104 protein-coding genes (2 of these 104 only partly in view) are annotated in these 115,343 nt (G+C 56.7%); 34 read left to right on the top strand and 70 right to left on the bottom strand.

From position 1 onward, the window contains the following. From ggpS to CPH65_RS07730, 4 genes are all read right to left on the bottom strand, one after another. Positions 1-1,257 carry the 5' portion of a glucosylglycerol-phosphate synthase gene (gene ggpS, locus CPH65_RS07745; protein WP_096172959.1) on the bottom strand. Its footprint begins 273 nt before the window's first position, so only the first 1,257 of its 1,530 coding nucleotides appear in the window; it begins with the start codon at positions 1,255-1,257; the stop codon falls past the left edge of the window. Between the two features lie 59 nt (positions 1,258-1,316). Continuing rightward, a complete protein-coding gene (locus tag CPH65_RS07740) occupies positions 1,317-2,093 on the bottom strand; it encodes an HAD-IIB family hydrolase (protein WP_096172958.1) in 777 nt (258 codons plus the stop codon). A gap of 43 nt (positions 2,094-2,136) precedes the next feature. Beyond that, the gene (locus CPH65_RS07735) at positions 2,137-3,243 is read right to left on the bottom strand and encodes an NAD(P)H-dependent glycerol-3-phosphate dehydrogenase (protein ID WP_096176298.1); all 1,107 of its coding nucleotides are present in this window, start codon (positions 3,241-3,243) and stop codon (positions 2,137-2,139) included. Between the two features lie 543 nt (positions 3,244-3,786). Beyond that, entirely contained in the window at positions 3,787-4,725 is a 939-nt protein-coding gene (locus CPH65_RS07730) for a LysR family transcriptional regulator (RefSeq protein WP_096172957.1), read from the bottom strand. Positions 4,726-4,865: 140 nt separating this feature from the next. Between CPH65_RS07730 and CPH65_RS07725 the strand changes: the two genes are divergently transcribed. The 5 genes from CPH65_RS07725 (at position 4,866) to CPH65_RS07705 (ending at position 9,338) form a co-directional block, all read left to right on the top strand. Further along, positions 4,866-5,690 carry a putative hydro-lyase gene (locus CPH65_RS07725; protein WP_096172956.1) on the top strand — a complete coding sequence of 275 codons (825 nt, stop codon included), beginning with the start codon at positions 4,866-4,868 and terminating at the stop codon, positions 5,688-5,690. Between the two features lie 24 nt (positions 5,691-5,714). Beyond that, positions 5,715-6,752 (top strand): TRAP transporter substrate-binding protein, encoded by a 1,038-nt coding sequence (locus CPH65_RS07720; RefSeq protein WP_096172955.1) that lies wholly within the window; start codon positions 5,715-5,717, stop codon positions 6,750-6,752. A 24-nt stretch (positions 6,753-6,776) separates the two neighbouring features. Next, positions 6,777-7,337 carry a TRAP transporter small permease subunit gene (locus CPH65_RS07715; protein WP_096172954.1) on the top strand — a complete coding sequence of 187 codons (561 nt, stop codon included), beginning with the start codon at positions 6,777-6,779 and terminating at the stop codon, positions 7,335-7,337. Next, a complete protein-coding gene (locus CPH65_RS07710; protein ID WP_096172953.1) occupies positions 7,334-8,617 on the top strand; it encodes a TRAP transporter large permease in 1,284 nt (427 codons plus the stop codon). Before CPH65_RS07715 ends, CPH65_RS07710 begins: the two co-directional genes overlap by 4 nt. A gap of 67 nt (positions 8,618-8,684) precedes the next feature. Next, on the top strand, positions 8,685-9,338 hold the full coding sequence (locus CPH65_RS07705) for a DUF2848 domain-containing protein (protein ID WP_096176297.1): 654 nt from the start codon (positions 8,685-8,687) through the stop codon (positions 9,336-9,338). Positions 9,339-9,505: 167 nt separating this feature from the next. Here CPH65_RS07705 and CPH65_RS07700 read toward each other — a convergent pair whose 3' ends face one another. The 3 genes from CPH65_RS07700 to CPH65_RS07690 form a co-directional block, all read right to left on the bottom strand. After that, on the bottom strand, positions 9,506-10,327 hold the full coding sequence (locus tag CPH65_RS07700) for a PRC-barrel domain-containing protein (protein ID WP_096172952.1): 822 nt from the start codon (positions 10,325-10,327) through the stop codon (positions 9,506-9,508). A 160-nt stretch (positions 10,328-10,487) separates the two neighbouring features. Next, the gene (locus CPH65_RS07695; RefSeq protein WP_096172951.1) at positions 10,488-11,975 is read right to left on the bottom strand and encodes a sensor histidine kinase; all 1,488 of its coding nucleotides are present in this window, start codon (positions 11,973-11,975) and stop codon (positions 10,488-10,490) included. Between the two features lie 29 nt (positions 11,976-12,004). Continuing rightward, positions 12,005-12,904, bottom strand: coding sequence for a mechanosensitive ion channel family protein (locus tag CPH65_RS07690; protein ID WP_157747558.1), 900 nt, complete (start codon positions 12,902-12,904; stop codon positions 12,005-12,007). A gap of 277 nt (positions 12,905-13,181) precedes the next feature. Here CPH65_RS07690 and CPH65_RS07680 point away from each other — a divergent pair, with 277 nt between their 5' ends. The 4 genes from CPH65_RS07680 to CPH65_RS07665 all read left to right on the top strand — a co-directional run bounded on the left by CPH65_RS07680 (position 13,182) and on the right by CPH65_RS07665 (position 15,141). After that, positions 13,182-13,517 (top strand): YqjD family protein, encoded by a 336-nt coding sequence (locus CPH65_RS07680; RefSeq protein WP_096172948.1) that lies wholly within the window; start codon positions 13,182-13,184, stop codon positions 13,515-13,517. A 3-nt stretch (positions 13,518-13,520) separates the two neighbouring features. Beyond that, positions 13,521-13,931 (top strand): hypothetical protein, encoded by a 411-nt coding sequence (locus CPH65_RS07675; RefSeq protein WP_096172947.1) that lies wholly within the window; start codon positions 13,521-13,523, stop codon positions 13,929-13,931. Positions 13,932-13,991: 60 nt separating this feature from the next. Next, complete coding sequence (locus CPH65_RS07670) at positions 13,992-14,504, top strand: Dps family protein (protein ID WP_096172946.1); 513 nt, start codon at positions 13,992-13,994, stop codon at positions 14,502-14,504. 178 nt (positions 14,505-14,682) lie between these two features. Then, on the top strand, positions 14,683-15,141 hold the full coding sequence (locus tag CPH65_RS07665; RefSeq protein WP_096172945.1) for a TspO/MBR family protein: 459 nt from the start codon (positions 14,683-14,685) through the stop codon (positions 15,139-15,141). A gap of 138 nt (positions 15,142-15,279) precedes the next feature. Here CPH65_RS07665 and CPH65_RS07660 read toward each other — a convergent pair whose 3' ends face one another. Both CPH65_RS07660 and CPH65_RS07655 read right to left on the bottom strand, forming a co-directional pair. Continuing rightward, positions 15,280-15,831: a sigma-70 family RNA polymerase sigma factor gene (locus CPH65_RS07660; RefSeq protein WP_096172944.1), complete on the bottom strand. Its 552-nt coding sequence runs from the start codon at positions 15,829-15,831 to the stop codon at positions 15,280-15,282. A gap of 4 nt (positions 15,832-15,835) precedes the next feature. After that, positions 15,836-16,060: a NepR family anti-sigma factor gene (locus CPH65_RS07655; RefSeq protein WP_172891480.1), complete on the bottom strand. Its 225-nt coding sequence runs from the start codon at positions 16,058-16,060 to the stop codon at positions 15,836-15,838. Between the two features lie 164 nt (positions 16,061-16,224). On the opposite strand from CPH65_RS07655, the gene CPH65_RS07650 reads away from it, so the two are divergent. Beyond that, on the top strand, positions 16,225-17,019 hold the full coding sequence (locus CPH65_RS07650) for a response regulator (RefSeq protein WP_096172943.1): 795 nt from the start codon (positions 16,225-16,227) through the stop codon (positions 17,017-17,019). A gap of 66 nt (positions 17,020-17,085) precedes the next feature. Continuing rightward, positions 17,086-17,250 carry a DUF1328 domain-containing protein gene (locus tag CPH65_RS07645; protein ID WP_096172942.1) on the top strand — a complete coding sequence of 55 codons (165 nt, stop codon included), beginning with the start codon at positions 17,086-17,088 and terminating at the stop codon, positions 17,248-17,250. A gap of 244 nt (positions 17,251-17,494) precedes the next feature. Here the strand turns inward: CPH65_RS07645 and CPH65_RS07640 are convergent, their stop codons facing one another. Further along, positions 17,495-17,692 (bottom strand): CsbD family protein, encoded by a 198-nt coding sequence (locus CPH65_RS07640; RefSeq protein WP_096172941.1) that lies wholly within the window; start codon positions 17,690-17,692, stop codon positions 17,495-17,497. A gap of 310 nt (positions 17,693-18,002) precedes the next feature. Here CPH65_RS07640 and CPH65_RS07635 point away from each other — a divergent pair, with 310 nt between their 5' ends. Beyond that, a complete protein-coding gene (locus CPH65_RS07635) occupies positions 18,003-19,649 on the top strand; it encodes a CHASE domain-containing protein (protein ID WP_096172940.1) in 1,647 nt (548 codons plus the stop codon). Here the strand turns inward: CPH65_RS07635 and CPH65_RS07630 are convergent. The 5 genes from CPH65_RS07630 to CPH65_RS07610 form a co-directional block, all read right to left on the bottom strand. Next, a complete protein-coding gene (locus CPH65_RS07630) occupies positions 19,639-19,830 on the bottom strand; it encodes a PLD nuclease N-terminal domain-containing protein (protein ID WP_096172939.1) in 192 nt (63 codons plus the stop codon). The genes CPH65_RS07635 and CPH65_RS07630 overlap by 11 nt on opposite strands. Before the next feature lie 115 nt (positions 19,831-19,945). Next, a complete protein-coding gene (locus CPH65_RS07625; protein ID WP_244574567.1) occupies positions 19,946-20,440 on the bottom strand; it encodes a DUF992 domain-containing protein in 495 nt (164 codons plus the stop codon). A 227-nt stretch (positions 20,441-20,667) separates the two neighbouring features. Beyond that, positions 20,668-21,423, bottom strand: coding sequence for an ethanolamine ammonia-lyase subunit EutC (eutC, locus tag CPH65_RS07620; protein ID WP_096172937.1), 756 nt, complete (start codon positions 21,421-21,423; stop codon positions 20,668-20,670). After that, entirely contained in the window at positions 21,420-22,817 is a 1,398-nt protein-coding gene (locus tag CPH65_RS07615; RefSeq protein WP_096172936.1) for an ethanolamine ammonia-lyase subunit EutB, read from the bottom strand. The genes eutC and CPH65_RS07615 overlap by 4 nt, the downstream gene beginning before the upstream one ends. 142 nt (positions 22,818-22,959) lie before the next feature. Continuing rightward, the gene (locus CPH65_RS07610; RefSeq protein WP_172891479.1) at positions 22,960-23,733 is read right to left on the bottom strand and encodes a DeoR/GlpR family DNA-binding transcription regulator; all 774 of its coding nucleotides are present in this window, start codon (positions 23,731-23,733) and stop codon (positions 22,960-22,962) included. A 406-nt stretch (positions 23,734-24,139) separates the two neighbouring features. Between CPH65_RS07610 and CPH65_RS07605 the strand changes: the two genes are divergently transcribed. From CPH65_RS07605 to CPH65_RS07580, 6 genes are all read left to right on the top strand, one after another. Beyond that, on the top strand, positions 24,140-25,600 hold the full coding sequence (locus CPH65_RS07605; protein WP_096172934.1) for an NAD(P)/FAD-dependent oxidoreductase: 1,461 nt from the start codon (positions 24,140-24,142) through the stop codon (positions 25,598-25,600). Then, complete coding sequence (locus tag CPH65_RS07600; protein WP_096172933.1) at positions 25,593-26,852, top strand: NAD(P)/FAD-dependent oxidoreductase; 1,260 nt, start codon at positions 25,593-25,595, stop codon at positions 26,850-26,852. The genes CPH65_RS07605 and CPH65_RS07600 overlap by 8 nt, the downstream gene beginning before the upstream one ends. 19 nt (positions 26,853-26,871) lie before the next feature. Further along, positions 26,872-28,296: an FGGY family carbohydrate kinase gene (locus CPH65_RS07595; RefSeq protein ID WP_096172932.1), complete on the top strand. Its 1,425-nt coding sequence runs from the start codon at positions 26,872-26,874 to the stop codon at positions 28,294-28,296. Between the two features lie 532 nt (positions 28,297-28,828). Further along, positions 28,829-29,374 carry a TRAP transporter small permease subunit gene (locus CPH65_RS07590; RefSeq protein ID WP_244574566.1) on the top strand — a complete coding sequence of 182 codons (546 nt, stop codon included), beginning with the start codon at positions 28,829-28,831 and terminating at the stop codon, positions 29,372-29,374. Further along, on the top strand, positions 29,374-30,699 hold the full coding sequence (locus CPH65_RS07585; protein ID WP_096172931.1) for a TRAP transporter large permease subunit: 1,326 nt from the start codon (positions 29,374-29,376) through the stop codon (positions 30,697-30,699). The genes CPH65_RS07590 and CPH65_RS07585 overlap by 1 nt, the downstream gene beginning before the upstream one ends. A gap of 84 nt (positions 30,700-30,783) precedes the next feature. Further along, the gene (locus CPH65_RS07580; protein ID WP_096172930.1) at positions 30,784-31,824 is read left to right on the top strand and encodes a substrate-binding domain-containing protein; all 1,041 of its coding nucleotides are present in this window, start codon (positions 30,784-30,786) and stop codon (positions 31,822-31,824) included. Positions 31,825-31,933: 109 nt separating this feature from the next. Here the strand turns inward: CPH65_RS07580 and CPH65_RS07575 are convergent, their stop codons facing one another. The 3 genes from CPH65_RS07575 to CPH65_RS07565 all read right to left on the bottom strand — a co-directional run bounded on the left by CPH65_RS07575 (position 31,934) and on the right by CPH65_RS07565 (position 35,001). Continuing rightward, positions 31,934-33,208 (bottom strand): TRAP transporter large permease, encoded by a 1,275-nt coding sequence (locus CPH65_RS07575; protein ID WP_096172929.1) that lies wholly within the window; start codon positions 33,206-33,208, stop codon positions 31,934-31,936. A 13-nt stretch (positions 33,209-33,221) separates the two neighbouring features. Then, a complete protein-coding gene (locus CPH65_RS07570; protein WP_096172928.1) occupies positions 33,222-33,728 on the bottom strand; it encodes a TRAP transporter small permease in 507 nt (168 codons plus the stop codon). 292 nt (positions 33,729-34,020) lie between these two features. Next, entirely contained in the window at positions 34,021-35,001 is a 981-nt protein-coding gene (locus CPH65_RS07565; RefSeq protein ID WP_096172927.1) for a DctP family TRAP transporter solute-binding subunit, read from the bottom strand. A gap of 564 nt (positions 35,002-35,565) precedes the next feature. Here CPH65_RS07565 and CPH65_RS07560 point away from each other — a divergent pair. Then, entirely contained in the window at positions 35,566-36,930 is a 1,365-nt protein-coding gene (locus tag CPH65_RS07560) for a sigma-54 dependent transcriptional regulator (protein ID WP_096172926.1), read from the top strand. 27 nt (positions 36,931-36,957) lie between these two features. On the opposite strand, the gene CPH65_RS07555 is transcribed toward CPH65_RS07560, so the two are convergent. Continuing rightward, positions 36,958-38,625: an ATP-binding protein gene (locus CPH65_RS07555; protein ID WP_096172925.1), complete on the bottom strand. Its 1,668-nt coding sequence runs from the start codon at positions 38,623-38,625 to the stop codon at positions 36,958-36,960. Between the two features lie 182 nt (positions 38,626-38,807). Then, positions 38,808-39,704 carry a LysR family transcriptional regulator gene (locus CPH65_RS07550; RefSeq protein ID WP_096172924.1) on the bottom strand — a complete coding sequence of 299 codons (897 nt, stop codon included), beginning with the start codon at positions 39,702-39,704 and terminating at the stop codon, positions 38,808-38,810. Positions 39,705-39,925: 221 nt separating this feature from the next. Here CPH65_RS07550 and CPH65_RS07545 point away from each other — a divergent pair, with 221 nt between their 5' ends. From CPH65_RS07545 to CPH65_RS07535, 3 genes are all read left to right on the top strand, one after another. Beyond that, positions 39,926-40,348: a DoxX family protein gene (locus CPH65_RS07545; RefSeq protein ID WP_096172923.1), complete on the top strand. Its 423-nt coding sequence runs from the start codon at positions 39,926-39,928 to the stop codon at positions 40,346-40,348. A 113-nt stretch (positions 40,349-40,461) separates the two neighbouring features. Next, positions 40,462-41,286 (top strand): 4,5-DOPA dioxygenase extradiol, encoded by an 825-nt coding sequence (gene ygiD, locus CPH65_RS07540; RefSeq protein WP_096172922.1) that lies wholly within the window; start codon positions 40,462-40,464, stop codon positions 41,284-41,286. 11 nt (positions 41,287-41,297) lie between these two features. Next, positions 41,298-42,266, top strand: a complete 969-nt coding sequence (locus CPH65_RS07535; RefSeq protein WP_096172921.1) for a glutathione S-transferase family protein — start codon at positions 41,298-41,300, stop codon at positions 42,264-42,266. Positions 42,267-42,484: 218 nt separating this feature from the next. On the opposite strand, the gene CPH65_RS07530 is transcribed toward CPH65_RS07535, so the two are convergent. From CPH65_RS07530 to hemP, 12 genes are all read right to left on the bottom strand, one after another. Further along, entirely contained in the window at positions 42,485-43,795 is a 1,311-nt protein-coding gene (locus tag CPH65_RS07530) for an extracellular solute-binding protein (RefSeq protein ID WP_096172920.1), read from the bottom strand. 89 nt (positions 43,796-43,884) lie between these two features. Continuing rightward, positions 43,885-44,739 (bottom strand): carbohydrate ABC transporter permease, encoded by an 855-nt coding sequence (locus CPH65_RS07525; RefSeq protein ID WP_096172919.1) that lies wholly within the window; start codon positions 44,737-44,739, stop codon positions 43,885-43,887. 3 nt (positions 44,740-44,742) lie between these two features. Continuing rightward, on the bottom strand, positions 44,743-45,618 hold the full coding sequence (locus tag CPH65_RS07520) for a carbohydrate ABC transporter permease (RefSeq protein WP_096172918.1): 876 nt from the start codon (positions 45,616-45,618) through the stop codon (positions 44,743-44,745). Next, positions 45,611-46,717, bottom strand: coding sequence for an ABC transporter ATP-binding protein (locus tag CPH65_RS07515; RefSeq protein WP_096172917.1), 1,107 nt, complete (start codon positions 46,715-46,717; stop codon positions 45,611-45,613). The genes CPH65_RS07520 and CPH65_RS07515 overlap by 8 nt, the downstream gene beginning before the upstream one ends. Before the next feature lie 90 nt (positions 46,718-46,807). Further along, positions 46,808-48,310, bottom strand: coding sequence for an alpha-N-arabinofuranosidase (locus CPH65_RS07510; protein WP_096172916.1), 1,503 nt, complete (start codon positions 48,308-48,310; stop codon positions 46,808-46,810). A 122-nt stretch (positions 48,311-48,432) separates the two neighbouring features. After that, the gene (locus CPH65_RS07505; protein WP_244574565.1) at positions 48,433-49,338 is read right to left on the bottom strand and encodes a transcriptional regulator; all 906 of its coding nucleotides are present in this window, start codon (positions 49,336-49,338) and stop codon (positions 48,433-48,435) included. A 279-nt stretch (positions 49,339-49,617) separates the two neighbouring features. Beyond that, on the bottom strand, positions 49,618-50,880 hold the full coding sequence (locus CPH65_RS07500; protein ID WP_096172915.1) for a glycerate kinase: 1,263 nt from the start codon (positions 50,878-50,880) through the stop codon (positions 49,618-49,620). Between the two features lie 168 nt (positions 50,881-51,048). Next, complete coding sequence (locus CPH65_RS07495) at positions 51,049-51,852, bottom strand: heme ABC transporter ATP-binding protein (protein ID WP_096172914.1); 804 nt, start codon at positions 51,850-51,852, stop codon at positions 51,049-51,051. Then, positions 51,849-52,952 (bottom strand): iron ABC transporter permease, encoded by a 1,104-nt coding sequence (locus CPH65_RS07490; protein ID WP_096172913.1) that lies wholly within the window; start codon positions 52,950-52,952, stop codon positions 51,849-51,851. Before CPH65_RS07490 ends, CPH65_RS07495 begins: the two co-directional genes overlap by 4 nt. After that, a complete protein-coding gene (locus tag CPH65_RS07485) occupies positions 52,949-53,851 on the bottom strand; it encodes a hemin ABC transporter substrate-binding protein (RefSeq protein ID WP_096172912.1) in 903 nt (300 codons plus the stop codon). The genes CPH65_RS07490 and CPH65_RS07485 overlap by 4 nt, the downstream gene beginning before the upstream one ends. Beyond that, entirely contained in the window at positions 53,848-54,936 is a 1,089-nt protein-coding gene (locus tag CPH65_RS07480) for a hemin-degrading factor (protein ID WP_096172911.1), read from the bottom strand. Before CPH65_RS07480 ends, CPH65_RS07485 begins: the two co-directional genes overlap by 4 nt. Before the next feature lie 60 nt (positions 54,937-54,996). Further along, on the bottom strand, positions 54,997-55,194 hold the full coding sequence (gene hemP / locus CPH65_RS07475) for a hemin uptake protein HemP (RefSeq protein WP_096172910.1): 198 nt from the start codon (positions 55,192-55,194) through the stop codon (positions 54,997-54,999). 25 nt (positions 55,195-55,219) lie between these two features. Here hemP and CPH65_RS24090 point away from each other — a divergent pair, with 25 nt between their 5' ends. Together CPH65_RS24090 and CPH65_RS07465 are read left to right on the top strand one after the other, a co-directional pair. Then, positions 55,220-55,456: a hypothetical protein gene (locus tag CPH65_RS24090; RefSeq protein ID WP_172891478.1), complete on the top strand. Its 237-nt coding sequence runs from the start codon at positions 55,220-55,222 to the stop codon at positions 55,454-55,456. Further along, entirely contained in the window at positions 55,453-57,534 is a 2,082-nt protein-coding gene (locus CPH65_RS07465) for a TonB-dependent hemoglobin/transferrin/lactoferrin family receptor (RefSeq protein WP_197703980.1), read from the top strand. The genes CPH65_RS24090 and CPH65_RS07465 overlap by 4 nt, the downstream gene beginning before the upstream one ends. A gap of 69 nt (positions 57,535-57,603) precedes the next feature. Here CPH65_RS07465 and CPH65_RS07460 read toward each other — a convergent pair whose 3' ends face one another. Continuing rightward, positions 57,604-57,933, bottom strand: coding sequence for an antibiotic biosynthesis monooxygenase (locus CPH65_RS07460; protein WP_096176292.1), 330 nt, complete (start codon positions 57,931-57,933; stop codon positions 57,604-57,606). Positions 57,934-58,127: 194 nt separating this feature from the next. Between CPH65_RS07460 and CPH65_RS07455 the strand changes: the two genes are divergently transcribed. Genes CPH65_RS07455 through CPH65_RS07445 form a run of 3 tightly spaced genes read left to right on the top strand, consistent with a single transcriptional unit; the run spans position 58,128 to position 60,324 of the window. Continuing rightward, positions 58,128-58,556, top strand: a complete 429-nt coding sequence (locus CPH65_RS07455) for a hypothetical protein (protein WP_157747556.1) — start codon at positions 58,128-58,130, stop codon at positions 58,554-58,556. A 17-nt stretch (positions 58,557-58,573) separates the two neighbouring features. Continuing rightward, positions 58,574-59,311 carry a MotA/TolQ/ExbB proton channel family protein gene (locus CPH65_RS07450; RefSeq protein WP_096172907.1) on the top strand — a complete coding sequence of 246 codons (738 nt, stop codon included), beginning with the start codon at positions 58,574-58,576 and terminating at the stop codon, positions 59,309-59,311. Between the two features lie 35 nt (positions 59,312-59,346). Beyond that, positions 59,347-60,324 (top strand): energy transducer TonB, encoded by a 978-nt coding sequence (locus tag CPH65_RS07445; protein ID WP_096172906.1) that lies wholly within the window; start codon positions 59,347-59,349, stop codon positions 60,322-60,324. 17 nt (positions 60,325-60,341) lie between these two features. Here the strand turns inward: CPH65_RS07445 and CPH65_RS07440 are convergent, their stop codons facing one another. The 14 genes from CPH65_RS07440 to CPH65_RS07375 form a co-directional block, all read right to left on the bottom strand. Continuing rightward, entirely contained in the window at positions 60,342-60,836 is a 495-nt protein-coding gene (locus tag CPH65_RS07440) for a CYTH domain-containing protein (RefSeq protein WP_197703979.1), read from the bottom strand. After that, a complete protein-coding gene (locus tag CPH65_RS07435) occupies positions 60,833-61,582 on the bottom strand; it encodes a ParA family protein (RefSeq protein ID WP_096172905.1) in 750 nt (249 codons plus the stop codon). The genes CPH65_RS07440 and CPH65_RS07435 overlap by 4 nt, the downstream gene beginning before the upstream one ends. Beyond that, the gene (locus CPH65_RS07430; protein ID WP_096172904.1) at positions 61,579-63,108 is read right to left on the bottom strand and encodes a CHAD domain-containing protein; all 1,530 of its coding nucleotides are present in this window, start codon (positions 63,106-63,108) and stop codon (positions 61,579-61,581) included. The genes CPH65_RS07435 and CPH65_RS07430 overlap by 4 nt, the downstream gene beginning before the upstream one ends. Beyond that, entirely contained in the window at positions 63,105-63,287 is a 183-nt protein-coding gene (locus CPH65_RS07425) for a CopG family transcriptional regulator (protein ID WP_096172903.1), read from the bottom strand. Before CPH65_RS07425 ends, CPH65_RS07430 begins: the two co-directional genes overlap by 4 nt. Positions 63,288-63,532: 245 nt before the next feature. Beyond that, the gene (locus tag CPH65_RS07420) at positions 63,533-64,234 is read right to left on the bottom strand and encodes an orotate phosphoribosyltransferase (RefSeq protein WP_096172902.1); all 702 of its coding nucleotides are present in this window, start codon (positions 64,232-64,234) and stop codon (positions 63,533-63,535) included. A 29-nt stretch (positions 64,235-64,263) separates the two neighbouring features. Beyond that, positions 64,264-65,253, bottom strand: a complete 990-nt coding sequence (pyrC, locus tag CPH65_RS07415; RefSeq protein WP_210201011.1) for a dihydroorotase — start codon at positions 65,251-65,253, stop codon at positions 64,264-64,266. A gap of 192 nt (positions 65,254-65,445) precedes the next feature. After that, the gene (locus tag CPH65_RS07410; RefSeq protein ID WP_096172900.1) at positions 65,446-66,471 is read right to left on the bottom strand and encodes a biotin-dependent carboxyltransferase family protein; all 1,026 of its coding nucleotides are present in this window, start codon (positions 66,469-66,471) and stop codon (positions 65,446-65,448) included. Continuing rightward, positions 66,471-67,190, bottom strand: coding sequence for a 5-oxoprolinase subunit PxpB (gene pxpB / locus CPH65_RS07405; protein WP_096172899.1), 720 nt, complete (start codon positions 67,188-67,190; stop codon positions 66,471-66,473). The genes CPH65_RS07410 and pxpB overlap by 1 nt, the downstream gene beginning before the upstream one ends. Beyond that, entirely contained in the window at positions 67,190-67,969 is a 780-nt protein-coding gene (locus CPH65_RS07400) for a LamB/YcsF family protein (protein WP_096172898.1), read from the bottom strand. Before CPH65_RS07400 ends, pxpB begins: the two co-directional genes overlap by 1 nt. Positions 67,970-68,092: 123 nt before the next feature. Further along, positions 68,093-68,644 carry a copper chaperone PCu(A)C gene (locus CPH65_RS07395; RefSeq protein WP_096172897.1) on the bottom strand — a complete coding sequence of 184 codons (552 nt, stop codon included), beginning with the start codon at positions 68,642-68,644 and terminating at the stop codon, positions 68,093-68,095. Between the two features lie 40 nt (positions 68,645-68,684). Further along, positions 68,685-70,016 carry an ABC transporter permease gene (locus tag CPH65_RS07390; RefSeq protein WP_244574564.1) on the bottom strand — a complete coding sequence of 444 codons (1,332 nt, stop codon included), beginning with the start codon at positions 70,014-70,016 and terminating at the stop codon, positions 68,685-68,687. Further along, complete coding sequence (locus CPH65_RS07385; RefSeq protein WP_096172896.1) at positions 70,009-70,695, bottom strand: ABC transporter ATP-binding protein; 687 nt, start codon at positions 70,693-70,695, stop codon at positions 70,009-70,011. The genes CPH65_RS07390 and CPH65_RS07385 overlap by 8 nt, the downstream gene beginning before the upstream one ends. A 3-nt stretch (positions 70,696-70,698) precedes the next feature. After that, complete coding sequence (locus tag CPH65_RS07380) at positions 70,699-71,148, bottom strand: hypothetical protein (protein WP_172891477.1); 450 nt, start codon at positions 71,146-71,148, stop codon at positions 70,699-70,701. Between the two features lie 72 nt (positions 71,149-71,220). Continuing rightward, positions 71,221-72,696: an alkaline phosphatase gene (locus CPH65_RS07375; protein ID WP_096172895.1), complete on the bottom strand. Its 1,476-nt coding sequence runs from the start codon at positions 72,694-72,696 to the stop codon at positions 71,221-71,223. 505 nt (positions 72,697-73,201) lie between these two features. Between CPH65_RS07375 and CPH65_RS07370 the strand changes: the two genes are divergently transcribed. Next, a complete protein-coding gene (locus CPH65_RS07370) occupies positions 73,202-75,235 on the top strand; it encodes a methyl-accepting chemotaxis protein (protein WP_172891476.1) in 2,034 nt (677 codons plus the stop codon). A gap of 129 nt (positions 75,236-75,364) precedes the next feature. On the opposite strand, the gene CPH65_RS07365 is transcribed toward CPH65_RS07370, so the two are convergent. From CPH65_RS07365 to CPH65_RS23790, 4 genes are all read right to left on the bottom strand, one after another. Next, a complete protein-coding gene (locus CPH65_RS07365) occupies positions 75,365-76,372 on the bottom strand; it encodes an aldose epimerase family protein (RefSeq protein WP_096172893.1) in 1,008 nt (335 codons plus the stop codon). Between the two features lie 213 nt (positions 76,373-76,585). Next, positions 76,586-79,018, bottom strand: a complete 2,433-nt coding sequence (locus CPH65_RS07360; RefSeq protein WP_157747555.1) for a methyl-accepting chemotaxis protein — start codon at positions 79,016-79,018, stop codon at positions 76,586-76,588. Positions 79,019-79,188: 170 nt separating this feature from the next. Beyond that, positions 79,189-82,593: an acyl-[ACP]--phospholipid O-acyltransferase gene (locus CPH65_RS07355; RefSeq protein ID WP_096172891.1), complete on the bottom strand. Its 3,405-nt coding sequence runs from the start codon at positions 82,591-82,593 to the stop codon at positions 79,189-79,191. A gap of 563 nt (positions 82,594-83,156) precedes the next feature. Continuing rightward, positions 83,157-83,339, bottom strand: coding sequence for a hypothetical protein (locus CPH65_RS23790; protein WP_157747554.1), 183 nt, complete (start codon positions 83,337-83,339; stop codon positions 83,157-83,159). On the opposite strand from CPH65_RS23790, the gene CPH65_RS07345 reads away from it, so the two are divergent. Further along, a complete protein-coding gene (locus tag CPH65_RS07345) occupies positions 83,332-83,937 on the top strand; it encodes a sulfite oxidase heme-binding subunit YedZ (RefSeq protein WP_096176288.1) in 606 nt (201 codons plus the stop codon). The genes CPH65_RS23790 and CPH65_RS07345 overlap by 8 nt on opposite strands. Positions 83,938-83,951: 14 nt before the next feature. Here CPH65_RS07345 and CPH65_RS07340 read toward each other — a convergent pair whose 3' ends face one another. From CPH65_RS07340 to xylF, 5 genes are all read right to left on the bottom strand, one after another. Further along, a complete protein-coding gene (locus CPH65_RS07340) occupies positions 83,952-85,577 on the bottom strand; it encodes a CRTAC1 family protein (protein ID WP_096172889.1) in 1,626 nt (541 codons plus the stop codon). After that, positions 85,574-86,989, bottom strand: coding sequence for a di-heme oxidoredictase family protein (locus CPH65_RS07335; protein ID WP_096172888.1), 1,416 nt, complete (start codon positions 86,987-86,989; stop codon positions 85,574-85,576). The genes CPH65_RS07340 and CPH65_RS07335 overlap by 4 nt, the downstream gene beginning before the upstream one ends. A 117-nt stretch (positions 86,990-87,106) precedes the next feature. Next, entirely contained in the window at positions 87,107-87,886 is a 780-nt protein-coding gene (locus CPH65_RS07330) for an ATP-binding cassette domain-containing protein (RefSeq protein WP_096172887.1), read from the bottom strand. Positions 87,887-87,889: 3 nt separating this feature from the next. Then, positions 87,890-89,188, bottom strand: coding sequence for a sugar ABC transporter permease (locus CPH65_RS07325; protein ID WP_096172886.1), 1,299 nt, complete (start codon positions 89,186-89,188; stop codon positions 87,890-87,892). Between the two features lie 131 nt (positions 89,189-89,319). Beyond that, positions 89,320-90,345 (bottom strand): D-xylose ABC transporter substrate-binding protein, encoded by a 1,026-nt coding sequence (xylF, locus tag CPH65_RS07320; protein WP_096172885.1) that lies wholly within the window; start codon positions 90,343-90,345, stop codon positions 89,320-89,322. Positions 90,346-90,573: 228 nt separating this feature from the next. Here xylF and CPH65_RS07315 point away from each other — a divergent pair, with 228 nt between their 5' ends. From CPH65_RS07315 to xylA, 3 genes are all read left to right on the top strand, one after another. Further along, the gene (locus tag CPH65_RS07315; RefSeq protein ID WP_096172884.1) at positions 90,574-91,824 is read left to right on the top strand and encodes an ROK family transcriptional regulator; all 1,251 of its coding nucleotides are present in this window, start codon (positions 90,574-90,576) and stop codon (positions 91,822-91,824) included. A gap of 236 nt (positions 91,825-92,060) precedes the next feature. Continuing rightward, on the top strand, positions 92,061-93,509 hold the full coding sequence (gene xylB, locus CPH65_RS07310) for a xylulokinase (RefSeq protein ID WP_096172883.1): 1,449 nt from the start codon (positions 92,061-92,063) through the stop codon (positions 93,507-93,509). Positions 93,510-93,511: 2 nt separating this feature from the next. Next, entirely contained in the window at positions 93,512-94,816 is a 1,305-nt protein-coding gene (xylA, locus tag CPH65_RS07305; RefSeq protein ID WP_096172882.1) for a xylose isomerase, read from the top strand. Between the two features lie 116 nt (positions 94,817-94,932). On the opposite strand, the gene CPH65_RS07300 is transcribed toward xylA, so the two are convergent. The 11 genes from CPH65_RS07300 to CPH65_RS07250 form a co-directional block, all read right to left on the bottom strand. Then, positions 94,933-95,988: an ABC transporter ATP-binding protein gene (locus CPH65_RS07300; protein ID WP_096172881.1), complete on the bottom strand. Its 1,056-nt coding sequence runs from the start codon at positions 95,986-95,988 to the stop codon at positions 94,933-94,935. A gap of 2 nt (positions 95,989-95,990) precedes the next feature. Further along, entirely contained in the window at positions 95,991-97,253 is a 1,263-nt protein-coding gene (locus CPH65_RS07295) for a hypothetical protein (RefSeq protein ID WP_096172880.1), read from the bottom strand. A gap of 4 nt (positions 97,254-97,257) precedes the next feature. After that, complete coding sequence (locus CPH65_RS07290) at positions 97,258-98,460, bottom strand: carbohydrate ABC transporter permease (protein WP_197703978.1); 1,203 nt, start codon at positions 98,458-98,460, stop codon at positions 97,258-97,260. Then, a complete protein-coding gene (locus tag CPH65_RS07285; RefSeq protein ID WP_244574563.1) occupies positions 98,457-99,626 on the bottom strand; it encodes a carbohydrate ABC transporter permease in 1,170 nt (389 codons plus the stop codon). The genes CPH65_RS07290 and CPH65_RS07285 overlap by 4 nt, the downstream gene beginning before the upstream one ends. 205 nt (positions 99,627-99,831) lie before the next feature. Continuing rightward, positions 99,832-101,196: an ABC transporter substrate-binding protein gene (locus CPH65_RS07280; RefSeq protein WP_096172878.1), complete on the bottom strand. Its 1,365-nt coding sequence runs from the start codon at positions 101,194-101,196 to the stop codon at positions 99,832-99,834. Between the two features lie 37 nt (positions 101,197-101,233). After that, positions 101,234-102,307 carry a LacI family DNA-binding transcriptional regulator gene (locus tag CPH65_RS07275; RefSeq protein WP_197703977.1) on the bottom strand — a complete coding sequence of 358 codons (1,074 nt, stop codon included), beginning with the start codon at positions 102,305-102,307 and terminating at the stop codon, positions 101,234-101,236. Between the two features lie 733 nt (positions 102,308-103,040). Further along, a complete protein-coding gene (locus tag CPH65_RS07270; protein ID WP_096172876.1) occupies positions 103,041-104,951 on the bottom strand; it encodes a cation:proton antiporter in 1,911 nt (636 codons plus the stop codon). Further along, positions 104,948-105,577, bottom strand: coding sequence for an NAD(P)H-dependent oxidoreductase (locus CPH65_RS07265; RefSeq protein WP_096172875.1), 630 nt, complete (start codon positions 105,575-105,577; stop codon positions 104,948-104,950). Before CPH65_RS07265 ends, CPH65_RS07270 begins: the two co-directional genes overlap by 4 nt. Positions 105,578-105,817: 240 nt before the next feature. Continuing rightward, on the bottom strand, positions 105,818-109,225 hold the full coding sequence (locus CPH65_RS07260; protein ID WP_096172874.1) for an error-prone DNA polymerase: 3,408 nt from the start codon (positions 109,223-109,225) through the stop codon (positions 105,818-105,820). After that, on the bottom strand, positions 109,222-110,742 hold the full coding sequence (locus CPH65_RS07255; RefSeq protein ID WP_244574562.1) for a DNA polymerase Y family protein: 1,521 nt from the start codon (positions 110,740-110,742) through the stop codon (positions 109,222-109,224). The genes CPH65_RS07260 and CPH65_RS07255 overlap by 4 nt, the downstream gene beginning before the upstream one ends. Next, complete coding sequence (locus CPH65_RS07250; protein ID WP_096176286.1) at positions 110,690-111,355, bottom strand: hypothetical protein; 666 nt, start codon at positions 111,353-111,355, stop codon at positions 110,690-110,692. The genes CPH65_RS07255 and CPH65_RS07250 overlap by 53 nt, the downstream gene beginning before the upstream one ends. A gap of 246 nt (positions 111,356-111,601) precedes the next feature. Between CPH65_RS07250 and CPH65_RS24825 the strand changes: the two genes are divergently transcribed. Further along, positions 111,602-111,733, top strand: a complete 132-nt coding sequence (locus tag CPH65_RS24825; RefSeq protein ID WP_256385211.1) for a hypothetical protein — start codon at positions 111,602-111,604, stop codon at positions 111,731-111,733. A 495-nt stretch (positions 111,734-112,228) separates the two neighbouring features. After that, a complete protein-coding gene (locus CPH65_RS07245) occupies positions 112,229-112,693 on the top strand; it encodes a YaiI/YqxD family protein (protein ID WP_096172872.1) in 465 nt (154 codons plus the stop codon). A 27-nt stretch (positions 112,694-112,720) separates the two neighbouring features. Here CPH65_RS07245 and CPH65_RS07240 read toward each other — a convergent pair whose 3' ends face one another. The 3 genes in view from CPH65_RS07240 to CPH65_RS07230 are tightly spaced (at most 4 nt apart) and all read right to left on the bottom strand, a layout consistent with a single transcriptional unit that may run on beyond the window. Next, positions 112,721-113,584 (bottom strand): metal ABC transporter permease, encoded by an 864-nt coding sequence (locus tag CPH65_RS07240; RefSeq protein WP_096172871.1) that lies wholly within the window; start codon positions 113,582-113,584, stop codon positions 112,721-112,723. Beyond that, the gene (locus CPH65_RS07235; RefSeq protein WP_096172870.1) at positions 113,581-114,438 is read right to left on the bottom strand and encodes a metal ABC transporter permease; all 858 of its coding nucleotides are present in this window, start codon (positions 114,436-114,438) and stop codon (positions 113,581-113,583) included. Before CPH65_RS07235 ends, CPH65_RS07240 begins: the two co-directional genes overlap by 4 nt. Positions 114,439-114,442: 4 nt before the next feature. Continuing rightward, positions 114,443-115,343: the 3' portion of a manganese/iron ABC transporter ATP-binding protein gene (locus CPH65_RS07230; protein ID WP_096172869.1), read on the bottom strand. Its footprint extends 14 nt past the window's final position; only the last 901 of its 915 coding nucleotides appear in the window; its start codon lies beyond the right edge, outside the window; its stop codon occupies positions 114,443-114,445.

Raw genomic sequence — 115,343 nt, 5'->3', positions numbered from 1 at the left:
CAGAACACCATCCCCGTCCACGCGAGAGGACACATATTCCTTGGCCACCAGATTCATGCCATCCACCAGAGGGGTGATCCAGGCAATATCGGCAGCGCGATAGTAGGCAACCAGATCGGTGAAGGGAATCGCGCGCGAGATGAGCGCCACAGGATGCCAGTCGAGCGTACCGAACCGGCCGTTGATGCGCCCGGCTGCCGCCTCGATATCATTCTGGATTTCTTCATAGGCACTCATGCCACGGTTGGCGCTGACCGACACATGCATCAGACGCACCTTGCCATGCAGGTCCTTGTTGCTTTCAAGAAGCCGCTCGAAGCTTTCCAGCTGCTCGGCACCGCCCTTGGTGTAATCGGTCCGGCCAACTGACAGAATGAGCTGCGAGTCGCCCATTTCCTCACGGATTTCCGCGGCGCGATCAAGGGTTTTCTGTTCCGTTGCGCATTCGGCAATATATTTGACATCAACACCGACCGGAGCAACAGAGACACCGATCTCACGATCTTCCCAGCTAAGCAGGGTCGGAACCCGGCGCTCGGTCAGAGCCGTTCCTTCGAAAATCATGTCGTCGCTGACCTTTTCACGGCGCAGCACTTCCACATCCAGAAGACTGCTGGCGGCGGACACAAAGTTGGCTGCATACCGCGGAATGTGGAAGCCGACAACGTCGCAATTCAGCAGGCTTTCGATGATCTCCTTGCGCCAAGGCAGAATGTTGAACATGTCAGCCGACGGGAAAGGCGTGTGATGGAAGAAGGCAATCCGAAGATCCGGACGCATCTTGCGCAGGTATCCCGGGACCAGCCACAGGTTATAGTCATGCACCCAGATCATTGCGCCATCAGCGGCTTCAGCAGCGGCGGCCTCGGCAAAAGCCCAGTTCACTTCGCGGAAGTTTGGCCAGTCGACCGGGTCATAGTTGAAACGCTCACGAAAGCCATGAAGGATTGGCCAGAAGGCCTCTTTCGAGGTGACGTGATAGAATTCCTTGACCTGATGGGCGGATAGGGGCAGGCGGGAGACAGAATATTTGCCAAAGTCGTCCTCCACCTCGATAATTTGTTCAAATTCCGGATTGGAAGGATCATCGGCCTGTTTCCAAGCCACCCAGGCGCCGTGGTCGGCTGCCCCGAAAAAGCTTTTCAGTGTCGGCACGATGCCGTTCGGGCTCTTGTTTTCCCGAAGCTCGGTCTTGCCGTTGACTTCAACTTCTTCATAGGGTTGGCGATGGTAGACGATGACGAGATCTGAAGACATGGGTCTAGCTCTATTTCCTTATTGCTGAATGAATAAATAATGGTCTTGTTTGGCTGGGATCAGACCTCCGGATGCAGATTGAAGGCGCGAATGGCCTCGGTGATACCAGCCGCTCCGATAGCAGAGGCCTTGTGAACATGATCAAGAGACCGCACCCGCGACAAAAGCGGCTCTTCGGACCCGCCGACTGCGACTGCGGGAACACCGCACTCCAGCATGGAGAGATCGTTGAGCGTATCGCCAGCTGCCAGAACCTTCTGTTGATCGAGACCCAAATGGTCGATCAGCTTGAGCAGCGATGGTCCCTTGGAGAAGCCTTTGGGCAAAACGTCGAAATAGCAGTTTGCCGAAATCAGCCAGTCATGGCCCATATCCTCGACCACTTCGCATGCGTGCTTGTCAAAGGTGTCCGGGTCCATGTCATAGCTGACACGATAGCGGAAAGCGGTGGGCTGCAGTGTCAGGCCGGGCGCTCCCTCGAGCGCCTCACGCACGGCATCGCCGCTGTCGTTCCATGTTGCAGCAATGTCCTGCTCAAGCGCCGGAATGGGCGCAACCGAGCCATCAGTCATGACCTGAGCGATCGTGGTGCCGACATCGCCGACAACATAATCCGGGCGCGGGACACCCTGGCGTCCCGTCAGATCGACAATAAATTCGGGGTCGCGCCCCGTTACAAAAACCAATCCGACGCTGTCGCGATGCGCCTCGATCCAATCGTAAAGGGCTTTGCGGTCATCAGCGCTTCCGCCTAGGAAGGTTCCGTCAAGATCGGTCGCCAGAACAAAACGCTTTTGCGCGATGTCCGGCGCGATAGTTGAACTGAGATCGTTCATAATATCTCCGGCTATGCAAGTTTTGCAGTAGGGTCAGAGAAGATCAGGAGATCTTCTCTGCAAATTTGGCAACGTCATGAGGCTGGGCCGGATGCGTGAAGGACAGATCCATCGCCTGCGGCTCTGCCTCAATCGGCCGGGACCACAGGGCTGCAAATGTCTTGCCCATATCAGCGCCCTCATAAAGAACTTCCCGCACCGCTTCACAGATCGGCATGGACACGCCAAGCCGATGGGCCAGATCAGTGATCGAGCGGGCGTTGATCTCGCCCTCTACCACGACCTTCTGGCCATCGAAGCAGTCTTCGCGCTTGATGCCCTGTCCTAGCTGCAGACCAAGACGCATGTTGCGCGAGGTTGGCGAGGAACAGGTCAGCGACAGATCACCAACACCGGACAACCCGGTCACCGTTTCCCGTCGACCACCCAGCGCCTGGGCAAGTGCCTTCATTTCATCAACGCCGCGCGTGATCAGGGCCGCTCGGGTATTTTCTGCAAACCCGGCCCCATCCATCATGCCGCAAGCGATGGCAATCACGTTCTTGACCGCGCCACCGATTTCAACGCCCACCAAGTCATCAGAGACATAGGCGCGGAAGGATTCAGTGCTCAGCGTCATGGCAAACCGAACCGCCGGGCTTTCGCTCGGCATCAGCCGGTCAGCATAAGTGAACGGAAAGGCAGAGACGACAGCTGTGGGATGATTGAGGGCCGTTTCGCGGGCAAAGGTTGGGCCGGAGACCACACCGACCGGATGGTTCGGTAGCTCGACTTCGGCAACCTGTGTCATCAAAAACCCTGTTTCCGCCTCAATCCCCTTGGCACAAACCGCAATGGGAATGCCCTCTGGAACAAAAGGCGCAACAACCTTGCAAACAGATCGGATGGCGCGCGAAGGCACGACGATCATCAGGGCTTCGGCGCCTTTCAGCGCCTTTTCAATATCAGCCGTTGCTGCGAGCGTGGGGGGAAGCTCGCAGTCAGGCAGAAAGACAGAGTTGGTGTGGTTTTCGTTGATTTCCGAGATCGTCTCTTCAGACCGCCCCCAAAGAATGGTCCGTGCACCAGCGCGTGCGGCGGTTGCCGCCAGTGCTGTGCCCCAAGAACCAGCGCCTACCACCGTCAGGGAGGAGAAGGGGTGTGCGCTCATTTTCAGAGAGTCTTCTTCTGATTGAGAGGTTTCGATATCCATAAGGTCTCGTTCGTTTTTGCTCGAAGCAGGAACCGCACGTGGAGAATTCCGACGCTTTATGTCAGGGTTCCGGCCCCCGAAAAGGGAACTCAAAAAGCTGCGAGTGGCAGTGCCATGATATTGTTTGGTCATTCTTGCTAACATAAACATCATAAAACTCGTTTCCGCTTTTGCAAGTCAATCCTGCCGCAGCGCAACAAATTCGCAAGATTAGAAAAGAAATCGGACGCAACAGAGTTACACCCGGAAAGTGCAAGAAATAACTGAAATCGCGATTCCGACACTTTTGGTCAACTAAATCCGATTTCCTTCACTTCTCTAACGCTCTCAACAACGCACGATTGCCGCAAAGGTTCCCCAAAAAAGCAAAAAAAATTTCAGAACAAGCGCCCAATATCAGACGTTTCCGATTTCAGTTCATACCAATACAACAGCACCCATAGCCCCATCGGCGGTCGAAAGGCCGCCGCAAGGCCTTGAGCAACGGGGCGGCCGGCGCTCTCAGATACGCTCGATGGCACTCTGGGACGCTCCGGTAAAATAGATCCCGTCGCGCAGGCGCGGCTCAAGAAAGGTCGTCAGACTCTCGGTGATCTTGCGCACCATTTCGCTGGTCACGGCGCTCTGAACATAAGACGCTGTGAAGGAGAGGTCCTGAAGTTGCAGGTCGGTATTGAGTTCCACCAGCTTGCCACTGCTCAGGGCCTGCTGAATGATCGCACGCGGCAGGGCGCAGATCCCGTAACCGGAACAGGCCAGTTCAATCAGCGCTCCGACCGAGGTCGATGTCGTCATGTCAAGCGGCACGTCCGAGACCGCGACAAGCCGCGACCGGATTTCTTTGGTCGGCCGGGTTTCCTGTGAGAATGTAAGGATCCGGTTGGCAGCGATATCCGGTGCACTCCAATGGGTATGTTGCGAGGCGATATCCGGTGTCGTGGACAACACCATCTCATAGCCGCAGATCGGATTGTTGGCGATGCTGGATTCGGCAACGGGTCCCATGAGAAACGCCAGATCCACCTCTCGCAACAACAGGGCATTGCGCAGATTGTTGGTCGTATCAACCGACAGCTCGAACGCAATCCCCGGCATTGTCTTGCCAACATAGGCAAGAAACTCCGGCAGCCAACTGGTTACGATGGTCTCAGCAGCCCCAAGACGTATGGTCTGCACGATCCGCGTCGTCGAGGAAAAGGCATCGATGATCTGCTGCTCCAGAGCCATACTTCGCTCCGCATAGGGCAGCAACTTGCGCCCCTCCGGTGTCAGCTCGGCATTTCTGACGTCCCTGAGAAAAACCCACGCCCCCAGATCTTGCTCGAGCATGTGAATGCGCGCCGATATGGCCGGTTGGCTGATATTGAGATGGATAGCAGCGGCACGAAAACTACCCAGAGTGGAGACCCAGTAAAATGTATCAAGATTCCGGATTTTCACGTACTCATTCCCTCTCAAAGGGCCCATTTGGTCAGGCACCGCGCAAAGATGATAAAATATTTTTATCATTATGACGTAAAAATATCGATTTGATTTTTACTCCGCCATCCGCTTGATTTTTGGAAAGCAAAGGATGAGCCATGGCCCCGGACTATCAATCACTGAAATCAAAAACGACCGATGCCCTGCGACAGGTCATTCGGCATGGCGACTATTCCCGCCACACCGCCGGGCTGGGCGATGGCATGTTGCAAGCCAACGTTGTCATTATGCCAGCGATTCAAGCGCTCGATTTCATGAGATTTTGTCAAAGAAACCCCAAGCCCTGCCCGCTCATTGCGGTCTCTGACACCGGTAATCCGATCATGTCGACCGCTGGCAAGGACATTGACATCCGCACCGATGTTCCGGCCTACTACATCTACCGCGGCGGGCTGCTGTCGGAAGAGGTCACGGATGTCTCCGACCTCTGGACCGATGATATGGTTGCCTTTGCCCTTGGCTGCTCCTTCACATTCGAGCATGCCCTGCTGGCCGCAGGCATCGATGTCTGGCATATTACCAACAATACGACAGTTCCCATGTACAAGACCGCAATCCCCACCGTGCCAGCCGGGCCCTTTTCCGGCTCTCTGGTGGTATCCATGCGGATGATTCCGAAAGATCGGGTAGAAGAGGCAAAAGCCATCACCCGAAAATTCCCGCTGGCGCACGGCGCTCCGGTTCACGTCGGAGACCCTGCCGAGATCGGCATCAGCGATCTTTCAAAACCAGACTGGGGCGATCCCGCTCCGGAACTGGACAATCACGTGCCCGTATTCTGGGCCTGCGGTGTCACACCCCAAGCCTCGATACAAAACGCAAAACTGCCGATCTGCATCACACATAAACCGGGGCACATGCTCGTCACGGACATACCAAATGATGCAGAGGTGCCAATAATAAACCTTCCAAATTCCAAATAAGGGAACCGACAACGGAGATTCCATATGAAACGGACACTTCTCGCCTTCACTGCTGCTGTTGCTTTTACAATGCCGGCCATGGCCGAAGAGCTTTCGGTGGTTGGCAGCTGGTCAAGCCTGCCACTTTACAATCAATATGAAGCCCCCTTCTGGGGCAAAACCCTGCCCGAGGCTTCGGGCGGCAAGATTACCACGCAGGTTACCACCCACAACGAAATGAACCTCGGCGTTGCCGATGTCTTCCGCCTGCTCGGTCAGGGCGTCTATGACGTTGGCATGACCGTCGGCGACTATGCCGTATCCGATGCCCCAGAGCTTGAAGGCCTCGACGTGCCGCTCGTCGCCATGGATGCGGACAAAGCCAAGGCAGCGGTCGACGCCGCCCGCCCGATGGTTGCTGACATCTTCAAGGATCGTTTCAACTCCAAGCTTCTGGCCATCGCGCCTTATCCGCCACAGGTCGTTTTCTGCAACAAGGAAATCAACAATCTTGACGACCTGAAGGGCCTGAAAGTGCGGGCATCCGGCCGCATGACCGCCAAATTCCTTGAAGCCCTCGGGGCAGAAGGCGTCAACGTGGCCTTCTCTGAAGTGCCGGGCGCACTGCAAAAAGGTGTTGTCGACTGTGCCGTCACCGGTGCTGGGTCTGGCTACAGCGCTGGCTGGTGGGAAGTTTCCACCCATCTGCTGACCATCCCGCTTGGTGGCTGGGATCCGGTTGTCACCGCCATGAACATGGACAAGTGGAACGCGCTTGACGCCGAAACCCAAGAGCTGATCACCACGCAGGTTGCCGAGAATTTCGAAGCACCAGCATGGGCTTCCGCTCAGGGTGCTCTGGTCAACGACGTTGCCTGCCTGACAGGCGAAGGTGAATGCAAGTCCGGTGAAGTTCGCGATATGACCCTCGTTGAAGCATCTGATGCTGATATCGCCAAGGCCCGTGAAATCCTCGAAACCAAGGTGCTGCCAGAATGGGCGGAACGCGCTGGTAGCGACTGGGCAGCCCGTTGGAACGACAGCGTCGGCAAAGTGGTCGGTGTCACCGTCCCTGTCAAATAAGTACCTCAAGACAGGGAAACCGAGATGCTTGTAGACAGAGCGGAAAGCACCCTTCGGGGCGTCCGCATACTGAACAAATGGATTGCGCTGCTGGTCGGCGCAATTCTGTTTGCCTGCGCGACATTGGTGCTTGCGGATATCACGCTGCGCCAGGTTGGCTCCTCTTTCGGTGGAACGGATGAAATCACTGGATATGTGATGGCAATCGCCACCGCCTGGGGCATGAGCTTCGCTCTGACAGAGCTGTCTCACGTCCGAATTGACTTTCTGCGGAGCCTTGCCCCGCAGAAGGGCCGCGCCATGCTTGATCTTTTTGCATTGTTGATGCTGTCATTGACCGTCAGCATCATCGCCAAGCAATGCTGGCCCGTCGTTGCAACCTCCCTCAAGAATTCCTCGACCGCCAACACACCATTGGAGACCCCCCTGATCTGGGTGCAGATCCCATGGTTTGCCGGTTGGATATGGTTCGCCATCTCATCATGGATTGTTTTTGTTGCCGCCGGGGCCTTGATCGTCAAGGGCGAGTTCCAGACGAGTGAAAGAACGATTGGCATCGCCAATGCAGAGGAGGAATGGCTATGATTCCCTTCCTTACCATTGGCCTTTTGGGCCTTTTGAGCCTGTCCATTCCTGTTGGCATCGTTCTGTTTCTGCTCGGCTTCGGGATTGACGAATTCTTCAGCGCCTTTCCATTGCTGCGCGGTCTGGGCAACATGGTCTGGTCCACCTCCAACAGCGCCACGCTGATCGCCATCCCCTTCTTTGTCCTGCTCGGCGAGATTCTCGTGCGTAGCGGCATTGCAGAGCGCACCTATGCGGCCCTCGACAAGTGGGTTTCCTGGATGCCGGGTGGCCTCATTCATGCCAACGTGGCGACCGCCACCATGTTCTCGGCGACATCCGGCTCTTCGGTTGCCACCGCCGCGACCGTTTCCACCGTCGCCATGCCGCAGGCCGAACGCCTCGGCTACGACCCCAAGCTCTTCTCCGGTGCCATTGCCGCGGGCGGCACGCTCGGGATTATGATCCCGCCCTCGATCAACCTGATTGTCTATGGATTTCTGACCCAGACATCAATCCCGCAGCTATTCCTCGCGGGTCTGTTGCCGGGCATATTGCTGGCACTGGCTTTCATGCTGGTGACGGCAATCATCTGCACAATCGCCCCCCATCTAGGCGGAGAACGGCGCAAATTCACGTTTCGCGAAAGACTGGGCGGGCTTGCCGAATTGCTGCCCATCATACTGCTTTTCAGCGCCATCATCGGCTCCATCTACAACGGCTGGGCAACCCCGACCGAAGCCGCCTCTGTGGGCGTTGGTGGCGCACTTGTGATCGCCCTGATCTTTGGCGGCGTGTCGATGGGCATGATCGCCGAAAGCATCATCGGCACCATTAAGGTGACGTCCATGATCATGCTGGTGATCATCGGTGCATCCTTCCTCAACTTTACCCTGTCGGCTGCGGGCCTGAGCAGTGTCATGCGCGGGTTTCTCGAAGGGCTTGGATTTGGCAGCCTCATGACCATCATGGTCATCGTGCTCATCTATATTGTGCTGGGTTTCTTCATCGAAACCCTGTCGTTGATGGTCGTCACCATTCCCATCGTCGTTCCCATCGTGGTTGGGCTTGGCTATGATCCCATATGGTTCGGCATCCTGATGATTGTACTGGTGGAAATGGCTTTGATCACGCCACCGGTCGGGCTCAACCTCTATGTGGTCCAAGGCGCTCGCAAAAGCGGCAACATGAGCGAAGTCATGCTCGGCGCGGCTCCCTACGCCCTGACCATGCTGGTCATGGTGGGGCTATTGATCGCCTATCCCGATCTCGCTCTTATTTTGCCCAGAATGCTGCAGTAAGGCAGTGAATATGGATATGGCCTCCGGGCCGACACATGGATAGCCAACGCAAGGATGAATGAACAAAATGAAATTTACCTGCTTGGGAAATGACCTCGATCTTGACATCAGCCACGTCGTTGTGGCCGGCTGGACGGGCCGCGACACCAGCGCTGTGCAGCACCACATCGACGAACTGTCCGCTTTGGGTGTTTCCCCCCCTTCAACGATCCCGCTCTACTACCGCGTATCGGCGACCACTCTCACCCAGTCAACCACCATCGAGGTGCTCGGGCACGAAACCTCCGGCGAGGTCGAGCCTTTGCTGATCAAGGATGGCGAGAGCTTTTACATCGGCCTTGGCTCGGATCACACGGATCGCAAGATCGAAGCTGCGTCCGTTGCTGCCTCGAAACAGATCTGCCCCAAGCCCGTGGCAACCGAACTGTGGCCGTATGAAGACGTCGCCGACCATCTCGACAGTCTCGTGCTACGCTGCTTCATCATGGAAAAAGGGGAGTGGACGCTCTATCAGCAAGGCGAGGTCAAAGCCATCCGGCCGATCACGGAGCTGATCAAGGGAGCGCGACTGCCAAGTAACTCCGCCATGTTGTGCGGAACCCTCGGCGCAATCGGCGGGGTGCGCCCTGCCAGCCAATACAAGCTGGAACTGGAGGACCCGATCCTGTCGCGCAGCATCACTCTGTCCTATGAGCTCAAGACACTGCCCGAAATCAGCTAGGGAAAAGGGTGCGCCGGACGTTCTTGGCCGCTCAATCTATATACGTGGGGACCGCCTGCCGAACTCGCTCCAGCACTCTCGGAGCGGTTCGGCAGGCGATTTTATTTGGTCACGGGGTCATTCGATTTTAAGGCAAGCCGCAACCAGACAATTGCCGGACAGGAGCATCAGCGCGTCAGGCTGATCTGTTCATTGTCGACTTCATATGCGGGCATGCCTTCCAGCTCGGCTCGCGTGAAAGGCGTGTAGACATGCAACGCGCCAGCGGCATCGACATAGACCGTCAACTGCGAAGCAGACATCTCGACGGGCTTGGCACCAATACCCAGAAAGCCGCCAACATCGACAACATAGGCTTCAATCTTCTGGTCAGGCGTCAGGATCACATCACCAATCTCGCCGATGTCATCAAGCTCTCCTTGCTCCTTGCCATACACTGACGTCCCGATCAGACGATCCGCACTGAGATTGCTCTGATCGATGACCAGCATGTTGGCATCCTGCATCATGGTCACGCCTTCGCGGTTGAATTCCGGAGCCGTCTCCAGATCTTCTTTCGAAGTCGTCAGAACAAGATGCGGTTCACCATCCCAGGCTCGCCACTGAATGCGTTTGAAGTCCACAGCGACATCCTTCTCGCCAAGGCCGACGAAGCCGCCAACGCCGATCACTGCCGCTTTCGCAACACCATCACCGGTCATGACAATATCATTGACATCGCCGATCAGTTCGGGCTCCTCATCGCCATTCGGCGCTCCGGAATAAACTTCCTTGCCAAGCAGACCAGTGGCCAACACCTGCCCGGGTTTCGCAGACAGATAGCCGTTTCGGCTCACGGTCGCTTCAGGAGAAACGGTCGATGAAAAGATGTTGAACGTCAATTCGGGAGATGTCTTCTCTCCGGCAGCCTGATCAGTCTTTTCGGCAGCCATCGCACCGGTCGATAGAATGGCCATCATTGCAGTCGTAGCAATCAGCTTGAGTTTCATTTTCGTCTCTCCTGTTCGTTCCTATTCCAACAAACAAATCGAAATAAATTTCGTTGGGCTAAAAGCACTCTTCCAACCCTTCAAATACAAAACGCAACAGACAGAATATTGTTCCTCAAACCATAATCACAGCCAACAACAACGGGTAGCGAGACCCTTTCTATTTCTTTAAAGGAAGTGAAAACTCCACCACAGCACCAGTCGGATCGAACCGAATACGAACACGGCTCCCTATGATTTTGTCAAGACTGTGCTTGATCAGGATAGAGCCGAATCCTTGCCGGTGCGCCTGTTCCTCGAGAACAGGCCCGCCTTGCTCTGTCCACGCGATGGTCAACCGCGCGGACGCACCAGCTCCCTGAACGAGCATCTTGATATGTAGGCGTCCCTCCCGGCGCGAAAGCGCGCCATGACGCATGGCATTTGTTGCGAGCTCGTGCACCGCCAACCCCAGCGCGATGGCCGCATCCGCATCCACCGTGTAGCTAGGCCCCTCAATGATGACCTGCTCGTCAAAATGGCTGGCATAGGGCTTGATCTGGGTGCGCAGCAAATTGGACAGCTCGATATCATCCCACTCCTGATCCGACAAAAGGCTGTGAGAACTGGCAAGCGCCTGCAAACGACCAGAGAATGCGCGGGTGAAGCCCTCGGGCGTCTGGGAATGACGCAGCGTCTGTCCGGCCAGCGATTGCAACATCGCGAGCATGTTCTTGACCCGGTGATTGACCTCTCTGAGTAGCAGCCGCATCTTTGCTTCGGACTGCTTGCTGTTCGTCAGATCCAGAACCACACCGATCAATTTGAGCGGCTTGCCCTCGTCATCGCTTTCCATCACATGACACAGGGCAAGAAGATAGCGCCCGGTCGTGCGAACACGAAACTCGAAAGACACGTCATCATCGCTGCCGAGCAACTGCTCCGCTGTGTGCCGAATCGCATGAAGGTCTTTTGGATCGATTTGGCGCAGCACCCGACGCGACGAGATCTGCGATGCCCCCTCAAGATCAAGAAACTCAAGTGACAATGCATCGCATTCAATGATGTCCGCCTCACGATCCCAACTGAAGGTCGCAATCCCTCCTGCCTTGAGCGCCAGCGCATAACGCACGTTGGCACGCGACAAATGCAACTCGCTCATGGCGTTCTTGCGTGCCGATCTCTTCAGCTCGAACAGGGAACTGAGAAACTGCGCTTGCGCCATCAGGCCTTGATGGGCGACGTCTGTAGCGGCTCTCTCCTGCTCGGGCTTCAAACCGATCAGGCACAGCGAACCGATGCGTTGTCCTCCGACGCTCAAAGGCACACCAAGCACCATCTTGGCGCTGGCTTCGCTCACGCCTTCGCCCTCGCCGGACAAAAGCATCTGGCCGGAATGGCCCTCAAGGCTCAGCCGTGCGATACCATCAAGCGCCTCGCCATCCGGCAAAGACTCGCCAGATATCGTCTGATAGTGGACTTCGCTTTCATCAATGATGGCAACAAAGGCCGCTTCAGCTCCGAACTTGGCCTTGATAAGATCGATAGCCGTGTCGAAATCGGGATCTGAAGACACGCCGAGCTCCGCAATCTGCTGGACAGTGCGAAGCCGGGCCTTATCTTGCAATAGGGGGGTCAGTTTTTCATTCAAAACGTCGGGACTGGTCATTTTCTGTCTGAACGCGTGGGTGTTGTTACTCAAGCCGACGCAACAGGTGCGTCGGAACGATTGGAAATGACCTCGAAAGCCGCGTCCTCCAGGATCAGCTGCCGATGAGGAAATGGAATGGATATGCCGGCTGCATCAAGGGCTTCCTTGACCTTCTGCAACATTTCAAGTTTCGCACCATAGACATCATCCGTTGTGGTCCACCAACGAAGGCGCAAGTTGACAGATGAAGCCGCAAGGTCCGAAACACCGATATCGGGCCCCTTTTCCTCTGAAACGCCCTTCACCTTTCTGGCAGCCTCAAGGATCACGGTCTTTGCCTGTCCAATATCAGCGTCATAGGCGATACCAAATTCGTAATCGCTGCGGATCATCGGATCTCGGGTCATGACCGTAAGCGAGTTGGTGAAGATTTCTCCATTTGGAATGGCAATATCCCGCCCGTCAAACGTCTTGATCCAGGTCGAGCGGGTCGAGATCTCCGTGACGATGCCTTCGTGACTGCCGAACTTGACCCAGTCACCTTCAAAGAAGGGCTGGCGCAGCAGCAACAAAAGCCCAGCGAGGAAATTCTGCAGAATATCCCGAAAGGCAAAGCCAATGGCAACCGACCCAACGCCCAAAACCTGCAACAATTCGGCGGCGCCAATACTTGGAGCGATGATTGCAACCGCAAACAGAAGCCCGGCAAAAATCGTCAGGGTATAGGCAATCCGCCCCAATGCTACCCCGACCCCCGATGAGGCGCGCATGGTGACGACGCGCACAACGATCCGCTTGATGATGGATGCAACAACAACCATCAGAATCAGAACGACAAGTGCGATAGCCGCCTGAGGCAACAGGGCAAAAAAGCCCTCGGTCAAACCGTTGAGGGTCGTGACCGCCGCGTTCACATTCTGATTAAGTGTCTCAATCTGGTTTTCCATAAATACTGCCCACAGCTCGATCATTCTTTTTTGTGCTGCGCCCTTCAGGCAATGCCACTCACCAATACAAAGACCCCTGCAAGAGGATCTCCTCGGAGTGGAGACACATGCCAGAGAGCGAGACACTCATTATGGTCTTGAACGCGCAAGGCTACGGATGGTTCCAAAAATTTCTAAGAAAAATCTTCGCGATTTCTCGGAACCTTTGGCGATGGGTTCGCATTGGTTTGTCATCGAACGGAACGAACGTAATTGCCAAAACGAAGGAGATTGCACCATGGCTGTAGCCAACAAATCTACCCAGACGACCAAGACCGACAGCACTTCTGATGCAGCAATCAATGAACAGATTGATCAACTGCGCAAAGACATCGCGGGCATCAGCCAGATTCTTGCCAAGCGCGGCTCTGAAGACGTGATCCGCTTTCAGGATCGCGCGAAAGCCTCAGCTCTCACCGCAGCTGACAAGGCAACCGAAGCACTGACCGACGCCAACAAGGAACTTGGTCGCGCTGAAGCCAAGGTGATGCTCGAGATTCGCAAGAAACCGCTCGCAGCCATTGGCATCGCCGCTGGCGTTGGTTTGCTTGTGGGTCTGATGAGCCGCAAATAGACCATGTATGCCTTTGTAAAAAACCTGGCTGACATGCTGGCTCCGGGCATCAAAGCTCAGGTCCGTAGTCAGGCCGAAGACGGTCTGCTCTTCGGTCTGGCAAGCTTGATATGCCTGGTAGGCGCTGGCTTTGCAACGCTCGCGATCTTTCTCGTTCTCGAGCAGCAGCTGGGTGCCATCATTGCCTCACTCATCATGGGAGCGTTTGCCTTCCTGATGGGGGGCGGGATTTTGATCTACGTGCTGAGGCGCCGAAGGTTGCGCCAGATTCGCAGAGCGATAATCAAAGAACAAAATCGTGAAGCAGCAGCAACCAGCGCCCTTTTGGGCCAGGTGACGACAACGCCGCTTCTGATGCTCGCGCTCGGAGCAGGATTTGCTGCCGCCAGCTATATCACACGCGGCAAGCTGTAACCGGCGACCACCCCAGCACTTCAACGCATTGACTCACAAGTGAGCAAGAAGGAAAGGAAAATGTCCACTTCACAGGCAGTTCTGCAAATTCAACCACACAGCACCGCAATCAACACAGGCCTTGATGAGACCTACCGCAAGGATATATCCGAGGCGCTGTCTGACATTCTCGGCGGCACCTACAAGCTGACCATCATCAGTCACATCTATCACTGGAATGTGGTCGGACCGCTGTTCAAGTCCCTGCACGAATTAACCGAAGACCATTACAACGATCTGTTCGCAGCAGCCGATGTCATCGCCGAGCGCATCCGCGCCCTCGACAGCCTCGCCCCTGTCAAACAGGTGAGCTTCGATACCTTTGTCCCCGAAAGCGGCGACATCAAGGAGCGCAAGGCCTATGACATGATCGTGGACCTGATCACAATGCACGAAGATCTGGTTCGCACCATGCGCCGTGCGGCATCGATTGCCGGCGATCACGACGACGTGGTAACCGAGGACATGCTGACAGCTCGTCTCGCCTTCCACGAGAAGGCGCTTTGGATGCTGCGCGCCATCGCGACAGACTAAAACGAGCCGACAGCTCTGGCGATGCCCGCACCATAGCCCTTACACACCTTTTCCGCCCGAGTGCGCGGCGGGAGAGGTGTCTTTTTACTTTCCAAACCGCCATGATGGGTTAAGCTGCGCTCGAACCCTTTGCTTTGACAATTGCAGGCAGCGCCCGCAACAGAATTTATCCGGACGAATGACCAGAAAAAAAATCATCACAATCGGCGTCTTTGTTGCCATCTCGCTTGGTGGCGGGCTTTACATCGGGGCAACCAATCTGCCGGGCAGTTGGTATCAGGCCTTAGCGAAGCCCAGCCTGACACCCCCGTCCTGGCTGTTCGGACCGGTTTGGTCCCTGCTTTACGTCCTCATCGGGCTCGCCGGAGCCGAGGTGTTCCGATCCGATCACGTGCGCAAGCTTATGCCGATCTGGGGATTGCAGATGCTGCTCAATTTTGTCTGGAGCCCGGTTGTCTTCTCCGCGCACAGCCTGACACTGGGTCTGTTCGTGATCATCGCACTGCTTGCGACCATCGTGTTCTTCATTATCAGCGCAAGCAGGCGCGTTCCAATCGCGGCCGCCCTGTTTGCGCCCTATCTGCTCTGGGTGGGCTTTGCCACCTATCTCAACGCGGCCCTGCTGGTCCTGAACTAGAACCCAACCAGCGCGGCATCAGGACAGGCATCAGCACACTGGCCACTAAACAGAAAAAGCCCCCGGATGTCCTGACAATGACCATCCGGGGGCTTTTCAATAAACCAGAAGAAAACCAGAAGATAAAATCGTGTGAGATCAGCTCACAAAGGCCTGCGACATCACTGAGGCAGCGGACTCGTCAGGCTGGTAATTGCCGTTTTCATCCAGCGCCAGCAGCTCCTGCAGCCTTGCTCTGGCGCGATTAACCCGGCTCTTGATTGTCCCGACGGCACAATCACAAACCTCAGCAGCTTCTTCATAAGACAAACCAGACGCTCCCACCAGAATGATGGCTTCACGCTGATTGTCCGGAAGCTCTTCAAGGGCTTTGCGGAAGTCATGCATATCCATCATGCCGTGCTGGGTCGGCTGGGTTGCAACATTGTTGGTGAAGGTCCCCTCGCTGTCCTGAATTTCCCGTCCAGCCTTGCGCATCTGGCTGTAGAATTCATTGCGAAGGATTGTGAAGAGCCATGCTCGCATATTGGTGCCAGCTTCGAAACTCTCCTGCTTGGCCCAGGCTTTCATAACCGTATCCTGAACCAGATCGTCAGCGCGATCCTGCTTGCCGCACAAGGACATCGCAAAAGCGCGAAGGCTTGGCAGAACCGCAAGCATTTCGCGCTTGAAGCTTTTATCATGCTGCATGAAATTACCCCTTGCTGACTTTTTTGGCCGCTCGTTCTGCATCGTCGAGCTGCTCCAGCAGGTCTAGAAATCGGTCAGGAATCGCCTCCTGCTCGGTACGGGTGTAAAGTGCCTTGAGTTTTTGCGAGATTGCATCATTGGGATTCCACTCGTCATTCGACCGAAGCCCCTGCCCCAAAGAGCCAGCCTCCGCACCGGGATCCACCTGTTTCGTTTCATTTCTTGTCATATGTGACACCATTAAGATCAGAGAATTGCCGCAGTTTTGTTATAATAACGCCTTGTTCGCAAAAATGTTCCCTGCCATCGGAACATTTTGCAATGTAAAGAGTTATCACAGAATATTGAGCAATCAATTCTTGGTAAAATCTGCCATCAAGGAAAGGCTATCGGATGACGCTCTCTACCCGTGTCGCTGCACATCTCCCCTATCTTCGTCGTTACGCTCGTGCCGTGACAGGATCCCAGACCTCTGGCGACGCATATGTCGCCGCCACACTGGAGGCGTTAATCGCCGACGTTACTCTCTTCCCCGAAACCGGAAATGATCGCGTGTCGGTTTTCAGGATTTTCACTCAGATCTATGACAGCGCGCACGTGGATGTTCCCACAGCAGACTCGCCCTATGCCTGGGAGAGTCGCGCTGCACGCAATCTGCAGATGGTCTCGCCCAAGGCGCGACAGGCCTTTCTGCTGACGTCGATCGAGGAATTCACGGCGGAAGAAACCGCTGCCATTCTCGATCTCGAGCAAGACGAGATCGGTGCTCTGATCAACAAGGCCTCGGAGGAAATCTCCTCTCAGGTTGCAACCGACATCATGATCATCGAGGACGAGCCTCTGATCGCCATGGACATCGAACAAATGGTCGAAAGCCTTGGCCATCGGGTCACCGGCATCGCCCGCACCCACACCGAAGCAATCGAGCTCTACAACAGCGACAAGCCGAAAATGGTTCTTGCCGACATTCAGCTCGCCGATGGGTCTTCAGGCATCGATGCTGTCAACGACATCCTTTCGGACAGCGATATCCCGGTGATCTTCATCACGGCCTTTCCAGAACGCCTGTTGACCGGCGAACGCCCCGAACCAACGTTCCTCGTCACCAAACCATTCAACGCTGACATGGTGAAAGCACTGATCAGTCAGGCTCTCTTTTTTGACAGCACGAACAACGACCAAATTTAAATAATAAAGAGTGGAACCAACTCTCCTTTCCTCGCGTTATACAGACACATGAAAAGGAGAAACGACATGCTTTATTATGCTTTGGTATTCTTTATCATCGCCCTTATCGCAGGTGTACTCGGATTCGGTGGGATTGCAGGCGCATCAGCAGGGATAGCTCAAATTCTATTCTTCCTGTTCTTGGCCTTTCTTGTCCTTTCACTCTTCGCTCATCTGCTCAGAGGTCGATAAGACAAATTGAACGACAGCCCCCAAGGCCATCGCTCTCACAAAAAGCGGTTCTGCATCATTGCAGAGCCGCTTTTTTTGTATGCCTACCCGCCGCCCCCCGATTGGCTGAGCCGGATCACGGCCAAAGCGCAAAGGGAGGAAACAGGCGAGGCAACGAAAATACAGAGCCCCCAAGAAACAGGACACAAAAAAACGAAGCCCCGAAGAGGGCTCCGCTTTTTAAAAGTCTTTAAAGACATGGCCGTCAGTGACGGGCGATCCAGCTGTCGATCTCGCGTTCAGCTTCATCTTCGGCTTTGCCATAACGCTCCTGAATCTTGCCAGCCAGCTGTTTGCGGTTACCAGCAATGACATCCACATCATCATTGGTCAGCTCGCCCCATTGTTCCTGAACCTTGCCTTTAAACTGTTCCCAGTTGCCTTCGACCTGATTCCAATTCATGATTAGTCTCCCTTTCTTGGAGTTAAACTTATTCAATGGGGTCTTTTTCTCCCCTTCATACTGTAAACGTCTCTCAAACAGATTGGTTCCTTAAAAGAAACACAAAACGTTTGGCAGCAAAGCCTAGGTACAATCTACGATCATTTAACCGTATGGATACGCAAAACAGGACTTATACGTACCACTTTTGCTTGGATAAAAGCCCCATAAATCAAAATTTAGTATGTATCCATGGGAAACTGGTTTTATAATCCTTCATCTGGTAAGGCGTCGAAAATCTACGCCCAGAACTGGATAAAAAAACCAAAACATGCACAGACTGATTGCCCCCATCGTTTTTTCGACGATCCTGATTATTGGATCAGGCGTAACCCTCACGCTTCACAATGGCGCCAAAACCAACCAAGATCTCAGAGCAAAGGACTACGCAGACCAAACCGTCAATCAGATCTCGACACGGCTTGATGAATGCGTCGCGCTGATGAGGGCAACAAATGCCTTTTTTCAGGCCAGCCCCAGTCGAATCAACGCAAAGCGCTTTCACCAGATCGTTCAGGGCCTCGACATAAACGAGCGATATCCAGGCCTTCAGGGCATAGGCTTTGCCGAATGGATCGAAACCAGACACGAAGACTCCCTGAACACCATACTTCAGCTCTATTATGATGTGGACGTTGCCGTCTGGCCCGAAACAGATCAGGATTATCGCACGCCGATCGTATTGCTCGAACCGATGGATGTGCGCAATAAAGCTGCCATCGCCTATGACATGTTTTCCGATGAGGTCAGGCGCAACGCCATTCGCAAGGCCTTTGCCAGCAAGAATGTCACCGCGTCGGCTCCGGTTGAACTGGTCCAGGAAATCTCAACTAAAAAGCAGGCAGGCTTCCTGCTTTATCTTCCCTATATCAAGGATCAGAATGCTGACATAAAGCGCGCGCCATACAGCTTCACAAAGCCATCAAGAGGCCTCATCTACTCACCATTCAGGGCCGGCGACCTGTTTCAAAAGACACTTGAGCAGTCACTGAACATTCCCGTTTCAGTCCTCGCCCGAGACGACGAAAAAGACACACCCGTGCTCTATAAGTCCTCCACCTACGATGATGACGCCCTGTTCGATCTCGACTTAAGCCAGACGCGCTCACTGGACGTGGCTGGCAGAACCTGGGTTCTGGATGTCCGGATACGCAAGGCCACCAAGTGGGATCTTGAAACATTGGCGCCCTACGTTTCGGCTGTCATGTTCCTACTGCTTGCCGGCATGCTCGCATGGATCACCCATTCGCAACTGCGCGCAGTCAGGACAGCACATGCAATGCATGCGTTGACGGAAAAGAACTTGAAGGAGAAGGAACTGCTGCTTCAGGAAATGAAGCATCGCATCAAGAATTCGATTGCCCGCATTCTGGCAATATCCCGCCAGACAGCCCGCCACTCGGATACCATTGATGACTTCACCGAGTCTTTCAACGCCCGCCTACAGGCCATGGCGAACGCTCAGGATGCTCTCACGCGCTCCCGTTGGCAACGCGCCGATCTGTCAGATCTACTCGCCAAGGAGCTTGAGCAGGTTCTGGGAGAAAATGGCATAAAGAACCGCATATCGGGGCCGAAAGTTGAACTGGACGAAACCACCTCTCAGGCACTTGCCCTGACGTTCCACGAACTTGCAACCAACGCGTTGAAATACAGCGCGGTCTCCACAGCCAAGGAAGTGCTGAAGGTGAAATGGAACGTAATGATCAAAGGCAAGAAACGGCTTCTTACGTTCCTATGGGAGGAAAAAAGCGCAGAAAGAATAGAGGCCCCGACCCACAAGGGATTCGGGACCAAACTGATTGACGCCAATATCGTCGGCGAATTGAACGGTAAAATCGAGCGGCGCTATGAAGATCACGGCCTGACAGTCGAGATCATCATCCCGCTCGAAACCAGCGAGAAGACTAAATCCTAACGCTGCGCCCGCCACTGGGGCCAGCAAAATACCAGACAATCACGCCAATAACCGGGAAGATCAGGATGCCGAGGACCCAGAGCAACTTGGCTCCGGTGCTTGCCCCGCTCTGCAGGGTCTTGATGATGGCGTAGATATCGGCGATCAGAATAAGAAGGCCAAGAAGGCTATAACCGTACATGGTGCGTGAGCTCCTTTTGGAAAAGGGGTTGGGGACGATGAAGGGACAGGTCAAGCCGGTCCTCACGATTGCATCGTCCCCGATCAAGGGTGTGTCGCTGGTTTAGGTCCGCTTATCAGTCAACAGCCGTACGCAGCTCGATCTGACTGACAGCCAGTGCGAAGTTGAGGCCCGTCTGGGTCGAAACACTCAGCGGCTGCAGGGCAATCGTCTCGCTCGAGCCACCAAGTAGCAGATTGGCCCCGACACCGGCCCCGACCGTCGCCTGCGTGCTCACACCGGCATAATCACCAGCCAGAGCACCGGGACGGTAGTCATCCTTGGTCGGTGCCAACACCAACCAGGAAATCACACCATTCTCCGATTTCCCGATATCGAGGCCCCATTTATTGATGACGCCAAAATAGGGCTCATCGGCAGCATCGGGATTGGCGGGATGGAAGGTACAGGACAGATCCTTGGTGGACTGGAAAATGAATCCGTCGCCACTGCTGACAGCGCAATCAAGCCGACCAACCTCGACTCGCTCGACGCCCTCGGCCTGAGCACTCTGTCCCATCAACATGGCCGGAACGGCAGCAACGGCCAGCAGTTTCAATGCGCGTTTCATCATCAATACTCCTTCAATCCAAACTTGTTTCCAACGAGCTGACAGCCAAACCGAAAAGGTCTCTCAAAGCTCGTCGCTCTCGGTAAAACAATGCTTGATGAGGAGATTTGTTCCGATGTCCAAAAAGACGCCACCGCGACCACACCCCCAAAAGCGCGGTCCCAAAGAGCATGGATTCGACACAAGAAAAAGCTCTAAAAGAGAATTAAAGCATTGGAAAATATAACCTAATCGGAATCCGATCCATCGATCAGCAATCCGGCCTCGGGTGAGTTTTCCTTAAGCGCAACACCGGTCAGTTTTAGGCGCAGGGCCTCGCACACAATCCACGCGATCTTGTGTGCAGCCGCCTCGTGAGACAGTCCATCATCATGGATATTGGAGATGCAATTGCGCTCGCTATCGAGCCGTCCCTTGCGCGGCCCATACGTCAGATAGGCACCAAGGCTGCTTGGCGTCGTCAACCCCGGACGCTCTCCCACCAGCACCACAACGAGTCTGGCACCAAGCACCTCGGCCGCTTCATCACCAAAGGCAACGCGCGCCTGCTCAGCAAGAATGATGGGCGCAACGGACACATCGCCAAGCAACGCCAGACTGGCTTTCAAAACGGCCTCGGCATGCGCCTCAACAGCAGAGGCGGATAGCCCGTCCGCAATGACGAACGCCACATCAAACGGCCCCTCAGAGACATTTTCCAACGACGCCGGATCCAGCTCCCGCCCCAAATCAGGGCGTGACAGATAGGTCATGCGATCCCCAGCCCTTGAGCGCAACTCAAGCACCTCAAGCGGCGCGAGACGCGCGGCCATGGCGGCAAAATCCACCTGCCCATGCACCGCATCGCGCGCCCGCGCATGAGCCAGCTGAAAGTCGAGCACAGCCTTCGTTGGGATGGCATCGCCCGTGCGACCAAGACCAATGCGGGCGCGGGTGACATCACGAAAACGACGGAAAGGATCAAGCTCAATCAGATCGCTCATTTGGCCACCTTGTAGGAAAGAAATTTGCTGGACGTCGGGCTGGACAGAGACATCGGCGCGAGACGACCGCTGTCGTCAAGCATCCCCATAGCCTTCAGCCACGCCTCGAATTCCGGCGCAGGCGGGCGATTGAACTGATGCCTGAGACTGACAATATCGTGGTAGGCAAGGCTCTGGTAATTGAGCATCACATCATCCGCACCCGGAACCGCAATGAGGAAATTGACCCCCGCGGTGGTGAGCAAAACCATCAGGTTATCCATATCGTCCTGATCGGCTTCGGCATGGTTGGTGTAACAGACATCAACACCCATGGGCACGCCGAGCAGTTTGCCGCAAAAGTGGTCTTCAAGACCCGCCCTGATGATCTGCTTGGCATCGAACAGATACTCTGGCCCAATGAACCCGACGACGGTATTGACCAGCAGGGGCTTATATCGACGTGCAACCGCGTAGGCCCGCGCCTCCATGGTTTGCTGATCCACATCGTGATGGGCATTGGCAGACAGCGCACTGCCCTGCCCGGTCTCGAAATACATCACATTCTCGCCCACAGTGCCGCGCTTCATGGCAAGGGCTGCATCATAGCCTTCCTTCAGCACCTTCAGATCAACCCCGAAACCCTCATTCGCCGCCTCGCTGCCAGCAATCGACTGGAACACCAGATCAAGCGGCGCGCCCTTCTCCATCGCCTCAATGGAGGTGGTGACGTGGGTAAGCACGCAGGACTGCATGGGGATGTCGAACTTCTCGCGCAACCGATCAAACAGCACCATCAGACGAGTGCAGGCTTCAAGGTTGTCCGTTGCCGGGTTGATGCCAATGACCGCATCCCCCACCCCGTAGAGCAGCCCGTCCAGCGTCGACCCAGCAACCCCTTCAGGATCATCGGTCGGATGATTGGGCTGCAGGCGGCTTGATAAACGACCCTTGAGTCCAACCGTCGTTCGGAACGCGGTGACCACTTCCATCTTGTCAGCCACAACAATGAGATCGTGATTGCGCATGATCTTGGAAACCGCCGCCACCATTTCCGGCGTCAGCCCCGGCGCAAGTGCCTTGAGTTTGGATGGCGTCGCCTCATAGGACAGCAACCAGTCACGAAACGCCCCGACCGTCATGTGCGACACCGGCTGAAAGGCCTCGGCATCATGATCATCGATGATAAGGCGCGAAACCTCATCGCTTTCATAGGGCACGAGCAGATCTTCAAGAAAGGTCTTGAGCGGCACATCGGCAAGACAATACCGGGCTGCAACGCGCTTCTCGTTGGAAGGCGCACCTACCCTTGCCAGATAATCTCCGGATTTGGGCGATGACGCCACCGCCATCAGACTCTTGAGATCCGGAAAAAGATGGCGCTCACCACCCAGTGTGATTGCATATTGGACCATAATCTTGCTTTCGGTCGGGCATTGGCGGCTATCCAGCGATCAAACCGATCCGGACGGGCCTTTAAAAGGAATGGCGACAGTATGCTTCCGCCCGAGGCTTATAGACAAGCATCGAATCTAGGCAGACCTGCCAAATGTTTGATCAATAGAGGGTCACGCCTGCTTCGGCGACCCGTTGGGCAAAGGCGGCATTGGGCGCCTCGTCCAGCACCAGATTGGTCACATCCTCAAATCCGCACAGTCGATACTGCCCTCGCGCCTGCAGCTTCGAGAGATCCGCAACGACGGTCAGATCCCGCGCAGAGCGGATCATGGCACGGGCGACCTGCGCCTCCTCCTCGGAGATATCAAGCAATCCATCCTGATCAATTGCCCCCACGGTCAGAATGGCATGATCGAGCTGAAAATTGCGAATTTCCTGCACGGTTTCCGCTCCAACTGTCTGGTGATTATCGCTGCGAAACCGCCCGCCGAGCAGGGTGACATCCGCACCACCACTCCCCTTGGCAAAGACATCGGCAATCAAAACAGAGTTGGTCACAACGCGCAGCTTGCGGATGCGCGCCAGCACCTTGGCGCAGATCAGCGTGGTTGAACCGGTATCGATAAACAGCGTCTGACCGGGCGCAACGAGCGAGCGAACCTTCTCGGCAATGGCCTGCTTGGCCAGAGTATTCCGCCCCATGCGCGCTTCAAACGGCCCTTCCTCGCTCACATCGATCCGGCAGGCCCCGCCATGGATCTTGCGAATTTGCCCCGCATCAGCCAGCACCTTGAGATCGCGCCTGACGGTCTCGGTCGAGCTCTTGAATTTCTGGGCCAGCTCTTCGATGGTCGCTGAACCGCGTTTCTCGATGTGATCCCGGATGGCGGCCCGGCGATAGCTGGGCCGGATCGAAGGCTTCGGTTCGCTCACTGATATCATTCCTTGTTTTCGGTGCCCCATATTCACAGCCTCCACCCGGCAAATGCAAGCGGCCATTTGAGCATTTTTCTCATCCGTCCCAACATTGCGCCGTCCGGCGAACCCACACAGCAAGCCAACCCGACACACCCATCTAGAGGAGCCATGCATGATCGGAAACCGCAGCCTAATGATTGCGCTGTGAAATCCCAAACGGCCATCGCAATCCTGCACAATATTTGTTCATATCAAAAATAATTTTAATTTCACAATTAATTACAGCGTTTTAATAAATAAATACCATTGAAATAACTTTGTTGATTCTCCAAGAATTGCAATATTTCGGTTGCCGCACAACGCAGGCTGAGGATATGCTCGCCGAACACAGCAGACCCAAGACAAGCGAAAGCAGCCATCAATGACAGCAACCGAGACACCCACCGCAGTTACCAGCCCCGAGCATGAGACGACGAACGATGTCGCCATCATCGGGGCTGGCGTGGTGGGGTGCGCCATGGCGCGTCGCTTGACCCTTGATGGCGCGCGCGTCGTTCTGATTGAAAAGGGTGCTGATGTCCTGTCCGGCGCCTCAAAGGGCAACAGCGCCATCCTGCACACCGGGTTCGACGCCCCACCGGGGTCACAGGAGCAGCAATGCGTCAAGGCTGGCCACGCCGAATATCTCACCGTTGCCGAAGAAATGGGATTGCCGATCCTGAAGAGCGGCGCGTTGGTTCTGGCATGGGATGAAACCCAGCTTGAAACCCTGCCCTCACTAATCGACAAGGCCCACAAGAACGGCGTCATGGACGTCAAGATGCTCAGCCGCGAGGACATCCTGAAGCGCGAGCCGCATCTCTCGGACAAATTGCTGGGCGGCTTCGAAGTCCCACGCGAATATCTCATTGATCCGTGGACGTCCGCACATGCCTACATCCATCAGGCAGTCCTCAATGGCGCGACGCTTCTCACGGACACCGAGGTTACGGGTGGCCGTTTCACCGAAAATCTTTGGCACCTCGACACCAACCACGGCACAATCTCGGCCCGACAGGTCATCAACTGCGCCGGCCTTTATGGCGACCGGGTTGACGAAACCCTCCTTGGGCAACACGACTTCACGATCACTCCGCGCAAGGGACAATTCGTCGTCTTTGACAAGGTCGCCTCCGATCTGGCATCCGCGATCCTCTTGCCGGTCCCGACCAAGAAAACCAAAGGCATCGTCATCTGCCGCACAATCTTCGGCAATCTGTTGGTCGGCCCGACAGCCGAGGACCAGCAAAGCCGCACCGACGCCTCCACCGAACGCCAAACCCTGATGATGCTGCGCGACCGGGGCATCGAGATGATCCCGGATCTGGCACAGTGCGAAGTCACGACCGCCTATGCGGGCCTCAGACCAGCCTCGGAATTTCAGGACTTTCAGATCACAATCCACTCAGACCGCAACTATGTGAGTGTTGGCGGCATCCGCTCAACCGGCCTTACCGCCGCCCTCGGCATTGCGAGCCATGTCTCGGGCAAACTGGATCCCGACACCTTTTCAGGCGAGACAATCAGTGATCCGGCCTCGCCCACGCTCGACCGACTGTCCAACTACCACCCGCGAGACTGGCAGGAAGAGGGCAACGGCGGCATCGTGTGTCACTGTGAACTGGTAACCCGCCGCGAAATCAACCGCATCCTTGATGGCCCCTTGCCTCCCAACAGTCCTTCCGGGCTCAAACGCCGGACGCGCGCAACCATGGGGCGCTGTCAGGGTTTTTATTGCACCGCCGAGCTTACCGCCATGACAAAAGGACGGCTGAAGCACCCCTTCCCCGGCACAGCGCCAATCGAAACAGATCCCTCCGACAAAGGAGGCAGCCATGACTGACGCTCCACAGAAATCCGAACAATGCGACGTCGCCATCGTCGGCGGCGGCACCGCTGGCCTTGCTCTCGCTAGCGAACTCAAACGAGAAGGCGTCTCCCGCGTTATCATTCTGGAACGGGAATCGGAGGCCGGCGGCATCCCTCGCCATTGCGGCCACTACCCCTTCGGCCTGCGCGAATACAAACGCCTCCTCAAAGGCCCGGACTATGCGCATCGCAATGTCGAAGCAGCGCTCAAACTGGGCGTCGACATCCGCACAGACACAACGGTCACCAAGCTTCATGCAGGCGGGGCGCTCGACATCACGACCAATGACGGACCGTCCAGACTTGAGGCCAGCCGCGTCGTTCTTGCCACCGGCGTGCGCGAGAGCAGCCGCGCCCAGCGCTTCATCAGCGGCGATCGCGTCAGCGGCGTTCTGTCCACCGCAGCGCTCCAGTCCCTCGTTTATCTCAAGGGCATAAAACCCTTCTCCCGTCCAGTCATTCTGGGCTCCGAGCTCGTGTCCTTCTCGGCCATCAACACCTGCCGCCACTTGGGCATCAAGCCTGTTGCCATGATCGAGGAAACTGCCGGCCTGATTGCCCAGCGCATGTTGCAACCCTATCTGACCCTGAATGGCATCGCCTTGCATACCGGCATCAAGCAGCCATACATCCATGGCAGCGAGACGGTTGAAGCCATCAGCTTCACAGCTCCTGACGGCACCCCCAACCGGATCGAATGTGACGGGGTCATTGTCTCCGGCCGCTTCCGCCCGGAAGCCGCCCTATTGCGCCACAGCCCGATCGAGGTGGATCCCGGCTCCGGCGGGCCGATCATCGACCAATTCGGACGCAGCTCCGATCCCGCCTATTTCTCGGCCGGGAACCTGCTGCGCCCGGTTGAGACCTCCGGCTTCTGCTGGCGCGAAGGCGTGGCAACAGCAAAGCATATCCTTGCGGATCTGTCCGGCACACTCAGCGAAAACCAGCCTCCCATCAGGTTGATTGCAAAAGACCCTGCGCTGAAATTCATCCTGCCGCAACGCCTCTCCGTCTGCAGCCTATCGAACGACCAATCCCTCGGCATGAAGCATATGCAGATCGGCGCAAACCAGCCGATCAACGGACAGCTCGTCGCCCGCTCCGGCTCGGATCTCATCTGGTCCTGCCCAATCAAAACACGTCCTGTCCGGCGGACCTTGTTACCGCTCGATGCCATTTACAAATTGGCCCCCACCCGTGACATTGAACTGACCATCGAATCCTAGCCGACGGAACCAGACCTAGATGCGCATCGCAAGCATAGATCAGGGAACAACCAGCACCCGAGCCATCATGGTGGACGAGGATGGTCGCATCCAGGTCATCCATACGGAAAGCCACGAACAGCGCTATCCTGAGGATGGCTGGGTTGAGCATGATCCAGAAGAGCTTATCAGAAACATTCTTGCCTGCATCAATGCCTGCGGACCGCTCGACGCCATCGGCATCGACAATCAGGGCGAAAGCTGCCTTGCATGGGACGCCGAGACCCTTGAAGCCCTTTCGCCGGTCATTGTCTGGCAGGACAACCGCACGGCAGCTCACCTTGATATCCTGCGCGAAGCGGGCGCGGAAGATGAAACCCTTGCCAGAGCAGGCCTGCCGCTTGATCCCTATTTTTCCGCCAGTAAGCTTGGCTGGATCCTCAAAACCCAGCCAAAGGCAAAAGACGCCCTGACACGCGGAACGCTGCGCCTTGGCACAACCGACGCTTTCTTTCTTCATCGCCTGACGGGCCACTGCGTCACCGACGTGAGCACCGCAAGCCGCACGTCCTTGATGAATCTCAAGACGCTCACATGGGACGAAACCCTTTGTGATCTCTTCGGCATTCCCATCCAATGTCTGCCCACCATTGTTCCAACCACCGGCGACTTCGGCAGCATCTCCACCGACCACGGCCCCGTCCCGGTAACCGCAAGCATTGTTGACCAGCAAGCCGCCCTTTATGGATTTGGTTGCAGGGAAAGAGGCGAGGCAAAAGTCACCTTTGGCACCGGAGCCTTTGCGCTGATGGTCACCGGCAACGAGATCATCAACCGCTCCGACCTTGGCCTTCTGCCGACGGTCGCCTGGCAAACGCATGACAAACCCGCGGTTTACGCCCTTGATGGCGGCGTCTTTTCGGCAAGCGCCGCGGTCAACTGGGGGCGCTCGCTCGGCCTCTTCTCTGACTTTTCAGCAATCAGCCAGTTTGACGCCACCCCCGCCATCGAACGCGGCCTCACCTTCGTGCCAGCACTGACCGGCCTTGGCTGCCCACACTGGAGCAGCGACACAAGAGGATGCTGGCTCGGCCTGAGCATCGACCACCAACCTGCCGATCTGATGCAGGCAATCCTTGAAGGCATCGCCCTGCGAACTGCAGAGGTGATCGACGCCATGCACATGTGCGTACCAATGGCCGATGAGCTGCTGATTGATGGGGGCATGTGCACCAATCCCTACTTTACCCAATTCCTTGCCGACACGACCGGACGCACCATCCGCCCGGCCCATTTTCCCGAGTTGACCGGGCTGGGCACTTTGTCGCTCGCATCCGAGCAGGCAGGAACGGATCTGCCTGCAAAAATCGATTTTGGTCATTGCAAACCAAAAAACCAGTTTGCTCCCTACCTGCTAAAATTTAGGCAGGCCATCAAAATTGCTCGCAGTTGGGGCAACAGCTAGGCAGCCAACAACTACGCCTTGCAATCACAAGCCTCTCCGGACAGCCAAAAATCTGCAGAATTCGGCCATTTGCGTCTTGGCCGCTCACCGACACACGCACGCTCTATCCATTTTATACTTTAGGCGAAACTGGAATGGGATTTGCATAGAGCAATCCATATCGCCAAACCTCAAAACATGAGCAATGGAGCAAGGGAACAACGCATCACCAGAAGCAGACCGTCAGCGGCATGCGAAACCACGTCCGACCAATTGGAGTCACCTTAAAACTGCGGCTCCAAGAAGCAATGTTGCGCCTAATTTTTGAACGAATAGTCATTTTTTAGTCACTGCTATTAATTTCTTAAGTCATTATATTTCAACTGTTTTTAGTATTTTTTGACGATTTGATCATTTTACTCTTTGCAAAAGTTGAAATTCCTGCAAGTCTGTTAAAAAACAAGACAGAGGGTACTATGCAGGCTTCCAGACCATGTCAGACTGACGCGCCCACGCGAACGTCTGACCCGTGCTCCCAACAAGCGGGGGCGTCATGATCGACATCGAAGAAATTTTCAAGACAGCAGACATGCATCCGCTGGCTGTCGGCTACGTCAGAGTGGTCGACCGGGTCAACTATTACATCGGCCGCGTCATGATGTTTGGCGTCTTCGTCATCGTCGGCATCCTGCTCTGGTCAACCATTTCCAAAGCCCTGTTTGTCGTGCCTGCTTTCTGGACGCTGGAAGTCGCCCAGTTCGCTCTGGCCGCCTATTACATTTTGGGTGGCCCCTATTCGATCCAGCTGGGTGCCAACGTCCGCATGGATCTGTTCTACGGCAACTGGTCCTTGCGCAAACGGGCCTGGGTCGACAGCTTCACGATCCTTCTGCTCATCCTTTATCTCGGCGTCCTGCTCTATGGCGGCATCGAATCCACCGCCTATTCCGTTGAATATGGCGAGCGGAATCCCAGCCTTTGGCGTCCCTATATCTGGCCGGTCAAGGCCATCATGTGTGTTGGTTTCTTCCTTATGCTGCTTCAGGCCATTTCTGAACTGATCAAGGACATTGCCCGACTAAGAGGAGCAACTGCCTGATGTCACAGGAAATGATCGCCATATTGATGTTCTCGTCGCTGATGCTGATGCTGCTCACCGGGCAGCGCGTCTTCGGCGCGATTGGTGGCATCGCCGCCATTGCGGCCCTACTGCTGTGGGGGCCGGGCGGCTCGAACCTGCCATTCTCGGCCGCCATGAAGGTCATGAAATGGTACCCGATGCTGACCCTGCCCATGTTCATTTTCATGGGCTACGTGCTCTCCGAGAGCAAGATCGCCGACGACCTTTACAAGATGTTCCATGTCTGGATGGGACCGATAAACGGCGGCCTTGCCATCGGCACCATCGGCCTGATGGTGCTGATCTCGGCCATGAATGGCCTGTCCGTTGCTGGCATGGCCATCGGCGCAACCATCGCCCTGCCAGAACTGCTCAAAAGAAACTATGACAAGCGGATGGTGACGGGGGTCATCCAGGCGGGTTCCTCGTTAGGCATCCTTGTGCCGCCATCCGTGGTGCTCGTGCTCTATGCCATGATTGCCCGCCAGCCGGTGGGGCAGCTCTGGCTCGCGGGCGTCATTCCCGGTCTGATGATGGCTGGCCTCTTCATCCTCTATATCGCGATACGCTGCCATTTCCAGCCCAACCTCGGCCCCGCGATCAGCAAGGAAGAAACCGCAGGCGTCGCCACGAAGGAGAAGCTGAGGCTCTTGAGCGCCGGCCTTCTGCCACTCGGCATCTTCTTTGCCATGATGATCCCCTTCATCAAAGGGTATACGTCGCTGGTAGAAAGCTCGGCCATCGGTGCCATGACGGCCTTTCTCGCCGCCATCCTGAAGCGCCGCATGACATGGAAGGTGTTCGAGACCTCGGTGCGCCAGACACTTGCCATCTCCTGCATGTTCATGTGGATCATTCTGGCGGCGCTGTGCTTTGGTGCCGTGTTCGACGGCCTTGGCGCAGTCAATGCGATCAAGTTCCTCTTCACCGAACAACTCGGACTTGATCCCTGGACCATCCTGATCCTGATGCAGTTGAGCTTCCTCATCATGGGCACCTTTCTTGATGACACGGCGATGCTGGTCATCGTGGCTCCGCTTTATGTGCCGCTGGTCAAGGTGCTTGGCTTCGATCTCATCTGGTATGGCGTGCTCTACACCATCACCACGCAAATCGCCTACATGACCCCGCCATTTGGCTACAACCTCTTCCTGATGCGCGCCATGGCGCCGCCAACCATCGGAATTCGCGACATCTATGCGTCGATCATTCCGTTTGTCGGTCTCATGGTCGTATCGCTCATGCTGTTGATGTTCTTCCCGGAAATCGCTCTGTGGCTACCGGATTATGTCTATGGCAAATAATCGGGCCCAACCCCGAACCAACGAAAAGATGAGCGGGCAAAAGCCCGCCAGCAATCCCCTTCTACCCTTCTTGAGGAGACAACAATGACTTCGAGACGTAACTTTCTGAAAACCGCAGGCCTTGGTGGCGCCGCGACGCTGGCAACGCCCGCTATTGTCAAGGCACAGGCCCCGATCAAATGGCGCCTGCAGTCCTACTCCGGCGCGCCGCTCGGCGCCCATGTGATCAAGCCGCAGATTGATGCCTTCAACAAGGCCGCCAACGGCGAAATGGAAATCGAGCTCTACTATGCCGACCAGCTCGTCCCGACCTCCGAGCTGTTCCGCTCGCTGCAGAACGGCACCCTTGATGCGGTCCAGTCCGATGACGCCACCATGGCATCGCCTGCTGACGTGGCAGCCTTTGGCGGCTACTTCCCCTTCTCCACCCGCTACAGCCTCGATCTGCCGGTGCTCTTCCAGCGTTACGGCCTCGACAAGATCTGGAAGGAAGCCTACGACGAAATCGAAGGCGTCGAGTGGATTTCAGCTGGCGCTTGGGATCCCTGCCACATCTTCACCAAAGAACCGATCAACTCCATCGCCGACATGGCTGGCAAGCGCGTCTTTGGCGTCCCGACCGCCGGTCGCTTCCTTGCCCGTTACGGCCTCATTCCTGTAACCGTACCTTGGGAAGACGTGGAAGTGGCCCTTCAGACCGGCGAGCTTGACGGCGTTGCGTGGTGCGGTTTCACCGAAGCTTACGAAGTGGGTTGGGCGGATGTCTGCAACTATGCCCTTTTGAACAACGTCACCGGCGCATGGTGCGGTTCCTACTTCGTGAACTCGGAGAGCTGGGCCAAAGTACCGCCGCACCTGCAGGAGCTCTACAAGATCACCATCGACCAGTCCCACTATTATCGTCAGGTCTGGTACTGGGGCGGCGAAGCGGAACTGCGCGTCCATGGCGACAAGATGGAACTGACCACGATTCCCGCAGAAGAATGGGATACCGTCGTCAAGGATGCCGAAGACTTCTGGGAAGAACTGGCGTCCGAGAACGAACGCGCCCGCAAGGTCATCGACATCTTCAAGGAATATAATCAGGTCATGGAAAAGGCTGGCGTGCCTTATCGTTATTCCTGATCCTGTCCTGAAAGACAGACTTGAAGCAAAAAGAAGGCCCGGATGGTATTCCATCCGGGCCTCTGTCGTCAGCGCCCCCACCGCGCTACCAACGACGTCTTGAGAGGCTCTATTTAAAGAGGTAAGGCAGGGTTGTTGACACAGCCGGAACCATGGAGATGACCAGCAACGCCGCAATCAACGCCAACAGATAGGGCGTCGTCGCCTTCATGACCTTTTCAAGCGGCACCTTGGTGATCGCACTGGCCACGAACAGATCCAGCCCGACCGGAGGCGTGATGCAGCCGATGGCAAGGTTCACGACCATGACCACGCCGAAGTGGATCGGATCGATGCCCATTGCAATGGCAACCGGCAGGAAGATCGGCGTCAGAATGACGACCGCCGCCGACGCATTCACCAGCGTGCCGAGCACCAGCAACAGCACGTTCATGATCAACAGGAACAGGACTGGCGACGAAGTGAGCTGAGTGACCGTTTCCCCAATCATGTGCGGGATCTGCAGGTTGGTCATCAGCCAGCCAAAGACCCGCGCAGCACCTACAAGGAACATGATCAGCGTGGTGCCAATCACGGCCTTGAAGATGATCTGCGGGAAATCTTTTAGTGCCAACTCACGATAGATGAAGAGCCCGACAACGATACCATAGACAGCAGCAACAGCGGCCGCCTCAGTCGGCGTGAAGATGCCGCTATAGATACCTCCGATGATGATAACCGGTGTCATCAGAGCCCAGAAGGCGTCTTTGACGGCTTTGCCGAGCCGGACGCAAGAGAAGGAGCCATCAGGCGGGATCTGGTGCTTCTTGGCAAGATACCAGCCCATGCCGCACATCACGCCGCCCATCAGCAGACCCGGCACGACACCGGCCATGAACAGATCGCCGATCGAGACGTTGGCGATGACCCCATAAACCACAAAGGTGATCGAAGGCGGGATCACGATGCCGACGGTCCCGGCAGCGGCCACGATGCCCGTTGCCATCTCGCGCTTGTAGCCTTTGCGCTCCATCTCGTTGACCATCGTCGAACCGATGGCCGCCGTGGTGGCCGCAGAGGAGCCGGAAATCGCGGCAAAGAACATGCCCGCCACGGCAACGGCCTGTGACAGGCCACCGGTGAAGGAGCCGACCATCGCCTGCGCCACATTGACAAGGCGCGACGTCACACCGCCTGCCGACATGAAGGCGCCTGCCAGCATGAAGAAAGGCACCGCCATGAAGGAGAAGGAGTCGATACCGGAGAACAGATTGTTGATGATCAGCACCTGCGGCAGGTCCATATACCAGACCAGCACGAAGGAGACAGACAGTGTCAGGGCATAGGCGACCGGAACCCCGATCAGAGCCAACACCACAAATCCGAGAATAAGTGCAGTTTCCATTATGGTGTTCCCCCTACTTTGCCTGAGCCGCAGCGTCGTCATCCGGACCATTGATCAGGTCACGGAAGATCTTGATGGTGTCCTTGACGTGATACATCAGCATCAAGACACCGGAGACCGGCATGATGATGTAAATGTAGCTCATGGAGATACCAAGGCCCGGCGAAGTCTGGAATGTCATGGTTTCGGTCATTTTCCAGCCCTGAACGATCAGCAGCAGGATGAAGGCATAACCACATAGATTGATAAAGATGTTGAGGACGAACCCCGGTTTTGTGCCATTCAGGATCCGCGGCAGAAGCTCAACGGCAAGATGGCCATCTTCACCCATGATGAGCGCCGACCCCAGAAACACGACCCAGACGAACAGGAAGCGCGCGAGCTCTTCGGACCATTCGAACGAGAAACCGAAAATATAGCGCGTGATAACCTGTAAGAAGATGATCACCAGCATGACGACCATCGCGGCAACAGAAATGCCGTAGAGGAATTTGCGCAGGAGTTTGAAAATGCTGTCCATTTTATTTGAACCTTTGGAAAGCTGAGGCACCCCTCACAGCAGTCAGGATTTGCATGCGCGAGAGAAACAGCCGGAAAGCGCCAGTGAACATCTTTGACATCAACAGCCCAGACGTGGGGTCATTGCGCCGAACACCATCACCCCGGAGCGTTAAACGGAGCGTGGTGCTGGCCTCCCGACCGGCTTTCAGGCCTTGCGGGGAGGAGCGGATCACACCCCGGGGAGACGCCCCGAGGCATGGTCTTGGGTAAGGGAACCCGTTGGCAGAGAAGACTCTGCCGCTCAAATGACCTTATTTGGTGCTGAGAGCCTTGATCTTGTCGATGTTGTCCTGACCGACGGTTTCGGCGAACATTTCATAGACAGGCGCAGTGGCTTCCTTGAATTTGGACCGATCCACTTCAATGACATCCATCTTGCCGGTTGCCTTGATCTCTTTCCAATATTCGTTGTCCTGCTCTTCGGAGACCTGACGCTGCCAGTCAATCGCTTCCTTGGCGGCTTCCTGAATGATGGCTTTCTGCTCATCATTGAGTTTGCCCCAGCTGATCATGGAAATCAGCATTGGCTCTGGCGAGTAGGCGTGCGCGGTCTTGGACGCGTATTTCTGAACTTCGTAGAAACGCTTGGTGAAGATGTGGGCGGACGGGTTTTCCTGACCGTCAACGGTGCCCTGCTGCATGGCAGAATAGAGCTCGCTGAATGCCATCGGGGTCGGGGACGCACCAAGGGACTTCATCATTTCAACGAAGACCTTGTTGGTCATCACGCGGACCTTCATGTCAGCCATATCATCTGGCGTCTTAACCGGGCGGACATCGTTGGTCAGATGGCGAATGCCGTTTTCCATGTAGCCAAGCAGCTTGAGGCCACGGCCTTCGAGCGATTTGCCAAGATCCATTCCGACGGTGTCGAGGGATTTGTAGGCATGCTCACGATCATCAAACAGGAAGGGCATGTCGAAGATGGAAATCTGCGGCTGGAACTGACCAAGTACGGCGGTTCCGACCAGAGCCATATCGACAGCACCAAAGACCATGCCTTCGATGAGATCTTTCTGGCCACCAAGCTGGGAGCTCGGGAAAACCTTCACATCGATGGAGCCGTTGCTTTTCTCGCCAACCAGTTTGGCGAAATAGTCAGCACCCTTGCCGTAGGGATGCTCGGGAACGGCGATATGGCCAAGTTTAAGGGTAACGTCGGCAGCCAAGGTTGGCGTTGCCAGAGACAGCGCCATGAGGCCAGCGCCAAGAATGCTTGCAAAACGGATCATTGATTTTCCTCCCTGTCTTGCAGTTTCTACTTTTGCTCTTGGCACCACTCCAACCCGGTCATACTCCTATAACAGACCAAGTTGCACTGATGCCAGTCAATCGCCGCCTGTGCGGATCTCCATCCAATGGCGACGGCGATGCGTGTACACCCAACACCAGTAGCAAGGGTCGTGCCAAAAGGTGCAGTAATGCCGCACCCGGAAGAAAATCAAGCCACAAAGCCTACTCCAAACACGAAACCAATAAAAAATTAAGTCATTGAAAATAAATATATTTACACGAATATGAAAGCAGTCTCACCCTGTCGGAAGCACCAAAGCCCACCCCGGGATGCAAAGCGTGATCAACGGCAAGTCACCGACCCTCGCCCCGCAATCATAGCCGGACAGTCAGGAGGTTGTGCGCTTCTCCAGCCAGCCATAATGGGGTTTGTCACGAAATCCGCACACCACAATCTGCTATCCCCAACCGAGATACGCAGAGACCACCCTCAAAATCACCACAATGGCAATCCTCCCAATCATGCTCTATGATTGCCTTTCACTTGGGAGAGGGACCAGACAGTGGACCAAATCGAAGTTTCGATCATCTACATCGAGGATGATAAGAGCGTCCAGTTCGCCTATCAACAATCCATGGAACTGGCGGGCTTCGCAGTGATCGCCGCTGACAATGCCGAAGAAGGCTTAAGGCGTCTCAAGCTCCACCCGGCATCCATTGTCCTTACTGATGTTCGGCTTCCCGGCATGTCCGGCATCGAATTGATGCACGAGGTTCTGAAGACCGACGATCAGGTCCCGGTTGTTCTGATCACCGGACATGGCGATGTCGAAATGGCGGTTAATGCCATCAAGGAAGGGGCCTATAATTTCATTGAAAAGCCCTGCAACACCAAGCGCCTGATGGAGCTTCTGGAAGGTGCCATAGCACAGCGCCGTCTGGTTCTCGAGCACAAGCAGCTCAGACTGGAACAAAAGGCAAAGAACGGCCCTGTCATGATCGGTCGATCCAAGGCCATGCAGCGCATCCGCGAGATGATCCTGAACATCGCCGATACCGACGTCGATGTGCTGATCGAGGGCGAAACCGGCACCGGCAAGGAAGTCGTCGCCAACATGATCCATGCCTGGAGCGAGCGGCGAACGGGACATTTCGTTCCGCTCAATTGCGCCGCCTTCCCCGATACCCTGTTTGAAAGCGAAATGTTCGGGCACGAAGCGGGCAGCTTCACGGGAGCTACAAAAAAACGGATCGGCAAGATCGAGCATGCCCATCAAGGCACCCTGTTTCTCGACGAAATCGAAAGCATGCCATTGGATATTCAGGCCAAATTCCTGCGTGTGCTGCAGGAACGCAGTGTGGAGCGCCTTGGCGAGAACAAGATCATTCCGGTGGATTGCCGCGTGGTTGCCGCAACCAAGGAAGACCTGCTCGCCATGAGCAAGCGAAAAGAGTTCCGCTCCGATCTCTACTATCGCCTCAATGTCGTGACGATTACCATCCCCCCGTTGAGAGAGCGGCGCGAGGACATTCCCGAACTCTTCTACCATTTTGCCTTCCAGGCAACCCAGAACTACAAACGCCCCATGCCCGAACTCAAGCCGGAGTTGATCGTCTGGTTGCAATCCCAGTCCTGGCCCGGCAATGTGCGAGAGCTGAAACATGTCACCGAACGATATGTGCTTGGACTGCTGACGCCGGACTTTGAGGGCTTCGCCCTGTCGGAAGACAACCGCATGAGCCTCACCGAAACCCTCGATTCTTTCGAAAAGCGCTTGATCGAGGATGCTTTGCAGCAAAACGGCGGCCGTGTCAGCTCCACAGCCGAGCAGCTTCTGCTGCCGCGCAAGACCCTTTATGACAAGCTCAATCGCCACGCAATCAAGCCCGAAGCCTACCGCTCGGGGTCCCAGTCCTCAACGGATTGAGCGCAACCTTTTGGCCCGGCGCAGCGGTCAGGCGACCAGTTCGCGCCATTTGAGGACGAATTCTGCGCCGCCATCAGGATGATTCTGGGCGGATATGGACCCGCCTGAGTTCTCGATGATGTCGTTGACAATCGCCAGCCCCAAACCAGTGCCTCTCTGTTTGGTAGAGTAGAAGGACTCGAAGATCCGCGAAGGGTCCTTGAAGCCGCAGCCATTGTCATGCACCCGCACAGTCACCTCGCCATCCCTTTTGCTGATCGCAAGGGTCAGGCATTTGCGCACCTGCCCCTCCATGGCATCAAGCGCGTTGCTGATCAGGTTGCTGAAGATCTGCTCGAGACCGATTTCGTTGCAAGAGACATGCAACTCGCTTTGGGAAGACTGGAAATTCAACTGCACATTTTGCTTTTCCAGTGTGAGCCGGAACAGCTTGATCGTAGCGTTGGCGACACTGACGACCTCCCCATTGCCCCGAGGCACGCGATGACGGCTCGCAAAGGACTTCATTTGCGACATCTGCTGAGCCATCCGCTCGATGTGGGAGGAGATCAGCTCCAGATTGTCATCGGCCTCGTCAAAGCGCTGCCGTTTCAACAGAAGCCGGGTCGTATCGAGCAGCATATGGATTGCCGCGAGCGGCTGATTGAACTCGTGCGCCACCTCGGTCGCCATCTGGCCGATGGCCGCCAGCTTGCTGTTCTCGACCACCTGGTTTCTGAGCTTCTGGATACTCTTGTTGAACCGGTTCTTGAAACTGCGATAGGAGAAAATGAGGATCAGATAGATCAGCAGGCTGATGAAGACCACAAGACACAGGGCAGTATAGATCGGACGCGTGCTCTTGAGCGACAGGATGGTCCAGCCATATTCGATGATCTCTTCCTGTATCGAGAGCGTTGCTGGCAACAAACACCCCAAACGCGGATCCTTGTAGAAGCTGGCTTCCCCGATCTGGTAGCATTTGACCAAAGACTGATCGTCGGGCGCGCCGGTCTGGAAAGGCGCGCTAAAGGCATCAAGCGTGGGGGGAATTGGTGCCCCATTTTCCTTTCCCAGAACCTTGTATTTCCAATCCCTGTTCGAGCTGAGGAACACCACGTCGTTGACATCATAGACCAGGACATCGTCCGGCCCGGAACGCCAGACCTGCTCAAGCTCGGAAAGATGGATTTCGATGGACACGACCCCGACAATCTCACCATTGGACTTGAGGCCATAGGCAATGAAGAAGCCGGGCTTGGATGAAGTGGTGCCAGCACCGTAATACTGCCCCAGACGCCCCGCCATGGCTTCATCAAAATAGGGCTGAAAACCGAAGTTCTCGCCGATATAGCTCTCGTCCGTGTGCCAGTTGCTCGATGCCACCGTGTTGCCGTTGCTGTCGAGCACATAGACCGTGGACACATTGGTGGCATATTTGGTCCGCTGCAGGAAATAGCCACTTTCCTCTTTACCCATCTCGCCAAACAGGATCTCTACGAGCTTATCATTCTGCGACAGAATGAACGGCAGATACTTGTAGCGCGAAATCTCGGTCTCGAGACTGGACCGATACATATTGAGCAACAACTCACTGGAAGTAAGAGAGTTTTTCATCTCCCCATAAAAAGGGATCGAAACAAAGGTCAGAATGGAAAAGATGATCGCGGCGTGAACCAGTTCCACCTTGAGGACCGACAATACTTTCTCAAACATTCCGATTTCCCTAAAGGCCCGTCTCGCAGGAGCGCAAGCCCCTGAGCATCAACGATGCCCGAGCGAGGTTTTGCCGTCCTTCTGCGGCCTGTCCGGGTGGACGCATCACCAGGATATCGCACTTGGCCATGAACGGGAAGCCAGTTCAAAGGCAGACGTCCTTGCAATCGGCCTGGCCCCAGTCACAAAATACCCGCGGCGCGAATATCCTCAACGGCGAAATCGATCAACGCCCTGACCTTGCGCGGCAGAGTACGCCCTTCCAGATAGACGGCATTAAGGAAGCTGCTTTCGCCCTCGAACGCCTCCATCACCGGCACCAAGGCGCCGCTCTGCAAACTATCCTGAAGAGCAAAATGAGGCGTGTAGGCGATGCCGTGACCACGGGCAGCCAACTCCGCCGCCCCCCGTGCAGAATTGACATGAAAGCGACCATGAACCTGCACCACCATTTCCTTACCATCATGCCGAAAGGTCCAGCGACGCGGTGACCGCCGGTTGCTATCGACAATGCACGCATGGCCCTCAAGCTCTTGAGGTGTCTGCGGTGCCCCATGTTCAGCGATATAATCCGGGCTCGCCACCAGCATGGCCCGGGACATGCCGATCTTGCGCTCCTTGAGGGACAGCATGTCCGATCGCCCCATCCTGAAGGACAGATCAATCCCCTCCGTTGCCAGATCCACATAGCGATCGTTCAGGCGCAAATCAAAGGTAAGGTTCGGGTTTGCCTTTCCAAAGCGCTCTAGCATGCCGATGACATAGAGCTCGCCAAAGGTCACCGGCGCAGACACACGGATCACACCGGAAAAACCATGGGAGCCTTCCGATATTTCCGCGATCAGATCATCCAGATCATCAATGAGCGCCGGCGCTCGCGCCAACAGATCCTCCCCCGCAGGCGTCAGGCCAACCCGCCGCGTCGTCCTTTGCAGCAGTCTCACGCCGACACGCGCTTCAAGCTCGGCGACATATTTCGAGGTCAACCGGTTGGAGACCGCCAGTTGTTCCGCCGCCGCCGTAAAAGACCCGGTCTGGGCTGTCGCCACAAAGGCCCGCAATTCATCGACCAGATCCATCTCACCCTCATTTAGAACATTTTGTTGATAGTCATTCTATAAAATCTCCATTTCATTGAAAGAGGTCAAGCTCTATCTTGAGGCCACATCAACAAACGCACCCTGCCAAGACACCCGGCAGAGCGACTGGCCCAAACAAGGCCGGACACAATTGCAACAACACCACGGCTTGATCAGCTTTCTGGATCAATCTGGTCGAACCGTGGATCAGGAGATACGACATGACCTCTACCAGAAACACCGATTTTGCCGCCCTCCTCCTGCGCGTCAGCAGTGGCGCTCTTTTTCTTGCCCATGGCCTGATGAAGGTGAATGTCTTCACCATTGCCGGCACTGTCGGCTACTTCGAAAGCCTTGGCCTTCCCGGCATCCTCGCCTATGTGACGATCTTTGCTGAAATCGCCGGTGGCATCGCGCTCATTCTTGGTGTTGCGACCCGCCTGGTTTCCATCGGCCTGATCCCGATCCTCTTGGGCGCAGTCTGGGTTCATGCAGGCAATGGCTGGACCTTCTCAGCCGAGGGTGGCGGATGGGAATACCCGTTCTTCTGGGCCGTCGCACAAGCCGCAATCGCCTTTTTGGGCAGCGGAGCCTATGCCCTGCGCATTCCGGTTCTACAGCGCACGCTTGGCCAGTTTGCTTGAAGACTTTTGCTTGAAGACCTTGGCTCACAAAGTCCATATTGATGAGCCAAACCAGACGGGCCGCCCCTTTCGGGCGGTCCACCCATTTCGGGCCTGATTTGAGGAGAGACATCATGACCACTGCACACGCACTCAGACGCTTGCGCGACAGCCTTTCGCTATCCGATCGCATGCCGCTGGTCTTTCTCGGTCACGGCAGCCCGATGAACGCCATAGAAGACAGCGAATACTCCCGCGCCTGGAGCGAGCTGGGACAAACCCTGCCAAGCCCCAAGGCCATCCTTGTGGTCTCTGCCCACTGGATGACCCGCGGCACGACGCTGGTTGACGTGTCCGCTGCGCCGCGCACGATTTATGATTTTTATGGCTTCCCCGATGCGCTCTACAATCAGCAATATCCCGCCGCCGGCAATCCGGAGCTCGCCCGAGAGGTGGTCTCGCTGCTCCAGAGCCATCACGCCAAAGAAGATGACACGTGGGGCCTTGATCACGGCGCATGGACGGTTTTGAAATTCCTCTATCCGGGCGCTGACGTTCCGGTTTTCCAGATCTCGATCGACATGACCCGCGACCTCGCCTATCAACTCGAGATCGGCAAGGCCCTGTCCGACCTTCGGGACCGGGGCGTTCTGATCCTTGGCTCAGGCAACGTCGTTCACAACCTCCGCGCCATGCGCATGGGCGGCAAGCCACAAGACTTCGCGCTCGAATTCGACACGCTCTTTGCCGACAGAATGACGGACCGGGATTTCGGTGCCTTGTCCAACACAGAAAAACTGGGCCCCCTGCTCCGCATGGCCCATCCAAGTGTTGATCACTATCTACCGGCCCTCACGATCGCGGGCGCTTCAGACCCCACCGATGAACTAACCTTCATGACAGACAGCATCGATCTGGGGTCCGTCTCCATGCGGTCTTTTGTCTTCCATCAAGCCTGAGGAGAGAAACCATGCTCGTAAACGGTCAATGGAAAGGAAACTGGCAACCGGTGCAGAAGGCGGATGAAAAGGGTCGCTTCGTGCGACAGGTCTCCGGTTTCCGTAACTGGATCACCCCGGACGGACGCCCCGGACCAACGGGCGAGGGCGGATTTGAGGCCGAAGCCGATCGCTATCGCCTCTATGTCGCCCTCATCTGTCCATGGGCTTCGCGCACCCTCATCGCCCAGAAATTGAAGGGCCTTGAAGAGCTCATCCCGGTGACCGTGGTCAACCCGATGTTGGGTGACGATGGCTGGGAGTTTGGCGGCTATGATGGCGCAGATGAAGATCCGCTCTTCGGCTCGCGCTACATGCACGAGCTCTACACGCGCGCCGACAATCATTTCACCGGTCGGGCCACCGTTCCCGTCCTTTGGGACATGAAGCGCAATGTGATGGTCAACAACGAAAGCGCCGATATCCTGCGCATGTTCGACACCGTCTTTGAACATCTCGCTCCATCGGATTTGCGCCTTTATCCCTTAGATCTTGCCGAGGAAATCGACGCGCTCAACCCGCACATCTATGACCTGCTCAACAACGGGGTCTACAAATCCGGCTTTGCCTCCACACAAGAAGCCTATGACGAGGCCGTGGACGGTGTCTTCTCGATGCTTGATGAATTGGAGGATCGGCTGCAGGGTGACTATATCTTCGGTGACCGGCTGACGGAAACCGACATCCGCACCTTTGTCACGTTGATCCGATTTGATGCGGCTTATCACGGCATCTTCAAGACCAACCGCCGCCAGATAAAGGACTATCCGCGCCTCAACGCCTATATGGAGCGCATCTATCGCTTTCCCGGTGTCGCGGAAACCGTCGACATGGATCACATCACCAGAGGCTATTATTCCATCAAGGCGCTCAACCCTTCGCGCATCCGGCCAACCGGCCCGGCCCACATTAACGCGCTAATAGCCTCAGCTAAACCATAGAGCCTACATGCGCAAAAAAACAAAGGGCGCTCCAGAACCGAGCGCCCTTTGGCATGTCTTGCATTGCAATGGGAAGGAAAACCAAGGACCACATGGTCCCAGTCCCAGTCCCTATCACACCCAACCGAAATCAGGGGTTACCTGTTTGCGGTATTTACAGACTGGCCGAGAGCCGAAACCCACCGGCCAGTCTTTCAAGCTCCTCAAATCGCCTGAAATCAGATGTTTTCAAGCAGGTCGTTGATACGGGCCTGAGCGGTTTCCAATGCTTCATCGACAGACTTGTTACCATTGACGGCAGCAGCAAGTTCTTCTCCGATGATATCCTGAATAGCGAACTGACGCAGCACTTCCTCAGGCAAAGACTGGCCGATTTCAGCGATTTTGGCGATATTGTCGCGATGCGGCAGAGATTTGAACTCGTCCATTTCGAAAACAGACTTGACCGCAGGAAGGTGACCGGTACGAGCCCATTCGAAGTCATTTTCCTTCAGGAATTTGAACAGCTTGCCAATCGCTTCCATTTTTTCTTCGTCACGATCACCACGCGGCACGACCCAGCCGTGACCATCCGCATAGGTGCTGTCCTTGGCGGGGAAGAACTGCGGCACGGGATAAACCGTGTAGCCACCCGAAAGCGCATTGCCCTCTTCCTTGGACTGGGCATCATAATCACCAATCAGCCATGTACCGTTGACCGCAATACCGCCCTCACCGCTTGCAAAGCCTGATACTGCTGCCGAATAGTCCATATCGAGGGTGCTGAGACCTTCGTCATGGATTTTCTTCATGAACTCAACCGCAGCTTTGGCTTCTGGAGTTACCAGATTGACCTGTTTGGGATCGGAGAAGAACTCCGCTTCCTGCTGCTGCAGAAGGGTGTAGAGGATACGGGTGTAGGCTGCCGTTTCGTTGGCATAGATCTGCACCAGATAGGGTTTGCCGGTGGCTTCCTTGAATTTCTTGCCAAGTTCGAAGAATTCATCAACGGAATTGGGCAGCATCGGGGTGCCATCAGCATTGACCAGACCGGCTTCTTTCATCAGGTTCAGGTTGACGTGGAACAGCATGGTCCAGTTATCAAATGGCAGACCATAGATCTTGCCATCCTTGGTTACACCACCAATCCCCGCTTCGGTGAAGTCGGATGAGCTGAGGCCCTGTGCTTTCAGAACTTCATCAAGCGGGATCAACAGACCGCGGGATGAATAGTCCGAAATGGCCGAATAGTGCATGGAAACCACATCAGGAGCAGCGTTGGAGGCCAACTGTGCGTTCAACTGGTCATAGCCGGGCCATTCCACGGTAGTGACATTGACGTCGATGCCCGGATTGTCCGCTTCGAATTTGTTGATGAGCGCGGTGATAATGCCGCACTCGCCGACAGCCTTGGACACATCCGTTACATCGCCATAGTCAGCCTCACAGGCACCGAAGAAGCGCTGAAGTTCGATCGTCGTGTCAGCCCATACGGGCGAAGACAAGCTCATCAGAGCTGCCGACGCGGTAGCCATTAGAATGCGTTTCATTTCTCTCTCCCTAGTTTGGGGTCTCCCCCGTTAAATCCAGCCTGCCGGGCGTCTCCCTGATGCCCGGTGTGGCAGAATTGGCTGGCCGCCTATTTGACGGCCCCACCTGATACAGCAGTCACAATGTGACGCTGGAAAAAGATGTAGACGATGACGACCGGCAATGACGCAAAGATCGCCTGTGCTGCCAGAAAGCCAAGGCCCTCGGTCTGGGCGAAATTGGTTTGCGACGATGCAATCCCGATGGTCAGCGTATACATGTCCTTTTTGGTGGCAGAGATCAGCGGCCACCAGTAATCGTTCCATGCAAGCAAGAATGTAAAAATGCCAAGCGTTGCCTGTGCAGGCATGGTCAGCGGCAGCAACACTCGCCAGAAGATCCGGAAGCGGGGTGTATTATCGAGCAGAGCCGCTTCGTCGATTTCCTTGGGGATAGCCCGGAAGAACTGGGTCATCAGGAACACCCCGAAGGCCGACGACATGCCCGGAAGCATCAGCCCCAGATAGGTGTTGTGCATGTTCAGCCAGCTGAACATCTGATGACGGGCGATGATCACGGCCTGTTCAGGCACAGCAAGCCCGAACAGGACGATGACGAACAGTGTTTTGCGGAACGGGAACTCAAGCCGCGCAAAGGCATACCCGGCCAGAGAAGACAGAGCCAGAACCCCCAATGTCTGCCCGACGGCGACCACCATGGAATTGAGAAGCCATCTGAACACAAGGCTGGAATGGAACAGATTACCGTAGTTCTCGAGCGTGTACGGAAAGGAGAAGACAGCATCCGTGCCACGCATCAAAAGCGTATTGTCCTTCAAAGACAACCCAACGATCCAGAGCACTGGAGCAATCATCACCACAGCGAAGACGCAGGAGATCCAGAACAGATTGCGGTTGGCGGTCAGCCCTTCAGGCGAGTAGCTTTCATGTTTCTTGCTTAGCATGGATCAAGCCTCCTCCTTGTTCGAGGTTACCCAATATTGAACCATTGCAGCAGCAAGGATGATGAGGAACAGCACTTCGGACGCAGCAGCCCCCATACCCACATCCCAACGGATGAAGCCGGTTTCATAAATATACATCACGATCGGGCGCGACGTGCCCGCCGGACCACCATTGGTCATCAACTGGGCCTGACCGAAGAGCTGGAACTGCATGACAATCTGGATGATGGCTACGAGGAGAATGGTTGACTTGATCGAGGGCAGCGTGATGCGCGTGAAAATCCGCCAGCGCCCCGCGTTATCGAGCGCCGCCGCCTCATAAAGATCATTTGAAATCTGCTGCAGGGCCGCGAGGAAAAGCATCATCGGCAAGCCTAGGCACCACCAGACAGTTGCCACCCCAACGGAGAAGAGCGACCACCCTTCAGTCGATAGAAAACCGATCTGTTGCCACCCCATGGCGTCGAACAGAATGGCGAGCAGCCCATCACCGGGGATGAAGACAAACCGCCAGATCAACGTCACGATGGTAACCGACAGGATCGAAGACGAGAAGAAAAGTCCGCGCATGAAGGACGAGGCGCGCGTTGTCTTGTTGAGTGCCAGCGCCAAAAACAGCCCCAGCGCAACAAGCGTTGGCACGGAGACCAGAACAAAGAGCACCGTGTTCCAGACCGCTTGCCCGAAGACGGGGTCATTGAACACACGGAAATAGTTTTTTATACCGATGAAACGGGCACCGCCAAACAGGTCCACCTTGTTGAGCGACAACCAGACGCCCCAGCATAGTGGAAAGACCAGCAGGGAGACGAAAACCGTCAGATAGGGCAATACGAACAACCCGTTCGACCAGCGAGATCTGCGATAGGACTCAGCCATTGGCCTCCTCCTCGCTGTGATAGGCCTTGCCATTGCCGTCAAAGACATGCAAAGCCGTTTCATCCAGCCCCACCTGAACCACGTCACCGGCTTTCACCATCGATCGACCACTGTCCTCGACAATTAGCTCAAGTCCGTTGCTCAGGGTGCCATAAAGCAGGGTACGTTCGCCAAGGCGTTCAACCACTGTCACGCTGAGCGAATAGCCATCCTTGCCGGCCTCCAGCACGAAAGTATCCTCCGAGCGCGCACCGACTGTCGCACCGTTGAGATTGAAATCCGCAGGCAACCGCATACGGGCTTTCACATCCCCAAGGCCATCGACATCAAGCGTCACGCCATTGCCTTGTGGGCTGTAGCCCTTGACGGGAAGGATTGACATGGCGGGAGACCCGACAAAACTCGCCACAAAGCGCGTGGCCGGGCGCTGATAGATCTCCATCGGCGTACCGATCTGTTCGATCTTCTTGTCATGCATGACGACGATGCGATGCGCCAATGTCATGGCTTCCACCTGATCGTGTGTCACGAAGATCATCGTCGACCCGAGCCGTTGGTGCAGCTGGGCCAGCTCGAGCCGGGTCCGGCTGCGCAAGGCAGCATCAAGGTTCGAAAGCGGCTCATCGAACAGGAATGCCTTGGGTTCCTTGACGATGGCCCGCCCGATGGCGACACGCTGACGCTGCCCGCCGGAAAGCTTGGCCGGCTTCCGATCCAGCAAATGGGCCATTTCCAGCGTCTCGGCCGCTTCTTTAACCCGGGCATCGATATCGGATTTGGAAATCTTGATGTTTTCGAGCCCGAAAGCCATATTCTGGGCGACAGTCATATGTGGATAGAGCGCATAGGTCTGGAACACCATCGCCACGCCTCGCTTACCAGGAGGTAAGGTGTCAATCCGTTCCTCACCGATCGAAATCGTGCCATTGTCGACAGCTTCCAAACCGGCAATCATGCGCAGAAGCGTTGATTTACCACACCCAGACGGGCCGAGGAACACGATGAATTCACCAGCCTTGATGTGAAGCGAGATGTCATCAAGAACAGTTAGGGCACCGTAGGTTTTGGTGATGTTGTTAATGTCAATTGTTGCGGACATGAGTCTCTCTTTTTTCCGAAACCGTCGAAAAGGGTGCGAAAGGGCCGTGAACGGCAGCTTATGGCCGTCAAGACGGCCCCGTACCGCCCTTTATCGAAGTCGGATCATGCGATAACTCAGGGGTGCCAACTCAACCGTCAGCTTGCCATCAGCAACCTGGGCCCCGCTGCCATCGGCCAGCGCAATTGTCTCGGCATTCGGTCCATTGACGGCGTCAAGGTCGTGTCCAACCATAACCTTGTCCATGATCACCGAGCCATGGTCGAAGCCCTCAAGGGACAGATCCATGGTGATCGCCTCAGTTTCATGGCGGTTCACAAGGAAGAAAGTGAGCGCACCATCCTCCGAGAGCACGCCGGCAACATCGAGATAGGACACATTGTTCGCGAAATCCGTGTCGTACCCTTGGCAGTCAACGGACAGGTTAAGCGCGGTTCCGCGACCATATTGTGACGCCAGCATGTAAGGATAGAAAATCGTCTGCCGCCATGCAGGCCCACCTTCGACCGTCATGATCGGCGCGATCACATTGACCAACTGGGCAAGACAACCCACCTTGACCACATCGGACCGGCGGATGAAGGTGTTGAGGATACAGCCCACCTGCAACACATCAGCAAAATCGTAGATGTCCTCAAGCAGCGCCGGCGCATGGGGCCAGCCTTCCTGCCCTTCCAGAATGGCCTTGTCCTGCTCGGTGGAGTGATACCAGACGTTCCATTCATCAAAGGAGATATAGACATCCTTTTTGGAGCGCTTCTTGGTCTTGATGGCTTTGATAACGCTCGCAATGGTCTCGATATAGGTGTCGAGCTGCGCCGCCTTGGCCAGATAGGTGGCGGTGTCTTTTTCGTAATTGGTGAAATACATATGCAGCGAAATGTAATCAACGCTGTCATAGGTATGGTCCAGAACGGTGTATTCCCACTGCGGGTAGGTCGCCATGTTTGGTGAGGAGGACCCGCACACGACCAACTCGATATTTTTATCAAAGGCGCGCATCGCCTTGGCAGCCTCAAAAGCCGTGCGGCCATATTCGTCCGCCGTCTTCTGCCCAATCTGCCACGGGCCGTCCATTTCGTTGCCAAGGCACCAGAGCTTGACGTTCCAGGGCTCCTCGCGGCCGTTCTTCTTGCGCAGATCGGACCAGTAGGAACCACCGGGATGATTGACATACTCAAGGAAGGCGCGGGCTTCATCCATCCCGCGAGAGCCGAGGTTGACGGCAAGCATCATTTCGGTGCCAGCCTTGTCGGCCCAGTCGGCAAACTCGTGAATGCCAATCTGGTTGCTCTCGGAGGTATGCCAGGCCAGATCCAGCCGCACGGGGCGATCTTCCCTCGGTCCGATGCCATCTTCCCAGTTGTAGGCAGACACGAAATTGCCGCCCGGATACCGAACCACCGGAACGTCGATTTCCTTGATCAAATCAATAACGTCTTCCCGGAACCCGTTCTCGTCAGCGCGCGGATGACCCGGCTCATAAATACCCGTGTAAACAGCCCGTCCGAGATGCTCGATAAACGAGCCGTATAGGCGCGGATCAATTTTTGAGATAGTATAGTCTTTATGCGCCGTGACTGTTGCACGCATACTCGGCCTCCCTATTCATATCGAAAAACGTGATACAATTCCGTTTTCTTGATAATAACGTGAGTGAGATGCAGCCGTCAACAAAGGTTTTGAGGAAATTTATATCTGATTTCTTGATATGATTAAGTACTTAGGCGTAAAACGATATCTTGATCATAGTTGCCGAAGCCCCGTCCAAAAATGTTGATCCCACCCGGATACTCGGCCTTGTCAGGCACCGAAAACTTCACGCGGATCGAACGGTGATCATCCAGTTCCAGCGCGTCCAATGTCACATCGGACACTCGCATACCGTCAACGAAGGTTCCTTCCGTCGTGACGCGAAAGCTCTTGAGATGCCCATATTGTGACCCGGCCAGCTTCCACCATTCAGGGGTGAATTTGCCGCGCTGGTCACCATAGTCACCCGGTGCGGTCCAGACCGCAATGAGCTGATCGTTGATCGAGATATTGATGTCAGACGGCCAGTTTTCCGCCGTCCCCGGAACTTCCGAAGACAGCTCAACCAGCAGCTCCAACTCTTTGACCTCACGGCCTGCAATACGGGCATTGTTGGGGAACTGATAGGAAACATAGCCCCGCGTAAACCACAGAAGTCCGGCCTTCATGCGCTCCGGCGAGTGAAAAGTATCGGGGCTATCGAGATAGCCGACAATCCCTTCGTGCGAACACAAGCCGCACGGCGCGCTGGTATCACAGCCGGAATAAAGACCGATTGGCATGGCCACTTCGATGAGATCCTCATCGGTTTGCCTGGCTTCCTTGAAGGAGAGAACCACCTCGTCAAAGGCAGCCCGACAGACTTTCTGACTTCCCTTGCGCGCCTTGCGATTGTCGGTCTCGATCAGACCGGTCTTCTCAAGCAGATTGATATGGGTGGATGTTGACGACTGGGGCAAGCCGAGGATCTCGGCGATGTCGTTAACATTCATTGGCCCACGCTGGTGCAACAGGGTAAGGATCGACAATCGCGCTGGAGCCGATAACCCCTTCAGCACGTCGGCTCCGTCTTCAGGAGTAATCAGCATGAATCTTTTGCTCTCTTCGCGCATGAATTCTTTCCCTTCTGATATCAGGATATATATCAGTTTTTTGAATTCGTCCACGCCACGAAACCGTCAACCCTTGGTAAAAGTGTCACGGCCTTGTCATGTATATCAAAATTCTTGAAGAGCGTGTGGACAGCGCATTCGGGACATACCCTCGCCAGTATGCATCGACAAAGGCTGACAAGGCACAGCGACAGCCCGAACCACAAGGGTGAGAGGATTGACCCGGCAGGAACAACCGCACGCGATGCACCGCAATCAGAGGATCAAAATGGCCCTGAAATCATTCACGTTCGTATGGGTCGGACCGGTGACAACGCTGTCTCCAAGCGCCTCGAAAAAGCCGTGCCCATTGTTGTTTTCCAGCTCGAGGCGCGGATTAAGGCCCTTGTCTACGGCTCGTTTCAGTGTATCTGGCGTTGCAATCGCACCGGCGATTTCTTCTGCCCCATCCACGCCATCTGTATCACCAGAAAGCGCATACACCTCATCCAACCCGTTAAGGGCAACCGCAAGAGAGAGCAGGAACTCGACATTGCGGCCACCGCGCCCGTCGCCCTTCAGGGTCACCGTGGTCTCGCCGCCAGACAGGATCAGGCAGGGTTTCTCAAAAGGCTGGTTCTTCTCAGCCACCTGACGGGCGATCCCGGCGTGCATAACGCCCACATCGCTCGCCTCGCCTTCCAGACTGTCGCCAAGAATATAAGGTGTGATGCCTGCATCAACAGCGACCTTGGCCGCCTCCTCCAGAGCGATCTGGGGCGCAGCCACTATATGCACCTCCGCTCCAGCCAAGCGGTCATCATCAGGCTTGATGCTTTCCGAGCCGTCACTCTCAAGCACCGCCATAACAGAGGCAGGGAGATCCAGCTTGTAGCGCCGCACGATCTCGAGGGCATCCTGACGTGTGGTCGGATCGGCAACCGTTGGCCCTGAGGCAATATCCATCGGATTGTCGCCCGGCACATCGGAAATCAGCAACGTCGTCACCTTGGCCGGATGACAGGCAGCAGCAAGCCGCCCGCCCTTGACCGCCGAGAGATGACGCCGAAGGCAATTCATTTCGGTGATCGTCGCCCCGCAAGCGAGAAGCGCCTTGTTCACCGCCTGCTTGTCTTCAAGGCTGAGACCATCCAGCGGCAGCGACAACAGTGCCGATCCACCACCGGAAATAAGGCAAAGAACCTCATCATCCTCATTGAGATCCTGAACATAGTCCAGCAAGCGCCGGGCCGCCTCCTGCCCTGCCGCATCCGGAACAGGATGAGCCGCTTCTACAATCTCGATATGCTCACATGGCACATTATAGCCATAGCGCGTGACGACGAGCCCCTCCAAGGGCCCGTCCCAATGCTCTTCTACCGCCTTGGCCATGGCCGCGCTTGCCTTCCCGGCACCGATGACGATGAAGCGTCCGCGCGCGGGCTGTTTTGGCAGGAACGGCGGAATGCAAAGCGACGGTTGCGCAGAGGCGACAGCGGCGTCGAAAAGAGACCGAAGGAAGGATTTGGGATCAAGCATTTGGGCTACCGTGTGATTAGCGGGCATTTCGAGGTTCGATTAAGAAGCCTCGATATTTAGCGCCAGGACGATCCCGTTGGCAACCTTGCAGGTCTGACCATCCCCATTGCCACCAGCAATTGCCTCCCTCGGATGCGCATCAGGGCAAGATCACGAATGCATAACCGCCTAATGCATAACGGTCTGGGGCAGGATGAAGGGAAGAAAGTCACAACGCGGTGTCTGCCCGACGCGCACAGGCACCTCAAACACATCTTGCATGAACGCGTCGGTGAGCACCTCCCGCGGTGAACCGTCTGCCCTCACGACACCCTGAGACAGGGCGATCAGCCTGTCCGCGAACATCGCCGCGATGTTGAGATCATGCAGCACCGCAATGCAGCCGCCCCCGGCCGCCACATAGTCTTGCGCAAGCGAGAGAATGTCGAGCTGATGCCGGATATCGAGGCTGGCGGTCGGCTCATCAAGAAACAGGAAATGCCGGATGTTGTGAACCACCGGATCCCACACCTGACACAAAGTCCGCGCCAGCTGCACCCGTTGTTGTTCGCCACCGGACAGATCGGAGTAGAACCGGCCTTCATACCCCGCCAGATCAACGCGCCCTAAAGCCTCACGCGCCCGGTTGTTTGCCGCATCGCGATCAGTTGCCGCAAGACGGGCTCCGAGCCTGACAACTTCCAGCACGGTGAACGGAAACGACAGATAGCCCGACTGCGCCATAACAGCTCGGCGCAACGCAAGTTTCGGCACCTCCCACTCTGACAGCTTCCGGCCATCATAGAAAACCTCTCCGGTGCTCGGGCGATGGTCGCCGGCCAAAAGCTTCAGCAAGGTGGATTTTCCCGCACCGTTCGGGCCGACGATCACCACAAGCTCACCGGGCGAGATAACCAGATCAAGCGGTTGCAACAGGCATTTGTCGCCAACCGAAACCGATGCACCGCGACATTCAAAGCTCTGCGCTGTCATGACAGGATCCCCCGTGATCGAACCACAAGCCACAGGAAGAACGGCCCGCCAATGGCCGCAGTGACAATACCGATGGGTAGAGAGGCTGGCGCCACCGCCGTGCGCGCCACCATGTCGGCCAGCAGCAAGAGGATCGCGCCCAAAAGAGCCGACGTCGGCAACAGATAGCGATGATCCGGCCCGATGAGCAACCGCAACAGATGCGGAACCACGAGTCCGACAAAGCCAATCCCGCCCGTGACCGCGACCGATGCTCCGACCGATAGCGCAATCCCAAAGATTGCCAGACGCTTGAGAGCCTGAACAGGAACGCCCATGTGCCGCGCCTGATGATCGCCCAAGACCAGACCATCAAGGCCGTTGGACAAAAGCGGCATCAAAGCCAGAGACAACAGAATGAACGGCAGGATCGCCTGTATCTTGACCCAGTTCGCACCACCCAGCGACCCCATGCTCCAGAAAGTCAGGTCGCGCAGCTGCTGATCATCGGAAATGAAGGTCAGATAGCCGATAAAAGACAGCATCAACGCATTGATGGCAATTCCGGACAACAGCATCGTCGCAACGGAGGTCTGCCCGTGCCGGGTGGAAATCACATAGAGCAACAAGGTGTTGCCCGCTCCGCCGACAAAGGCAAAGAGTGGCAGCATATAGATGCCGAACACCGCTTCGACCGGCGCCAGCACCGTACCGCCAAGCACGATCGCAATGACCGCGAACAGCACCGCACCGGAGGAGATGCCAACAATCCCCGGGTCTGCAAGCGGATTGCGGAACAGCCCCTGCATGACCGCCCCGGCGGAGGCCAGCGATGCACCCACAAGGATGGCCAGCACCATGCGCGGCAGACGGATATCCCAAAAGATCACCGAAAAGTGGGACGTATCCGGCTCCGCCCCGGTAACAAAAGCCCGGATCTGATCGACGACCGTCGCGCCCCCCAAACCCGACGCCCCGACCGTGAGCGACGCAGCAGCCACTAAAATCAGAGCAACCAGCAACACACCCATCGTCAGGCGAGCCAGAGGCCCCCTGTCTCCTTCAAGACGCCGCACGCGCTGGTGCAGGCGCCTCCTGTGATAGGCATCGACAGCGCTCATGGTTTGTGATCCGTCGACGGAAGACCTTCAAGCGCCGTCTCACCGGGATAGAGCGTCCGGGCAAGGTCTGCCACGGCAAAAGCCGTGCGAGGACCAAACCCCAGAAGATACATCCCGTCCATGCGAATGATCCGCTTGTTCTTTATTGCAGGCGACGCCTTGAGCGCCGGATGCGCCGACAGGACATCATCGCCAGCCACATGATTGCTGCGCGTCATCATCACGATGGCGTCGGGTGGATTGGCCAGTAGCGCTTCGTCGTCAACCATCTTGAAGCCTTCGAACCCATCCATCAGATTGGTTCCACCGGCCATGGCAATCACCGCATCGGCCTGATTGTTCTCCCCGGCAACCATCAACCGGCCATCCTGAACACTGAGAATGAACAGCACATTGAGCCGCCGGTCCTGAGGGAGTTTCGCGACAGCCTTCTTCGTCGCGTCAAAAGCCTTCGAGACGTCAGCAATCAGCGCTTCGGCTTCAGCTTGCCGATCAACCGCCTCGCCGATGGTGCGGATCTTCTGATAGACCCCGGACGCATCCCGCGCCGCGTTGATCTGCACGAACGGCACGGAGGCCGATTTGAGGAGGTCAACAACTTCGGGCGGGCCTGCATCATGCTCTGCAAGGATAAGATCCGGATCAGCAGCCAGCACCCCTTCTGCATTGAGCGCCCTGATATAGCCGACATTGGGCTTGTCCTTGAGCGCTTGAGGCGGATAGACGCTGGTGACATCCACCGCAGCGATCCGGTCCTGAATCCCAAGCTGATACAAAATCTCGGTCACCGAGCCGCCAAGCGACACGATGCGCTGCGGGGCTTCGGCTGAGACAAGCGATGCGCTGAACAACAAGCCAACAAGAGCGAAGACCCCACCAAGCGATCTGCGTTTCATCATGACACGACCTCCTCAAGTCCGGTTAATGCAGGCAGGCTTTCGGCAAGCGCCCGCCAATCAGGATTTTCATCCGCCTTTTCATTCCGCACGCCATACAACTGCACGATGAGTTTGTCAGACGCATCATAGACCTCGATCGAGGTCACGTGTCCGAAGGCATTGGGCTTGCGGACAAGCCAGACCTTGCTGATATGATCCTCGCGAAGATGCAGGTTGAACCCCGGATCGAGGATGTTGAACCACGGCCCGACCGTTTTCAGAGTTTCAACGGGACCGGCGTGAATCTGCACGCAGCCGGGACTTCCTACGAACACCATGATCGGAAGCTGCGTTTCGGCAGCGGCGTTGATCACAGCCTTGACGGCACCGACATCCAGAGGCTTTGCCAGATCCGGCCCGACCAGCCGGTGCGCCTGCATCCTGTCCACCTTGTGCTTGTTGAGCATGCCAAAGAACTCGTGCACGTCGCCCATGGCGAGCCAGTCGGCCCGCAGCGCCTTGACGTTGACCTCGCCATCCTCACGCACTCGCTCCTGTTCAAAAGCTTCGGTCTCACCGGGCAGGAAGAAGGGAGACTGGTTCTCGTGCCGGAAGCGCTCGACAAGCGCTTCGAAAGTCGCCACGTCGGACGCTTCACGCAGGAAGATCTTGTGCACCGCGTCCCCTTCTGCGTTGAAGATCTGGATCGAGCGCTTGATGCCTTTTGGTGTGTCCTCTGACACGGCAAACACATGCAGCCAGTGCTTGAGGAAGATGCGCAGATCAATGGCACCGTTGAGCACGAGCGCAACGTGATCGCCGCCACCGATCCGGCCCCAATGCCCCACTTTTTCATGCACACAGGATTCATTGCGCGTGAGCACCATGACCTCACCAAGATCAATGAATGCCTTGAGCATGGCCTTGGTGGCCGACTGCAAGCGCACAACATCCTCACTGCAGCGTGCGGACAGCATCAAGCCTTCCGACAAGCCCAAACTCTGCGCCAGATCCCGTGCCCTGAGGCCGGGATTATCCTGCCTGCCCTGCGCAATCAGAGGGCCGAGCTTTTCTGCCTCAGGATGCGGTAAAACCCGATAAGTCATGGTTCAAAACTCCATATCAAAGACCAGCAGCCAGCCCACGGACAGGCGCTGTGTCACTATTCACTTGGTAAGGATCAGTTTCTGTTGCGCCGTGATGCGCAGGCGATAGAACTCGCCGCGATGGGAGATCTGGATTTCACGTCCATCCGCAAAAAGCTGACGTGAATCGATGGTGGGAATGTCTGCAGAGCCATCGCTGGAAAGGCCAAGACCGGGAGTCTTGGTCGCGTGCGGACCCAATTTTGCTGTCTTCGTCATGATGTTCCAATCGTTGTGTTTCAGCTTGAAACGTTTGGTCCATTTGACCGGGGAGCTGTCTGGTCCGCTGCTTGCCCCGCATAAAGGTGAGTATGAAACTCACAATTTATTAGTTGACTCATTTACTCAGGTTTTATACCAAGCGCAAGAGACTTCTTCACGAAAGCTGGTTATCGCCCAAAAGGGTGTGAAGAAGTTCCAGCCAGCCAGCCTCTGCCTGACGCACGAGCAGCCAGCCAAAATAAATCAACAAAATCAATGAGGCGTACAATGTACAAGATGCTGTTGGTCGCGCTGGCTGCGTCCACATTTCTCCAGCCTGTGACCCTTGTGGGCGCGCAGGAAATGGAAGAAGAACTCACCTCCGATAACTTTCTTGACCGCATTGTCGTCAGTGCTGGCGAGGAAAAAGTCGCTATCGACACACCACAGGCGGTGACGGTTCTCTCGCAGGAAGACATCGACGAAGCACAGCCCGACACGGTTGGCGACCTGTTCCAGTTCGTCCCGGGCGTATCCACCATTGGATCGGACCGCCCCATGGGTCAGAGCTTCAACATCCGCGGTATCGGTTCGGCAGCCGCAGCCGATGAATCCAAGATCATCATGCAGGTCGACGGGGTCAACAAATTCTTCGAGCAATATCGCATGGGCTCCTTGTTCGTGGACCCCGAACTCCTCAAGCGTGTCGAAGTTCTGCGCGGTCCCGCCTCCTCCACCCTTTATGGATCGGGTGCGTTGGGCGGCGTTATTTCCATGACCACCAAGGACGCGTCCGACTTCCTTGGCGATGGCAAGACATGGGCCTTCAAACCCAAGGTGACGGCCTCCACCAACGGTGCAGGCGCTACCACGTCCGGCATTCTGGCCACGCGCGTCAATGAAGCGTTCGAACTGCTGGCAGCGGGTTCCTTCCGCAAGGCTGACAGCTATAAAGATGGCAATGGCGACACCGTCGCGAACAGCGACTTCCAGAGCCTGTCGGGCATGGTGAATGCCAAGTTCTATTTTGGCGAGGATATGCAACAATATTTGCGCCTGAGCGCCATGCAGTTCTATTCCGATCTTGACGACACCGCCTACAACCAGACCGGCGGCATGGACTTCGGCATCACGGACCGCAAGGTTACGGACCGCAATATCGCGCTCGAATATGCCAATCCGGTGCTCGGTAACAAATATCTCGACATCAAGGTCAATCTGGGCTTTTCCGATACCCAGAACGAGCAAACCAACACCAGAAGCCGGTACATCTCAACCTTCGGGGACGAGGCGGAGTATGGTTATCGGACTTACGTTGCCAAAGTTGAAAACACCTCGGACCTGTCCTTCGGAGATCGCATCCAGCATTATCTGACGCTCGGCACCGAATACAGCTTCCAGGAACGCACCTCGACGATGACGACCAGCGGCGTTACCAGCACCGCGCTGAGCCACCCCGAGGGCACCCAGACAAAGCTCAGCGGCTACGCCCAGTCCGAGTTGATCATCAACGACCGCTTCACGCTCATTCCTGGTGTGCGGTATGACCATTACATGAATGATCCCGAAGACCCGTCCTTCAAGGACAACGACATCGGGGCCTTTTCGCCCAAGCTTGCGGCATTGGTGGAAGTCACCGACTTTCTTTCGCTGTTCGGCTCTGTCGCCTACACGGAGCGGGCGCCGACCCTTGACGAATACTACTCCTCGTCAGCTGCCGGTTTCCGTGGTCCCATGCCAATTCCGGCCCGGTCTTCAAGCCCCGATCTGGATCCGGAAAGGTCGACCAACTTCGAAGGCGGTATGGCGCTCAAGTTTGACGATGTGTTCGGCAATGATCGCTTCACGGCCAAGGTCACGGCTTTCCAGAACAATGTGCGCGACCTGATCGAAAGCGATTCCGACGGCCCGACCTACTATCACAATATCGCCAAGGCCCGCATCCACGGGATTGAACTCGAAGCGAGCTACGTTGCGGAAAACTACTTCGTACGCGCAGCCTATGCGGCAACCCGTGGCGAGAACAAGACCGACGGAAGCGATCTCGACTCGATCGCCGCAGACACCCTCGCAACGTCCTTTGGCGTTCTTCTACCGAACCATGACATCAAGGTCGCCTGGGATTCCGTCTTCGCCGCCGACCAGGAAAAAGTCTCCGGTGCCATTTCGCGCACTGGTGGATATGGGGTTCACGGCCTCTCTGCAAGCTGGACACCGGACGAGGGGAAGTTTGCAGGACTTGAAACCCGCGTCTCGGTCGAAAACATCTTTGATCGGGACTATCGCGAGCATCTCGCAAATGATCCGGCCCATGGCCGCACCTTCAAGTTCACCCTCTCCAAGACCTTCGGAGGATGAACAAAAAGGCCGGACAGTCCTCGGACTGCCCGGCCTTGCCCTTGGTCACGAAGCCGATCACTGGCCCGCTCAGGCATCCCAGTTGCGAATGCTCAAGCCTTCAACAGCGGTGAAAAGCTCAAGATTGGGGCGCCCCTTATATTCAACGGTCGGTATGACGCTCGCATGGGACTCCCGGAACTGCTGGGACTTGGTCCAGCCGATGAAACTCTCCTCATCCCGCCAGATCGCGTGAGAGGCATACAGAACATAGCCGTCCTCGGTGTCGGCGCCTTTCAGGAGGTCAAAATGCAGAAATCCATCCATTTCCGTCAGCTTGCTCTCCCGGTTCGCCCAGATGCTCTCGAAAGCCTCCTCAAATCCCTTTTTCACCAGAAATCGGTTCATAGCGACATACATGTCCTTGTCTCCATTGGGTTGGGCAGAGTGGCGGCTGGCTGGTCTGCCGGATGTCTTCAAGCGGGTGGCAAACGCACACCCTTTCATGCAAACGCGATTTTCCAGTCTTTGCACGACCAGTCAAACAAATCATGAGTTATGCACTCATATTATTTTCATTCCAGTCAGTCTTGCACAGCATCCTCAGGGAGACCATGACCACAATGAAGGATTACCTCAAGAAACTCTGTTTCGCCTCTCTCTTCACCCTCGCCGTCGCGGATGCATCCGCAAACGGCACCCTCGGCATTGAGCTGAACAACGCCGTCAATCATGACAGCGTGTGCCGATTGAGCTTCCAGATCCACAATGGCCTGGATCACCCGCTTGAGGCCATCGGTCTTGAGGTGGTGCTGCTCGACAAGGAGGGACTGGCGACAGACTTTCTTATGCTCAGAGCCGGCAACATGCCTAAAGGCAAACGCCGCATTCGCCAGTTCAATCTGCCGGACGTGAATTGCAACACGCTAGGCGAAGTGCTGATCAACGACATTTCGGAATGCGCCGCCGGAGACCTCGACGCCAACGGCTGCCTTGCCGCCCTTGTCCCCTCTTCGCGCATTGACATCAAACTCGGCCTCTAGGCAAAGGATCACGAACCATGCCAGAACAAACCATTGATCCCGCAACGGGAATGATCGCGGCCCTGTTCGACCAGGTACGGTCCTTTCTGGACATGGGTGGGCCGGTCGTGCTGCTCCTCGCGCTTCTCTCCGTCCTGTCTCTCACTGTCATCCTCTACAAGCTCTGGCAATTCTCATGGCTTGGCATCGGCCGTCACAAACGGGCACAGCAAGCAGCACGCCTCTGGCAGGGCGGTGAGCATCGGCCCGCCCTGTCGCTGATCGAGGAGGGCAAGGCCCCGGTGAGTGTCGTTCTCTGCCATGCCATGCGCGGGCAGCTTTTGCATGCCGACAAACCCGCCCTTCTGCGCGAAGATATCGAGCGCGTTGCGCTCCAGACCCTCTCGCGCGCCCGGTCGCTGCTGCGCCTTTTGGAAACCATAGGCCAGATCTCGCCGCTTCTCGGCCTCTTCGGCACGGTGATCGGCATGATCGAGGCCTTTCAGAAATTGCAGCAAGCAGGCTCCTCGGTTGACCCTTCTGTGCTGGCTGGTGGCATCTGGATTGCCCTGTTGACCACCGCCGTTGGCCTTGCGGTTGCCATTCCCGCCAGTCTCTGCGCCGACTGGTTCAACACCCGCCTCGAGCGCGAACGCGAAACCATCGAGGAACTGGTGACCGGCATTTTGACCGGCCAGATCACCGATGCACAAACCGTCCGGGCAACCGCTTCGAACACCGCCGCGGGCGTGATCGGCGACGTTCAGTCCGCTTGAAGCCAACCGTCTGACAAAGGCTCAGGGAGAACAGAATGCGCAAGCTTGGCCTCGTGATCTTTGCCGGCCTCTCGATCCTGGCCCATGTCACGATTGCGGCAGTGTTTCTTGCCCCGTCCAAAACGGTCATGGAGGAAGCGGGCACAGGCACCGCCGCACTCGAAATGGGCAGCCTGTTTGATTCCATCGCAAGTCAGGCCGTGGAACCGGCAAGCGTGCCACAAACAAAAAGCCCCATCACCGAACCGCAAGAGGTCGAAACACACCGGGCCATTCCGATCAAATCCTTCCATCAGCAGGCGGTCAGCCCGGCACCTGTCACGCCCGAACCGATGGACACAAGCGCCAAAGCCCAAAAGGTCGTTGCCAAAGAGGTGGTTGCCAAAGAGCTGCCCGAGGCTCTGACACAAACGCCCGAAGTCCGCGCTGCCGACATCATCAAACCTAGAAAGGCAATCAAGGTAGCAAGCAACGCCGTTGAGGCGACCAAGACCGCGCTCAGCACCATGCCGCGAAGCAAACCGCCCGAGCTCGTCAAGGCCATCAAGAAACAGCAGAAACTTGAAAAAAGGCGTGCCGCCAAGAAGGCTGCCGCACGCAAGGCTCGCCAGAAAGCCAGCCGCGCCTCCAAAGCTGCAAGAAAGGGCGGCGCCAAAGCCGATGAAAAAGGCAAAAAATCGGCCACGGGCGGCAACAGGGGCAAGACCAAAGCCGCCAATGGTGCAGCGCTCAAGAGCAATTATCTGGGCAAGATCAGAGCCAGACTGCGCCGAAGTCTCGTCTATCCGCGCGCCGCACAACAGCGCCGCGAGACAGGAACAGCCACAGTCCGCTTCAGGATCACAGCCAACGGACGGGCAAGCTCGGTCAGCGTTGTCAGATCATCGGGTCGCACACGGCTGGACAAAGCAGCCCTTGCGACAGTCAAGCGCGCGTCGCCGTTCCCACCCTTACCCAAAGGATTGGGGCGCACCTCGATTTCAATGACGGTGCCCATCGCCTTCAGGCTCTAGAAGCAGATAACAGAGCCTCACTCTGCGGGCAGCCCCTGCTCGGCGAGCCTCTTGTTCTTGTAGCGCTTGTCTTCAGTGACATCCGTGCCGAACCAGTCCGGCGCGACAAAGCTCTCCGCCTCCTCGCGCGAGGAAAACTCCACCTCAACCAGTCTCAGACCCGAAAGATCCCCGGCAAAAACGTCCAGCTCGAACGTAAGTCCCGACGGCAAGCTGCCAAGATAGCGCACCTTCTCGATACGGGCGCTTTTGGTCGCAGGCCAGAAGCATTCGAACTGCTCATTCGAGATCGGCATTTCGACCTCGGTCCGCTCGAGGCCACCATCCGACTTCAACGTCATGACCTGATTTTCATCCTGCTCGCGCAATCGGATTTCAATGCTGTCACTTGAGGCCGTCAGATAGCCCTGCCGCACCTTTGTTGCCTTCAGTCCATCAAGCACAGGCAACACCTGCACCAGATATTTCCGCTCGATCTCGATCGAGGCAGTCTTGAAGTTGTCATTGGTCAAAGCGATATCCTTTCGCTCAATTCCCGGTAAAGTGCCCGATAGGCTTTCGAGGCCGCGCTGGACGATGCCGTGACCAACACTGGCGCGCGGTGAACGCCCATCTTTTCGATATCGGACGCAAACGGGATGCGCGCCTCAAGAAAATGCTTGCCATACTGGTCCGACATCTCGTCGATCAGTCCCTGATGAAGCGTCTTGACCGACTGCACCATGGAGAAGAATGCCAGAAGTTTCTTGCGCGGGATATCATGTTTCTTGAAGAAATCGAGAAGTTGCTCGAACGTGCGTTGCGACAGGGTTGTCGGAATGACCGGCGCGACGATGTAGTCGGCAGATTTGAAGACACTTTCCGACAGCGCCGAAATGTTCGGCGGGCAATCCAGAACGATAATGTCATAATCGGCCTTGACGCTCTTCAGAGCCTTTTTCAGGCGTGATCGGCTGTTCCGCATCCGCGACAGGAAGACATCGAAATTGCGAAAGGTCATGTTGGCGGGCAGAATGTCGAGATTGTCGAAATCGCTTCCACGGATCGCGCTCGTGAAGCGCTCCACGTCTTTGAAGAACTTCTCGTCTGTCAGTTTCCGGGAAGGTTTGACGCGGTAGTAGAAACTGGAAGCCCCTTGCGGATCGAGATCACACAAAAGAACCCGCTTGCCCGCTTCTGCCATGGCATAGGACAGATTGACCGACACAGCGGTTTTTCCCACGCCCCCCTTGTTCGAATAGCATGCAATGATTTTCATGATTTGCTCTCCCCGCCGTTAAAAAGGTGACGGAAGGTTTTTTGGGTCTCTTTGCTGTTGAAGCGCGCAAAATTGTCAACCACCTTCGCCCGCTCCTCAAGCTGGCGTCGGTGCAGGATGGCGATCAGCGCGCCGACCGTCTGGGCGATCTCCATCTGTTGCTTCTTCTGTTTGACATTGAGCCCTTCGACAAAAGCCGCCAGCGTTTCCTTCTGCACCGAATAGTCATTAAAGCTGCCAAGATTGTCCTGCAGGCGCTTTAAGGGTCGGATAAGGCTTTTGAACTCGGCCTTTGGAAAGATCGGAGCAAAAAATTCCATCAGATAACGCAACTTCTTGCAATGGATGCGCAGCTCATGAACCTCGCGATCATCCGTCTCCGGGCCGATCCCCTTGGCAATTTTGCAGATTTTGCGATAGCGTTTCCAGATCAGCTTCGAGGCATAGCTATGGGCATGAAGGTCAGCTTTTGGTCCGCGCCCGAGCCTTTTGGGCTTACGAAACAGCTTTTGCAGATCCGTGATCTCCCGCCGATAAGCCTTGCTCGACAAAAGCCCGGCCATGGTCTGCTGCACGTCCTGACGCTCGGCCGCGAACAGCGCAAACATCTGATCAAGCCCCCCATGCAGGCTCTGGGGCAACAGATCATAGAATTTCTGCTTCTCGAGCAGATAGACATCGAGATCACGCAGCCGACCTGTCGGTGCCATCAGAGTTGAGAACCGGTCCTTCAAAGATCGGGTGGTCTCGTCATCATAAACACCCTTGAACAGGCTCAACACAGACCGGGTTTTGCGCAGCGCTATGCGATAGTCATGCAGGAATTCAGTATCGATATCCTCGATGATCCCTGCCTCATTGGCTCGAGCCACCGGCAGATGGGCAGCAATGATATCCGTCGCCACATCGAAGGCTTCCTCATCATTGCCAATGCGGATCTTCGGTTTGGTATTGTAGGCAAGTCGCTTTGGAAACAGCCGCGTATAGAGATCAGCTGCCTTCAGCGGCTTGCCACCCAGAGCCGCCAGACGATCCAGTGCGGCGGATCGGGACTTTTCATAGCCGCGCAAGGCCCTGAGCGTGACAAGCAACCCCATGAAGCCATCCGAGGTCGAAACCTGCATCAGCTGAACCCGGACATGGGTCTTTTCCTCGTCATCAACGAGCGCCGCAGAAATGGCGCACAAGTCGACATCACCAATGGCAAGCAGCGCCCGTAGGGCCGGCACATCGGCAATCGCCTCCTTCACCGCTCCGTCATCGAAATCCGCAACGAAGCCACCAGTCTGCCGGGCTGCCTGCCGAACCGGGGACCCGTCCCGGTCCATCAACTCCAGCATGCCTTCGCCTGCGACCAGCAGCCTGCCGGAGCGACGCAAGGCGTGATCAAACGTGTCCAACAGCGTGGCACTAAAGCCGTCGTTGCTCGGCGCATAGGTGAGCCGGAGTTTTCCGAAACTCTCGTCGGTCAATCCGTCTGCCGAATAGGTTGGCAAATAGTGGGTAAGCTGCTCGGCATGTTTCATGAATTGCTCTTTCGAGACGTCTGGAGATAGTCTTCAACGAGCCTCTCAACGATCTGTTGAATGCTCGCATCTTCTTCAATGGCGCGAATTTTCAGCGCCTTGAGCGTGTTCCGGCTCAAACGCAGGGAGGTGTTCTTTTTCTTGTTGCCGCTCTCGTCTTGCTTGTTGGGCTTGGACATGGCCGCGCTTTCATTATGTCATGACGTCAGTGTTTCACGAAGCAGCTGCAACCTTCAAGAGAAAAGTGCACAATGTGCATTTTTCTCTGAGCATTGTGGAAAGCCATGATCAATATTCAGCCCATACCGGCTTGCTCATGCGAAATACCGACAAAAAAGGTGAAGAGGCCAGCCTCTCCACCTTTCCAATCCTGTAAGCGCATTGCTCAGGCACGGCGCAAAGTTTTCGCGCTCATAACAGCCTATTACGAAACGGGCGTGATCTCGGTAACGCCGCCATTCTCGCCAGACCAAACCAGCGGGTCATTGAGGAAGGCTTCAACACCATCAAGCGTTTTCACATCGAAGTAATTGTTGGCCTTGGACACCTCGAGCACATCGCGCCATGTCGCCAGATAATGCAGGTTGAGGTCAATTGACTTGAGGTTATCAAGCGCCTCGGGGAAGATGTCGTAATAGAACAGCACGATGGTGTGGTTCACCTCGGCACCCGCTTTGCGCATGGCTTCGACAAAACGGATCTTACTGCCGCCGTCGGTGGTCAAATCCTCGACCAGCAAGGCCCGCTTGCCATCGATTGGCGCACCCTCGATCTGGGCATCGCGACCAAAGCCCTTGGGCTTCTTGCGCACATAGTTCATCGGCAACGCCAGCTTGTCGGCAATCCAGGCCGCGAAGGGAATGCCAGCGGTCTCGCCACCAACCACCGTATCAATGGCTTCAAAACCGATATCGCGCTGGATGGTGCAGGCGCAGAAATCCATCAGGCTGTTGCGAATGCGCGGATAGGAAATCAACTTGCGGCAGTCGATATAAACCGGGCTGGCGAGACCGGACGTCAGTTTGTAGGGCTCATCGGTGCGGAAATGAACAGCCTCGATTTCGATCAGCATCTTGGCTGTCAACTCAGCCATCAGGGCACGATCGGGGAAGGAAGAAGGGATCATTGTGTTGTCCTCTTGAAAACTATCGGCGGTCAGGCGGAGACGGCTTCATGCCGCCACAAAAGCGGGAAGCCGGGGTCAAAAACAGTGACCTCGTCGTCTCCTGCGGGGAATTTCTTGATTATGTCAATCGGCGCATCGCCTTTTAACAGGCGGATCGTCTCTTCATTTGGCGACAGCCCGTAGAAGGCCGGACCATTCAAAGAGGCAAAGGCTTCCAGATGCTCAAGCGCGCCCTCATCTTCAAACACGTGGGCAAGACAACTCACCGTGTTGATGGAGGTATAGATCCCCGCGCAGCCACAGGCCGTCTCCTTGGCCTTGTCGGGATGGGGCGCGGAATCTGTGCCAAGGAAGAATTTGGGATTGCCGGACGTTGCCGCCTTGCGCAGCGCCAACCGGTGCTCCTCACGCTTGGCTACTGGCAGGCAATAGTAATGCGGCTTGATGCCCCCAACCAGATAAGCGTTGCGATTGATAATGAGATGATGGGTGGTGATAGTCGCCCCGGTGGCCGGTCCCGCCCCCATGACATAATCAACGCCATCCTTGGTGGTGATATGCTCCATGACGATCCGCAAGGCCGGAAAGCGCTGCCGGATCGGATCGAGCACCCGATCAATGAACACCGCCTCGCGATCATAGATGTCAATGTCCGGATCGGTCACTTCACCATGCACACAGAGCGGCACGCCAATTTCGCTCATCTTCTCCAGCACCGGATAGACCGCTTCGATTTTACGTACGCCACTGTCCGAGTTGGTGGTCGCGCCTGCGGGATAGAGCTTCAACGCTTTGATCAGGCCGGATTTCACACCCGCTTCCACGTCCGCCGGATCGGAGCCCTCGGTCAGATAGAGCGTCATCAGAGGCTCAAAACTGTGTCCGCTGGGCAGAGCAGCCAGAATGCGCTCGCGATAGGCGGCGGCATCACTGGTCGTGACCACTGGCGGCACCAGATTGGGCATGATGATGGCGCGGCCAAAATCAGCGCTGGTATGAGGCAGCACCGCTTTGAGCATCGCACCGTCGCGCAAATGCAGGTGCCAGTCATCGGGCCTGCGAATGACAAAATCTGTTTGGGTCAAGGAAAAGCCTCCGTCGGCGGGACAATTGGGCTATCTGTAACAGCATTGTCGCGCAAAATCTCTAGTCCATTGCAGCGCTGTGGAAGCCTGATTTCGCCGTTAGGGCGACACCATCGGCTCGAAGGCTCACGCCACAACAACACCGCTGATCAGATTGACCTCGACAAGCCGCAGCTCGAGCATCGCCGCTTCATCCGCGATTGTCGCAATCGACGCAATTGCGTTTCTGATCATGGCCTCAAAGCCGCGTCTGGCCTCTTCGGCTTCCGCAGCAGAAGCAGCCTCAAAGCGCATCTTCGCGCCCGGCTTCATCCGACCAAGGCGCGGGATGTCGGCACTGGCGACACAGGCGATCTTGGGATAGCCGCCGGTGGTCTGATGATCGGCAAGAAGGATGATGGGAAGACCATTGCCGGGCACCTGAATGGCACCGGTGACAATGCCGTCCGAGCTGATGTCCGCCCCCTTCTCATGACCAATCGCCTCGCCCTCGAGCCTCAAGCCCATGCGGTTGGCATCCGCCGAAATGGCATAATCCTGCGAGAGGAAAGTCTCGATGGCAGCTTTTGAGAAATAATCATCCTGCGGCCCCAGAACAACACGCACGGGACCGGTGGGATAATCAAGCGGAACCGTGCATCTGCGCTCTGGCTCATCGGGGGCTTCAGCCAATGCGAGCGGCAAATTGTCCTTTGCTTGCAGCGCCCGCCCCGCCAAGCCACCAAAGCCGCCAGAGAGATAGGTCGACTGGCTGCCATAGATCTTCGGCAAGCCAAACCCGCCCGCGACCGCTAGATAACAGACCGCGCTGTCCTTGATCACGGCGACGCGAAATTCTTCGCCTTCAACAAGGGTCGCCGAGGTACCTGCGGGTATATCCCTTTTCTTGCCGCTGGTGACCTCAATCACCGCGTCTGTGCCCGCAAGGGCAACCCGGACGCTCTTCGCCATCACCTTGAAGCTCGGCCCCATAATGCGGATCTCAAGCGCTCCCTGCCCTTCGTCATTGCCGACAAGCGCATTGGCAAGGCGCAAATGACCGGGATCGAGCGCACCGGACACCGGCACCCCTTGCGCCTGATGGCCGAAGCGCCCCAGATCCTGAACGGTGGTCATCATGCCGGGAGACACAACTGCGAGACTGGCACCCATCACACCGTCCTCCCTTCGATCTCATAGCTTCCTGCAGCGACCTTGGCTTCGATTTCGTCATACTCAGCACGAGAGACCTTGTTGAAAGACACCCGATCCCCCGCCGTCAGCAAAACAGGATCCTCGCGCTCGACATCAAAGATCGGCACCGGACAACGCCCGATGATATGCCAACCGGTCGGGTTGACCGCCGGGTAAATGAGCGTCAGCCCCGTCGCAACCAGCACCGACCCCTTCGGGACATGCTTGATAGGCGTCTTTTTGCGCGGAATGGCGAGCGCTTCGGGCAGATCTCCCATATAGGGAAGCCCCGGCGCGAACCCGAGCATATAGATGAAATGCTCGACCGAAGTGATGACATCCATCACCGCATCCGGTGACATCTTGCCAAACTCGGCGACATTGCCAAGATCGGGCGAAAACTCGTCATCAAAGCAAATGGGCAATTCCCAACGTCGCGCAGCTGCCTTGCTCGTGTCATCAATGCCCGCAATCAGGGGATCGACAGCGGCGATCAGATCCGCCTGACTGGTCGCAAGCGGATCGTAATGAATGAGCAGCGAGCGATAGGTCGGCACCGTCTCGATCACACCGGCAAGGCCCGCGTCTTCTACCGCAGCCCGAAGCGCCATGATCTGCTGGCTCAATTTGCGATCAATCCCTTGGCCGAATTCGACGGTCAAACCGCAGTCACCGCAAGGAAGGTAGGACACCGCCATCAGAGCGCACCCAGCGTCTTGGCCATTGGCGCAATGGTCACGCCCGCCTCGATGAGCGCCGCGCGCACCTTCTTGGCCATTGCCACCGCGTGCGGACTGTCTCCATGCACACAGATGGAGTCGATCTTGACGGCAATGCGCTTACCGCTGAGGCTTTCAACCACGCCATTCTGGACGAAATCCACCATGCGGCGAGCCGCCTCCTCGGCGTCTCCGATCATCGCCCCGGCCTTCTTGCGCGAAACCAGCATGCCATCGTCTTCATAGGCACGATCCGCAAAGATCTCTCGAGCAACGTTCAGCCCCAGTTTTTCGCCGGCCCGCTCCATGGCGCTGCCCGGCATGACGAGATAGATAAGATCCTTGTTGACCGCAGCAACGGCCCGTGCGGTCGCCATAGCGAGGTCGTCGTCGACGCAGGCCATGTTGTTGAGCGCGCCATGGACCTTGTAGTGGCCGACCTTCTGACCAAGGGACGCCGCCATCGCCTCAATCGCACCGATCTGATAGATCTGCTGCTTTTCGATGTCTTCGGGCCGCTCGCCAAGGATGGGTCGGCGGCCAAAGCCCCAGAGGTCCTGAAAGCCGGGATGCGCCCCGATGCCAACACCATTTTCAGCCGCCAGCCGAATGGTCTCGTGCATGACCAGCGCGTCGCCGCCATGAAAGCCACAGGCAATATTCGCGGAGCTGACGATCTTCAACATCGCGGGATCATCGCCAATTGTATAGGCCCCGTGGCTTTCCCCGAGGTCCGAATTCAGATCGACAATGGCCATCGCACTCACCTTCGTTTTCCTAGTCTGTTGCAACCTTTATAAAACAATGGTGTCGCAATGACAGGAGGGAGCTGCACTTTTTTGGCAAATCCCCCTGCTTTTCTGGCTTTCGTGGCAGAAGGCCTATTCGTGCATATGGCCCGCGTGACTGTGTTGTTTAGCATTCTCGGCCTCGATCAACACATCAACTTCCATCTCACCGCGACCAAAGACCAGATGCATCTCGACGGTCTCGCCTTTGTGAAAGTCGTCTTCGATGCCATTCAGACGAAGCGCCAAGGCCTTGGGTTCCAGATGCAGTTCCTGCCCCGGTTTCAAAGGCATCTCGGGGATGCTCACATAGACATCCGTGCCGTCCTTGAGCGTGAAGCCAACCAACTCCACGGAAGCGGCATGATCAAACTCGCCCCCCTTGAGGACTGCAGGCGTGTCGGACCGGTTCTGGAGTTCGACAAACACAAGCGCGTCCTCCCCTTTGTGGGCAGCGCGTGTCCATGCATGGACCGACCTGAGGCCATCCAGTTCAGCCACATGATGAGCCTCATCGTGCCCGTTCTCTTCGTGCCCATGTTCTTCGTGCGCATGGTCCTCGTGGTCGCCAGACGCGCGTGCTGCTCCGCCTGCAAACGAAACGGAAGCAGCGAACGCCAAAGCCAAAACAGATTGCTTGATCATGATAGTTCCTCTCAGGGTCACAAAAGGTAACGTCACCAATTCAGCCGCGCAAATCCGCGACAACAGGACGCCGAAGCGCCAGAAAAGCCGGGATCATAGCCATCACGATGGTCAGGCTGACGAAAAGCGCAACCAGATGGAATTCCGGCCACTCAAGACTTGCCTCAACCAGAATATCCGTGCGCTCGCTGACAATGCGCGAAATGACCTGTGTCGCGGCAAACCCGAGCACAACACCGAGCAAGGCACCAAACCCGATCAGGCTGGCAGCAAAACTCCAGACAATCGCAAACAGAAACCGCCTCGGCGCGCCAATCGCCCGGAGCAATGCCAACCGGCGCGAGAAAAGCTTGGTCAGGATGACAAGCCCGGTCAGCACGCCCGCCGCAACGAGGATCTGCGTGATCACAGCCATGACCGACATCACCTCACGCACATCTCCCAATAAAGCGTGCAATTCGGACAGCACCGCGCCGGGAAACAGTGCCATGCTTTTCTCTGTCGTGAATTCGGACTTCAGCGCATAGTTGGCCCACAGTTGCTTGGCATGAACCAGAATGGACGGTGTACCGGGGAAGAGCGTCGCATCGAACGGCGGGCCGATTTTCTCGCCCTCTTCGTCCCTGTGTCCGGTGCCAAGTCCATGCACCACCCAGACCGCCTCGACGGGCACGAGGATCGCCTTGTCCCATGGACTGCCAGTCTTTTGCATCCGGCCCGTCACCGTGAAATGGGTTCCCTCGTGGGCGCCTTCTTCCGCGCCGTCTCCCACCCCGTGGGCGGGCGTGAAGGCATCACCAATGGCAAGCGGCACATCCGCCCCGGCAACAGCATCGAAATAGCCTTCAAACGCCTTGCCCTCGGCGAGCGAACCACTCAAATGATCGAGAAAGTCTGCCGTCGTGCCGACAACCGGCGCACCATGATAGCTGTCTCCAAAGGCGATGGGGGCGGCAAAGTCCACCTGTTCGTGATTGGCAACCGCGTTGTAGATGGTGCCATCGAGCAGCGGCATGTCGCTCGCCTGCAAATAGACCGTCGCCATGACATTGGTGACTTCGCTGCCCGGCGCTGCGACGATCAGCTCGAACTTGTCAGCAGCCTTGGCCGTGCCGCGCCTGAGACCCCGCTCCTGCGCGATCAGGCCCACGCCTAGCGCCACCGAGATCGCAATCAACAGCACGAACACCAGATTGGACCAGCGGAACTGCCACAACATCGCCCTGACGAGCGGCAGCGGACGCATCCCGCGGACCACAACAAAGCCGATCAGCAGGGTCGGCAGAAGATAGACCAGCAGCAACAGAGCATCCTGCATGCCATTTGGCAGCATGTCCCAATAGCCCGAGAGCCAATAGAAGAGATCATCCATGGCTCACCTCACCAACCATCGTGCCATCAACAATCTCGACGACCCGATCCATCCGCTCGTGCAGATGCAGGTCATGGCTGACGACAATGAGCGTTTTATTCTCCTCACGCACCAGAGCAACGAGATCTTCGATCAGCCGATCAGCGGCAGACCGATCAAGGCTGGCGGTGGGTTCATCGGCCAGAATGACCGCCGGCTCATGGGCCAGAGCACGCGCGATGGCGACCCTTTGCCGTTCACCGCCCGAGAAACTCGCAATGGTCCGACTTTCAGTTTGGGAGATTTTGAGCCGCTCCAGCGTTGCGCTCGCGGTTTGATAAAGATCGGCATGCCGGGCAACATCAAGATACCCCACGGCAATCGTTGCGTTGGCCAGCGCATCCAGCTCTTCGAACAAAAGAAAATCCTGAAAGATCATGCCAAGGCTCTGCCGGCGAAAGCGCGCCCGCGCCTCTTCACGCATGGTGGCAAGATCGCTCTCCCCCCACAGCACCTGACCGGATTTGATCCTGGCAAGCCCCGCAAGCGCGAACAGCAGGGTCGACTTGCCAGCCCCGGAGGGTCCGCGAATGCCAAGGGTCTCGCCGGGCTTCACATCAAGCGCATCAATGGACAACAGCGTTCGGCCGCCATCACCACCAACGACAAGATCACGGACTTTGAGGGGAAGTGAACCCATGGTCTAGACCCGCTCGTATTTGGCGTCTTCTAGCCGAACCATGCTGTAAAATCCGGTTTCCGGATCCGAGTAACCGCCCAGTTGCAAACGCCCCTGCGTGATGATCTTACGATTGAACGGGATCACATCGACGGTTCGGCGCGCATAGACAGCCAGAATGTCATCGGGCCAATCAGTCTCCGGTTCACAAAAGGGACACACCGCCATCGGCATTTTGGTCAGCACGAAGAATTTCGATTCCGCCTTCAGTGGTGGAGCCATGAAGCCGTTCACAAGAATGATCTTGCCGTCGTGCTCCTTGGCAAAATCGGAGAAGGACATGTCCTTGTTGTAGAGGTCACGCAACTTGATCTGAGGAGGTGCCGCCAGAGCAGACGATAAGATCGTCAATCCCGGAATGCTCGAAGCCGCGGCGAAGGCAGTGCCTTTGAGAAGGGTGCGTCGGTCCAACATGAAACAAACCTGTCTGCAGATGGATGGAGAGGCGCAACATTGCGCCTCTTCCCTGTTTGAGTATCGCGAAGACTACTCTGCGGTCGCAGCGTGCATCATAACGTGGAAGATGACATTCTGTTCGATGGTGGAGTCGAACAGGTGAGACCAAGGACCACGAGAATAAACGGCAACGTCTTCACCGGAGTGGGATTCAGAAGACAGCGGGATCAGGGACTGCTGAACATAGTCGATGTCGGTTGCCTCTTCCTGCGTAACGTCAGGGCGGGACCCAGTGCCATCTTCGCCGATGATCGAGCCGGGACCATTGAGGTAACCCATCACGGTGTATGGCTTGCCATCCTTGCCGGTCAGCGGCTTGTCGGAATGCTTGGTGCCAGCCCCGTCGATGTCGTAGCAAAGACCAAGGACGTTGGAACCGCGACCGCAATAGCCGTTGAAGGCAATGGCATGTTCGTGGTCGGCGGTGACGACGATGAGGGTTTCCTCAGGGTCGGTCATTGCAACCGCTTTTGCGATCGCATCAGCGAAGGCAACACCGTCGGTGACGACACGCGCAGCGTTGCCAGCATGGTTGGCATGGTCGACGCGGCCCGCTTCGATGGTCAGGAAGTAGCCATTCTCGGAGTCTTTGAGAGCATTGATGCCGGCTGCAGTCATTTCGGCCAGAGAAGGCTCACCGGTGCGGTCGGCTTCATATTTCATGTGGGAGGATTCGAACAGGCCAAGAACCGGCTTGCTCCAATCGGCAGAAGCAAAGCCTTTGTCATCCCAGATATACTGAATGCCAGCAGCCTTGGCTTCTTCGATGAGGTTTTTGCCATCTGTACGCTTGCCGCCCTTGCCTTCTTCATCTTTCGCGTCTTTGGCGATGAAGTTGCGACGACCGCCGCCCAGAGCCAGATCGACAGAGCCGGACTTCATGGCATCGATTAGCTGAACAGCGATGTCTTTCTGGCCGCAGCCTTCCGGCAGGTAGGAATCGGCTTCCCAGTTGCGGTCGGCAGAGTGCGCGTAGGCAGATGCCGGGGTCGCATGGGTGAGGCGTGCGGTGGAGATCACACCGATCTCTTTGCCAATGCCGGAGAAGAACTCAACAGCATTGGTCACCGTCGCAGCGTCAACACCGGAGCAATCGCCACGAGCCAGCGTCTCGTCAACGCCAAGAACACCGGCTTTGGTTTTCACGCCGGTGTGGAACGCGGTGCCCGTCCCAGCGGAATCAGGGGTCTGCGCGTTGGTATTGTAGGTTTTGACAATTGCAACATGCGGCAAAGCATCCTGCGGCAATACATGTTCACTGCCCAGCTTGCCCATCTGCTGACCCTGATAAAGACGGGTCGCATAGTTGGTGCCGATGCCATTGCCATCTGCAATCAGCAGAATGATGTTCTTGGCTTTCTCGGTGATTGGCTGAACGCCCATCAGCATCTTGACGGTCGCCTGACCGTCTTTGAACCACTGATTGTCAGCCTGTTTGAAATCAGCTGCGAAGGCAGCAGAAGAAGTAAGCAGCAGGGTTGCTGCCATAAGAATAGATTTATTCATCACTGAAACTCCCGATCAAGATGATGGCCGCAACCTAGGAGCCGTTCATGACACTTGCGTAACAATCACCCTTGCTCTTTTGGGAATTTGCCCTCTGACAGGACACAGCCACGCTGAGACTTGTACAAATATCAAAAGGAAAAGCCCGCTCATCCAAGGCCCAAAGCAATCGCAAAAGGGCTAATCAGCAGTGAGAATGGAGGCTCACACATTCAGGACGACATTGTGCAAAACCCTGTCCCATCGCGAAACTACGTGCGGCAAATCGACTATCAAACAAAAGTCGAAGAGTTCTAGGAAACGGGACAAGTGCGTCCAAAAAGGCAAGGCTTTCCGCCAATTCTGCTCAATAACCGTAGTTCTGCTTAAGAATATTTTATCTAATTAATGCTCTATTACTTTCAGACATCATGAAGTTCTGAAGCTCGCCATTTTGACCGCGATTCACGAACAAAAGAATTTACGGGGGGACGTCGCCCAGATGAGCAAATTCAGATCACTCAGCATGAAAATTATCGCGACCGTTTTCACATTGGTCGCCTTTGTCTTCATTGCTGACACGCTGCTCAATCAGTCGATCAGCAGCAGTGTTTACGAAAGTACGGAAGCCCTCAGCGAACAGATGCGCTCGGTTGTTTCACAGAAGGACGCCCAGATCCAAAAACTGTTGAACGGCCTGCTTGATTCCAAGGCCGAAAATCAGCATGTGAACCATGCCCTTGCGTCTCATGAACTCAAAGCGGTCAGCGAACGCAAGCAAGCCTATCTTGATGGCGAGCGGTACGGCATTTCCATGTCCGTGGCATCTCTGGTGCGAGCGTCAATGCTGTCCGGCGAGGCCGAAACAGCCCTCGATCAGATCGACACATTGCTCGAGAATGACCAGATCGCCGCGATCAACATCTGGCGAGACAGCGGTGAACTGGCGTTCCGTGACAACAAGACCATCGAGGCGGTCAATCGCTTCATCGATGCTGAGGTTTATGAACCGCGGGACGCTGAAAAAGCCGTTACCATTCCCTCAAACCGTATGAAAACCCTCAAGCAGGCCTTGTCCAAGAACTCAAACCACGAGAGCCTTGAAGCAGAGATCAAGGACGAGGACGGCAACACGATCCCCATCGCCTATTCCTACTTCATTCTGAAGAATGACGAGGATTGCCAAAGCTGCCATGACCCAGCCCAACCAGTGCGCGGCATTCTTGAGGTTGCAGTACCAAATGAGGAGTTGCTCGTCCTTCGTGCCAAGTCCGAGCAACAGATCGGTCAGCTTACCAAGACACTCGAAGCCGAGCAGGCCAGCCTTGTTGCACAAAGCGAGCAACAGAAGGCCGACGCCGAAGCCCAGACAAGAGACTACAATGCCACCATGAGCGCGGCCAAGGCTGAACTCGACAGCACCCGTGAGACCGCTTCGTGGATGGGCCTTGGCTCCAAGATCGCCTTCTTCCTGTTGACCATCGGCCTTTTGATGGTCGCCTTGAGCAGAGTGCTGACCCGGCCGCTCAGGAACCTGACCTCCGCGATGCTGCGCATTGCTGAAGACGACCTCACAGTCGAAGCCAACGGCGTGAACAGACAAGACGAGATCGGCGCCATGTCGCGTGCCGTTTCAATCTTCAAGGACAATGCCGCCGCCCGGCGAAAACTGGAGCAGGAAAGCAAGGAGCATATCGAGCAACAACTCAAGCGTCAGGAAACGATTGATGCCCTGTTTGCCGACTTCCGCTCGAAGATCCAGCAATCCCTTGAGACAGTATCGACCCACGCATCGACCATGCAGGCGTCGGCGGTTGCCTTGAACAACATTTCCTCGGCAACATCAGAACAGGCGCGTTCGGCAGACGAAGCGTCAGCCAGTTCCGCCGAAAGCGTCCAGACGATGGCCGCGGCAAGCACCGAAATGACGGCCTCGATCGCAGAGATCGGTGAGCAGGTGGTGCGCACCAATGATCTGGTATCAGCAGCAACGGATGAAGCCCGCGAGACCGACAAGAAGGTTGCAGGGCTTGCAAGCGCGGCGGAACACATAGGCGAAGTCATTTCTCTGATCCGCGACATTGCCGAACAGACCAATCTTTTGGCCCTCAATGCGACCATCGAAGCGGCCCGTGCAGGTGAAACCGGCAAGGGCTTCGCAGTTGTAGCGGCCGAGGTCAAGAATCTGGCCCATCAGACCGGTCAGGCCACCAAAGACATCGAGACACGCATTCAGGCAATTCAAAGGTCCAGCACCGACTCGATGGAAGCCATTCGCGCCATCGCAACCAAGATGGGCGAGATCAGCGAATTCACCACCGCCATCAGTGCCGCTGTCCATGAACAGAATGCATCGACCAGCGAGATCTCCCACAACATCCATGAAGCAGCGGACCGCACTCAGGACATCGTCGGCAACATCTCCGGCGTAGCACAATCTGCTGAGCAGACGATGCAATCGTCCCATGAAGTGGAGAGCGCGTCCCGAACCGTGGCCGATGTCGCCCATGACATGCGCAATGTGATCGACGACTTCCTGCAAAAGGTCGCCGCCGCCTGACCCCTCAGCATCGGAGTGCGCAGCACTGGGCAAAGACCAGAGCAAGGCTGCTCGCCGAAAAGATGAAAAGCCGCCCTCACAGCATGAGGGCGGCTTTTGCTTGATTAAGTCGGCATTTCGCTTGAATGCTCAGGCCTTGGAGAAGACGTACTGCGTGTGTTGATGATAGGTCTCTCCGGGCCGAAGGATCGGCTGCGGGAAATTGGCGTGATGCACCGCATCCGGCCAGATCTGGGGTTCCATGCAAAAGGCCGCGTTGGTACCCATCTTGAACCCGTCAAGCCCGGGCACGTCGGTCTTGATATGAATGCCGTCATAGATCTGAAGCCCCGGCTCGGTGCTCATAACCTCAACGGAAACCCCCGATTTCGGGCTCGACAAAGCGGCCAGCTTACGCAGCGTACCAGCACCCTCTTCACAACAGATATTGTTGTCGATGATCGATGTGATGGCAATCACATCACCAACGCGCTTGGGCTTGCGGAAGTCGAGCGGGTGACCATCAAGCGACGCAATTTCGCCGGACGGAATGCACTCTTCATCCGAAACCGTATAGCGATCCCCGTTCACCTGCAGGACGTGATCGTGAATGGTCGCAGAGCCATCAAGGTTGAAATAGCTGTGATGGGCCAGGTTGCACACCGTGGTCTTGTCGGTGTGAGCGGTCAGATCAAGATCAAGCACACCGCCTTCCTTGAGGCTGTAGGTCTGCACAATGGACAGGGTTCCCGGGAAGCCCATCTCGCCATCGGGCAGTTCAACCGAGAGCTGGACGGCATCCGGCTTGATCCATTCGACACGCCAGACCTTCTGGCTCATGCCCACCGTGCCGCCATGCAGGGTGTGCTTGCCCACGAAGTTGATGTCAAGCTGATAGGTCTTGCCGTCGATTTCCAGATGACCATCACGGATGCGGTTCCCGACGCGTCCGACTGTGGCCCCGAAATAGGGGGAATCGGTCAGATACGGCTCAAGGGTCTCATATCCCAGCACCAGCGCCTTGTCGTGACCCTCAAGGCGCAAGTCCTGAATGATCGCTCCATAGGTCAGGACCTTCGCTGTCAATCCGCCCCCGGAAATCGTGATACAATCAATCGGTGTACCATCCGGCATTTCACCGAACCGTTCTTTAGACATGGCTTTTCCTTCCGAGATTCAAAACTGCAACTGTGTCGGGATCGTATCAGATCCACACCGAAAGAGTATGCGAGAAAACACACAAAGCTCACAGCAAACAGGAGCAGGCCCAGCCCAAAGGGCTGTTCGATGACCGCCCCACGGCGGCAGAAATAAAAAAGTGAGATGCCCAAGGGACACCTCACTCCATTTGTTTGCTTGTTTGCAGACCGATCAGGCTGCAGAGACATCCCGAAGGAAGGCAGAAATTTCCTGCTGAAGCTGCTGGGTTTTCTGCCCAAGGCTGACGGAGGCATCCAGAACCTCGCCCGAAGACGTGCGGGTCAGCTCGACGGCTTGAGACAGGCTCTCCATGTTGTTCTGCACCGAAAGCGTCCCGGAAGCTGCGGTCTGCACGTTGCCGGAGATTTCGCCGGTTGCCGCATTCTGCTGAGTAACCGCCGAAGAAATCGCCGTCGTGTAGGAATCGGCCTCTTCCATGGTGGACACAATCGCGGCGATGGACGAAACGGCGGCGTCTGTAGACCCCTGAATAGCGGAAATCTGACTGCCGATTTCCTCGGTTGCTTTCGAGGTCTGGTTAGCAAGGTTTTTCACTTCTGCTGCAACAACCGCAAAGCCTTTACCTGCATCCCCTGCACGCGCTGCCTCTATCGTGGCATTGAGCGCCAGCAGGTTTGTCTGTTCGGCAATATCCTGAATAAGATTGACGACTTCGCCGATCTTGCTGGCAGCATTGGCCAGAGCGGTCACTTTCTCGTTGGTCTCTTCGCTTGAGGACCGGGCATTGCGCACGATGGCCTCGGTCCGCTGCACTTGCTGACCAATCTCATTGATGGAAGAGGCAAGCTCTTCAGCTGCGCCGGACACACTCTGCACACTATCCAGAGCGTTCTGGCTGGCCACAGCGGTGTTCTGAGCCTGATCTGCGCTCTGGTTGGCGATATCGGTGAGCGACGTCGCCGTGCCCTCCATCGTGCTGGCGGTTTGGCTGACACCAGACAAGAGGGTCTGCATGCGGGTTTCGAACGAAGCGATCATGCTCTCGATCCGGCTCTGCCGTTCACGCTGCTTGGCTTCTTCTGCCTTGTTGGCCTTTTCCAGTTGCATCCGCTCGCTGGCATTGTCGCGGAACACCTGAACGGCCCGGCTCATATTGCCGATTTCGTCCTTACGCTCCGCTCCCTTGATGTCCACATCAAGGTTGCCACCAGCAAGGGTCGTCATCACATCGGTCAAAGACCCGATCGGACGCGTCACCGCAAGAGTGATCACCACGGCGAACGTGGCTCCAATCAACAGAGCAATCAGCACAGCCAGCCCGATGGACACCATCATGGTATCCGCAGCGGTCATGGCCAGATGGGACTGCTCCTGAACCAGCGCGTTGATGATGGTTTGAACTTTTCCGGAAAGGGCAATCAGCTGTGCCCGCTGGACCTCGGCCTTTTTCGCCCCTTCGGCCATTCGAACAAATTCGGTCTCGTAATCATCGATTTCCAGCAAGATCGCTTCAGAAATCTTTTTGACTTCCGGCAAAGAGCCCGAACTCGTTTTCAGCACTTGACCCGACTTGCGGAAGCCATCGATCTTCGCCAAAATATCAGGTTTGGTCAGATTGTTATCACTGGAGAAGAATTCCAAAGACACAGCCTTGGTATCGAGCGCGCCTGTGTAGACAACGGCTGCTCTACCCGTCAACCTGTTGATAAAATTCAACTTATCATTTTGAGTTTTCGCTTCGGCTCGTGTCTCGTCAAGCACCTTGTAAACCGTACGGCGAATGGAGTTAGACACGGAAGCAAGCGCAGAAGCAAAGCGACCAACACTGTTGCGCTGCTCAACGGCCTTCTCTGAATAATTGTTGAGATTATCAGATACTTCGGTCAGAATCTGACGCAAGCTGGCTGCCCGTTCGGACAGGATCGTAAGGAGGGAGGAATCAAGTCTCGATAGTTCTATCTTGCTGGCATTATCACCCATTTTCGCAAGCAAATCGGCCTTAACCGCAAAGCTCTTCCACTTGTATTGATCCTTGGAATCTTTTTCCTTGGCCAGATTGCGCTCAAGTGAGATCGCCTCGTCCTTGATTTCGGTGACGATGCGAACGATGCTTTCAGCCTGGACACTGTCCTGACTCGCTTTTTGAGCAACAAGCTGAGCTTCGCTCTTCATTTCTTCAAGCTGCTTCGTGATGATCTCAGTGCCACTCACCAACTGAGCGACGCTGTTCAGCAAATGCTGTGAGCGTTTGTGTTGCTGATCCATCAGAACTGTCATGGCATTGAATTGGTTTTCCAGACCGCCCACAGACTGACGCGCCTGCGCCAATTTCTCGGTCGCCCCTGCCTGATCGGCAAGCGAGACGGAAAGCTCCTGAAGTCGACCATCAAGAGATGAGATCCCTGCGAGAACGAGGTCTGCATTTTCTGCCGTGTTTTTGGAAAGGTAGCCCTCACGCTTGCTCGAGACATCTTGCAGGACATCGAGCACTGCGATGGATTCTTCGTTGATCGTAGACTGTGTCTTGGAATTGACAATCGCCAATATTCCAACAATCCCGACCAAAGCGGTCAGAACCATCATGACAGCAAAACCGCCGCCAACCTTGAACGAAAATTTCAAATCTGTGAGTCTTTTGAGCATGTTGGCCACTCCAATTGTATGCCAATGTACAATGTTCGTGGAGTTTGAACAAAGCGTAAAGGAACGGCCTGCAAACCTTCATTTTATAAGGTGATTTGGATATAACGATCAGAATTCACAGACTTTGGGATAGATCTAAGTAGTTATGCCTAAAGCATTTTACCATGGGCTCATGATTTGGCGTCAGCTCCGCCAAGCGCCCTGAGATCCATCATCTTCTGAACCGAAACATAGTCTACCTTGCCCGTTCCCAGAACCGGAACATCCTGAATGACGATTTCGGATGGAACCATGAAATCCATGCCGCCCGTCTTGCGCACATAGGCTGCAAACTGGGTCCGGTCGGCATCGACATTGTCGGTCATCATGACAATCCGCTCGCCCCGCTTGGGATCGGGCAAGATGGCGGTCGCCGAAGTGGAATCGGGCCACAATTCATCTGCCAGACGTTCGATGGCAGCAAGAGAGACCTTCTCACCGGCAATTTCGGCAAACCGCTTGGCTCGACCGATGATCGTAATGTAGCCATCCTCATCAATCGTGACGATGTCGCCCGTATCATGCCAGCCATCCTTGGGCGGTTCCAACACACCGGGATTTTCGACGCGCAAATAGCCCGCCATCACATTGGCACCCCTGACGAGCAGCCGCCCGCCTTCCTTCACGCCCGGCACGGCTTCAAGGCGCGTTTCGATACCGGGCAGTGCCTTGCCGACCGATCCGACCTTGCTGAACATCGGTGTATTGAGCGAGAGCACCGGCGAGCATTCCGTAACACCATAGCCTTCGAGGATGCGCAGACCGAAGCGATTGACAAAGGTGTGACGCGTCGAGGCTTTCACTGGTTCGGCCCCGGCGACGCAATAGCGTATAGAGCGAAAATCAAAGGGATGGGCCGTGCGCGCATAGCCATTCAGAAAGGTATCCGTGCCGAAAAGAATGGTCGCATTGGAGCCGTAGATCAGCTCTGGTATCACCCGATAATGCAGCGGCGAGGGATAGAAATAGATCGGCATGCCCCGAACAAGCGGCAGGATTGTCCCTGCAGTCAACCCAAAGCAGTGGAACACCGGCAACAGATTGAACACCCTGTCATCCATGGTCAGATCGATGCTCGCTCCGGCTTGTGCCGCATTGGCGAGAAGGTTCCGGTGCGTCAGCACCACCCCCTTTGGCACCCCTTCAGACCCGGATGTGAACAGCACGACAGCCGGATCATCGGCCTGCCGCTCCACAACCGGCTTTTTGCGCCGCCACAGGCCCGCCACCTTGTCACCAAACGACAGACCGGCGCGAATGTCCTCGACATAGACAAACCGTACCTTGTCCTCGAGCGCTTCAATGACGGTCTCAAGCTTTGCCTGCTCGACAAAGGCCCGGGAGGTCAGAACCACAGTGAGTTGCGTTGCCTCGCAAGCTGCAAGCAAGCTGCTCACACCGCTTGTGAAGTTGAGCAATGCCGGCACCTTGCCCGCCGACATCATGGCAAGAATGACAAGAATCGCACCGTTGGACGTGGGCATCATCACCCCGACCCGGTCCTCATCGGTAAAGTCAGCAGCAAACCGTGCGCCAAGCACCCGCACTCCAGTTAGCATCTTGCCGTAGCTCAGACGTCCGGCAAATGGATCTTCCACCGCTATCCGGCGCATTCCCAGATTACGCCCCACCTTGATCACCTTGGACACGACAGTCCTGTCGACATTGGTGGTCCGATAAACCAGTTCACCCATCATGTGCTGCAGCTCGGCACCCGCCGCCATGCGCCGTTTGCGCCCCTTGAGCTCTTTGCGCACATTGAGCGTCTGCGGCTCAAGGATGGTTACGCGTACCTTGGGGAACAATGTGCGCCTAACCTGCCGTGACCCCATCCGGGAGGAATAGCTTCGCTCAAGACCATCGATGCGGATCGGCACCACCTTGGCCCCCGTCATGTCAGCCGCCATGGCGGCAACGTCATAGACCTTCATCAGACCGCCCGTATCGGTCACCCGGTTTTCGGGAAACAACACGATCGGACTGCCACTCTGAATGGCCTTCATCAGTGATTGAACCGCCACGGGTTGGGACGGCTCGAGCACCAGATATTTGCAAAAGCGCAGAAACGGATGCATCCACCATGATTTTGCCGTGCGCGCATCAATCGCAAACACCGGCTCTGCCTCGGCGATGGCCATGGCGAGCGGCCCATCCAGAAAGCTCACATGATTGAACGCGAGTATCGGAGCCTTTCCGGCCTTCTCCAGATTCTCCCGCCCCTCAACTTCAAGACGGCTGAAGGTACGAAACAGGATATTGACCAGATCCCACATGGGATGCGTGGGCAGATAGCGGATCATCAACCAGGCCGCCACGACGTTCGCTGCGCTGAGCACCAACAGGATTGTCTCGATCTCGACCCCTTGTGACTGCACCAGAGCCAGAAGGGCACCCGATGCAAAGATGAAGGCCGAATTGAGAATATTGACCGCCGCGATCACACGGGCCCGGTGATCCTTGCGCGCCCAAGTCTGAACCGCGGTGAAGGATGGCACCACCATCAGGGCTCCGGCAACGGCAAGCCCGGCAAGATCGATGGCCACCCGGATCGCCACCAGATGAGAGAAGAAATCAGCAACGCCCACCGCTTCAATCGGCGCCTTGATGTTGGACAGGTTCCACGTCAGTTGTAGCGAAAAATAGGCAACAATGGCAGCCCCAAGCGGAGCAGGCAGAAGAACCACCCGGCCAGCACACAGCCAGGCCGCAATACCGGATCCAACCGCAACCGAGACCGCAAACACCAGAGAATAGACCGTCACGACCTGCGGACTGCCACCCATGATCTGGCTGATAAAGGTCGGTACCAAAGCGGTCAGAACCGCGCCGAGCAACCAGAACCATGACACGATGAGACTGGCGCGCCACAGGCGCTTGTCTGCCTTCAGCTCCTTCAGCAAGGCCCATGTGGACCCAAGAATGTTGCGATTAATAACCAGATCCGGATCCCCCGCCCCGGTGTCAGGGATCTGGCGACTGAACAGCCAGCAACCAACCGCAAGAAGCAGCATGAGCGGACCAAAGATGATCGCATCGACCCCATCATTGGCCACGACACCGGCGGCCACCGTGCCGGTCAGGATGGCAACGAAGGTCGCTCCTTCAACCCAGCCATTGGCCGCGGGCAGCTCCCGCCGCGGCAGATGATCGGGCAGAATGCCATACTTGATCGGCCCGAACAGCGCGGACACGACGCCGAACAGAAACAGCGCCGCCATGGAAATCCAGATGGACCCAAGAGCAATGCCGATAACCGCGACGATGGCAGCACCGATCTCGGCAAGCTTGAGCTTCTCGGCCATCCGCCCCTTGTCATGTTTATCAGCCAGTTCGCCGCCAAGGGCAGACAACAGCAGAAACGGCAGCATGAAGACTGCGCCAGAAAGGGATACCAGCGAGGCACCCTGCTGGGCAGGCAAGGTTGCAATAATGAGAAAAATCAGCGAGTAGCGCAGGAAATTGTCGTTGAACGCAGAAAAATACTGCGTCCAGAACAAAGGCGCGAACCGCTTGGAAATCATCATGTGACGGCGCATGGGACGGTTCTTCCTTCGTGTTTTAGATCCGGCTTTTGGGTCTTGATCCGATTGAACGTCTGCATGCCATCGGTTGCACTCCTAACGAGCACGGCAGCATAAGCCAAAGTACGATGGTTCGAAACTGACACCGCTCAAAAGGTGCGAATTTATGCCCGCTCCTGTTTGCTGTCCCGGCGAATGAAGCAAGGGAGCGCCCGAACAGAAAGCCCCGGACAGCCAGACTGACGTCGCCTTACAATCCAACAGCGACCACACCGCATTTTTGTTGCCCCGGCACGGGATTTCCAAGGTTTGAAAGACCAAATAAAGTAGCAAGGAAGAGTATGCTTTTCTCGCCATCGTCTCGCAAATGGTCTCGCATTGATCTGGCATTGATCTCGCGCGCAATCCATTTTGCTGATCCCGCGCTTCCCAACCCGCTGCGGGATCGCAAGAGAGGCTGCTGCGCCACCGCCGCATCTCGGCGCAGCAGCCCTTTCGCTTTTGATCAAGGCTCCCGCTTTTCAGCACTTGGATCCGCTCGCGCGGAAAGCGCAGAAGGCCTGACAGGTTACAGAGCGTTACACTTTAATACCAAACATGACTGGCTTCCCGGGCAGCTGATTTTGTAAAATCGGCAGCAAGAAACACAGCTTCGGGCCTGAGCATGACAATGCTCCCACGCTGCCCGAAACAACAATTCCTTTAAAATCCTGTCCGAGGCGGGCCTGACCCATGTTCAAGAAATCCGGCCTGATGGCCATCATCAATTCTCCCTATTTCATCTGGCTTTTGATGACCCTTCCAGCGCTTCCCATGCTCTATGGCGCATTCACCGGTGCAAGCCTTCATCGCCTGCTGCATCCGACAGGTGAATTCTCCGCACGCTTCCTCATCCTGTGCCTGATGCTGACGCCGTTGCGCCTGCTGTTTCCCAAATCAAGCTTCGTTATGTGGCTCATGCGTCGCCGCCGCTATATTGGCATAGCAGCCTTTGGCTATGCGCTGCTGCACACACTCTATTATGTGATCGATCTCTCCAGCCTGTCGAAGCTGGTTACTGACCTGACGGATTTTGGCATTCTCACCGGCTGGATCGCCTTTGTCATCTTTGTCCCGCTCGCCATGACCTCAAATGATATTTCGATCCGCAAATTCGGCCCAAGGAAATGGAAAACCATCCAGCGCATGACCTATATCGCAGCAATTGCAACGCTCGCACACTGGCTGCTCGAAGCCCGCGACGCAGGAGGTGCCATTGTCCATTTTGCCCCGCTCGTCCTGCTTGAACTCTACCGGCTGTGGCACAATTTCCGTTCTACACCCAAAAGCGGATCGCGACAGATGCGCCCGACAGCGTGACAACACAGGGTCAATCAGTCGGCCTTGGCGCGCTCCGCGGGCAGCCAGACATCAGCGGTCGACTGCCCCCGCGTGATCCGGGCATGCTGGTTGGCAAACAGGCGGATCCATGGCCCCCATTCCCCATCCGGCCATTGCACCCGCACCACCGCCCGTTCGGCAACGCCAATACCGAAATGATGCCAGCCAGCCTTGCCGCCCGCATGGCCGCCACCGACGGTGATCTCGCGGCTCTGCGTTCGGTCCGCAATGCGCACCTCAACAAAAGCCCCAACCGCATTGCGGTTTGGGCCATCCTGCCGGATCTGCAATTCGACCCAGTTGCCCATCGGGGCTGATGTCTCGTCGCCCGTCTCATGCTGTCCCTGATTGAGCCAGATTTGAGCCGGCTTCTCCCGGTTCACCACGACCGCATCGAGCAATCCATCCATATTGAGATCAACGAGCGAGCCGCCCCGCCCCCGATCAAAACTGAGCATGCCAGCCTTGTCGGCAGCTTCTGCAAAACTGCCGTCCGGAGCGCCCAAGAACAGACTGTTGGGGTCTTTCATGGCAAAATCGGTCATCGCTTCGACATTGCCCTTGGTCACAAACAGATCGACAAAGCTGTCATTGTTGATGTCATCAAACTGCGCATGCCATGAGGTGGAGGGATTCACATTGTCCCCCACGAAAGGCCGGTGGGCGGTGATGCCGCGATCAAACGCCAGATCATCAAAATCGGGCGCTCCGTCTCTGGAAGCAAGCACCTGCAGCTTGTTGTCTGCCATCGAGGTGACATAATAATCCGGCCTTCCGTCGCCGGTGAGGTCCGTTGCGGCAATCCCCATGCCCCAGATACGCAGACGCCGCCAGCCATCCCCTGAGCGATACTCCGATGGCGCGTCTCCTTGGCGTATCTTCCAAAGCTGTTCATGCCCGCCGCGATAATACTGCCGGTCATTGGCGATCCTCAGATCAGGCTTTCCAGACCGGTCCCAATCGGTGAACATCACAGACAAGGCACAATAGCCCGGCTCTAGGATTTCATGGCGATAGCCACCATCCTTGGTGGGCCGATAGAAGTCGGTCTTATGACATGTCCCGAACGGCGAGCCGGGCTGATCCCGATCCACATAATTGCCAATCGCAAGGGTCGGCAGGCTGTTGCCCTCCTCCCACATGGCCGCAAAGGCGGTCGACCATGCCTTGCCGCCATCAAAACGCCATGCCTCATTTGCTTCTTCAAAGGTGCATCCACCCTTGCCGCGAAAGAGCTTGTTCTCTCCGACCCGCAAGACAGCAAGATCAAGAATCCCGTCGCCATCAATATCCAGCGGATAGGCCCCACTCACCGATTTGAGCGACAACGGACCCACGGCCTGTTTTTCAAAGTGGATCGCCCCGCCCATGCTGCTGCGATTGAGATAAAGCGTGGCCGGATCAGCCCCCCCGGCAAGAAAAAGCTCGGGATAATGATCGCCATTGCAATCGAAAACCGCAACGCCGCCACCAACAAAAAACTCCCATCCGCCCGTGTAGCGATGATCAATGCCGCTTGTATCCGTCACCTCGACCATATGCGGCGGCTCCATCGCCAAGGCGGGCACCGCACCAACAAGCATGAGAGGTGCCATCATCCGGCTCAAAAAGGATTTCATGGCTGCATCTCCTTGCTCAAGGTGAGCGATTTCAGGAACTCGACAATCTTGCGCTGGTCGAGATCGCTGAGGGCTTCATAGGCGAGGCGAGAGTCTCTGGCGTCGCCACCATGATGCAGGATGGCCTCGCGCAAAGTGGTCACGTCCCCGCGATGCCCATAAGGCGCGGTGCTCCCGACACCCCAAAGGCGCGCCGTCAGAAACTGGTCATTGGCGATGAAGCGCTGCGACAGCCGCTCGTTGCCAAAATGGGGCTTTTCCGCATCGGCAATGACATGGCGTTTGAAGTCGGTAAAGACCGGCACCATCCAGTCACCATCTTCGTTCTTTTCGAGGCCCTTGGACGAAAGCTCAAAGGAGAAAGCCTTACCCATCTGGTCAGAGACACGGAGATTGCCCGCCCGATTGTAGGGCCCCGGTTCGGTGAAGCTGAGCGACGTGAGAGGCAGGGCTTTGACGTGACATTGGGAGCAGGCGACCTGATCGAACAATCCTTCCCCGTCCTTTGCGGCCTCTTGAAGCACAGGGGCTTGAGGCATGGTCTGACCCGGTGTCGGCAATGTGGCCTGAAACAGCACCAGAGCGGAAAGGTCTGCAGAGGTAATTTCTCCCGCATGTCCGTCTTCATCAAAATCATCCGTCCCGGTCCACTGCATGCCGAAGCGCTCATTGCTCTGCATGCCGTGATGGGTGTTCATCGCATTGATTGAAAACTGCCGCAAAGAGGTGAAGACCCCCTTCTGGCTGAAGGGACGGACAATGAGATCATGATCAATCCCGTCGATCTCTTCAATGTTGACAAACCCGTCCGGTTCCACCGTCAGGGCCCCGAAATCAACGCCCTTGGTGATGAGCTGGACCGTGATCGCCTCGCCCTTTGCCCGCGCCTCGTCGACAGCCTTGCGCCGCAGCGCATGCAAATCGTCGCTCATCTCCCGCGCGATGAGCTCAACGAGCCCCGAGCCATGCAGGTGCGGCGTGCCGCGCTCGTTGGAGAATTGCGCTTCAAGGGTGTCGAATTCAAAGTCAGAAACGCCCTCGGAGGTGAAAGCATTGACAACAAACTCGCCCGATCCGCCGGAGTTGGGCTGATTATGACAACCGTTGCAAGCGTTGGACTCCGGCCCCGAGGTGCGGATCATCGACGGCACCCGGCCCGGGCGCCGCTTGACCGGCACTTCGGCCTGCGTCGCTGCTGGCCGTCCGGCCCCTTCAAGCGATGTGAATTTGGCATCGAACAGTAACCGCCCGTGCCGAAGGATCTCCTCGCGCTCAAGCGCGGCAAGAGCCTCCAGATCGAGGTGTTGCGGCACGGCTCGTTCATCACCGACCACCGGCTCAGCCGCCATCGGCCGAGCGGGCAACAGCATGACAGCAGCGCCCACAAGAGCGCCGAAAACTCGGGCTTCCATAACATTCCTCCCGAAGCGAGGACGCCGGTTTTCTATCAGCGGTCCGGCTTCATGTTATCGCCTTGAAAAAGAGAGGAAAGCCCGACCAACGGGTCGGGCCTTCTTGAGTGTGCATCCTCAGACCGTCTCACCGGTCAGCGGGTTCTTGCCAAGAATGATCATTCCCAGAATGTCATCCTCGGTCACTTCATCCACCTTGACGGTGCCAACGAGCTTGCCGTTTTTCATCACCGACGCCCGATCACAGAGAGCCTTGACCTGATGGATATCATGGTCGATGAGGAAAATCCCCAAGCCTTGCGCTTTCAGCTCGTCGATGAGATCGGCCACCATCTTGGTCTCTTCCACCCCAAGCGCCGCAGTCGGCTCATCCATGATCAGGATCTTGGCGTTGAAATAGACCGCGCGACTGATGGCCACCGACTGACGTTGACCACCGGACAGCGCCGCAACGGGTGACGAGAACCGCTGGAAATTGGGGTTGAGACGCCCCAAAATCTTGCGCGTTTCCGCCTCCATCTGGGCATCATCAACGAGCCCGACGCCATTGACCAGCTCACGCCCCAGAAACAGGTTCGAGGCGGCATCGAGATTGTCCGCCAGAGCAAGTGTCTGATAGATCGTCTCGATATTATAGTCGCGCGCGTCCCGAGGATTGTTGATATCGGCAAGCTCGCCGTTCACATAGATTTCGCCGGCGTTGCGCTTGTAGGCACCGGACAACATCTTCATGAGACAGGATTTGCCCGCGCCGTTATGGCCGAGCACCCCGACAACTTCGCCGGGATAGAGATCGACCGTAACATCTTCGACCGCATGGATGCCGCCAAACGACAGTCGCATGTTGCGCATTTCAACGAGCGGAGTGCCGCGAGACGCATTTTCAGAAACAGTCATATCTCAGTCCCCCGTCCTCTTGCGATAAACGATGTCAACATAGACTGCGAACACCAACACGATACCGACGACGATATTCTGATACGGCGCTTCGACACCGACCATCGCCATGCCCGACTGAAGCGACTGCATGATGAGCGCACCAAGGATCGCCCCATAGATCGTGCCGATCCCGCCAGAAAGAGCCGTCCCGCCGATGACAGCGGCTGCAATGACGCGCAATTCGTCAAGCGTTCCGATGTCATTGGAGTGGAAATTGAGACGCGCTGACGCAACCACGGCCGAAAGAGCACACAGCACCCCGACGATGGCGAAGATCTTCACGGTCAGAAGCCGCGTGTTGATACCCGAAAGCTCGGCGGCTTCCGGATTACCACCCGTGGCAAAGATATAGCGACCAAGGCGCGTGCGCTGGGCAACCACCGTCATGACAGTTGCCACGGCAATCAGGATAAGAACCGAATAAGGCACACCATAACCTTCAGAATAGCCTTTCGGCATAACCTCGCCGGCTTCCTTGAACAGGCGTTTGAGGCGACCGATCGGCACGTCATAGGCATTGAGCATCCAGACAAAGCCCGCAATTGCCGCAACGAGAATTGCGCCGATCACAAACTCGGCCCACACCGGCTTGACCGGAAATTTGTGCGCTATCTTGTTTTGCCGCGCGCCGATGAGCAGATAAAGCGTGAGGGCAATCGCCAAAGCAGCAAGAATCCAGCTGCCCGTTTCGCCAAGCGTGCCATCGATGCCACCGAGCATGACATAGTTGCTATCAAGCGGACCGATCGTCTGGCCGTCGGTCAAATGCCAGGCAACGTTGCGCCAGACAAACAGTCCACCGAGCGTCACGATGAAGGCGGGAATCGTCAGATAGCCGATCAGCCAGCCATGGAACGCACCGATGACCGCTCCGAAGAACAGACCGACGAGGATGGCCACCGGCGCAATCATCGCACTGCCCAGCTCGAACCCGAACCAGTTGGGTAAGACATGGGTCTGCACCATCGCCATGATCGCCGAACAGGTAGCAAGCAAGGCACCGACGGACAGATCGATGTGCCGGGTGACAATGACGAAGACCATTCCCGTTGCCATGATGGCAACAGACACAGTTTGAATGGTCAGGTTGAAAAGGTTACGGGGAGTGAGGAAGCGACCGCCAGTCCAGACATCGAAGACCACACAGATAACAACGAAAGCCCCGATCATGCCAAGCAGTCGGGTATCAATTTCCATTGTATCGATCAGTGTCCGTCGAGCTTTTGGCGGCAGGTCGCGGGCGTCCACGCTATCAGCCATGTGATGCTCTCCAGCATGCAGTTTATCATGACTCCCGTCACATGCGCGGCAGGAGTTGATTCTCATTTTGATAGGAAAGATTACGCACGCACGAGGATGACACCCCGTGCGTGCGTCAAATCATGCTGGAATCAATTGCAAGGAGCCGGGCCGTTGCTCACGCCCTGACACAATTTCTCAACCGAAATCCAGCCAGCATCCGTAACCGCAGTCAGATTGTCTTTGGTCACCGGGATCGGCTCAAGGAACTTGGCGGTCATGGTCGTACCAGACGGAGAGGTCCAGGATTCAGCCCCTTCAATGTCGGCCATTTCTGTACCACCAGCCAGCGCAACTGCGATTTCCGCAGCAGCCTTGCCAAGATCACGGGCATCTTTCCAGACCGATACAGTCTGGGTGCCCTTGGCGACACGGTTGAGAGCCGCATGGTCACCATCCTGACCAGATACCGGAATGCCTTCCATGCCCTGAGCCGTCAGCGCTGCAACAGCACCACCAGCGGTGCCGTCGTTGGATGCGACAACAGCATCAACCTTGTTGTCGTTGGCCGTCAGGATCTGTTCCATGTTGCGCTGAGCATTGGCAGGCAGCCAGCCATCCGTATAGGCTTCACCAACAATCTTGATGTCACCCTTGTCAATTGCTTCCTGCAGGATTTCCTGCTGACCGCCACGCAAGAAGTCTGCGTTCGGGTCAGTCGGAGAGCCCTTGATCATGACATAGTTGCCCTTTGGCTGTTCCGCATAGACCGCACGAGCCTGCATCCGGCCCACTTCGACGTTGTCGAACGTGAGATAGAAGGCGCGATCGTCTTCAATAAGACGGTCATAGGCAATAACGGGGATCCCCTCGTCTGCAGCGTTTTGGACGGCGGGAATGATGGCTTCGGTATCCTGAGCAAGCACGATCAGCGCATTCACACCCTGAGCCATCAAGGCTTCGATGTCACTCAACTGTTTTGAAGAAGAAGACTGGGCGTCGGCAGAAACATATTCCGCGCCAGCAGCTTCCAGAGCCTTAACAATGGCCGCCTCGTCCGTTTTCCAACGTTCTTCCTGAAAATTCGACCAACTCACTCCGACCACGAGATCCGCGGCCAAGGCAGGGGTCAGCATCGACGCGCTCAATAGCACCGCCGCAAGAATTGACTTTTTCATTTCTATTCCTCCCAAGAATATGGCAGCCCGCCAAGCGAGAAAACCGGCTACCTACGTACTACCCATAACACTATTTAATTTATTCGTCGAATTTAGATTATCAGCCTTTCGTCGACCCCTAAAAATTTACAAGCATTTTGGCGCTTGCGGCGCTATCCTGAGTCCAACCAGCGTTCAGGCAAATGCTCGACAGATAGCAACAAAGACCAAAAAAGAAGTCCCGACTCCATGACCAAGAAGATGCGCACCCAGACAAAGAAAACGCCACAAATCCCAGAACAGAGGAATCAGGGGCGGCATCTGGTCTTCGCCCACATTCGCAACAATCATCAATCGGCGCGCATCGACATTGCCAACGAAACAGGCATGAGCCCCGCCACCATCACCACGATCACCGCCGAGCTGATCGCAGCTGGCCTTATCGAGGAAGTGGATCGGGTGGTAGAGCCTGGCCAGAGCCGCCGGGGACGTCCCCGGGTGGATCTGAAACTGCGCGGCGATTCGCATCGAGTGGTCGGGATGAAGATCACCAACCGCTATGTCACAGCGGTCATTCTTGACCTTGAAGGCAATCAACTGGGCAAAGCCCAATTGCCGATGCCCAAACCCCGCCTCACCAGAACCGAAGCGCAAGACCTGATCCTTAAGACCGTCGAAGAGGTTGCCCAGTCGGCGGGCATGAAAATCGAGGATCTTTCATCTGTCGGCATCGGCATCCCCGGTACGGTTTATGCAGAAAGCGGTTATATCGACTGGTGCCCGCTGTTTGAGGAAACGGAGTTTAACCTTCCCGAAATCCTCAAGGACACTTTGCCTGTGCCGACCTTTGTCGAGAACGACGCCAACGCCGTCGCCATCGCCGAGCTCTGGTTCGGCTATGGCCGCGATGCACCGGATTTTCTCGTTGTGACCATCGAGCAGGGCGTCGGCCTTGGCATCGTCATCGACGGCAAACTCTACCGCGGCACACAAGGCTCGGGCGCGGAATTTGGCCACACCAAAGTGCAGCTCGAAGGGGCACTGTGTCGGTGCGGGCAGCGAGGCTGCCTCGAAGCCTACATCTCCGACTATGCCCTGTTGCGCGAGGCTGAACTCTTCTCCAACTGGACCACCAATGCCGATGATGAAAAGCGACTGATCGATCTGTTCAATCGCGCCAAGTCCGGCGACCAGACAGCCCGCTCGATCTTTGATCGTGCCAGCCGCATGTTCGCCATGGGGCTGGCCAATCTCGTCAACCTGTTCGACCCGTCCCTGATCATTCTTTCCGGCGAACAAATGCGCTTCGACTATCTTTATGCACAATCCGTCTTCGACGCCGTGCGAGCCTCCACCATCCAGCGCGGTCACCACGCCCCTGTCATGCGCATTCACAAATGGGGTGACCTGATGTGGGCCAAGGGCGCTGCTGCCCACGCCCTTGAGGAATCAGTTCGTCTTTCGATCGATAAACTCGGCTCGAACGACCAGAGTGCCTGATTTCTGCACCCGATCTTTTCCATACCAGACGGGACCATTTGTGCAGTTTGACCACTTTTTCAGCGTATACCGGTCAAAAAGGGAGCAGATCAGTGGAAGAGTTACCGTCGCCTCTTGATTTAATTTAGATCGTAAAATAATATATCTCTCATCCGGGGGGAGAACCCTTTTTAAGCTCGTTGCACGCAACGCTAACCACCAAGACGGCAACAGAGCAGTCCGGTGAGGAGGAAATAATGTATCTAGGAATTGACCTGGGAACATCCGGGATCAAGGTGCTGGTCATGTCCGAAGACCAGCAGATTGTGGCCACCGCGCATCAGCCTTTGACTGTTGAGCGTCCCCACACAGGCTGGAGTGAACAGGACCCGGCGAGTTGGATTACGGCAACCGCCAATGCGTTTGATGATCTGGCAGCGCGCTACCCCAAAGAACTCAGAGAGGTCAAGGCCATCGGGCTGTCCGGCCATATGCACGGCGCCACGATGCTTGACCACGAGGACAAGCCGGTTGCCCCTTGCATCCTGTGGAACGACACCCGCAGCCATGTCGAGGCAGCCACCCTTGATGCCATGCCCGCCTTTCGCGAGCTGACCGGCAATATCGTCTTTCCCGGCTTCACGGCCCCCAAACTTGCGTGGGTAAAGAAAAACGATCCGGCCATGTTCGAAAAGATCAAGAAGGTGCTCCTGCCCAAGGATTATCTGCGCCTCTGGCTGACCGGCAACTATGTCTCCGACTATTCCGATTCCGCCGGCACGGCCTGGCTTGATGTCGGCAAGCGCGAATGGTCTTCGACCCTTCTGAGCGCAACCGGTCTTGACCTGTCGCACATGCCCGAACTGGCAGAAAGCACCGACAGCACCGGCACCATCCGGCAGGCTCTTGCCGATCGTTGGGGCTTCTCTCCCGATGTGATTGTGGCAGGTGGCGCAGGCGACAACGCAGCCTCGGCCATCGCGACAGGCATTGTGGGCGAAGGCGATGCTTTCATCTCGCTAGGCACAAGTGGCGTTATCTACGCTGCCATCAACAGCTACCGACCCTTGCCACAAAGCGCGGTTCACACCTTCTGCCATTCCACGGCCAACCATTGGTGCCATATGGCAGTTATTCTTGCGGCCACCGATGCCCTCAACTGGTATGCGAAGCTAGTTGGCTCTAAACCCGCCGAACTGACCAAGGCCCTTGGTACTGAGCTGAAAGGACCGGGCTCGACCCTGTTCCTGCCCTATCTCGGCGGTGAGCGGACTCCGCACAATGATGCAGCCATCCGCGGCGGCTTCCTTGGCCTTGCTCATGAGGACGACCGCGAAAGCCTCACCCGGACCGTGATCGAGGGCGTCTCATACGCCTTCAAGGATGGCATCCGGGCGCTTGAAGCCGCAGGAACACATCTTGATCGCCTGATCGCGGTTGGTGGTGGTTCGTCGTCAGACTATTGGCTAGAACTGCTCGCAACCATTCTGGGCAAACAGATTGACCTCCCCGCTGCGGGCGACTTCGGCGGAGCCTTCGGGGCTGCCCGCATGGGTCTCGTAGCAGAGCGCAATTGCGATCCGGCAGAGGTCTGCACCATGCCCGCCATCGAAAAAAGTTTCTATCCCAACACCGAACTGCAACCTGCATTTGAAGCGTCCTATGAACGCTATGTAGCAGCCTATTCACCTTTGAAGGATCTTTGACTATGACTGACTTCTTCGGTTCCCTCTCCAAAATCAAATATGAAGGCCCCGACAGCGACAATCCGCTTGCCTTCCATCACTACAACCCTGACGAAGTCGTCATGGGCAAAACCCTCAAGGAGCATCTGCGCTTTGCTGTCGCCTACTGGCACAGCTTCGCATGGGAAGGCGGCGACCCGTTCGGCGGCCGCACTTTCGATCGCCCCTGGTATGGTGACACTCTCGATCATGCCAAGCTGAAAGCGGACGTTGCTTTTGAGTTGTTCGATCTGCTCGACGCGCCCTTCTTCTGCTTCCACGATGTTGACGTTCGCCCGGAAGGCAAAGACTTCGCCGAGAACCTCTCGAACCTCAACGCCATCGTTGACTATTTCGAAGAAAAAATGGCCACCTCCAGCACCAAGCTGCTTTGGGGTACGGCAAACATGTTCACCCATCGCCGCTTCATGTCCGGCGCATCGACCAACCCGGATCCCGATGTATTCGCCTACAGCGCAGCAACCGTGAAAAGCTGCATGGATGCCACCCATCGTCTGGGCGGTGAAAACTATGTGCTCTGGGGTGGTCGCGAAGGTTACGAAACCCTGCTGAACACCGAGGTCGGCACCGAGCTCGATCACATGGGCCGCTTCCTGTCGATGGTTGTCGATTACAAACACAAGATCGGCTTCAAAGGCACCATTCTTGTCGAGCCAAAACCTCAGGAACCAAGCAAGCATCAGTATGATTATGATGCGGCAACCTGCATTGGGTTCCTGCGCAAATATGGCCTCGAAAACGAAGTCAAGCTGAACCTTGAACAGGGTCACGCGATCCTTGCCGGTCACAGCTTCGAGCACGAAATCGCTGTTGCAATCGCAGACGGCATGCTCGGCTCCATCGACATGAACCGCAACGACTATCAGTCCGGCTGGGATACCGACCAGTTCCCGAACAACACCCCGGAAGTGGCACTTGCCTACTACCACATCCTCAAAGACGGCGGCTTTAAAACCGGCGGAACCAACTTCGATTCCAAACTGCGCCGTCAGTCCATCGACGCGGACGATCTGGTTGCTGGTCACATTGGCGGCATGGACGTCTGTGCGCGCGGCTTCAAGGCAGCAGCAGCGATGCTTGAAGATGGTGGCCTCGAAGACTTCCTCAAAAACCGCTACGGCGACTGGAACAATGACGTCAACAAGGACATGCTCGCAAAAGGCACCCTTGAAAGCATCTCCGAGCGCGTCCTCAAGGACAACATCAATCCAGAGCCACGCTCTGGCCAGCAGGAAAAACTGGAAAACTGGATCAACCGTTTCGTTTGATCAGACCCCTAAGGTCTTTGAACAAAAACAGGGGAGCGGCATTGCCGCTCCCCTTCTTCATTTGACAAGATATCACCCGACTGCCCGGGCGCATTCAAGGGCACACCCTCGAAGCGTTAATCCCGTGGCAGCGCTTGCCCATCCTTGTCAAAGAAATGCAGGCGCGAGCCATCAAAGATCAGACCAACCCGGTCACCTGGCTTGATCTCGACATCGCCACCAAGGCGCACACCGATCTGGCCAAGGCCTGCACAATCGACAAGCAGATGCGTATCGGCCCCCAGATACTCGACAATATCGACAAGCCCGTCGCACTGCCCCTCGCCTTCAGCGCCAATCTCGATATTCTCAGGCCGAACCCCGACATGGGCCGCCTCGCCCTTCTGGGTCAACGCTCCACCCCGGCCACCTTCGAGCACATAACTTTCCCCCTCGGTCCGGCAGGGCACGATGTTCATCTTCGGCGACCCGATAAACTGCGCAACAAACAGATTGTCTGGCCGCTCATACAGCTGGCGCGGTGAGCCGATCTGCTCGATGATGCCATCACGCAGCACCACAATCCGGTCCGCAAGCGTCATGGCCTCCACCTGATCATGGGTCACATAAATCATGGTGGTAGCAAGTTCGCGATGCAGCTTGGCAATCTCGTAACGCATCTCGACACGCAAGGCCGCATCAAGGTTGGACAAAGGCTCGTCAAACAGAAACGCGGTGGGATTACGCACGATGGACCGCCCAATGGCCACCCTCTGGCGCTGACCACCCGACAGCTCTTTTGGCCGCCGGTCGAGATAGCTTTCCAGCTTGAGGGCCGCAGCGGCCTCATTCACCTTCTGCTCGATTTCCGCCTTTGGCTTTCCTGCGGTTTTCAGCCCGAAGCCCATATTGTCCCGCACATTCATATGCGGATAGAGCGCGTAGGATTGGAACACCATGGCAAGACCGCGCTGAGCCGGAGGCTCGGCTGTCACGGCCCGCCCACCGACGAGAATTTCGCCGCGCGAGCATTCTTCAAGCCCGGCAATCGTCCGCAACAGGGTTGACTTGCCACAGCCGGACGGGCCGACAAAGATGATGAATTCGCCTTCATCGATACTGAGATCAACGCCCTTGATGACTTGAACATCTCCGAACCATTTCTCGACACCCTTTAGCTCAATGGATGACATGATCAGCCCTCCCCCAATTCTTTTGAAACCCACGCAAGCCAGCAGGCAGCAGTCCAGGTGAAAGTGCCACCACCGGCTGGCGTTCCGTCCTCGGGATTGAAATACTCGGCAAACCCGCCCTGCTCGATCAGGCGCGCGCTGTCACTGTGCAAGCGCTCGGCAAATGCCTTGTGTCCGGCTTCGTCAAGCCCCATTCCGATCAGTGTGTTGACCACCACCCAGACAGGCCCGCGCCAATAGCGCTTGGGATTGTAATCCGGGTTTTCCGGATCAAGACTGGTGACCCCATGCGGTGCGGCATCAAGAAGGCGTTTCAGATGTGACAGAACACGATCATCCGTAAGACCCGCATACCAGCACAGGAAAGCTGCCGAGGTTACATTGCCCGAAAATTTCCCGGTATTCAGATCCTTGGCATCATAGCTTTCAATCGCCGGGTTCCACAGGGTTTCGATGCCCCTCTCCAGCGACGCAATCCAGCCCTTGATAACACTGGTATCCTTGCCCAGCTGGTCACCCAGCCAGACCAGATCCCGATGGGCCCGCAACAGGATGAACGACAGGGTCGGATCAGCCACCCGGAAAGGCCCGCCTTCGAGTATGGCTTTCTCGTCCCACTTGTGCGCCCGCGCGTAATAGAGGATCGCGAGATAGACATCATAGTCGCGCTTGGTGGGACGCATCTCTGGATTGACGTGCGAGGTGTCGCGTCGTTGATACTCACCGACACCGGAGACATCCACATTGGCCATCGCCTCGTCCCAGTCGGCGGCATTGTCGCGGCCGGATTCCCAAGGATGTGTGACGCAAATCGCACCGCTTTCTCCGCGACACTCCATGAACCACTTGTGCCAGGCGACAATCTTGTCATAGAGGGGGCCGACGCGCTTGATGCCTTCTGCAGGATCTTTCTCGAAGATCTTGCGCGCAAAGGTCGCGACCAACGGCGGCTGACTGATCCCCGAAGAGGGCAGATCATTGCCCGAGACGCCCTCCGTTCCCCAGACACCGGGGCCGGGGAAATAGCCATCATCCACCTCGTGGAAAATGATGTGCGGCACCATGCCATTGGCCCATTGGCCGGAGAACAGGGTCTCGAGTTCGACCCAGGCACGATTGAGATCGATCTCGGCAAATCCGAGCGCGGCAAAGGCGCTGTCCCAGTTCCACTGGTAGGGATAGAGCCCTTTGGTCGGCACCGTGTAGCTTCCGCGGTCATTGCCTTTGAGAATGGCGATTGCCTGATCGTTGAGAGGCAAAGTCATTGTCTTATCCTTTAACAGAGCCCGCAGTCAGGCCCTTTGTCATAAAGCGTTCGAGCCCCAGGAACAGGGCCATGATAGGCAGCGTGGCGATAACGGCCCCAGCCATCAGATGCTGACGGGGCACTTCGGAGGAGTTGAGCATCGTCACACCGCGCGTGAGAGTGAATTTCGAGGGATCATCCAGCAGCATGAAGGCAAGCAGGAACTCGTTCCATGCGATCATGAAGACATAGAGCGACACAGATGCCAGCGCTGGCAGGGATAGCGGCAGGGTGATCTTCCAGATCACGCCAAGACGTGAAAGCCCATCCATGAGGCCCGCTTCCTCTATTTCCGCCGGCAAGCCGCGGAAATAGCCCTGCAACATGTAAAGCGCCACAGGAATGGTGGTCACCGGATAGATCAGCAGCAGCCCGAACAGGGAGTTGCGCAAGCCAAACATGGAGAACGCCACATAGATCGGCAAAGCCAGCACAATCATCGGCACCATGTAGATGAGCAGGATCGATCGCGACATGACCGCCTGTCCCTGAAAGCGCAGACGCGCCACCGCATAGGCTCCCGGCACACTGAAGAGCAGCGTGACGAAGACCGTCATCACGGCCACGAGCAACGATGTCATCAGGTAGGAGCCGAAATTGAACTGGGTGAACAGCTCCTGATAGGACCGCAGCAACCCCCAGCCCTTCTGCCAGTCGACGGAGAAGTCGAGCGGATTGAGCAGCAAGTCCTGCTGGCCCTTGAGGGACGTCATCACCATCACATAGAAGGGAACGATGACGATGGCGGTGAAGAAGACATAGCCAAAGCCGGTCAGGAACCGCACGATGGCCTCTTCGAACTGATGCCGCGTGAGCTTGCCTTTGGGCAGACTGTCAAACATCACCCGCAAGGGAAGATAGAGCGCCGCGGCCAGAACCAGCACACCGATGCCTTGCGCGACCGGCTTCAGCCCAAGGGAAACCCCGAAGGGCTCAGTGAGACTGATGGCGAGCACAAGCACGAGGCTTACAACAAGCCCCACCCAGCGGTTGGGCAGATAAAGCGCGAGATAGCCGATTGCAATCCCCTGAAGGATCGAAACCAGCCAGATTGGCCGGACCGGCAGTCCGGTAGAGAAGGCCATCAGGATCGTCAGACAGACGATGACCGTCAGGCTCCACAGAGCCCCGATGATCGGGGTGAGGATCATTCCATGTTTCATCATAGCCCTTCCTCCCTGCTCATGAAGCGGAAGAAGAAGAAGGAGAAGGCGAGCAGACAGGCAAAGATCACCACAGCCACCGCTGCACCAGCCCCAATGTTGGAAATGGCAAAGGCCTGTTCATAGACACTCACCGTCAATGTGCGCGTCCCCGCATTCCCGCCCGTGAGCAGGAAGATGTCGTCGAACTTGTTGAACGTCCAGATGAAGCGCAGAAGGAACAGCACCGACAGGATGCCCATCAACTGCGGCAGGGACAGATAGTAGAATTTCTGGAACGGCGATGCCCCGTCCATATCAGCGGCTTCATACATGTCCGTATCGATGGACTGCATGCGCGCCAGAATGAACAGGAATGACAGCGGGAAATAGCGCCAGATCTCGAAAACCGTCACCGAGAAGAGCGCCAGAGGCCGCTCACCAAAGAAGTTGATCGGACCGTCGATCAGGCCCATCTGGACCAGCAGCGCATTGAAGGACCCCGAGAAGGGATCAAGCAGCGTCACCCATGTGAAGGCCACCGCAATCACCGGCGCGACATAGGGGAACAGGAACAGCCCGCGCAGGATGCCCTGCCCGGCAAAACTGTGGTTGAGAATGAGCGCCGCCATCATGCCCACCAAAAGGGCACCGACGGTGCCGACAATGGTGTAGAAGGTGGTCACCCAAAGGACGTCGAGAAATTCCGAGCTACTAAACACCGCTCTGAAATTGTCCCAGGTAAAGCTGAAGCTGAAGAGATCCGAAGTCGCATCCCCGGTCATCACCGGTTCGGTATCGCGCAAGTCGACACCACTGTCAAAATAGACCTGCTCGGCCACGACATCAATCTGAAGACGCTCGCGGAAGCCCGGCTCCCAGTCTCCCAGATCACAGAAGAAGTCCTGACCGTTGAGCGTACAGCGCGGATCCGGCGTCAAAATGGTCAGACCTTGCGGCCAGACATCGCGCATAGTCACGTTGGCAATGGGCTTTTCCTGCGAGGAATTCTTCAACCGATATTCCACGAGCGACTGATCGCCGACGGCCTTCGGCTTGCCTTTCAGACGTTCATAGACATCAGGCGTGGTGGGGCGCAGGTCCCCCAGATTGATCGGTTTGGCACTGATCCAGAAAATCGCCAGCAGCGGCAGCACAATCACCAGCGCCACACTGATCAGCGTTGGCATGAGCAACCCCCAAGCGAGACGCGCCTCGCGCTTGGCCAGAGGGCCCCGTCCGGGCGGTTTCAAACGAGGCGTTTGAAACCCACCATTCCCGGATCCGGATTGAGATTCGGACATCGACATGAGAGTAAGCTCCAGATCTGTACCGGGAGACAATTCCCCCGATACAGGCTTGAGTGTTTGAAATTTCAGATAAACGCAGTCGCGGTTACTTGATCTTGGCAAGCTCGGCGTTGAGCTCGGCAACCGCCTCATCCGCAGTGATCACATCATCGGTGAACTTGCGGACAACCTGGTTAAAGACCTGGCTGTTGATCATCTTGGAAGCAAGGCCAAGCTGGCTTTCCTTGACGCCCCACCGCTGGGCCACATCAAGACCGGCAACGATCTCGTCGACCATTTCGGCAGGATACAGCTCCGCAAGAGGCTTCTTGCGATCCACACCGACCGGCAATTTCGACCATGCATCGATATATTTGGTCGCATTGTCCGCATCACCGCGGCGAACCGGGAATTTGCCTTCCGGTGCAATGGCCAAGGTGCTGGTGTAGCCGTCACTCATGGAGTAGGCCACGAACTTCTCAGCCGCTTCGATGTCGGCGTCAGAGCTGATACCGAAATAGCGCAGGTCACCCCATGCTGCCCCATCAGGATTGGACGGGCCCGCAAAGTTGGTCACGATACCGGTCTTGGAGGCCAGTTCCGGGCTGGTCGGATCATCATTGATGGTCGGCGGAGCGGAATCGCGCAGACCAGCCAACTCATCAAGAATGAACGGAGACCAGATGATCATCGCGGCCTTGCCAGCGAAATAGAGCTCGCGGGACTGTTTCCAATAGAGTTCACCCGGAGGAGAGGCTTTCACGATGGCCTTGTAGAATTCCAGCACTTCCTTGGTTTTCTTGGCATCGAGTTCCTTGAAGCCATCGGCATTGACCGGAGACACACCGTTGGCAAGGAAGACATGCTCAAGCACCTGGCTCATGAAGTTCTCATCAACCTTGGTGGCGGCAACAAAGCCGTACATTTCTGGCGGATTGTGCAGAGCTTTGACCGCAGCAAGGGCATCGGCATAGGTGGAGGGCGCTTTAAGGCCCTCGGCGTCGAACAGATCCTTGCGGTAGACAATCATCTGCGTCCAGCCATCAACGGGTACGGAAGCATAGCCATCTTCAACCGCAGCCATGTTGAGAGCACCCGAGGCGAAGGTATCAGCGCCCAACCCTTCAATCACTTCGGTCGCAGCATCGGCATCCAGAATGCCGGCTTCAACCCATGGCAGGGCATACTGCAGCGGATGATAGATCACATCAGGCAGATCGCCAGCGGCGAAAGCAGCCGTGGCGCGGGTGCCCAGATCTTTTTCCGTCACCGGAATAACTTCAACGGAAATACCGGTTTTCTTTTCGAAGGCAGCGGCCATTTCCTGCTGTTTGGCGAGACGGGGTGTCTGTTCTTCTGTCGTCCAGAAGCGGATACCATCGGCAGACGCCGAGACCGCGAACAGCCCCAGAGCGACCGACGCACCCATGACCAGGCTGGTTGTGCGTTTTAGTTTGGATGAAAGCTTCATTGTTAAACCTCCCAATTCAACATTGCATGTTTGGATTTCAGGAATAGATGACCGGCGGACCATCGGAGGCCCGCACAATCAGATTTGCTTCTCCCATCTGCCGCAGGGTTTCGGGCTGCGCCCCCCTGATGCGGCGGATGAGGAGATCGGCGAGGCGCTCTCCCGCCTGCCTGTTGTCGACGGAAAAACTGGTGAGCGGCGGATTCGCAAACTCGCCCTCGGAAATTCCGTCATAAGAAATGATGGAAACCTCACGCCCGATCGAAAGACCCCGGCGTTTGGCTGCCTTGTAGACACCAAGGGCCGCCAGATCGACGGCACAGACAATAGCCGTCGGCGGCTTCGGCAAAGAGAGAAGAGCCTCCCCCTCTCTTTCGCCGTCAGCCTCGGTTACCGCATCGCGGCGAACATAGTGTGGATCAACATGAAGCCCGACACGCGCCATGCCTTGCTTAAATCCTTCAAGGCGCAGCCGGGCATACATGTAGCATTCCAGCCCGTTGATAAAGCCGATCCGCGTATGGCCATGATCAGCAAGCCGTTCGACGGCCTGCTCCATCGCGTCTTCCCCCTTGATGTCGAACCAGCCGCACCCTGTCGGGTCTCCTGTGCGTCCGAACATGATGAAGGGGATATCGTGCTCGATGAGATATTCGACACGCGGATCTTTGACCCGTGTGCGCGGCAGAATGAACCCGTCCACCTTGCGCTCGTTGCTCAGCCGCTCAATGGTCTCAAGCACGCCTTGCGAATTTTGCGCCGTGGTCACGGTCAGGGTCCAATTCTCCTGACTGGCTCTTTGGGAAATACCGTCAATGAAATTGGTCAGAAACGGTCTGTGGCTGCCATGGCCACCAACATTGAAGACGAGCCCCATGGAGCGCACCAGCCCGGTCCGGATCGCCTGCGCCTGCGCCAAAGGCGTGTAGCCCATCCGCACAGCCGCCTGCGCCACCCGCGCCTGCGTGCTTTGTGCGATATCACTATAGCCATTCAAAGCCCGCGAAACGGTGCTCTTGGACATGCCCAACTCCTCGGCCACATCCTTGATGGTTATGCGTGATTTTCGGCTCGACGGTCTTGTTCCGACCTGTTCTGATGACTTCCTCACGTCTTCCTCCCACGTCAAAGCTGATTTACGAAACCGGTTTCGGCAACAACTCAAAATCGACTGATCTGGGAAATTGTCAATATGTCGCAATCTGGGGCTGACCGCACTCCGAAATCGGTTTCGATTTACCGATCAGGCTTTTTGCAGACGCCAAATCTGTTTTTTGAGAGGAATCAACGCACTGGCAAGGTCCCAGCGAAACCGGTTTCGCGACGTAAGGTGACGCGTCGCAGGAGTGAGATCCATCTTTTGTTGCACATGGGGAAAACCCGGCGAGCCTGTGGATTTTGTTGCCTCAACCCTGGGATGCCAGGATTTAAAACAAGGATCGCGTTCTTATGCTTGGCCTGTTTTCGCTCAGAAGGACACCATCATCCTGCCCGGCGATCTCTCAACCGCTTTGATTACCCCATTCGGCTGCGGCAGATCACCAATAGCAAAAAGCCGCTATTCGAGTCGCGTCGGGAGGAGAAACGCGTCATCAAATAGCGGCTTTCGCAAAGCGCCCGACCAAAGGCGCAGTCAATCGGCTGAACCGTCATCAGCTCTGCAAACACCCTTTGCAGGTGCCGTGCCAATTCGGAAACATTTTTAAAAATATCGGAATTTCTGGGAGTTGCGCGCACTCACACCGAATGCACAGCAGATGCCGTTTCGAACGCGCACCAAAGCTGCACACAAATTTTGCAACCCGAGAGAACAGCGCACAATAATTAATCACGCCCCAAACGGCTTAGTCTTCATTCGAACCATCATGGCCCGGCGGCAACCATCCTCGCTCGGCCCGAACACGAAACGCGCTCTTGCCCTCTTTCAGCGCCTGCTCCTGATCCGCCATCACTTCCTTGGTCTTCTCGACATAGGCAGCGTTCTGATGGCCTGGAATCTCCGGGTCGTACAGCCGGGCCAGTTCTGCAATGGCGCGCTTGTCGCTGGCCTCATAATCCTGAACATGCTTTTCCGCGTCGTAAGGATGCATCCCGAGCGCTTCGAGCACCGAACGGCCAGTTCGCACCGCGCTGTCAAAGGTATCGCGAATGATGTCCCGACATCCCACAGCGTAGAGTTCATAAACATGGTGGCGGTTCATCGCCCGTGCCACCACGTGAACATGGGGATAAGCCTCATGCATGTAGCGAACAAGTTCCGTGGTCTGCTCCGCATTGTCGATAGCAATGACGAGAGCCGCTGCGTCCTCAATACCCGCTGCACGCAAGAGATCAGGCCGGGTCGCATCACCAAAAAAGGCTCGGATACCATAGGTCCGCAGCGTATCAAGCTGCACCGAGCTGTGATCAAGCACCACCGTCGAATAGCCCGCCGTGCGCAGGATCCGGTTGACCGCGCCGCCAAAGCGACCATGACCGGCAATGATCACTTGCCCCTTCTCGGTGATATCGTCATCCTCTCGGGCCTGCCCCTGAACGAAGCGCGGCGCGATCACTCGGTCATAAAGAATGAACAAGGCTGGCGTCAGCACCATCGACAGGGTCACCACCAGCAAAAGCTGCTCGGAAAGGGCCTTGTCGATCACCCCGTTGGCCACCGAATAGGAGAGCAGCACAAAGCCGAACTCCCCCGCCTGAGCCAGACCGAGCGCCACAAGCCAGCGATCCGCCCCTCGAATGCCAAACAGGAAAGCGATGCAATAGATCACCACCAGCTTGACCACCATCACCCCAAGGGTAATGCCCAAAAGGATGAAGAAGTGATCGAGCAGCAGGGAAAAGTCGACATTGGCCCCAACCGTGATGAAGAACAATCCCAACAGAAGCCCCTTCAAAGGCTCCACATCGCTTTCGAGTTCGTGCCGATATTCGCTGTTGGCCAGCACGACACCGGCGACGAAGGTGCCAAGAGCAGGCGAAAGCCCCACCATGCTCATCATCAGGGCGATACCGACCACCAACATCAGCGCGGCCGCAACGAACAGCTCGCGCAACTGACCCATGGCAATGAAGCGAAACATCGGTCGGGTCAGGAACCGGCCACCGAATACCACGAGCCCAACGGATGCAAAGATGATCACGACCCGCCACCAGATCGGCAGGCTGCTGATCCATTCCGGGCTGGTCGACTGGGGCGCACTGGCTGCATCGCTGGCCAATTGCTGCATCGTTCCCCCAAGCTCGGGCAACGCCAAAAGCGGCAGCAGCGCCACCATCGGGATGAAGGCGATATCCTGAAACAGCAGGATGGAGAACGCGCCTTTGCCACCATCCGATTTCATCAGTCCTTTTTCGCTGAGGGTCTGCAGCACGATGGCGGTTGAAGACATGGCAAAGATGGCGCCGATGGCAAGACTCACCGGCCAGGAATAATCAAGCGCCATGAAGCCGGACATCAACAACAAAGTCGTCAGAACCAGCTGCAACCCACCAAGCCCGAGCAACCGGCTTTTCATGCGCCAAAGCAGGCGCGGCTCCAGCTCCAGACCGACCAGAAACAGCATGATCACCACGCCGAATTCCGCAAAATGTTGCAAGCTCTCCACATCCACCGAGAGGGCCGACAGGATCGGCTCGAGCAACATCCCGGCAATCAGATAGCCCATCACGGACCCAAGTCCCAGACGCGAGGTGATCGGCACCGCGATCACACCGGCCACCAGCAACATGAAGGAAATCAGCAGAAAATCACTCATGATGCCCCCCCCGTCGCGATCCCGTTCTTGGCAATCGGCAACCCGTCATGAAAGATCATCTCCATTTTGCCGGCCGCAGCCCGGTCATAGGTCCCATCACGCAAGGCAACAAGCAGGCGTCCATACCCATCTACGTGTGCTTCCACGCGATCTTCCTTAGGCGCCGTCAGTGCGGTGTGCAGTACATAGGGCGGCAGATAATTCATCTTGCAAATGCGGGCGGTCTGTTCAAGCGGGGCCAGAAAGGTCGTCAACGGATAGGTCTGGTATCCGCCAAAGTTGAAGGCATCCTGAGGTCCCGCGGTGGAGACAGCCAACATCATGTCCTTGCCCTCAAGCTGTGTCCCCTCATGTCCGTAGGCAAAGCCATATTCGAGCACCAGATCCTGCCATTCCTTGATCAGGGAAGGCGTCGAATACCAGAAAAGCGGAAACTGAAACAGGATCACATCGTGCGTAACAAGCCGCTCCTGCTCCCGGTCGATATCAACATTGTGCCTTGGATAATCGGCATAGAGATCGACAAAGCTAACCCCTTCAAGCGCGCTCGCCCTCTCAGCCATCGCTCTGTTGACGTTGGAATATTTATGCCCCGGATGGGCATAATAGACGAGTATTTTTTCCATTGCTGTCCTGCTTTGTCGCCGCTTGCCTGTTTTGCAACCGCTTGAATGTGGCCATCTGCCTATGGCCCGATCATGTCGGTTCCGTGGCCCTTCACAAGCTATCACAGGTAAATCGCATTTCGGCTATACGCCCCCATGCTTTTTGGGGTTTCGCCCTTCACCTGTTCAAGCCGCCAGACCTTAGCGACCAGATCAAGGACCGAACCCTTGCAAGAGTTGGGCCTGTTTGATTGCATCTGCCTAATGAAAATCCCGGCTCGGAAACAGCTTCTTGGCCTGCTCGCGCGGATGGCGGGCGCGGGAGACGGGACGCGACAAAGCCTTGGAGGGTTTGAGGCGCGGCGCTTCGTCCGTCACCGGGTTGGTGATCCCCACCGCATCATCAAGCGGATGGCCAAGCTCGGACAGCTTGTCCGACATATCCTCGATGCGCTGGGCAATCAGATGCACCACGATGCCTTCCCGTTGCAAAGTGCCATACACCTTGAGCAGCCTTCCTGCGATCACCGCCCGCCGGAAGGCCTTGTAGACCTTGGGCCAGACCACCACGTTCGATACCCCCGTCTCGTCCTCAAGGGTGATGAAGATCACCCCCGATGCCGTGCCCGGTCGTTGCCGCGTGATCACCAGCCCGCAGACGATGGCCTGCTTTGCCCCCGTTGTCAGCAAGTCCGCATGGGTGATGAGCTCAGGCATCGAAGGGCGCAAAAGCTCCATCGGATGGGCCCGAAGCGACAGGCGCATCGAGACATAATCCTCCACCACCTCTTCACCCAGATGCATCTGCGGCAGCTGTACCTTGGGTTCAGTGATGAAATCCCCCTCGATCGGATCATTGAACAGCGGCAAGGGCTTGAGCCGCCCGATGGCCTTGACCTGCCACAGCGCATCACGCCGGTCCATCTCCATGGAGACAAAGGCATCCGCCTCGGCCAGCCGCTCAAGCGCGCCTGCCGACAGGCCCGCCCTTTGCCACACGCTCTGGGGGTCGGGATAGCCATTGCCGCGCGCCGCCACGATCCAGTCCGCCTCTTCCTCGGAAAAACCCTTGATCTGGCGAAAGCCGAGCCGAATGGCCAGCGCCCCATCGCTACGCCGCTCCAGCGCATTGTCCCAGCCACTGTTGTTGATGCAGACCGGCCGCACCTCGATGCCATGCTCCCGCGCATCCCGCACGATCTGGGCGGGCGCATAAAAACCCATCGGCTGGGAATTGAGCAGGGCACAGGCAAAGATCGCCGGATGATGGCATTTGAGCCAGGCCGAAACATAGGCCAGCATGGCAAAGGCCGCTGCATGGCTTTCAGGAAAGCCATATTCGCCAAAGCCCTCGATCTGGGAAAAGCAGCGCTCGGCAAACTCCTTGTCATAGCCCCGCTCCAGCATCCCGGCCATGAAGCGCGCCTTGAACGTATGGATCGTTCCCATACGCCGGAAGGTGGCGAGCGAGCGCCGGAGCCGGTCCGCCTCCTCGGGGCTGAAACCCGCCGCCACCACCGCGATCTGCATCGCCTGTTCCTGAAACAGCGGCACCCCGAGCGTCTTGCCCAGCACCTCCTCAAGCGCCCGGGAGGGATAATTGACCGTCTCGCGCCCCTGCCGCCGATTGATATAGGGATGCACCATGCCGCCCTGAATGGGGCCGGGGCGCACGATGGCCACCTCGATGACCAGATCATAAAAGGTGCGCGGACGCATGCGCGGCAGGAAATTCATCTGCGCCCGGCTCTCCACCTGAAACACCCCGACAGCATCGGCAACGCACAGCATGTCGTAGGTCGTGCTGTCCTCCTGCGGCACCGCGCCGATGGTGTAATGCAATCCCTCGTGCATTTTCAGAAGGTCAAAACTCTTGCGAATACAGGTCAGCATGCCAAGGCTCAGAATATCCACCTTGAGAATGCCCAAGGCATCGATATCGTCCTTGTCCCATTCGATGATGGTGCGATCCTCCATCGCCGCATTCTCGATGGGGCATAGCTCATCAAGCCGCCCGCGCGTGATGATGAAGCCGCCAACATGCTGGGAGAGATGGCGCGGAAAACCAATGATTTCACTGATCAGCCGCAAGGTCTGCATCAGCCGCCGGTCCCCCGGCTCAAGGCCAAGCGCCTTCATCCGGCCCACATCGACGCCCTCGTTCGACCAGCCCCAGATCTGCCCCGACAGTGCCGCCGTCACATCCTGCGAAAGCCCCATCACCTTGCCCACTTCGCGAATGGCCGAGCGGGTGCGAAAATGAATGACGGTGGCACACAGACCGGCTCGCTCGCGCCCGTAACGCTCATAGATATGCTGGATCACCTCCTCGCGCCGCTCATGTTCGAAATCCACATCGATATCGGGCGGCTCGCCGCGATGCTCCGAGACAAAGCGTTCGAACACCATGGTGATGGTCTCGGGCGCAACATCCGTGATGCCAAGGGCAAAACAGAGGATCGAGTTGGCCGCCGAACCGCGCCCCTGACACAGGATATCGCGGCTGCGGGCATAGGCCACAATGTCATGAACCGTGAGGAAATAGGCGGCAAAGCCGAGCTTTGCCACCAGCGCCAGCTCCTTGCTGGCAAGCGCTTGTGATTTTTCCGGCACCCCGTGCGGATAGCGGCGTTTGAGCCCCTCCGCCGTCAAGCGCTCCAATCGCGCCTGCGAGCTTTCCCCATTGGCGATTTCATCCGGATAGTCATAGCTCAATTCACTCAGGCAGAAGGTGCAGCGCATGGCGATCTCGCCCGCCCGCCGGATGGCCGCAGGATGTCGCCGGAACAGCCGCGCCATATCCGCCGCCCCTTTGAGCCGTCGCTCCGCATTGGGCAAGGCCCGGGAGCCAATCTCGTCGATGGTGACATGCTCGCGCATGCAGGTCAGCACATCGGCCAGTTGGCGCCGCCCGGCGTGATGCATCAGCGCGTCGCCCAAAGCCACCATCGGCGCGGCCAGACGATAGGCAAGCTGCGAACAAGCGTCAAAATAGCCTTGGTCCGATCCATTATAGGCGGGGGCAGCCCCCAGAAAGACCGATCCGGGGAAGCGCTGCACCACCTGACGGATATGCGGCACCACATCTTCATGCTCCAACCCCGCTTGCGGCAGGGCAATCAGCATCATGCCCGAACAGCCCTGAAGCATGTCCTCAAGATCAAGCAGGCACTCTCCCTTTTCCGCCCGCCTTTTGCCAAGAGTGAGCAGGCGCGACAGGCGCTCATAAGCGGCCCGATCCGTTGGCAGAGCCACCCAATCAAGCGAGCTGTCCCTCAGAACAAGGCGAGCGCCGATGATCAGGCGAGGCAGCTTGACGACCGGAGGCGGAATGAGCTCCGGCCGCTCCGGCTCTTTGAGGATCTGCCGGCTTGAGGGATTGATGCGCTGGCTCGAGCGCACCTTGATCGCCTCGTTCACCTTCTCATCAATCTGGCGCTGCAATTCCTTGAGCGCCGAGAAGGCCCGCACCACACCGGCCAGAGAATTCCGGTCAGTGATGGCAATCGCATCCAACCCCAGCTCGGCGGCACGGGTCACCAGCTCTTCCGGATGCGAGGCTCCGGTGAGGAAGGTGAAATTCGACATCACGCACAGTTCTGAATAGGTTTTGGGGCGCATCTTCTCGAGCTGTTCGGGCGAGACGGCCCCCGGCTGCGGCCCACTCATGCAAATTCACCCTGGACGAACCAGCTGGAGAGATGGCTGAGCGCATTCTGGGGCGTATGGAAAAGCCACAAGCGCCAGCCCTGCCGCGTCTCCACCCACCAGTAATCCCGCAGACCAGAGCGCCACGCCGGATCCTCCCACCACCATTCAGGGGCAATCCTCTCAGGGCCTCGCGCCCGCTCTACAGTGAGATGCATGCGCCGCCAGCGGAACTGGACCGGAGGCTCCCGTCGCACGGCGTCCCCGCCGCAAGCATGAGGCAACACTATCGGCTCGGGCGGGAACAACCGCAAGGGCCGTGCCAGCCCCGACAAGACCCCACCCCGAGGCCAGTCGGCCACAGCCTCGCAAAAGGCTGCCGGCTGCAGCGAAAAACTGTGTTCGGGGATATGACTGTCCGCAGGCACGAACCGAAGAACATTCTCCAGCCCGATCCGGCTGCCCAAACGGGTGATGAGATCGTCAAGCGGCCGCGTTGAACCAGCCGCTCCCGGCACGCCACCGGCCTGCTCGCGACCAAGAGCGGGCGCGGCCAACTGCTCGTCCGCCACCGTCTCGACCACCACAGCCTCAAGCCGCACTATGTCGATGCCGAAGCCGGAATCCACCTCATCAACACCGCGCTCGAACAGGGGCAGGATCCGGCTCGCATCCCGCATGGGCCGCGCCAGCCGCAACTCGACCTGACTGGATGCCATATCAAGCCGCCGCATGGTGAGCTGGAGCACGCGCACGCCCGCCCCCTGCTCCACCAGCTTGTCGCACAGACGCTCAAGGAGTTTTTCCGCCACAGCCATCACGTCCGACGCCAGCCCGATTGGCTCGGGCAGGCTCATTCGCACCCCATAATGTTGCGGCTCGGAGAGGGGCGAAATCGCCTCTTCCCGATGCGCGAGTGCCTGATCAAGCCGCATCAAAGGCTCAAGCCCAAACCGGCGCGTCACGGTCGAACGCGGCAGCGCATAAAGATCTTCGATGGTTCGCACGCCAAGCCGCAACAGGCCGGTCACAATGCTCTCGTCAAGGCGCAAGGCCGCCACCGGCATTCCCCCGATGACCTCAAGACATTTGCCCGGCCGGGCCATGCGCCGCGACAGATCCTCGCCCTCGCCATAATGCGCCAGCGCCCAAGCCCCGCCGCGCGATTCCGCCATCCCCAGCCGCACAGTGAGCCCGGCCCGGGTCAGGCGCTCATGCATGGTCTCGAGCAAGGCAAGCTCACCGCCAAACAGGTGGGTCGAGCCGGTCACATCGAGCACCAAGCCATCGTCGCCATCAAGCCCTACCCATGGGCAATAGCGCCCTGCCCAGCGCGCCAGCAGCCGCAGGAAAAGCTCATCCGCCTCCCGATTGGCAGGCATTGTCTGAAGATCCGGACAGAGAGCACGGGCATCGGCCAACCCCATGCCCCGCTGGATCCCTTCCCGCTCGGCCCGTTCGTTCAGACAATAGATACGATCGCTGTTACTCTGCTGCCACGTGAGCGCAAAGGGCACCACCAGAGGTTGACGGCGCAAAATCCGATCGCTCGCCAGCTTTGGAAACCACAATGACACGACGCGTCTCTGCATCCCAAATGATGTCCCAGTTGTCCAATGTTCCACTTTTGTTCTTTATAAGCGTCCAGCGCTGAAGAGTCGAGTCGCCAGATGAAAATGCCTTTGGACAGGGAGTGGAAAGACGGCGACCAACAGCAGAAACCGGCGCACAATGCCAGCGGCTTTCCGCAGCATTGTTGCCCATGCCATCCCCGATCAGCAACACGCCGGTTGCCCCGCCCGTCTCGGCCGCCAGTTGCAATCGCCGCCCCGCCGTAAAGGACACCGGACGCGCCACCTCGGCCACCACCACGGACACGGCGCCGGATCGCAGGGCTTCCTCCGCACAGGCCTGCATCGACTTGTGATCCGGCACCCGGACCATCAACAGCCGCTCGGGGTCACAAAAAGAGACGAGCCCAGCCGGGTTGATCTGATCCGGCCGCCAATGCTCCGTCAGCCACAGGGCCGTGCCTGCCTTTCCTGTTCCAAGACCGCAGGCAATCGCCGCAAACAAGGTACCTCCGTGACCGGTCACCTCATGCGCCCGCCCCGACTTCAAAGGATAGCAATCCGTAAAAAGCGCTGTCATTACATACCCCTCACATTCCATCGCAAAAGAACATAAAGAGAACATAGCAAACAGAAGCGTCTTTGTCAGGTCCTGAATCCGAGCACCCAACAATTTGCAGGTCGCATAAAAAAGCCATGCAACATACGCATAAATGACAAGCAAACTTGTCTCTTCAAAAATCACACGAAAATGGCAGAATAGCGCCGAAAACAAGCGATAGAAACCAGACGCCATCCGGCAGACCGACCATACGAGGCACACGTCATGTTCGAAAAAAGCAACCCGATCTCCTCCGTTCTCTCCATCTTCAAGAACTTCGGACACTCCGAACCGCGCGTTCATCCCAACCGCCGCGAATGGGAAGCCATGACCTTCTACCGCCGCGACGAAGAGTAAACCGCTCCCACAGCGCGCACTGAAGGCACACAAGACACGACGCATTGGGTAGAAAAGCCAAAAAACACCGCCCAGAAGCCCCCGCTCCTGCCAGATGATGACAACTGCGACAATTAGTCATCAAGCGTGGTGAAATAAAAGGTGCACACCGCCTTTGGGCGCACTTTTCATCCTACAACCAAAGTATTATAGTCGGTCTTGTAAGTGAGCCAACGAAGCCCCTTCCCGAAGGGGTCCCGTCATCTGCGACGGGGGGCCACCGAGACCCATGCAGCCTCCTCCCCGACCATGCATGAAACTCGGTCCCGCCCGGATGACATTCATGCCTTGCCCCCGGCGCTGCCGGGGACAGGGCATTTTTATTATCCCATCTTATTATCCAAGGCCCGTTTTCCAACAAAAGACACCTGACAGTCTGCATGCTCTGGCCCCAAGGGCAGCAGCCCGCTATAGTCGCGCACAACAGCCAAGACCACGCGAGCGGACCGGAATACCATGTCCCACCAGATCGAAATTCTCGTCGATGCCGACGCCTGCCCGGTGAAGGAAGAAATCTACAAGGTGGCCGAACGCCACGGCGTCCCCGTCACACTGGTGGCCAACCAGTTCATGCGCCTGCCACGCGACACCGAGGTCACGTTCGTAAAAGTCGACGATGGCCCCGATGTTGCCGATGATCACATCGCCTCGGTCGCCCATCCAGCGGCAGTCGTCATCACCGCAGACATTCTGCTGGCCCAGCGCTGCATCGAAAAGGGCGCCAAGGTCATCGGCAGCACCGGCAAACCCTTCACCGAAAATTCCATCGGCTCCGCGGTCGCCATGCGCAACCTGATGGCAGACCTGCGCGATGGCGGCGAAATCAGCGGCGGTCCTGCTCCCTTCTCGAAGAATGACCGCTCGCGGTTTCTCTCAAGCCTGCATGAAACCCTGGAAAAGCTGAAGCGCGAACAGCGCTGACAGGCAGACCCGTCCGCGCCCATTGCCTTAGTGGCCCAGATCCCGGGCAAGGCTGCGCCGCGACATCCGCGCCGTCTGCCACAGCGAGAAGACGAACGCGACGATGAACAGGGTCGACATCACCAGAACGATGGTTGGAGCCGGCGCACTGTCGATATAGAAACTCAGAAAAACGCCGATAATCGACGATCCCACACCGATCACCAGAGACATGATCATCATGCCCGTGAAGGTCCGTGTCAAAAGATAGGCAATCGCCCCGGGTGCGATCAGATAGGCGATGGTGAGGATAAGACCAACAGCAGTGAGCGCTCCGACCACTGCCAGCGAGATCATCGACAACAGGCCATAATGCAACAGCCGCACAGACAGGCCGATCGCCATGGCGTGCTGCGGATCGAAGGCATGCGCCAGAAGGTCCATCCGCTTCAATAGAACAAAGCCGCAAACGACAAGGCCGATCAGCGTTGCTGTCCAGAGATCCTGCGCGCTGACGCCGAGCATGTTGCCGTACAGGATATGATCGAGATGAACATCCGTTTCGATCTTGAGATAGAGCACGATACCGAAGGCGAACATGCCCGAGAAGACGATCCCCAGAATGGTGTCCTCCTTCACCCGGCTGTTTTCCTTCAGCCAACCGGTCGAGAGCGCACAGAACATGCCCGCAAAGAATGCCCCGACAATGAAGGGAAGATTGAGAAGATAGGCCAGCACCACGCCGGGAAAGACCGCGTGAGAGATCGCATCGCCCATCAGCGACCAGCCCTTTAGCACGACATAGCAGGACAGAAGCGCCATCGGAATCGCCACAAGCACCGAGATCAGAAAGGCTGTCTGCATGAAGGGAAACAGAAAGGGCATCGAGAGGATTTCGAACCAGTCAGTCATGAGTGAGCCTCCAGCGCTTGCCGCGCCTTACGGCGAGCAGCAAGCATGCCGTGCTTGGGCGCAAAGACAAACACCACAAGAAAGATCAGGGTCTGCAGCACAACAATCACCCCGCCGGTCGCCCCATCAAGGAAATAGCTGGCGTAGGCCCCGAAGAAGCTCGTCAACACGCCAATCAAGACAGAAACGGCGATCAGCCGGGGAAATCGGTCACACAAAAGATAGGCCGTCGCGCCGGGTGTCACGACCATCGCGATCACCAGAAAGGCACCAACCGTCTGCAAGGCAGCCACCGTCGACGCGCTGAGCAGCGTGAAGAACAAGATCTTCAGTGCCGTCGGATTGAGGCCAATCGAACGGGCATGGTTCTCATCAAAGAAGGTCACCATCAGGTCTTTCCATTTGAGCAGCAGAATAGCGAGCGTCACCCCGCCAATGATCAGCAGCTGCACACTGTCATAATCCGTGATCGCCAGAACATTGCCTAAAACGATGGTCTGAATGTTCACCGAGGTGGGCGACAGGGACACCATGAACAGACCGAGACCGAAAAAGGAGGTGAAGATCAACCCGATGATGGCGTCTTCCTTCAGTTTGGTGCGTTGGTTGAGAAACAGCATCGTGGTGGCCGCAAGCCCGCCAGCCAGAAAGGCACCGATAGAGAAGGGCAATCCGAGCATATAGGCTCCGGCGACACCGGGCACGATGGAATGCGAGAGCGCATCCCCGATCAGCGACCACCCCTTGAGCATCAGATAGGAAGAAAGAAACGCGCAGATCGCTCCGACCAGCGCGCTGATAAACATCGCGTTGCGCATATACTCATAGGAAAAGGGCTCCAGCAGATAATCCATGCGGTCAGCCCTCTCCGGTATTCTTGGCAGCCTTGTTGTCGGCCTCACCAGCTTCGCCATAAAGCACGAACGGGCGTTCGTCATCGGTCAGAACCGTCACCTGCCGGGTATCGTCATCATCATGCAGCTCTTCACCGCCAAGGATGAAATGACGCAACACACCGCCAAAGGCTGCCTCCAGATTGGATTGGGTGAACACATCCCGCGTCAGCCCGAACGCCAGAACCGTGCGGTTGACCAGCACGGTCCGGTCGCAGAATTCGGGCACTGAACCCAGATTATGTGTCGAGACCAGAATGATATGCCCCTCGGCTCTGAGATCCCGCAAAAGCTGAATAATCTGCTCCTCGGTCTTCACGTCAACCCCGGTGAAGGGCTCATCAAGCAGAATGACCCGGCCCTCCTGCGCCAGAGCACGGGCAAGAAAGACCCGTTTCTTCTGGCCACCGGACAGCTCGCCGATCTGGCGCTGGCGGAACTCCTGCATATTGACCCGCTCAAGCGCCTCTGTGACCAACGCGCGATCGCGCTTTGTGGGGATGCGCAGCCAACCCATGTGACCATACCGCCCCATCATCACCACATCCTCGACCAGCACCGGAAAATTCCAGTCCACATCCTCGGACTGAGGCACATAGGCCACCAGATTGCGCTTGAGTGCCTCGCGGCCCGGCATGCCGAGAATTTCGACAGTCCCCTTCGCCAAAGGCACAAAGCCCATCAGCCCCTTGAACAATGTCGACTTGCCCGAGCCATTCACCCCGACAAGGGCCGAAATGGACCCACGCGGAATGAAAAAGCTGGCATCGTGCAAAGCCGTATGACCATTGCGGTAGGTGACCGTAATATCGCGGGCCACCAAACCGTCGAGATCCTTTTCAGCACGCTGGTCCAGAGTGCCGTCG

The sequence above is a fragment of the Cohaesibacter sp. ES.047 genome (genome assembly GCF_900215505.1).
GTDB lineage: Bacteria > Pseudomonadota > Alphaproteobacteria > Rhizobiales > Cohaesibacteraceae > Cohaesibacter.
The sequence above is the reverse complement of the archived record's forward strand: the minus strand, read 5'-3'. Positions and strand labels throughout refer to the sequence as shown.

Coding starts and splice junctions, on each gene's coding strand:
- CPH65_RS07335 (WP_096172888.1), bottom strand. CDS start 86,989: ATGGAAGCCCGAGTTTTCGGCGCTCTTGTGGGCGCTGCTGTCATGCTG.
- CPH65_RS07565 (WP_096172927.1), bottom strand. CDS start 35,001: ATGATCCGTTTTGCAAGCATTCTTGGCGCTGGCCTCATGGCGCTGTCT.
- xylB (WP_096172883.1), top strand. CDS start 92,061: ATGTATCTAGGAATTGACCTGGGAACATCCGGGATCAAGGTGCTGGTC.
- CPH65_RS07355 (WP_096172891.1), bottom strand. CDS start 82,593: ATGCGCCGTCACATGATGATTTCCAAGCGGTTCGCGCCTTTGTTCTGG.
- hemP (WP_096172910.1), bottom strand. CDS start 55,194: ATGACGAAGACAGCAAAATTGGGTCCGCACGCGACCAAGACTCCCGGT.
- CPH65_RS07490 (WP_096172913.1), bottom strand. CDS start 52,952: ATGAGCGCTGTCGATGCCTATCACAGGAGGCGCCTGCACCAGCGCGTG.
- CPH65_RS07515 (WP_096172917.1), bottom strand. CDS start 46,717: ATGTCCGCAACAATTGACATTAACAACATCACCAAAACCTACGGTGCC.
- ygiD (WP_096172922.1), top strand. CDS start 40,462: ATGACCACTGCACACGCACTCAGACGCTTGCGCGACAGCCTTTCGCTA.
- CPH65_RS07715 (WP_096172954.1), top strand. CDS start 6,777: ATGCTTGTAGACAGAGCGGAAAGCACCCTTCGGGGCGTCCGCATACTG.
- CPH65_RS07380 (WP_172891477.1), bottom strand. CDS start 71,148: ATGTTGGACCGACGCACCCTTCTCAAAGGCACTGCCTTCGCCGCGGCT.
- CPH65_RS07290 (WP_197703978.1), bottom strand. CDS start 98,460: ATGATGAAACATGGAATGATCCTCACCCCGATCATCGGGGCTCTGTGG.
- CPH65_RS07640 (WP_096172941.1), bottom strand. CDS start 17,692: ATGAATTGGAATCAGGTCGAAGGCAACTGGGAACAGTTTAAAGGCAAG.
- CPH65_RS07300 (WP_096172881.1), bottom strand. CDS start 95,988: ATGTCATCCATTGAGCTAAAGGGTGTCGAGAAATGGTTCGGAGATGTT.
- CPH65_RS07455 (WP_157747556.1), top strand. CDS start 58,128: ATGACCACAATGAAGGATTACCTCAAGAAACTCTGTTTCGCCTCTCTC.
- CPH65_RS07460 (WP_096176292.1), bottom strand. CDS start 57,933: ATGTATGTCGCTATGAACCGATTTCTGGTGAAAAAGGGATTTGAGGAG.
- CPH65_RS07740 (WP_096172958.1), bottom strand. CDS start 2,093: ATGAACGATCTCAGTTCAACTATCGCGCCGGACATCGCGCAAAAGCGT.
- CPH65_RS07675 (WP_096172947.1), top strand. CDS start 13,521: ATGTATGCCTTTGTAAAAAACCTGGCTGACATGCTGGCTCCGGGCATC.
- CPH65_RS07395 (WP_096172897.1), bottom strand. CDS start 68,644: ATGATCAAGCAATCTGTTTTGGCTTTGGCGTTCGCTGCTTCCGTTTCG.
- CPH65_RS07425 (WP_096172903.1), bottom strand. CDS start 63,287: ATGTCCAAGCCCAACAAGCAAGACGAGAGCGGCAACAAGAAAAAGAAC.
- CPH65_RS07650 (WP_096172943.1), top strand. CDS start 16,225: ATGACGCTCTCTACCCGTGTCGCTGCACATCTCCCCTATCTTCGTCGT.
- CPH65_RS07240 (WP_096172871.1), bottom strand. CDS start 113,584: ATGACTGACTGGTTCGAAATCCTCTCGATGCCCTTTCTGTTTCCCTTC.
- CPH65_RS07660 (WP_096172944.1), bottom strand. CDS start 15,831: ATGCAGCATGATAAAAGCTTCAAGCGCGAAATGCTTGCGGTTCTGCCA.
- CPH65_RS07480 (WP_096172911.1), bottom strand. CDS start 54,936: ATGACTTATCGGGTTTTACCGCATCCTGAGGCAGAAAAGCTCGGCCCT.
- CPH65_RS07585 (WP_096172931.1), top strand. CDS start 29,374: ATGTCACAGGAAATGATCGCCATATTGATGTTCTCGTCGCTGATGCTG.
- CPH65_RS07570 (WP_096172928.1), bottom strand. CDS start 33,728: ATGGACAGCATTTTCAAACTCCTGCGCAAATTCCTCTACGGCATTTCT.
- CPH65_RS07450 (WP_096172907.1), top strand. CDS start 58,574: ATGCCAGAACAAACCATTGATCCCGCAACGGGAATGATCGCGGCCCTG.
- CPH65_RS23790 (WP_157747554.1), bottom strand. CDS start 83,339: ATGGCCATCAGGCCGGATTTCTTGAACATGGGTCAGGCCCGCCTCGGA.
- CPH65_RS07235 (WP_096172870.1), bottom strand. CDS start 114,438: ATGGATTATCTGCTGGAGCCCTTTTCCTATGAGTATATGCGCAACGCG.
- CPH65_RS07435 (WP_096172905.1), bottom strand. CDS start 61,582: ATGAAAATCATTGCATGCTATTCGAACAAGGGGGGCGTGGGAAAAACC.
- CPH65_RS07270 (WP_096172876.1), bottom strand. CDS start 104,951: ATGAGTGATTTTCTGCTGATTTCCTTCATGTTGCTGGTGGCCGGTGTG.
- CPH65_RS07665 (WP_096172945.1), top strand. CDS start 14,683: ATGACCAGAAAAAAAATCATCACAATCGGCGTCTTTGTTGCCATCTCG.
- CPH65_RS07700 (WP_096172952.1), bottom strand. CDS start 10,327: ATGAAACTCAAGCTGATTGCTACGACTGCAATGATGGCCATTCTATCG.
- CPH65_RS07365 (WP_096172893.1), bottom strand. CDS start 76,372: ATGTCTAAAGAACGGTTCGGTGAAATGCCGGATGGTACACCGATTGAT.
- CPH65_RS07485 (WP_096172912.1), bottom strand. CDS start 53,851: ATGATGAAACGCAGATCGCTTGGTGGGGTCTTCGCTCTTGTTGGCTTG.
- eutC (WP_096172937.1), bottom strand. CDS start 21,423: ATGAGCGATCTGATTGAGCTTGATCCTTTCCGTCGTTTTCGTGATGTC.
- CPH65_RS07705 (WP_096176297.1), top strand. CDS start 8,685: ATGAAATTTACCTGCTTGGGAAATGACCTCGATCTTGACATCAGCCAC.
- CPH65_RS07285 (WP_244574563.1), bottom strand. CDS start 99,626: ATGCCAACGCTGATCAGTGTGGCGCTGGTGATTGTGCTGCCGCTGCTG.
- CPH65_RS07605 (WP_096172934.1), top strand. CDS start 24,140: ATGACAGCAACCGAGACACCCACCGCAGTTACCAGCCCCGAGCATGAG.
- CPH65_RS07670 (WP_096172946.1), top strand. CDS start 13,992: ATGTCCACTTCACAGGCAGTTCTGCAAATTCAACCACACAGCACCGCA.
- CPH65_RS07295 (WP_096172880.1), bottom strand. CDS start 97,253: ATGACTTTGCCTCTCAACGATCAGGCAATCGCCATTCTCAAAGGCAAT.
- CPH65_RS07690 (WP_157747558.1), bottom strand. CDS start 12,904: ATGGAAAACCAGATTGAGACACTTAATCAGAATGTGAACGCGGCGGTC.
- CPH65_RS07375 (WP_096172895.1), bottom strand. CDS start 72,696: ATGAATAAATCTATTCTTATGGCAGCAACCCTGCTGCTTACTTCTTCT.
- xylA (WP_096172882.1), top strand. CDS start 93,512: ATGACTGACTTCTTCGGTTCCCTCTCCAAAATCAAATATGAAGGCCCC.
- CPH65_RS07370 (WP_172891476.1), top strand. CDS start 73,202: ATGAAAATTATCGCGACCGTTTTCACATTGGTCGCCTTTGTCTTCATT.
- CPH65_RS07655 (WP_172891480.1), bottom strand. CDS start 16,060: ATGACAAGAAATGAAACGAAACAGGTGGATCCCGGTGCGGAGGCTGGC.
- pyrC (WP_210201011.1), bottom strand. CDS start 65,253: ATGCTCAAAGCGGTGCTGCCTCATACCAGCGCTGATTTTGGCCGCGCC.
- CPH65_RS24825 (WP_256385211.1), top strand. CDS start 111,602: ATGTTCGAAAAAAGCAACCCGATCTCCTCCGTTCTCTCCATCTTCAAG.
- CPH65_RS07580 (WP_096172930.1), top strand. CDS start 30,784: ATGACTTCGAGACGTAACTTTCTGAAAACCGCAGGCCTTGGTGGCGCC.
- CPH65_RS07510 (WP_096172916.1), bottom strand. CDS start 48,310: ATGCGTGCAACAGTCACGGCGCATAAAGACTATACTATCTCAAAAATT.
- CPH65_RS07420 (WP_096172902.1), bottom strand. CDS start 64,234: ATGATCCCTTCTTCCTTCCCCGATCGTGCCCTGATGGCTGAGTTGACA.
- CPH65_RS07555 (WP_096172925.1), bottom strand. CDS start 38,625: ATGTTTGAGAAAGTATTGTCGGTCCTCAAGGTGGAACTGGTTCACGCC.
- CPH65_RS07495 (WP_096172914.1), bottom strand. CDS start 51,852: ATGACAGCGCAGAGCTTTGAATGTCGCGGTGCATCGGTTTCGGTTGGC.
- pxpB (WP_096172899.1), bottom strand. CDS start 67,190: ATGGCGGTGTCCTACCTTCCTTGCGGTGACTGCGGTTTGACCGTCGAA.
- CPH65_RS07635 (WP_096172940.1), top strand. CDS start 18,003: ATGCACAGACTGATTGCCCCCATCGTTTTTTCGACGATCCTGATTATT.
- CPH65_RS07710 (WP_096172953.1), top strand. CDS start 7,334: ATGATTCCCTTCCTTACCATTGGCCTTTTGGGCCTTTTGAGCCTGTCC.
- CPH65_RS07325 (WP_096172886.1), bottom strand. CDS start 89,188: ATGGCTGATAGCGTGGACGCCCGCGACCTGCCGCCAAAAGCTCGACGG.
- CPH65_RS07520 (WP_096172918.1), bottom strand. CDS start 45,618: ATGGCTGAGTCCTATCGCAGATCTCGCTGGTCGAACGGGTTGTTCGTA.
- CPH65_RS07315 (WP_096172884.1), top strand. CDS start 90,574: ATGACCAAGAAGATGCGCACCCAGACAAAGAAAACGCCACAAATCCCA.
- CPH65_RS07695 (WP_096172951.1), bottom strand. CDS start 11,975: ATGACCAGTCCCGACGTTTTGAATGAAAAACTGACCCCCCTATTGCAA.
- CPH65_RS07340 (WP_096172889.1), bottom strand. CDS start 85,577: ATGAAATCCTTTTTGAGCCGGATGATGGCACCTCTCATGCTTGTTGGT.
- CPH65_RS07630 (WP_096172939.1), bottom strand. CDS start 19,830: ATGTACGGTTATAGCCTTCTTGGCCTTCTTATTCTGATCGCCGATATC.
- CPH65_RS07625 (WP_244574567.1), bottom strand. CDS start 20,440: ATGAAACGCGCATTGAAACTGCTGGCCGTTGCTGCCGTTCCGGCCATG.
- CPH65_RS07245 (WP_096172872.1), top strand. CDS start 112,229: ATGTCCCACCAGATCGAAATTCTCGTCGATGCCGACGCCTGCCCGGTG.
- CPH65_RS07430 (WP_096172904.1), bottom strand. CDS start 63,108: ATGAAACATGCCGAGCAGCTTACCCACTATTTGCCAACCTATTCGGCA.
- CPH65_RS07385 (WP_096172896.1), bottom strand. CDS start 70,695: ATGGGTTCACTTCCCCTCAAAGTCCGTGATCTTGTCGTTGGTGGTGAT.
- CPH65_RS07525 (WP_096172919.1), bottom strand. CDS start 44,739: ATGCTAAGCAAGAAACATGAAAGCTACTCGCCTGAAGGGCTGACCGCC.
- CPH65_RS07345 (WP_096176288.1), top strand. CDS start 83,332: ATGGCCATCATCAATTCTCCCTATTTCATCTGGCTTTTGATGACCCTT.
- CPH65_RS07445 (WP_096172906.1), top strand. CDS start 59,347: ATGCGCAAGCTTGGCCTCGTGATCTTTGCCGGCCTCTCGATCCTGGCC.
- CPH65_RS07530 (WP_096172920.1), bottom strand. CDS start 43,795: ATGAAACGCATTCTAATGGCTACCGCGTCGGCAGCTCTGATGAGCTTG.
- CPH65_RS07390 (WP_244574564.1), bottom strand. CDS start 70,016: ATGGATGATCTCTTCTATTGGCTCTCGGGCTATTGGGACATGCTGCCA.
- CPH65_RS07250 (WP_096176286.1), bottom strand. CDS start 111,355: ATGACAGCGCTTTTTACGGATTGCTATCCTTTGAAGTCGGGGCGGGCG.
- CPH65_RS07735 (WP_096176298.1), bottom strand. CDS start 3,243: ATGAGCGCACACCCCTTCTCCTCCCTGACGGTGGTAGGCGCTGGTTCT.
- CPH65_RS07680 (WP_096172948.1), top strand. CDS start 13,182: ATGGCTGTAGCCAACAAATCTACCCAGACGACCAAGACCGACAGCACT.
- CPH65_RS07505 (WP_244574565.1), bottom strand. CDS start 49,338: ATGCTGATTACTCCTGAAGACGGAGCCGACGTGCTGAAGGGGTTATCG.
- CPH65_RS07535 (WP_096172921.1), top strand. CDS start 41,298: ATGCTCGTAAACGGTCAATGGAAAGGAAACTGGCAACCGGTGCAGAAG.
- CPH65_RS07360 (WP_157747555.1), bottom strand. CDS start 79,018: ATGCTCAAAAGACTCACAGATTTGAAATTTTCGTTCAAGGTTGGCGGC.
- CPH65_RS07465 (WP_197703980.1), top strand. CDS start 55,453: ATGAGGCGTACAATGTACAAGATGCTGTTGGTCGCGCTGGCTGCGTCC.
- CPH65_RS07265 (WP_096172875.1), bottom strand. CDS start 105,577: ATGGAAAAAATACTCGTCTATTATGCCCATCCGGGGCATAAATATTCC.
- CPH65_RS07590 (WP_244574566.1), top strand. CDS start 28,829: ATGATCGACATCGAAGAAATTTTCAAGACAGCAGACATGCATCCGCTG.
- CPH65_RS07595 (WP_096172932.1), top strand. CDS start 26,872: ATGCGCATCGCAAGCATAGATCAGGGAACAACCAGCACCCGAGCCATC.
- CPH65_RS07545 (WP_096172923.1), top strand. CDS start 39,926: ATGACCTCTACCAGAAACACCGATTTTGCCGCCCTCCTCCTGCGCGTC.
- CPH65_RS07400 (WP_096172898.1), bottom strand. CDS start 67,969: ATGGCCATTGTCGATCTGAATTCGGACCTCGGGGAAAGCCACGGGGCC.
- CPH65_RS07725 (WP_096172956.1), top strand. CDS start 4,866: ATGGCCCCGGACTATCAATCACTGAAATCAAAAACGACCGATGCCCTG.
- CPH65_RS07280 (WP_096172878.1), bottom strand. CDS start 101,196: ATGAAGCTTTCATCCAAACTAAAACGCACAACCAGCCTGGTCATGGGT.
- CPH65_RS07550 (WP_096172924.1), bottom strand. CDS start 39,704: ATGGATCTGGTCGATGAATTGCGGGCCTTTGTGGCGACAGCCCAGACC.
- xylF (WP_096172885.1), bottom strand. CDS start 90,345: ATGAAAAAGTCAATTCTTGCGGCGGTGCTATTGAGCGCGTCGATGCTG.
- CPH65_RS07410 (WP_096172900.1), bottom strand. CDS start 66,471: ATGGGTGCCAGTCTCGCAGTTGTGTCTCCCGGCATGATGACCACCGTT.
- CPH65_RS07500 (WP_096172915.1), bottom strand. CDS start 50,880: ATGCTTGATCCCAAATCCTTCCTTCGGTCTCTTTTCGACGCCGCTGTC.
- CPH65_RS07600 (WP_096172933.1), top strand. CDS start 25,593: ATGACTGACGCTCCACAGAAATCCGAACAATGCGACGTCGCCATCGTC.
- CPH65_RS07260 (WP_096172874.1), bottom strand. CDS start 109,225: ATGAGTGGGCCGCAGCCGGGGGCCGTCTCGCCCGAACAGCTCGAGAAG.
- CPH65_RS07720 (WP_096172955.1), top strand. CDS start 5,715: ATGAAACGGACACTTCTCGCCTTCACTGCTGCTGTTGCTTTTACAATG.
- CPH65_RS07615 (WP_096172936.1), bottom strand. CDS start 22,817: ATGGTCCAATATGCAATCACACTGGGTGGTGAGCGCCATCTTTTTCCG.
- CPH65_RS07575 (WP_096172929.1), bottom strand. CDS start 33,208: ATGGAAACTGCACTTATTCTCGGATTTGTGGTGTTGGCTCTGATCGGG.
- CPH65_RS07330 (WP_096172887.1), bottom strand. CDS start 87,886: ATGACTGTTTCTGAAAATGCGTCTCGCGGCACTCCGCTCGTTGAAATG.
- CPH65_RS07645 (WP_096172942.1), top strand. CDS start 17,086: ATGCTTTATTATGCTTTGGTATTCTTTATCATCGCCCTTATCGCAGGT.